At 72.9% G+C, this 115343-nt stretch carries 91 protein-coding genes (2 of these 91 running past the window's edge); 43 read left to right on the top strand and 48 right to left on the bottom strand.

The genetic code is table 11. The annotated features are described in order from the left end of the window. Nucleotides 1-845, top strand: partial view of an FAD-dependent oxidoreductase gene (locus ACSU6M_RS26520; RefSeq protein WP_437072876.1) — the 3' portion only. It extends 697 nt beyond the left edge of the window; the window shows 845 of its 1542 coding nt (coding positions 698-1542); its start codon lies beyond the left edge, outside the window; its stop codon occupies nt 843-845. Between the two features lie 59 nt (nt 846-904). On the opposite strand, the gene ACSU6M_RS26525 is transcribed toward ACSU6M_RS26520, so the two are convergent. After that, the gene (locus ACSU6M_RS26525) at nt 905-3148 is read right to left on the bottom strand and encodes an MMPL family transporter (RefSeq protein WP_437072878.1); all 2244 of its coding nucleotides are present in this window, start codon (nt 3146-3148) and stop codon (nt 905-907) included. A gap of 388 nt (nt 3149-3536) precedes the next feature. Between ACSU6M_RS26525 and ACSU6M_RS26530 the strand changes: the two genes are divergently transcribed. From ACSU6M_RS26530 to ACSU6M_RS26540, 3 genes are all read left to right on the top strand, one after another. Then, the gene (locus tag ACSU6M_RS26530) at nt 3537-4085 is read left to right on the top strand and encodes a DUF1697 domain-containing protein (protein WP_437072880.1); all 549 of its coding nucleotides are present in this window, start codon (nt 3537-3539) and stop codon (nt 4083-4085) included. Between the two features lie 243 nt (nt 4086-4328). Then, nucleotides 4329-5354: a ketopantoate reductase family protein gene (locus ACSU6M_RS26535; protein ID WP_437072881.1), complete on the top strand. Its 1026-nt coding sequence runs from the start codon at nt 4329-4331 to the stop codon at nt 5352-5354. A gap of 56 nt (nt 5355-5410) precedes the next feature. Further along, entirely contained in the window at nt 5411-6028 is a 618-nt protein-coding gene (locus tag ACSU6M_RS26540) for a mycothiol-dependent nitroreductase Rv2466c family protein (protein WP_437072883.1), read from the top strand. A 65-nt stretch (nt 6029-6093) separates the two neighbouring features. Here ACSU6M_RS26540 and ACSU6M_RS26545 read toward each other — a convergent pair whose 3' ends face one another. Next, nucleotides 6094-7374 (bottom strand): MFS transporter, encoded by a 1281-nt coding sequence (locus tag ACSU6M_RS26545; protein WP_437072884.1) that lies wholly within the window; start codon nt 7372-7374, stop codon nt 6094-6096. A gap of 56 nt (nt 7375-7430) precedes the next feature. Here ACSU6M_RS26545 and ACSU6M_RS26550 point away from each other — a divergent pair, with 56 nt between their 5' ends. Continuing rightward, the gene (locus ACSU6M_RS26550) at nt 7431-8414 is read left to right on the top strand and encodes a helix-turn-helix domain-containing protein (RefSeq protein WP_437072886.1); all 984 of its coding nucleotides are present in this window, start codon (nt 7431-7433) and stop codon (nt 8412-8414) included. Here the strand turns inward: ACSU6M_RS26550 and ACSU6M_RS26555 are convergent. The 15 genes from ACSU6M_RS26555 to ACSU6M_RS26625 all read right to left on the bottom strand — a co-directional run bounded on the left by ACSU6M_RS26555 (nt 8411) and on the right by ACSU6M_RS26625 (nt 23470). Next, nucleotides 8411-9145 carry a sirohydrochlorin chelatase gene (locus ACSU6M_RS26555; RefSeq protein ID WP_437072888.1) on the bottom strand — a complete coding sequence of 245 codons (735 nt, stop codon included), beginning with the start codon at nt 9143-9145 and terminating at the stop codon, nt 8411-8413. The two genes, ACSU6M_RS26550 and ACSU6M_RS26555, sit on opposite strands and share 4 nt — an antisense overlap. 6 nt (nt 9146-9151) lie before the next feature. Further along, a complete protein-coding gene (locus ACSU6M_RS26560; protein WP_437072889.1) occupies nt 9152-10042 on the bottom strand; it encodes an ABC transporter permease in 891 nt (296 codons plus the stop codon). After that, entirely contained in the window at nt 10029-10814 is a 786-nt protein-coding gene (locus tag ACSU6M_RS26565; protein ID WP_437072890.1) for an ABC transporter ATP-binding protein, read from the bottom strand. The genes ACSU6M_RS26560 and ACSU6M_RS26565 overlap by 14 nt, the downstream gene beginning before the upstream one ends. A gap of 35 nt (nt 10815-10849) precedes the next feature. After that, on the bottom strand, nt 10850-11956 hold the full coding sequence (locus tag ACSU6M_RS26570; protein ID WP_437072891.1) for an aliphatic sulfonate ABC transporter substrate-binding protein: 1107 nt from the start codon (nt 11954-11956) through the stop codon (nt 10850-10852). Between the two features lie 200 nt (nt 11957-12156). Beyond that, on the bottom strand, nt 12157-13494 hold the full coding sequence (locus ACSU6M_RS26575; protein ID WP_437072893.1) for a sulfate adenylyltransferase subunit 1: 1338 nt from the start codon (nt 13492-13494) through the stop codon (nt 12157-12159). Between the two features lie 2 nt (nt 13495-13496). Continuing rightward, nucleotides 13497-14432: a sulfate adenylyltransferase subunit CysD gene (gene cysD, locus ACSU6M_RS26580; RefSeq protein ID WP_437072895.1), complete on the bottom strand. Its 936-nt coding sequence runs from the start codon at nt 14430-14432 to the stop codon at nt 13497-13499. Then, entirely contained in the window at nt 14429-14965 is a 537-nt protein-coding gene (gene cysC / locus ACSU6M_RS26585) for an adenylyl-sulfate kinase (RefSeq protein ID WP_437072896.1), read from the bottom strand. The genes cysD and cysC overlap by 4 nt, the downstream gene beginning before the upstream one ends. A gap of 26 nt (nt 14966-14991) precedes the next feature. Then, the gene (locus ACSU6M_RS26590; RefSeq protein ID WP_437072898.1) at nt 14992-15702 is read right to left on the bottom strand and encodes a phosphoadenylyl-sulfate reductase; all 711 of its coding nucleotides are present in this window, start codon (nt 15700-15702) and stop codon (nt 14992-14994) included. Further along, the gene (locus ACSU6M_RS26595) at nt 15699-15878 is read right to left on the bottom strand and encodes a hypothetical protein (protein ID WP_437072900.1); all 180 of its coding nucleotides are present in this window, start codon (nt 15876-15878) and stop codon (nt 15699-15701) included. Before ACSU6M_RS26595 ends, ACSU6M_RS26590 begins: the two co-directional genes overlap by 4 nt. Further along, entirely contained in the window at nt 15875-17572 is a 1698-nt protein-coding gene (locus ACSU6M_RS26600) for a nitrite/sulfite reductase (protein WP_437072902.1), read from the bottom strand. The genes ACSU6M_RS26595 and ACSU6M_RS26600 overlap by 4 nt, the downstream gene beginning before the upstream one ends. Before the next feature lie 126 nt (nt 17573-17698). After that, nucleotides 17699-17782: a putative leader peptide gene (locus ACSU6M_RS26605; RefSeq protein WP_309486338.1), complete on the bottom strand. Its 84-nt coding sequence runs from the start codon at nt 17780-17782 to the stop codon at nt 17699-17701. Nucleotides 17783-17909: 127 nt separating this feature from the next. Beyond that, nucleotides 17910-18482 carry a GNAT family N-acetyltransferase gene (locus ACSU6M_RS26610; protein WP_437072903.1) on the bottom strand — a complete coding sequence of 191 codons (573 nt, stop codon included), beginning with the start codon at nt 18480-18482 and terminating at the stop codon, nt 17910-17912. A 148-nt stretch (nt 18483-18630) separates the two neighbouring features. Next, entirely contained in the window at nt 18631-20028 is a 1398-nt protein-coding gene (locus ACSU6M_RS26615; protein WP_437072904.1) for a hypothetical protein, read from the bottom strand. A 220-nt stretch (nt 20029-20248) separates the two neighbouring features. Further along, nucleotides 20249-21523 carry a GAF domain-containing protein gene (locus tag ACSU6M_RS26620; protein ID WP_437075361.1) on the bottom strand — a complete coding sequence of 425 codons (1275 nt, stop codon included), beginning with the start codon at nt 21521-21523 and terminating at the stop codon, nt 20249-20251. Between the two features lie 312 nt (nt 21524-21835). After that, nucleotides 21836-23470, bottom strand: a complete 1635-nt coding sequence (locus ACSU6M_RS26625) for an acyl-CoA dehydrogenase family protein (protein ID WP_437072906.1) — start codon at nt 23468-23470, stop codon at nt 21836-21838. Nucleotides 23471-23570: 100 nt separating this feature from the next. Between ACSU6M_RS26625 and ACSU6M_RS26630 the strand changes: the two genes are divergently transcribed. The 3 genes from ACSU6M_RS26630 (at nt 23571) to ACSU6M_RS26640 (ending at nt 26428) form a co-directional block, all read left to right on the top strand. Then, nucleotides 23571-24725, top strand: a complete 1155-nt coding sequence (locus ACSU6M_RS26630) for a YihY/virulence factor BrkB family protein (protein WP_437072907.1) — start codon at nt 23571-23573, stop codon at nt 24723-24725. Nucleotides 24726-24801: 76 nt separating this feature from the next. Further along, nucleotides 24802-25740 carry a cupin domain-containing protein gene (locus tag ACSU6M_RS26635; RefSeq protein ID WP_437072909.1) on the top strand — a complete coding sequence of 313 codons (939 nt, stop codon included), beginning with the start codon at nt 24802-24804 and terminating at the stop codon, nt 25738-25740. 10 nt (nt 25741-25750) lie between these two features. Continuing rightward, nucleotides 25751-26428 carry a helix-turn-helix domain-containing protein gene (locus ACSU6M_RS26640; protein WP_437072911.1) on the top strand — a complete coding sequence of 226 codons (678 nt, stop codon included), beginning with the start codon at nt 25751-25753 and terminating at the stop codon, nt 26426-26428. Here ACSU6M_RS26640 and ACSU6M_RS26645 read toward each other — a convergent pair. Continuing rightward, nucleotides 26417-26812, bottom strand: coding sequence for a VOC family protein (locus tag ACSU6M_RS26645; protein WP_437072913.1), 396 nt, complete (start codon nt 26810-26812; stop codon nt 26417-26419). The two genes, ACSU6M_RS26640 and ACSU6M_RS26645, sit on opposite strands and share 12 nt — an antisense overlap. Nucleotides 26813-26993: 181 nt before the next feature. On the opposite strand from ACSU6M_RS26645, the gene ACSU6M_RS26650 reads away from it, so the two are divergent. Both ACSU6M_RS26650 and ACSU6M_RS26655 read left to right on the top strand, forming a co-directional pair. Beyond that, nucleotides 26994-27605, top strand: coding sequence for a hypothetical protein (locus ACSU6M_RS26650; protein ID WP_437072914.1), 612 nt, complete (start codon nt 26994-26996; stop codon nt 27603-27605). Between the two features lie 84 nt (nt 27606-27689). Next, nucleotides 27690-28073, top strand: coding sequence for a VOC family protein (locus ACSU6M_RS26655; protein WP_437072915.1), 384 nt, complete (start codon nt 27690-27692; stop codon nt 28071-28073). A gap of 51 nt (nt 28074-28124) precedes the next feature. Here the strand turns inward: ACSU6M_RS26655 and ACSU6M_RS26660 are convergent, their stop codons facing one another. Together ACSU6M_RS26660 and ACSU6M_RS26665 are read right to left on the bottom strand one after the other, a co-directional pair. Next, nucleotides 28125-29780 carry a phosphodiester glycosidase family protein gene (locus ACSU6M_RS26660; RefSeq protein WP_437072917.1) on the bottom strand — a complete coding sequence of 552 codons (1656 nt, stop codon included), beginning with the start codon at nt 29778-29780 and terminating at the stop codon, nt 28125-28127. Between the two features lie 240 nt (nt 29781-30020). Further along, nucleotides 30021-31064 (bottom strand): LacI family DNA-binding transcriptional regulator, encoded by a 1044-nt coding sequence (locus ACSU6M_RS26665; protein WP_437072918.1) that lies wholly within the window; start codon nt 31062-31064, stop codon nt 30021-30023. A gap of 230 nt (nt 31065-31294) precedes the next feature. On the opposite strand from ACSU6M_RS26665, the gene ACSU6M_RS26670 reads away from it, so the two are divergent. Beyond that, complete coding sequence (locus ACSU6M_RS26670; RefSeq protein ID WP_437072920.1) at nt 31295-32965, top strand: carboxylesterase/lipase family protein; 1671 nt, start codon at nt 31295-31297, stop codon at nt 32963-32965. Between the two features lie 397 nt (nt 32966-33362). Here the strand turns inward: ACSU6M_RS26670 and mmuM are convergent, their stop codons facing one another. Continuing rightward, complete coding sequence (mmuM, locus tag ACSU6M_RS26675; protein ID WP_437072922.1) at nt 33363-34313, bottom strand: homocysteine S-methyltransferase; 951 nt, start codon at nt 34311-34313, stop codon at nt 33363-33365. Between the two features lie 158 nt (nt 34314-34471). Between mmuM and ACSU6M_RS26680 the strand changes: the two genes are divergently transcribed. Further along, entirely contained in the window at nt 34472-35881 is a 1410-nt protein-coding gene (locus ACSU6M_RS26680; RefSeq protein ID WP_437072924.1) for an RICIN domain-containing protein, read from the top strand. Here ACSU6M_RS26680 and ACSU6M_RS26685 read toward each other — a convergent pair whose 3' ends face one another. After that, nucleotides 35882-37558, bottom strand: a complete 1677-nt coding sequence (locus ACSU6M_RS26685) for a rhamnogalacturonan lyase B N-terminal domain-containing protein (RefSeq protein WP_437072926.1) — start codon at nt 37556-37558, stop codon at nt 35882-35884. A gap of 189 nt (nt 37559-37747) precedes the next feature. Here ACSU6M_RS26685 and ACSU6M_RS26690 point away from each other — a divergent pair, with 189 nt between their 5' ends. The 5 genes from ACSU6M_RS26690 (at nt 37748) to ACSU6M_RS26710 (ending at nt 47753) form a co-directional block, all read left to right on the top strand. Continuing rightward, nucleotides 37748-38806 carry a rhamnogalacturonan acetylesterase gene (locus ACSU6M_RS26690; RefSeq protein WP_437072927.1) on the top strand — a complete coding sequence of 353 codons (1059 nt, stop codon included), beginning with the start codon at nt 37748-37750 and terminating at the stop codon, nt 38804-38806. A gap of 99 nt (nt 38807-38905) precedes the next feature. After that, entirely contained in the window at nt 38906-40600 is a 1695-nt protein-coding gene (locus ACSU6M_RS26695) for a DUF2264 domain-containing protein (protein ID WP_437072929.1), read from the top strand. A gap of 95 nt (nt 40601-40695) precedes the next feature. Next, nucleotides 40696-45930 (top strand): caspase family protein, encoded by a 5235-nt coding sequence (locus tag ACSU6M_RS26700; RefSeq protein ID WP_437072930.1) that lies wholly within the window; start codon nt 40696-40698, stop codon nt 45928-45930. Further along, entirely contained in the window at nt 45927-46781 is an 855-nt protein-coding gene (locus tag ACSU6M_RS26705) for a hypothetical protein (protein ID WP_437072931.1), read from the top strand. Before ACSU6M_RS26700 ends, ACSU6M_RS26705 begins: the two co-directional genes overlap by 4 nt. Before the next feature lie 72 nt (nt 46782-46853). Beyond that, complete coding sequence (locus tag ACSU6M_RS26710; RefSeq protein ID WP_437072932.1) at nt 46854-47753, top strand: GNAT family N-acetyltransferase; 900 nt, start codon at nt 46854-46856, stop codon at nt 47751-47753. A gap of 68 nt (nt 47754-47821) precedes the next feature. Here the strand turns inward: ACSU6M_RS26710 and ACSU6M_RS26715 are convergent, their stop codons facing one another. Genes ACSU6M_RS26715 through ACSU6M_RS26725 form a run of 3 tightly spaced genes read right to left on the bottom strand, consistent with a single transcriptional unit; the run spans nt 47822 to nt 49952 of the window. Beyond that, a complete protein-coding gene (locus tag ACSU6M_RS26715) occupies nt 47822-48403 on the bottom strand; it encodes a TetR/AcrR family transcriptional regulator (protein WP_437072933.1) in 582 nt (193 codons plus the stop codon). Nucleotides 48404-48453: 50 nt separating this feature from the next. After that, complete coding sequence (locus ACSU6M_RS26720) at nt 48454-49107, bottom strand: response regulator (protein WP_437072934.1); 654 nt, start codon at nt 49105-49107, stop codon at nt 48454-48456. After that, entirely contained in the window at nt 49104-49952 is an 849-nt protein-coding gene (locus ACSU6M_RS26725) for a sensor histidine kinase (protein WP_437072936.1), read from the bottom strand. Before ACSU6M_RS26725 ends, ACSU6M_RS26720 begins: the two co-directional genes overlap by 4 nt. 141 nt (nt 49953-50093) lie before the next feature. On the opposite strand from ACSU6M_RS26725, the gene ACSU6M_RS26730 reads away from it, so the two are divergent. After that, nucleotides 50094-50801: an ABC transporter ATP-binding protein gene (locus ACSU6M_RS26730; protein ID WP_437072938.1), complete on the top strand. Its 708-nt coding sequence runs from the start codon at nt 50094-50096 to the stop codon at nt 50799-50801. Next, nucleotides 50798-53113 carry an FtsX-like permease family protein gene (locus ACSU6M_RS26735; RefSeq protein WP_437072939.1) on the top strand — a complete coding sequence of 772 codons (2316 nt, stop codon included), beginning with the start codon at nt 50798-50800 and terminating at the stop codon, nt 53111-53113. The genes ACSU6M_RS26730 and ACSU6M_RS26735 overlap by 4 nt, the downstream gene beginning before the upstream one ends. Here the strand turns inward: ACSU6M_RS26735 and ACSU6M_RS26740 are convergent. After that, on the bottom strand, nt 53082-53342 hold the full coding sequence (locus tag ACSU6M_RS26740) for a DUF397 domain-containing protein (RefSeq protein WP_437072940.1): 261 nt from the start codon (nt 53340-53342) through the stop codon (nt 53082-53084). The genes ACSU6M_RS26735 and ACSU6M_RS26740 overlap by 32 nt on opposite strands. Then, nucleotides 53339-54172 carry a helix-turn-helix domain-containing protein gene (locus ACSU6M_RS26745; RefSeq protein ID WP_437072941.1) on the bottom strand — a complete coding sequence of 278 codons (834 nt, stop codon included), beginning with the start codon at nt 54170-54172 and terminating at the stop codon, nt 53339-53341. The genes ACSU6M_RS26740 and ACSU6M_RS26745 overlap by 4 nt, the downstream gene beginning before the upstream one ends. A 114-nt stretch (nt 54173-54286) precedes the next feature. On the opposite strand from ACSU6M_RS26745, the gene ACSU6M_RS26750 reads away from it, so the two are divergent. Beyond that, entirely contained in the window at nt 54287-54760 is a 474-nt protein-coding gene (locus ACSU6M_RS26750; RefSeq protein ID WP_437072943.1) for an ATP-binding protein, read from the top strand. On the opposite strand, the gene ACSU6M_RS26755 is transcribed toward ACSU6M_RS26750, so the two are convergent. Further along, nucleotides 54699-56012, bottom strand: coding sequence for a jacalin-like lectin (locus ACSU6M_RS26755; protein WP_437072944.1), 1314 nt, complete (start codon nt 56010-56012; stop codon nt 54699-54701). The genes ACSU6M_RS26750 and ACSU6M_RS26755 overlap by 62 nt on opposite strands. A gap of 223 nt (nt 56013-56235) precedes the next feature. On the opposite strand from ACSU6M_RS26755, the gene ACSU6M_RS26760 reads away from it, so the two are divergent. After that, nucleotides 56236-57942, top strand: a complete 1707-nt coding sequence (locus ACSU6M_RS26760) for a PHP domain-containing protein (RefSeq protein WP_437072946.1) — start codon at nt 56236-56238, stop codon at nt 57940-57942. Then, nucleotides 57939-58442, top strand: coding sequence for a hypothetical protein (locus ACSU6M_RS26765; RefSeq protein ID WP_437072948.1), 504 nt, complete (start codon nt 57939-57941; stop codon nt 58440-58442). The genes ACSU6M_RS26760 and ACSU6M_RS26765 overlap by 4 nt, the downstream gene beginning before the upstream one ends. A 3-nt stretch (nt 58443-58445) precedes the next feature. On the opposite strand, the gene ACSU6M_RS26770 is transcribed toward ACSU6M_RS26765, so the two are convergent. From ACSU6M_RS26770 to ACSU6M_RS26800, 7 genes are all read right to left on the bottom strand, one after another. Beyond that, nucleotides 58446-61289: a glycoside hydrolase family 2 TIM barrel-domain containing protein gene (locus ACSU6M_RS26770; RefSeq protein ID WP_437072949.1), complete on the bottom strand. Its 2844-nt coding sequence runs from the start codon at nt 61287-61289 to the stop codon at nt 58446-58448. Between the two features lie 27 nt (nt 61290-61316). Next, a complete protein-coding gene (locus ACSU6M_RS26775) occupies nt 61317-62171 on the bottom strand; it encodes a carbohydrate ABC transporter permease (protein ID WP_437072951.1) in 855 nt (284 codons plus the stop codon). Continuing rightward, nucleotides 62168-63085 (bottom strand): carbohydrate ABC transporter permease, encoded by a 918-nt coding sequence (locus tag ACSU6M_RS26780; protein WP_437072953.1) that lies wholly within the window; start codon nt 63083-63085, stop codon nt 62168-62170. Before ACSU6M_RS26780 ends, ACSU6M_RS26775 begins: the two co-directional genes overlap by 4 nt. Beyond that, nucleotides 63082-64347: an ABC transporter substrate-binding protein gene (locus ACSU6M_RS26785; RefSeq protein WP_437072954.1), complete on the bottom strand. Its 1266-nt coding sequence runs from the start codon at nt 64345-64347 to the stop codon at nt 63082-63084. The genes ACSU6M_RS26780 and ACSU6M_RS26785 overlap by 4 nt, the downstream gene beginning before the upstream one ends. A gap of 173 nt (nt 64348-64520) precedes the next feature. After that, nucleotides 64521-66353, bottom strand: a complete 1833-nt coding sequence (locus tag ACSU6M_RS26790) for a glycoside hydrolase (protein WP_437075363.1) — start codon at nt 66351-66353, stop codon at nt 64521-64523. Between the two features lie 11 nt (nt 66354-66364). After that, nucleotides 66365-67612 carry an ROK family transcriptional regulator gene (locus ACSU6M_RS26795; protein ID WP_437072956.1) on the bottom strand — a complete coding sequence of 416 codons (1248 nt, stop codon included), beginning with the start codon at nt 67610-67612 and terminating at the stop codon, nt 66365-66367. 117 nt (nt 67613-67729) lie between these two features. Further along, nucleotides 67730-68974, bottom strand: a complete 1245-nt coding sequence (locus ACSU6M_RS26800; protein WP_437072958.1) for an FAD-binding protein — start codon at nt 68972-68974, stop codon at nt 67730-67732. Nucleotides 68975-69207: 233 nt separating this feature from the next. Here ACSU6M_RS26800 and ACSU6M_RS26805 point away from each other — a divergent pair, with 233 nt between their 5' ends. From ACSU6M_RS26805 to ACSU6M_RS26820, 4 genes are all read left to right on the top strand, one after another. After that, nucleotides 69208-70536, top strand: coding sequence for a radical SAM protein (locus ACSU6M_RS26805; RefSeq protein WP_437072960.1), 1329 nt, complete (start codon nt 69208-69210; stop codon nt 70534-70536). Between the two features lie 209 nt (nt 70537-70745). Beyond that, nucleotides 70746-71843, top strand: coding sequence for a ribosome small subunit-dependent GTPase A (gene rsgA, locus ACSU6M_RS26810; RefSeq protein ID WP_437072961.1), 1098 nt, complete (start codon nt 70746-70748; stop codon nt 71841-71843). Nucleotides 71844-71909: 66 nt separating this feature from the next. Beyond that, the gene (locus ACSU6M_RS26815) at nt 71910-73316 is read left to right on the top strand and encodes a bifunctional transcriptional activator/DNA repair enzyme AdaA (protein WP_437072963.1); all 1407 of its coding nucleotides are present in this window, start codon (nt 71910-71912) and stop codon (nt 73314-73316) included. Next, a complete protein-coding gene (locus tag ACSU6M_RS26820) occupies nt 73313-73834 on the top strand; it encodes a methylated-DNA--[protein]-cysteine S-methyltransferase (RefSeq protein ID WP_437072965.1) in 522 nt (173 codons plus the stop codon). The genes ACSU6M_RS26815 and ACSU6M_RS26820 overlap by 4 nt, the downstream gene beginning before the upstream one ends. 57 nt (nt 73835-73891) lie before the next feature. Here ACSU6M_RS26820 and ACSU6M_RS26825 read toward each other — a convergent pair whose 3' ends face one another. Together ACSU6M_RS26825 and ACSU6M_RS26830 are read right to left on the bottom strand one after the other, a co-directional pair. Further along, nucleotides 73892-74374 (bottom strand): DUF456 domain-containing protein, encoded by a 483-nt coding sequence (locus ACSU6M_RS26825; protein ID WP_437072966.1) that lies wholly within the window; start codon nt 74372-74374, stop codon nt 73892-73894. A gap of 78 nt (nt 74375-74452) precedes the next feature. Then, nucleotides 74453-75436 (bottom strand): helix-turn-helix domain-containing protein, encoded by a 984-nt coding sequence (locus ACSU6M_RS26830; RefSeq protein WP_437072967.1) that lies wholly within the window; start codon nt 75434-75436, stop codon nt 74453-74455. A gap of 406 nt (nt 75437-75842) precedes the next feature. On the opposite strand from ACSU6M_RS26830, the gene ACSU6M_RS26835 reads away from it, so the two are divergent. From ACSU6M_RS26835 to ACSU6M_RS26845, 3 genes are all read left to right on the top strand, one after another. Then, a complete protein-coding gene (locus ACSU6M_RS26835) occupies nt 75843-77405 on the top strand; it encodes a protein phosphatase 2C domain-containing protein (protein WP_437072969.1) in 1563 nt (520 codons plus the stop codon). Between the two features lie 68 nt (nt 77406-77473). Continuing rightward, the gene (locus ACSU6M_RS26840) at nt 77474-79216 is read left to right on the top strand and encodes a pyruvate dehydrogenase (RefSeq protein ID WP_437072970.1); all 1743 of its coding nucleotides are present in this window, start codon (nt 77474-77476) and stop codon (nt 79214-79216) included. A gap of 136 nt (nt 79217-79352) precedes the next feature. Beyond that, on the top strand, nt 79353-79787 hold the full coding sequence (locus tag ACSU6M_RS26845) for an ATP-binding protein (RefSeq protein ID WP_437072972.1): 435 nt from the start codon (nt 79353-79355) through the stop codon (nt 79785-79787). Between the two features lie 113 nt (nt 79788-79900). Here the strand turns inward: ACSU6M_RS26845 and ACSU6M_RS26850 are convergent, their stop codons facing one another. Together ACSU6M_RS26850 and ACSU6M_RS26855 are read right to left on the bottom strand one after the other, a co-directional pair. Continuing rightward, nucleotides 79901-80944 (bottom strand): DUF2637 domain-containing protein, encoded by a 1044-nt coding sequence (locus ACSU6M_RS26850; protein WP_437072974.1) that lies wholly within the window; start codon nt 80942-80944, stop codon nt 79901-79903. Nucleotides 80945-81253: 309 nt separating this feature from the next. Continuing rightward, the gene (locus ACSU6M_RS26855) at nt 81254-82093 is read right to left on the bottom strand and encodes a (2Fe-2S)-binding protein (protein ID WP_437072976.1); all 840 of its coding nucleotides are present in this window, start codon (nt 82091-82093) and stop codon (nt 81254-81256) included. 166 nt (nt 82094-82259) lie between these two features. On the opposite strand from ACSU6M_RS26855, the gene ACSU6M_RS26860 reads away from it, so the two are divergent. Next, nucleotides 82260-83126, top strand: coding sequence for a GntR family transcriptional regulator (locus ACSU6M_RS26860; RefSeq protein ID WP_437072977.1), 867 nt, complete (start codon nt 82260-82262; stop codon nt 83124-83126). Nucleotides 83127-83447: 321 nt separating this feature from the next. On the opposite strand, the gene ACSU6M_RS26865 is transcribed toward ACSU6M_RS26860, so the two are convergent. Together ACSU6M_RS26865 and ACSU6M_RS26870 are read right to left on the bottom strand one after the other, a co-directional pair. After that, complete coding sequence (locus ACSU6M_RS26865) at nt 83448-84209, bottom strand: hypothetical protein (protein ID WP_437072978.1); 762 nt, start codon at nt 84207-84209, stop codon at nt 83448-83450. A gap of 144 nt (nt 84210-84353) precedes the next feature. Continuing rightward, a complete protein-coding gene (locus ACSU6M_RS26870) occupies nt 84354-86054 on the bottom strand; it encodes a PucR family transcriptional regulator (protein ID WP_437072979.1) in 1701 nt (566 codons plus the stop codon). Between the two features lie 386 nt (nt 86055-86440). Here ACSU6M_RS26870 and ACSU6M_RS26875 point away from each other — a divergent pair, with 386 nt between their 5' ends. The 4 genes from ACSU6M_RS26875 (at nt 86441) to ACSU6M_RS26890 (ending at nt 91936) form a co-directional block, all read left to right on the top strand. Further along, nucleotides 86441-87334, top strand: coding sequence for an FAD binding domain-containing protein (locus ACSU6M_RS26875; protein ID WP_437072981.1), 894 nt, complete (start codon nt 86441-86443; stop codon nt 87332-87334). Then, nucleotides 87334-87870, top strand: coding sequence for a (2Fe-2S)-binding protein (locus tag ACSU6M_RS26880; protein ID WP_437072983.1), 537 nt, complete (start codon nt 87334-87336; stop codon nt 87868-87870). Before ACSU6M_RS26875 ends, ACSU6M_RS26880 begins: the two co-directional genes overlap by 1 nt. 2 nt (nt 87871-87872) lie before the next feature. Continuing rightward, nucleotides 87873-90260, top strand: coding sequence for a xanthine dehydrogenase family protein molybdopterin-binding subunit (locus tag ACSU6M_RS26885; RefSeq protein WP_437072984.1), 2388 nt, complete (start codon nt 87873-87875; stop codon nt 90258-90260). A 209-nt stretch (nt 90261-90469) separates the two neighbouring features. Beyond that, nucleotides 90470-91936 (top strand): NCS2 family permease, encoded by a 1467-nt coding sequence (locus tag ACSU6M_RS26890; RefSeq protein WP_437072986.1) that lies wholly within the window; start codon nt 90470-90472, stop codon nt 91934-91936. A 426-nt stretch (nt 91937-92362) separates the two neighbouring features. On the opposite strand, the gene ACSU6M_RS26895 is transcribed toward ACSU6M_RS26890, so the two are convergent. The 3 genes from ACSU6M_RS26895 to ACSU6M_RS26905 form a co-directional block, all read right to left on the bottom strand. After that, complete coding sequence (locus ACSU6M_RS26895; protein ID WP_437072988.1) at nt 92363-92803, bottom strand: SRPBCC family protein; 441 nt, start codon at nt 92801-92803, stop codon at nt 92363-92365. Between the two features lie 64 nt (nt 92804-92867). Then, on the bottom strand, nt 92868-93665 hold the full coding sequence (locus ACSU6M_RS26900; protein WP_437072989.1) for a polysaccharide deacetylase family protein: 798 nt from the start codon (nt 93663-93665) through the stop codon (nt 92868-92870). A 69-nt stretch (nt 93666-93734) separates the two neighbouring features. Then, nucleotides 93735-94337 carry an EamA family transporter gene (locus tag ACSU6M_RS26905; RefSeq protein WP_437072990.1) on the bottom strand — a complete coding sequence of 201 codons (603 nt, stop codon included), beginning with the start codon at nt 94335-94337 and terminating at the stop codon, nt 93735-93737. Nucleotides 94338-94690: 353 nt separating this feature from the next. Here ACSU6M_RS26905 and ACSU6M_RS26910 point away from each other — a divergent pair, with 353 nt between their 5' ends. Then, nucleotides 94691-95551, top strand: a complete 861-nt coding sequence (locus ACSU6M_RS26910) for a LysR family transcriptional regulator (RefSeq protein WP_437072991.1) — start codon at nt 94691-94693, stop codon at nt 95549-95551. 34 nt (nt 95552-95585) lie between these two features. Here the strand turns inward: ACSU6M_RS26910 and ACSU6M_RS26915 are convergent, their stop codons facing one another. Then, entirely contained in the window at nt 95586-96740 is a 1155-nt protein-coding gene (locus tag ACSU6M_RS26915; RefSeq protein WP_437072993.1) for a magnesium and cobalt transport protein CorA, read from the bottom strand. A gap of 125 nt (nt 96741-96865) precedes the next feature. On the opposite strand from ACSU6M_RS26915, the gene ACSU6M_RS26920 reads away from it, so the two are divergent. Then, nucleotides 96866-97972, top strand: a complete 1107-nt coding sequence (locus ACSU6M_RS26920) for a winged helix DNA-binding domain-containing protein (RefSeq protein WP_437072994.1) — start codon at nt 96866-96868, stop codon at nt 97970-97972. Between the two features lie 95 nt (nt 97973-98067). On the opposite strand, the gene ACSU6M_RS26925 is transcribed toward ACSU6M_RS26920, so the two are convergent. The 3 genes from ACSU6M_RS26925 to ACSU6M_RS26935 all read right to left on the bottom strand — a co-directional run bounded on the left by ACSU6M_RS26925 (nt 98068) and on the right by ACSU6M_RS26935 (nt 102936). After that, entirely contained in the window at nt 98068-98892 is an 825-nt protein-coding gene (locus ACSU6M_RS26925; protein ID WP_437072996.1) for a S1 family peptidase, read from the bottom strand. A gap of 215 nt (nt 98893-99107) precedes the next feature. Beyond that, nucleotides 99108-101924 carry an AAA family ATPase gene (locus tag ACSU6M_RS26930; RefSeq protein WP_437072997.1) on the bottom strand — a complete coding sequence of 939 codons (2817 nt, stop codon included), beginning with the start codon at nt 101922-101924 and terminating at the stop codon, nt 99108-99110. A 157-nt stretch (nt 101925-102081) separates the two neighbouring features. Then, nucleotides 102082-102936: a helix-turn-helix transcriptional regulator gene (locus ACSU6M_RS26935; RefSeq protein ID WP_437075365.1), complete on the bottom strand. Its 855-nt coding sequence runs from the start codon at nt 102934-102936 to the stop codon at nt 102082-102084. 349 nt (nt 102937-103285) lie between these two features. Between ACSU6M_RS26935 and ACSU6M_RS26940 the strand changes: the two genes are divergently transcribed. The 7 genes from ACSU6M_RS26940 to ACSU6M_RS26970 form a co-directional block, all read left to right on the top strand. Next, on the top strand, nt 103286-104956 hold the full coding sequence (locus tag ACSU6M_RS26940; protein WP_437072998.1) for an AMP-binding protein: 1671 nt from the start codon (nt 103286-103288) through the stop codon (nt 104954-104956). Continuing rightward, nucleotides 104953-106542 carry an AMP-binding protein gene (locus ACSU6M_RS26945; RefSeq protein WP_437072999.1) on the top strand — a complete coding sequence of 530 codons (1590 nt, stop codon included), beginning with the start codon at nt 104953-104955 and terminating at the stop codon, nt 106540-106542. Before ACSU6M_RS26940 ends, ACSU6M_RS26945 begins: the two co-directional genes overlap by 4 nt. A gap of 67 nt (nt 106543-106609) precedes the next feature. Continuing rightward, nucleotides 106610-107701: a LacI family DNA-binding transcriptional regulator gene (locus ACSU6M_RS26950; protein WP_437073001.1), complete on the top strand. Its 1092-nt coding sequence runs from the start codon at nt 106610-106612 to the stop codon at nt 107699-107701. Nucleotides 107702-108109: 408 nt separating this feature from the next. After that, nucleotides 108110-110503: a glycoside hydrolase family 9 protein gene (locus ACSU6M_RS26955; RefSeq protein WP_437073002.1), complete on the top strand. Its 2394-nt coding sequence runs from the start codon at nt 108110-108112 to the stop codon at nt 110501-110503. A 274-nt stretch (nt 110504-110777) separates the two neighbouring features. Further along, the gene (locus tag ACSU6M_RS26960; protein ID WP_437073004.1) at nt 110778-111899 is read left to right on the top strand and encodes a GH12 family glycosyl hydrolase domain-containing protein; all 1122 of its coding nucleotides are present in this window, start codon (nt 110778-110780) and stop codon (nt 111897-111899) included. A gap of 126 nt (nt 111900-112025) precedes the next feature. Further along, nucleotides 112026-114242 (top strand): glycoside hydrolase family 3 N-terminal domain-containing protein, encoded by a 2217-nt coding sequence (locus tag ACSU6M_RS26965; protein ID WP_437073005.1) that lies wholly within the window; start codon nt 112026-112028, stop codon nt 114240-114242. 82 nt (nt 114243-114324) lie between these two features. Further along, nucleotides 114325-115343 carry the beginning of a glycoside hydrolase family 6 protein gene (locus tag ACSU6M_RS26970; protein WP_437073006.1) on the top strand. Its footprint extends 1198 nt past the window's final position, so the window shows 1019 of its 2217 coding nt (coding positions 1-1019); its start codon is at nt 114325-114327; the stop codon falls past the right edge of the window.

Genomic DNA, 115343 nt, shown 5'->3' on the forward strand with positions numbered 1-115343 from the left:
ACTGGAAGAGCCTGCTGCTCATGGCCTCCCCGGACAATCCGGGCCAGGGCATGCTCCACCCCGTGGAGCGCGGCCACTGGTCGGTCACCGTCTGCGCCGGCGACGGCAGCCGGCCGCCCACCGACCGCGAGGGCCTGCTGCGCGCCGCCGGGGCGTTGCGCCACCCGCTGCTGAGCGAGGTCGTCGAGGCCGCCACCCTGCTCGGCCCCGTCTACGGCTGGGGCCGCACCGAGCACCGCTGGCGGCACTACGAGGAACTGCGCCGCTGGCCCGACCAGTTCCTCGTGGTCGGCGACGCGCTCGCCACCTTCGACCCGGTCCATGGCCAGGGCATGACGAGCGCGGTCGAATGCGCCCTCGTCCTGGACCAGTTGCTGATCAGCCACGGCACCGCCGTCGGGCTCGGCCACCGGCTGCGCCAGGCGGTCGCCCACCGCCTGTCCCCGCTCTGGCGGCTGAGCACACACCGCCTGGTCACCGCGGGCGGCGGGACCGGCCGGCCGCCCGGACTGCGCGCCCGGATCGGCAGCCGGTACACGGCCCGGATCGCGGCCGCCGCCACCACCGATCCGTACGCGGCGACCCTGCTGCTCAGACAGCTCCAGACCGCCGCGCCGCCCGCCGGGCCGCTGCGTCCGGCCGTGCTCCTGGCCGCCCTGCGCGGCCCCCGCGGCGAGGTGAGCCTGCCCAGCTCCACGCACGGCGCCGCGGCCCTCGGCCGCCGCTCCGGCACCCCGGTGCCACCGGTCTACGGGCCGCCCCCCGGCCGGCGGCCCCGGCCGCGGGCCGGGCGCGACGCGGCCGTGCCGTTCACCTCCGGCACCGGTTCCGCGCCGGAACTGTAGACGCGGCAGGGCCCGTCGGCTCTCCCGGAGACCGACGGGCCCTGCCGCGCAGCGGGTCGTCAGACCCGTACCGGCTCCCCCTCGCGGGCGTCCGGCGCGGTGACCGCCTCCGGTGCCTCGTCGTGGGTGAGGTCGGGCAGGCGGTGCAGCCACTTGGGCAGGTACCAGTTGCGCTCACCTAGCAGGGCCATGACCGCCGGGAGCAGCACACCGCGGATGATCGTGGCGTCGATGAGGACGGCGGCCGCAAGGCCCACACCCATCTGCTTCATCGACTGCATCGACAGCGTGCCGAAGATCGCGAACACCGCGACCATGATGACGGCGGCGCTGGTGACGACGCCCGCGGTGGTGACCACACCGTGCGTGATCGCGTCCTTGGTCGTCAGCCCGCGCAGCTTGGCCTCGCGGATCCGGGACACCACGAACACGTGGTAGTCCATGGACAGGCCGAACAGGATCACGAACAGGAACAGCGGCAGCCAGGTCACGATCGCGCCGACGCCCTCCGCGCCCACCAGCGAGGCGCCCCAGCCGTGCTGGAAGACGGCGACGAGGATGCCGTAGGCCGCGCCCACCGACAGCAGGTTGAGCACGATCGAGGTGATCGCGATCGTCAGCGAGCGGAAGGACAGCAGCATCAGCAGGAAGGCGAAGACCACCACGAAGACGAAGACCGGGGCGACCGAGCCGGCCAACTGGTCGTTGAAGTCGGCGGATCCGGCGACCTGTCCGGTGACCGGCGCCTGCACGCCCTCGACCTTGCCGAGCGTCGCGGGCCGCACCTCGTCGCGCAGCTTGTCCAGGCTCTCGGTCGCCTTGTCCATGTCGGAGCCGCCGACCAGCGGGACGTAGACGAAGGCGAGGTTCTGCTCGTCGTGCAGCTCGATCTCGACCGGGCCCCGCGAGGCGCCCGAACTGATCGCCTGCTCACGGAAGGCGGCGAGCGCGGACTTCACCTCGGGGGCGTCGATGTCGTCGGCCTTGACCACGACCTCGGCCGGGTCGCTGCCGCCGGGGAAGGCGTCGTTGAGCCGGTTGTACGTCTGGACGATGGGCAGCGAGTCGCCGAACTCCTGGTCCAGGGTGAGCTGCTGGGTCTTCATGCCGACCGCGGGCGCGGCGACGGCGAGCAGCGCGCCGGTGGCCACCACCACGGAGACGACCGGCTTGGCCAGCACGCCCTTCAGCACGGCGGTCCAGAAGCGGCTCTCGCTGCTCGCACCCTTGTTGCGGCGGCGTACGAACGGGATGCGGCCCTTCTCCACGCGCTCGCCCAGCAGCGACAGCAGGGCCGGCAGCACGGTGACCGAGCCGACCATGGCGACCGCGACGACCATCAGCGAGGCCAGGCCCATCGCCTCGAACTCGGCGAGACCGGTGAACAGCATGCCCGCCATCGCCACGCACACGGTGACACCGGAGACCACGATGGCCCGGCCGCTGGTGGCGGCGGCGATCCGCAGCGCGGTCTGCGCGTCCTTGCCCGCGGCCCGCTCCTCACGCTCGCGGCGCAGGTAGAACAGGCAGTAGTCGACGCCGACGGCCATGCCGACCAGCAGCATCACGGAGCTGGCGGTCTCGCTCATCGGCTGGAGGTGGCTGACGACGCCCATCAGGCCCATCGTCGCCATGATCGCGGTGATCGCCAGGGCCACCGGCAGCAGCGCGGCCACCAGGGCGCCGAAGGCGATCAGCAGGATGCCGAGGGCCACCGGCACCGCGGAGTACTCGGCCTTCTTGAAGTCGTCGCCGAAGGCGTCGTCGAACGTCTTCATCATGCTGGCGCCGCCGATCTCCTCGATCCGCAGCGACTCGTGGTCCTTCTGGACCTCCTCGACGGCGTTCAGCACCGGCTCCACGCGCTCACCGGCGGTGTCCGACTCGCCGCGCATGTCGAACTGCACCAGCGCGCTGCGGCCGTCCTCGGAGATCGTGTCCGTGTCGTACGGCGACTTCACGTCCGTGACCTCGCCGGTGCCCTCGACGGCCTTGACGACCGCGGCGACAGCGGCACGGAACTCGGGGTCGGTGGCCTTGACGGACCCGTCCTTCGACTGGACCAGGACGGTCTCACTGGCCGGCTCCTCGATGCCGGCGTCCTCGATGATCTTGGCGGCGGTGTGGGTCTCGCCCTTCAGCTGGTCGCTGTCCTTGACCTCGACCTGGCCGGCTGCCGAGCCGAGCCCCATCGCCAGTACGACGAACAGTACCCAAATCCCCACGGCCGCCCATCGATGGCGGGCGCTCCAGCCGCCGGCCCGCGCGGCCAGACCACGCACCCTCGTCTCTCCGTTCCCCATGACGGGCTTGCCCCCTTGTGAGCGGTGGCAGCCCCCTGCCGCCACCTTTCGATTCGAAGGTATGGGGCGGATAAAGGCATCTCGTCGTGCTGGCCGGTGACCTGTGGCCGGATCGGATCATCCGCACGGACCCCCGTCGTCTCCCCTTCGGGGAGGAGAGTGCCCCCTACATCTGTTCGATGTCCTCGGGGGAGCCGATCAGGGTGCAGACACCCGGTTTGTACTTACGAAACCTTGTTGAACAAGTCACAGACGCGTGTAGGTGTTGATCCCCGCACCCCGATCGGACAGAGTTTCGCGAGGCCGCCGCGCCCGCCCCCACGGGGCGCGGCGGCCCCAGAGGGTGTCTCGCCGATCATGCCGGGCTCCCGGCGCCTAGGGTGTGTCCATGACGACGTATGCGGCTCTGCTGCGCGGGATCAACGTGGGCGGCAGCAGAAAAGTCCCCATGGCCGAACTGCGCACCCTCATGGAGGGGCTCGGGTACGGCGGGGTGCGGACGTATCTCCAGAGCGGACAGGCCGTGTTCGGCAGCGGACACGGGGACGAGGACAGCCTCGCCGGCGAGCTGGCCGCCGCGATCGAGAAGCACTTCGGGTTCGCCGTCGACGTGATCGTGCGGGACCACGCCTATCTGAGGGCGATCGCCGAGAACTGCCCCTTCCCGGCCGCGGAGTTGGAGCCCAAGCAGCTCCACGTCACCTACTTCTCCGCCCCCGTCACCGAGGACCGCTTCGCGGAACTCGACCGCGCCGCCTACCTCCCGGAGGAGTTCCGTCTCGGCGACCGCGCCCTGTACCTGTACGCACCGGACGGCCTCGGCCGCTCCAAGCTGGCCGGCGACCTGGCCCGGCCCCGGCTGAACAAGGGGCTGATCGCCACCAGCCGCAACTGGAACACCGTACTGAAGCTGGTGGAGCTCACCCGGGAAGAGTGACCCTTCTCGTGCGCCTCGGTCAGTGGCGCGTCCCGGCGCTCGCGCAGGCACCGCTCGTCGATCGCGCACGCGACGGCCCCGCCCTGATGGACGATCAGATTCCTGACGGGCTCGGCGCGTTCGCCCGGTCGACGTACAGCGTGTGCTTCGGACGGCCGTCCGTGCCGGGGCCCCACGGCTGCGGCCCCGGGGCGAGGTCAACCCGCGCGACAGCGACCGCCGGCCTGTGACAGGCTCGGCCGTATGCGCTACATCATCATCGGAGCGGGAGCCGTCGGCGGCACCGTCGGCGGCCGGCTGGCCCAGGCCGGGCACGAGGTCGTCCTCGTCGCCCGCGGCGCCCATCTTCAGGCCCTGCGCGAGCACGGGCTCCGGCTGGTGACGCCGGACGGCACCCGCACCCACCGGCTCCCGGCCGTCGACGGGCCCGGCACACTCGGCGAACTGCGCCCCGACGACGTCCTCGTGCTCGCCGTGAAGACGCAGGACAGCGCCGCCGCGCTCGCCGCCTGGGCCCCGCGGCCGGTCGCGGGCGGCGGCACCGCGGCCGAACGGCTGCCGCTGCTGTGCGCGCAGAACGGGGTGGAGAGCCAGCGCCTCGCCCTGCGCCTGTTCCGGCGCGTGTACGGGGTCTGCGTCTGGCTGCCGTGCACCTACGTCGAACCGGGCGTCGTCTCCGCCGCCGGCACCCCCCTCACCGGCGTCCTCCACCTGGGCCGCTACCCGCACGGCACCGACGACACCGCCCGCGCGATCGCCGCCGACCTGGAGCGCTCGCACTTCGAGGCACCCGTCGTCCCCGACGTGACCCGCTGGCAGTACGCCAAACTGCTCGGCAACCTCGGCAACGCGCTGGAGGCCGTCACCGGGACCGTCGCCGGCGACGAGGCCGCTGCCCTGTACGCGAGGGTGCGCGCCGAGGCCGTGGCCGTCCTGGACGCCGCCGGGATCGGCTGGGCGAGCGCCGAGGAGCAGCAGGCCGCACGCGGCGACAAGGTCACCCTGGTCCCGCTGGAGGGCGCCCCGCGCGGCGGCGGCTCCTCCTGGCAGTCCCTCGCCCGCGGCACCGGCACCATCGAGGCCGACTACCTCAACGGCGAGATCGCCCTCCTGGGCCGTCTGCACGGCGTACCCACCCCGCTGAACGACCTGCTCCAGCGACTGGCCGGCACCTTCGCCCGCGAACGCCGGGAACCGGGGTCCCTGCCGGTCGCGGAGCTGGTACGGCTCGCCGAGAAGACGGCCGGCGAAGGGGAAGTGGCCCACTGACACGGGGCGGGATCGGCCCAAGACCCCGAGCCGTCCGGGCCCCTAGGGTCGAGACCATGACCAACGGAACACCCACCCGCGTCGACTTCTGGTTCGACCCCGCCTGCCCGTTCGCCTGGATCACCTCCCGCTGGCTCCTGGAGGTCGAGCGCGAGCGCCCGCTCGATCTGCGGTTCCACGCGATGAGCCTGTACCTGCACAACATCGGCAACGAACTGCCCGACTGGTACCGGGAGTTGGTCGACAAGTCGATCGGCCCGGTACGGGTCGCCGTGGCGGCGGCCGAGCGGCACGGGGAGAAGGTGCTGCGGGACCTGTACACGGCGTACGGCACCCGCATCCACGAGCGGAAGGCGGAGGACTTCGACGCCGTCGTCGCCGAGGCGCTCGCCGAACTCGGTCTCGACGCCGACCTCGCGGCCGCCGCGCACGACACGTCGTACGACGACGCGGTGCGCCTGAGCCACGAGGCGGGCGTGGAGCCGGAGACCGGCGGCTATGTCGGCACACCCACCCTGCATGTCGACGGCACGGTGTGGTTCGGGCCGGTGCTGCGGGCGATCCCGCGCGGGGAGCGGGCGGCCCGGCTGTTCGACAGCTTCCGCGTGCTGGCGAACGACCCCGACGTCTTCGAACTCAAGCGCACCCGCACGGGCGGCCTGTCCTTCGACTGAGCCCCGGCCGCCGGGCGAGCCCCGCACCGGCTCGCCCCGCCGGGCCACCGTCGGCCAGGCACGTCTCAGACCGGCTCACCCCGCCAGGCGTCCTTCGACGCCCAGCGCACCGCCGGGGCCACCGCCAGTCCGGCGACGGCGAACAGCACGCCCAGCACCGCCCAGCCCACCGTGCCGTGCTGGATCGCCGTCACCGTGACCAGCGCCGGGCCCGCCATCATCCCGGCGGACATGCCCGCACCGAACACACCCTGATAGACGCCGTGGGCGCGCGAGTCGGCCAGCTCGTAGCCCAGGGTCCAGCCGCCCGCCGCCATCAGCACCTCGGAGAACACCTGCACCACCGCGCCGACCGTCAGCGCCAGCACCGCCCACACCGGCGACAGCCCGGCCGACAGCGCGTACACCGCGCAGGCGACGGCCAGCAGCAGCCCCGCCCACCTCATCGCCCGCACGGCGGTGGGCACATGGGAGGCCGAGCGGGCCACCCGCACCTGGAGCAGCGCCACCAGCACACAGTTGACGATCATCAGCAGGGCCGCCGTCCAGCGGGGCGCGTCCGTGCGCTCCACGATCCACAGCGGCAGGCCCACCTCCGACAGGGTGTACTGCATGACCAGCACCGCGTTGAGCACGGTCACCGAGAGGAACGGCAGGTCCCGCACCGCCCGCCAGTGGTCCTCGGCGGGCGCCTCGTCCTTCAGCCTGTGCCGCTCCAGCGCGTGCGGGGCCAGCGGCAGTCCGCGCAGCAGCAGGGCGGGGGCCGCGAAGGAGAGGCAGTTGAGCAGAATGACCGTCACATAGGCGGCTCTGGTGTCGATCTGGAGCGCGACCGCGCCCAGCGCGCCGCCCACCCCCATGCCCACATTGGTGATCATCCGCAGATAGGCGCGCGCCTCCACCCGCGTCGCCGCCGGCAGCACGTCCGCGTACACGGCGCCCAGCACCGAACGGCTCGCCATCTGCAACGCCGTCGCGACGATCACGGCCGCCAGGAACGCGGCGTAGGAGTGCACCAGTGTGTACGTGGCCGTGGCCACCCCGGTACCGCCCCACAGCAGCGAGCCGACCTGCCGCGCGCCCCACCGGTCGGCGGCCCGTCCGGCGGGGATCCCCGCCACCACGCCGAACAGACCCGCGATCGTCAGACCGACACCGACGGCGGTGGCGTCCAGGCCGACGATGCGCGTGAAGTACAGCACGCCCAGCGGGAAGTACAGGCCGTTCCCGAGGGAGTTGAAGGCCGTCAGCACGGTCGCGCGGCGCAGGGCGGGATCGTCGGGGAGCAGCCCGCCCGCGCGGGTGACCTGCTCCTTCGGCGGTGTGGTGGTGGATGTCGAGGTCATGCCCCCAGCCAACCCGGCGGCGCCGGTGCACCGGCATTGATTTAGCGTGGCACTCAATGATCGAGTTCCGCTTCGCCGTCGGCGACCTCGCCACGACCTCCTTCGCGTACTCCCCGCTCCAGGAGGCGGTGTTCTCGCTGCGCAGTCTGCACGACCCGGCGCGCTATCCGCACCACCGTCCGTGGCTGCGCCGCATCCGGCCGCGCCTCGGGGGTCTCGACCAGGAACTGCTCACCGCGCTGGTCGCGCCCTGGCTGTGGGTGCCGGACTTCCTCACCCCGCGCCCCGAGCGGGCCCGGCCGTCCTTCGCCGAGCAGTTGGACGTGGTGCGGGGCACGCCCGCCGAGGTCGTCGTCGCCGACTTCCGGGCGACCTACCGCACGCCGGAGGCGATGCCGGCGGTCGTCGCGCGCGGGCTCGCCGATCCCCGCGCGTTCCTCGGCCGGCTCACGGACGCGCTCGAGGCGTACTGGCACGTCTGCCTCGCCGCCGACTGGTGGCCCCGCGTGCAGAGCATCCTGGAGGCCGATCTCGCCTACCGGGGGCGGGTGCTGGCCGAGCGGGGCGCGGGGGCGCTGCTGCCGGGGCTCGACGGCCGGCTCAGCTGGACCGGAAGTCATCTGCGGCTGAACACACGGGACTTCAACGTGCCGGCGCCCTGGACCGACGTGGCCATCGACGGGCGGGGAATGGTGCTGCTGCCGACGATGTTCGCGCGGGGCGCGCAGCCGCTCATCGACCCCTCGAGGCCGCCGTTGCTGATGTATCCGGCGCGGGGCCGGGGCACGCTGTCGGAGGAGCCGCCGCCGGTCACGGGAGACGCGCTCGTACGCCTTCTCGGGCGCCCCCGGGCCCGGCTGCTTCTGCTGCTCGCCGAACCGGCGTCCACGACGGAGCTGGCGCATCGGCTGGGGGTCACGCCGTCGGCCGTGAGTCAGCACCTGACGGTGCTCTACGACGCCGGGCTGCTGCACCGCACCCGCAGCGGGCGGATCGTACGGTACGCGCGTACGCCACTGGGGGACGACCTGTGCCGTTAGGCACCCACGGCGGACAGCGCGGGAAGGCGCGCCTCGTCGTACCTGTCGAGCACCAGGTGCGCCACCTCCGGCGCCGCCCCCAGCACCTGCGCCAGCACATCCGCCTGCGCCGCGCCCCGCGCGATGCGGTCCGGCAGGAAGCCCGGCGCCAGGACGTAGGGGGCGACGGCCACCTTCTCGCAGCCCAGCTCCCGCAGTTCCCGCACCGCGTCCTCGGTGCGGGGAAGGGATGCGGAGGCGAACGCGGGTCGCACGGCGCACCAACCGGTGTGCCGCCACTCCCGCGCGATTGCTGCGATCACCGCGATCGCCTCCGGGTCGGTGGAGCCCGCCGAGGCCAGGACGACCCCGGTGCGGGACGTGTCGGCGGGGGACAGGCCCGCCTCGTACAGCCGGCGCTCCAGCGCGGACAGCAGCAGCGGCGACGGGCCGAGCACGTCGGCCTGGCGGACGCGCAGGCCGCGCGGGGCGTCCCGCAGGACCGCCGGGATGTCCGCCTTCGCGTGGAAGGCGCGGGTCAGCAGCAGCGGGAGGGCGACCACGTCACGGACGCCCTCCGCCGCCAGGGACTCCAGCACCCCCTGCACCGAGGGGATGTTGAAGTCCAGGAAGCCGGTCTCCACGCGCAGGTCCGGCCGCAGCGAGCGCACCCGCTCGACGAGGGCGTGCACGGTCGCGGCGTGCCGCGGGTCGCGGCTGCCGTGGGCGATGACCAGGAGGACCGGCTTCATGGCGGCTCAGCCCTTCACCATCAGGCCGCGGCTGCGCAGCACCGCCCGCTCCAGCGGGCTGAAGATGAGCAGATCGATGGCGATGCCGACGATCAGGATCAGGATGATCGCCAGGAACACCATCGGCATGGAGCTGGCGTTGCGGCCGTTCTCCAGCAACTGACCGAGACCCACGCCCAGTTCGGGGGAGGAGGCGATGATCTCCGCGGCCATCAGCGAGCGCCAGGAGAACGCCCAGCCCTGCTTCAGACCGGCCAGGTAGCCCGGCAGCGCGGCCGGCATCACCACGTACCGGGCACCCTTGAGGCCGGTCGCGCCCATCGTGCGGCCCGCACGCAGGAACAGCGGCGGCACCTGGTCGATGCCGGACACCAGGCCGTTGGCGATGGAGGGGACGGCACCGAGCAGGATCACCGCGTACATCATCGAGTTGTTCAGGCCCAGCCAGAGCACCGCCGGCGGCACCCAGGCCACGGACGGCAGGGACTGCAGCCCGGACAGGATCGGGCCGATCGCCGCGCGGACGAACTTCACCCGGGCCACCAGCAGGCCCAGCGGGGTGCCGATGGCGAGGGCCAGCAGGAAGCCGAGCAGACCGCGCGAGACGGACGTCCAGATGTAGTCGAGCAGGGTGCCCTGGAGCCAGGCGGTCTCGACCTCCGCCCACACCTCGCCGGGCGTGGGCAGCTTGGTCGGGTCGTCGACGATGTCCAGCGACACCAGCCCCTGCCAGACCAGCAGCACCAGCGCGACCGCGACGATCGGCGGCAGGATCTTGTCGACGAACGTGCGGCGGAACGGCGTCCGGGCCGCGGCCGGGCTCTCCAGGGCGTCCAGGCCCGCCTCCAGACCGCCGCCGTCCTTGACGGAGGTGTCCGTCGTCTCAGTGCTTGCCATGACGGCGGATCTCCCCACGCAGTACTTCGGTGATCTCCAAGGACAGTTCGGCGACCGGCGCGTCCTCGATGCGCCGCGGCTGCGGGATGTCCACCCGCCACTCGCGGGCGATCCGGCCCGGCCGGGAGGACAGCAGGACGACGCGCTGCGCCAGCCGTACCGCCTCGCGCACGTTGTGCGTCACGAACAGCACCGACAGGCCCGTCTCGGACCAGATGCGGGTCAGTTCGTCGTGCAGCACATCGCGGGTGATGGCGTCGAGCGCGGCGAACGGCTCGTCCATCAGCAGCAGCCGGCTGTCCTGGGCCAGCGCCCGGGCGAGCGCCACGCGCTGGCGCATGCCGCCGGACAGTTCGTGCACCCGCTTGCCGTACGCCCCGGTCAGGCGCACGAGTTCGAGCAGCTCCTCGGCGCGGCCGCGCCGGTCCGCCTTGGGCACCCCCCTGAGCTTCAGGGCGAGTTCGATGTTCTTGCCCGCGGTCAGCCACGGGAACAGGGCGTGCTCCTGGAACATCAGGGCCGGACGCCCGTCGGTGCTGATCTGGCCGGCCGAGGGCCGGTCAAGGCCCGCCACCAGGTTCAGCAGCGTCGACTTGCCGCAGCCCGAGGCACCCAGCAGGGTGACGAACTCGCCCGGCGCGACATCGAGGCTGATGTCGTCGAGGACGAGCTGCTGTCCGGCGGGTCCGGCGAAGGACTTCGAGACGTGCTCGATGCGTGCGGCGTGCTCGACCGACTCCTCGGCCGCGGCCTTGACGATCGCTGTTGCCATGGTCGTCACCTCCTGGGAACTCTTCGGTCTACGGGTTACTTCGCGCCGAGTCCGGCGTCGTCGACGGCGCTCTCGCCCGCGGCCGCGAGCACCTTGTTCAGGAGCGTCAGGTCATAGATGCCGTCCAGCTCCGGGTCGTCCAGGAGGCCGGCCTTCACCGCGTGCCGCGCCTGCGCGTCGAGGGTGGCGGCCAGCGGGTCGTCGGTGAACCGGATGGACTTCCACGCCGGGTCCAGGACCTCGGCGGGCAGCTCCTTGCCGGAGTCGATGCCGAGCTGGGTGTTGGCCGCGGCTTTCGCCTCGGCCGGGTGGGCGTTGATCCAGCGGTTGGTCTCGACGGACGCCTTCAGCACGGCCTCGACGGCCTTCGGGTGCTCCTTGAGGAACTTCTGCGACACGATCACGTTCGTGATCACGAACTGCTTGTCCGGCCACAGGTCCGCCTCGTCCAGCAGCACCTTCGCGCCCTCGGCGACCAGCTTGGAGGCGGTCGGCTCCGGCACCCAGGCACCGTCGACGGACCCCGACCGGTAGGCGTCCGGGGTGATCTTGTTGTCCGTGCGGACCACGGACACATCACCCTTGCCGCTCTCCGGGTCGACCTTCCAGCCCTGCTCCGCGATCCAGTTCAGCAGCGCCACGTCCTGCGTGTTGCCCAGCTGCGGGGTCGCGATCCGCTTGCCCTTGACGTCCTCGACCGACTTGATCCTGTCCGGGTTCACCACGAGCCGCACTCCGCCGGACGCCGAACCGCCGATGATCCGCAGGTTGGTGCCCTTGGACTTGATGTAGCCGTTGATCGCCGGGGACGGGCCGATCCAGCCGATGTCGACGGAGCCGGAGTTCAGCGCCTCGATCTCGGAGGGCCCGGCGTTGAACACCTGGTACTTGGCCTCCGTGGCTCCGAGCGCCTTCTGGAAGAAGCCCTTCTGCGCGCCGACCAGCGCGGTGGCGTGGGTCAGGTTGCCGAAGTAGCCGATCCTCACGGAGTCCAGTCCGTCGATCTTCTCGGCGCCGGGGGCGATCCTGTGCTGCGCACCGGTCTCCTTGGCCTGCGAGCCGTAGCCGCAGGCGGCCAGGGCGAGCAGGGGCAGGGCGGCGATCACCGCGAAGGTGCGGCGGAGGGCGGATGAGGCAGGCACGGGAGGGGGTCCTCTCGTCGGCCCGGCGGTCACGTGTGCTTCAGGTCGTGGCCGGGAGGTCGGCAGGTCGTCGTCTGGCGTGGGGCACGTACGTCAGCGCCCACATCGCGCGACCCCGCCCGTCCCGCTGCCGACGGCGCCGCTGCCCACGCGGCCGCCCTCCTTCGCGAACCCCGAGTAGTAGTCGGTGGAGTTCATGCTCAGAAGTCCCACCCGTCGTCCTCGGTCTGGTCCTTGACCGGCTCCGGGGAGGCGAAGGACTCGCCGACCATGCCCGCGGTGAGCGTGGTGCCGTCGGCCGGGTCGATCAGGATGAACGAACCGGTGCGGCGCGAGTCGGCGTAGGAGTCGACGGGCAGCGGCTCCGCGGTGCGGATCTTCACCCGGCCGATGTCGTTGGCGACGAGCTGTCCCGGATGCGGGTGCAGGGAGAGGTCGTCGAGCGTGAGCCGGGACGGGATGTCCTTGACGATCGCCTTGACCGTGCGGGTGCCGTGCTTGATCAGCACCCGGTGACCCACCGTCAGCGGCTGGTCGGCGACATGGCAGACCGTGGCCTCGATGTCCTGGGTGGTCGGCGGCGCGTCCTTGCTGGGCACGATCAGGTCGCCGCGCGAGATGTCGATGTCGTCCTCCAGCAGGACGGTCACCGACTGCGTGGTCCAGGCGACGTCGACCGGCTTGCCCAGCAGGTCGATGCCGGAGATCTTCGTGGCCCGGCCGGACGGCAGCACGGTCACGCTCTCGCCGACGCGGAAGGAACCCGCGGCGATCTGACCGGCGTAGCCCCGGTAGTCGGGGTGCTCGGCGGTCTGCGGACGGATCACGTACTGCACGGGCAGCCGCGCGTGGCAGTGCGCCAGGTCGTGGCTGACCGGGACGGTCTCCAGGTGCTCCAGCACCGTCGGGCCGCCGTACCAGTCCATGTGGGCGGAGGGCTCCACCACGTTGTCGCCCTCCAGCGCCGAGATCGGGATCGCGGTGACCTCGGGGACGCCGAGTTCGGTCGCGTACGCCGTGAACTCCTCGGCGATCGCCGCGAACACGTCCTCCTGGTAGCCCACCAGGTCCATCTTGTTCACGGCGAGCACGACGTGCGGCACCCGCAGCAGCGCCGCGATCGCCGCGTGCCGGCGGGTCTGCTCGACCACGCCGTTGCGCGCGTCGACGAGGATCACCGTCAGCTCGGCCGTGGAGGCGCCGGTGACCATGTTCCGGGTGTACTGCACATGCCCCGGAGTGTCGGCCAGGATGAACCGGCGCCGGGGCGTGGCGAAGTAGCGGTAGGCCACGTCGATGGTGATGCCCTGCTCCCGCTCGGCGCGCAGGCCGTCGGTGAGCAGCGCGAGGTCGGGGGCCTCCTGGCCGCGGCTCGCGGAGACCCGCTCCACGGCCTCCAGCTGGTCGGCGAGGACCGACTTGGAGTCGTGCAACAGCCGGCCCACCAGGGTGGACTTGCCGTCGTCGACGGAGCCGGCCGTCGCGAAGCGCAGAAGGGTGGTCTCGGAGAGTTCCGTGAGTTCCGTGGTCGTGCTCATGGCTAGAAGTACCCCTCGCGCTTGCGGTCTTCCATCGCCGCCTCGGACAGCTTGTCGTCGGCGCGGGTGGCGCCGCGCTCGGTGAGCCGGGAGGCGGCGATCTCGGCGATCACCTTCTCGATCGTGTCGGCGTCGGAGTCGACGGCGCCCGTGCAGGACATGTCACCGACGGTCCGGTAACGGATCAGCCGCGTCTCGACGGTCTCGCCGTCCTTCGGGCCGCCCCACTCGCCGGCCGTCAGCCACATGCCGCCCCGCAGGAACACGTCCCGGTGGTGGGCGTAGTAGATCTCCGGCAGCTCGATGCCCTCGCGGGCGATGTACTGCCAGACGTCCAGCTCGGTCCAGTTGGACAGCGGGAACACGCGCACATGCTCACCGGGGGCGTGCCGGCCGTTGTACAGGTTCCACAGCTCGGGCCGCTGGCGGCGCGGGTCCCACTGCGAGAACTCGTCGCGCAGCGAGAACACCCGCTCCTTGGCCCGCGCCTTCTCCTCGTCGCGGCGGCCACCGCCGAAGACCGCGTCGAACTTCTCCGACTGGATCTTCTCGGTCAGCGGCAGCGTCTGCAGCGGGTTGCGGGTGCCGTCCGGGCGCTCCTTGAGCACCCCGCGGTCGATGTAGTCCTGCACCGAGGCCACGTGCAGGCGCAGATTGTGCTGGGCCACCGTGCGGTCGCGGTACTCGATGACCTCGGGGAAGTTGTGCCCGGTGTCCACGTGCAGCAGCGCGAACGGCACCGGCGCCGGCGCGAACGCCTTCAGCGCCAGGTGCAGCATGACGATCGAGTCCTTGCCGCCGGAGAACAGGATCACCGGCTTCTCGAACTCGCCCGCCACCTCGCGGAAGATGTGCACCGCCTCGGACTCGAGCGCGTCCAGGTGGGAGAGGGCGTACGGGGTGCCGGTGCCCTCGTCGATCGTGGCGACGGTCGTCATGCCAGTCCCCTTTCGGTGAGCAGCGCGTGAACGGCCGCGGCGGACTCCTGCACGGTCTGGTTCTGGGACTCGATCCGCAGATCGGGCGCCTCGGGCTCCTCGTACGGGTCGTCGACCCCGGTGAGCCCCTTCAGCTCGCCCGCGGCCTGCTTGGCGTACAGCCCCTTCACATCGCGGACGCTGCACACCTCGACCGGCGTGGCCACATGCACCTCGACGTACGCCGTCCCGTTCGCCTCGTGCCGCTTGCGCACGGCGTCCCGGCTGTCGGCGTACGGCGCGATGACCGGGACCAGCGCCAGCACGCCGTTGCGGGCGAGCAGTTCGGCGACGAAGCCGATGCGCTGCACATTGGTGTGCCGGTCCTCGCGGCTGAAGCCGAGGCCCGCGGAGATGAACTCGCGGATCTCGTCGCCGTCGAGCACCTCGACGCGGTGGCCCTCCTCGCGCAGCCGGCCGGCCAGCTCGTACGCGATGGTGGTCTTGCCGGCGCTCGGCAGACCCGTGAGCCAGACGGTGGCTCCGGTCGTCACGTGGTTCTCCTGAGTCTGATGGTCGGTCATGCGTGCAGCCCGCACTCGGTCTTGGCGCGTCCGGCCCAGCGCCCGGCGCGCGCATCCTCGCCCTCCAGCACCCGCCGGGTGCAGGGAGCGCAGCCGACGGAGGCGTAGCCGTCCATCAGCAGCGGGTTGGTCAGAACGCCGTGCTCGGTGACGTAGGCGTCCACGTCGTCCTGGGTCCAGCGGGCGATCGGCGAGATCTTGACCTTCTGCCGCTTCTCGTCCCAGCCGACGACCGGGGTGTTCGCCCGGGTCGGGGACTCGTCGCGGCGCAGGCCCGTCGCCCACGCCTGGTAGTCCTTCAGCCCCTGCTCCAGCGGCTGCACCTTGCGGAGCTTGCAGCACAGGTCGGGGTCGCGGTCGTGCAGCCTGGGCCCGTACTCGGCGTCCTGCTCGGCGACCGTCTGGCGCGGGGTGAGGGTGATGACGTTGACGTCCATCACCGCCTCCACCGCGTCGCGGGTGCCGATGGTCTCCTCGAAGTGGTAGCCGGTGTCGAGGAACACGACGTCCACGCCGGGCATCGCCCGCGAGGCGAGGTGGGCGACCACGGCGTCCTCCATGGAGGACGTCACGCAGAACCGCTTGCCGAAGGTGTCCGCCGCCCACTGGAGGATCTCCAGCGCGGAGGCGTCCTCCAGGTCGCGGCCCGCCTGCTCGGCGAGGGCCTTCAACTCCTCGGCCGAGCGCTCCTGCTGAGCCGTCGTCATATCGGTTCCCCTCCCGTGGTGTCCTGCCGAACCCCTCGGGCCAGCAGCCCGAGGAACTTCAGCTGGAATGCGCGATTGCAGGCCGCGCATTCCCACGCGCCGTGGCCTTCCTCGCTGGGACGCAGGTCTTCGTCGCCGCAGTACGGGCAGTAGAAGGGCGCCGCGCGCTCGCTCACGACAGCGCCTCCTCGGAGGCGCGGGCCGCCCAGGTGGCGAACCGCTCGCCCTCTTCGCGCTCCGCCTGGAAGCGCTTCAGGACCCGCTCGACGTAGTCGGGCAGCTCCTCCGAGGTCACCTTCAGACCGCGCACCTTGCGGCCGAACCCGGCCTCCAGGCCGAGCGCGCCGCCGAGGTGCACCTGGTAGCCCTCGACCTGCTCGCCCCGGTCGTTGAGGACCAGCTGCCCCTTGAGACCGATGTCCGCCACCTGGATACGGGCGCAGGCGTTCGGGCAGCCGTTGAGGTTGATGGTGATCGGCTCGTCGAAGTCCGGGATCCGGCGCTCCAGCTCGTCGATGAGGGAGGCGCCGCGCGCCTTGGTCTCGACGATGGCGAGCTTGCAGTACTCGATGCCGGTGCAGGCCATGGTGCCGCGCCGGAACGGGGAGGGCTTGGCGGTCAGGTCCAGCGCCTCCAGGGACTCGACGAGCGAGTCGACCTGGCCCTCCTCGACATCGAGGATGATCATCTTCTGCTCGACGGTGGTGCGGACCCGGCCCGAGCCGTGCGCCTCGGCCAGGTCGGCGATCTTCGTCAGCGTGGTGCCGTCGACGCGGCCGACGCGCGGGGCGAACCCGACGTAGAAACGGCCGTCCTTCTGCCGGTGCACACCGACGTGGTCGCGCCAGCGCTCCACGGGCTGCGCGGGGGCGGGGCCGTCGACCAGCTTCCGCTTGAGGTACTCGTCCTCCAGCACCTGGCGGAACTTCTCCGCGCCCCAGTCGGCGACCAGGAACTTCAGGCGGGCGCGGGTGCGCAGGCGCCGGTAGCCGTAGTCACGGAAGATCGAGATGACGCCCTCGTAGACGTCCGGCACCTCGTCCAGCGGCACCCAGGCGCCGAGCCGGACGCCGATCTTGGGGTTGGTGGACAGGCCGCCGCCGACCCACAGGTCGAAGCCGGGGCCGTGCTCGGGGTGGTGCACGCCGACGAACGCCACGTCGTTGATCTCGTGCGCCACGTCCAGCAGCGGCGAGCCGGAGATCGCGGACTTGAACTTGCGGGGCAGGTTGGAGAAGTCCTTGTTGCCGATGATCCGGCGGTGGATCTCCTCGATGGCCGGGGAGCCGTCGATGATCTCGTCCTCGGCGATGCCCGCGACCGGGGAGCCGATGATCACGCGGGGCGTGTCGCCGCATGCCTCGGTGGTGGACAGGCCGACCGCCTCCAGGCGGTTCCAGATCTCGGGCACGTCCTCGATCCGGATCCAGTGGTACTGGACGTTCTGCCGGTCGGTGATGTCCGCGGTGCCGCGCGCGAACTCCTGCGAGATCTCACCGATCACCCGCAGCTGCTGCGTGGTCAGCCGGCCGCCGTCGATCCGGACGCGCAGCATGAAGTACTCGTCGTCCAGCTCCTCCGGCTCCAGGATCGCGGTCTTGCCGCCGTCGATTCCCGGCTTGCGCTGGGTGTACAGGCCCCACCAGCGCATCCGGCCGCGCAGGTCGTTGGGGTCGATCGAGTCGAAGCCGCGCTGGGAGTAGATCGTCTCAATGCGTGTCCGCACATTGAGACCGTCGTCGTCCTTCTTGAACTGCTCGTTGCCGTTGAGCGGGGTGAAGTGCCCCGCGGCCCACTGACCCTCACCGCGGTGACGGCTCACCTTGCGGCGGGGAGTCGCGGCGGCAGGGTTCTGCGGGGTGGCGGCCATGGTTGTTACGTCCTTCGGGACCGGGGAAAGCGGCTCTGACCTGCGCGTTCGGGCGCGCGTAGGTATGCCTGCGCGTCATCGCGCAAGGGAGACTGGGGGGAACGGAATGCGGCGGTGCTGTGCTTGTCAGCTCGCCGGACAGATGGCGCTGGACATGCGGCCGAGGTCGACGTGCCGCCGACTCACCAAGGCAATTCCAGTTCCAGACATGACGGAAGCGTGTCATGGCGATCTGGACAGAGTCCAGCTTCGTCCGACATGTGGACACCCTTGTCCCGAAGGGTGGGACAAGGGTGTCGTCGGTCACACCGTCCGCGCGGGGACTTGTCGGCGCAGGTCAGGCAGGGTATGCGCCGGGCCAGGGGCCGGGCGTGGGCCGTACGGCCTCCTCCTCGACCTTGGTGTCGAACAGCTTGAAGCCGCGGCGCAGGTAGTTGTCCATCGCGAACTCGCCGTCCTTGCTGCATGTGTGCAGCCACACCCGCTTGGTCGGTGCCCGCCCCGGCCAGCGGTCGGCGAGGTCCCAGGCGCGGGCGGTGCCGTACGACAGCAGATGGCCGCCGATGCGCCGGCCGCGGAAGGCGGGGATCAGGCCGAAGTACTCGATCTCCACGACCCCGTCGTCCTGCGGGCTCAGCTCCACGTACCCGGCGGGCGTGCCCCGGTCGTAGGCCACCCAGGTCTCCGCACCGGGACGCTCCAGGTGCTCCTGCCACTGCGCGTACGTCCAGCCGAGCCGGTCCGTCCACCGGATGTCCCCGCCGACGGAGGCGTACAGGAAGCGGCTGAACTCGGGCGAGGGCACCTCGGCGCGCACGATCCGCACGTCGCCCTCGGGCGCGGCGGCCGGGAGGAGGTCCGTGGGAGCGGTCTGCTCCAGGGACCAGGTGGTCACGGCGATGTTGGTCATGGCCGCCAGGGAATCATCTCGTCCGGATGTCTGTCGATCGCGTTCCACGGTTCGGCGGCGGGGCTGCCGCTCGCGTTCCACGGTACGGCGGCCGGGCTGCCGATCCCGTACCACGCCACGGCGGCCGGGGTGCCGCCCCGCGCGGCCGTCAGTCCAGGGCCTCGTCGATCTCCGCCAGCTCCACGGCGAACAGGGTCCGTCCGGACTGGGCCCAGACCTCGCCCGTCCCGGCCGCGTAGGAGAGGGAGGCGGTCGTGCCGCTCCAGCAGCGCGAGGACAGATCGGTGCCGCAGCGGGCGACCTGCGCGCCCTCCGTGTCCTGGCGCCACAGCGTGCCGGGGCCGTCGCGGTCGGCGCGGGTGACGTACCAGTGGGAGCGGTGGGAGAGGACGCCGCGCACGTCGGACACCTTCGTGCGGTACATCGCGTCGGGGGTCACCCGCCCGACGGTGTCCGTGGCGAGGAGTCCGGGGCGGGCCGGGTCCGTGTCGAAGGAGTAGCGCCACAGCCGGGTGCCCGTCCCGCCGTCCTCTTCCGTCCGCTCGGTGGCGACCAGGCTGTCGGGGGCGGTGCTGCGGTCCAGGGACAGTGCGCCGAGGCGGGTGCCGTCGGCGTCGAGCCGGTAGGAGCCGACGGCGGGCAGGACGTAGCGCAGGCCGTGCGCCGACCAGCCGCCGGGGACGCGGCCGACGGCGGGGGCGGTGACGTTCGCCCGCTGGATGCGGTTCACGTCGTACACGTACAGGGCGTCCTCGGCGGTGACCAGCAGCTTGTCCTGGTACCAGACCAGGCCGGACAGGTCGGAGACGAGCGGTGCGTAGTTGCGGCCGCCGTCGACCGGGACGGTGAGCAGGGCGGAGGTGTAGGGGAGGTGGCCGGAGGCGTGGGCGGCGGTGTCACCGGCGTCCACGAAGGAGACGCGGGCGAGGCGGGGCCCGTCCTGCGGCCGGCCGTCCGAGGCGTCGGGGCCGGCGTCCGTGTGGTCCGCGGTGTCCGCGGCGGCGCTCCCGGACCGCGTCCGGCCGTCGAAGGTGCGGCCCGCCGTTGCCTGCGGGCGGCCCGCCCCGGCCGGGCCGGCGGTGCCGGACCAGCCCGACACGACCACCCGGTGTCCGCCCCAGCGCCCGTCGTCGTCCGCGTCCCCCGACGTGCTGACCGCGGCCGCGCGGAGGCCGCCGGTGTCGGCGGCGTCCCAGCAGTGGACGCGGGTCGGAGCGGGGCCGACCGGCAGGGCGGCCCGGTCGGCGGAGGAGCACTCGGCGGCCGGGCGCAGGGTGCGGTCGGCGTCGGCGAGGAGGGCGGCGACGCCGACGGGGCGGCCCATCGCGGAGGCGAGCCGGTCCAGGGTGCGGGCGGGGACGAGTTCCTCGGTCAGCCGGGCGTCGGCTGCGGTCAGCGGCTCCAGCGGGCCGGGGTCCTCGTCGACCGATGCCTGGGAGACGCTGATCATGGTGGCGGCGGCGGTCAGCGCGAGCGCGGTTCCGGACAGGAACGCGCGCAACGCCCTGCCCCGTCGGCGCCGGCGGTGTCTGCCGCGATGCTTCATGAGCTCCCTCTCCAGGCTCGCCCGGCCGGGTCAACTGCGCCTGCTGATCCGTACGTTGGTCGAGGAACGGCTGAGACGGCCCGGAGCGATGCTACGGCAGGGGAGGCCGCCCGCGGGCCCGGACCCCGCAAATTCACGGACGAAGCCCCCCAAGGCGGAACCGCTGGGCCGCCGCCCGGAGCGGGCACCGCGCCCGGGCGTGCAGGGGCGTGCGCGGCCGTCAGGGCACCGCTCCCCGGCGTGCCGCGCGGACCGCCGGTGCGGTGGAGTGGGGGAGCAGGTCGCGGGGGTCGTCGGGGAGGAGGACCTCGACCTGCGCGGCATCGCAGAAACGATACGGCCGGTGTTCCAGGAAACCCTCCAGATACCGCCGTACCCGCGACATCTCGGCCCGCACGGTGACCGTGCGTCCCGCGTCCCCGAACAGGTCCTCGGCCAGCCCCGCCGCGCTGCGCCCGCCCGGCTGCCGGGCCAGCACATAGAGCAACTCGGCGTGCCGGGGGCTCAGTTCGCGGCACCACTCGCCCGCTCCGCCGGACACCGTCACCGTCCAGCGGCGCGGCTGCGTCAGGTCGAGCACGATGCGCGTCGCCCCCTGCGCCTGCGGCCGGTCCGCGGCGACCCGCACCAACCAGCCCCCGCCCAGCGGCTCCACCGTGCACAGCCCGAGCCCGGGCAGCCACCGGTGCCCCGCCGACAGCGACTTGGGCAGCGCCGTCCGGCCGGTGTACGGCATGCCCGTCACCGCGGCCGTCCAGCCGTCCCGGTCCACCACCAGCGCCCGCCCGCCGATCCGGGCCAGCACCGGCGCCGCCACCGCCCGCAACCGCTCCAGCGAGGTCAGATGCAGCTCGCGCAGCCGCGCCTCGGCGAGCTTGGCGACCGAGTCGACCCAGGCGAGCGTGGCCGGATGCATCGTCTCCAGCGGCCCGCTGACATCCACCACGCCGATCAGCCGGCCGTCCCGCGGATCCGTGATCGGGGCGCCCGCGCACGTCCAGGTGGCGTGCGACCGTACGAAGTGCTCGGAGGCGAACACCTGCACGGGCCGGCGGACCACCGCGGGTGTCCCCACCCCGTTGGTGCCCACCACGTCCTCCCGCCAGTCCGCGCCGATCTCGAAGCCCAGCCCGTCCGCCTTGCGCAGCACCGGCACACTGCCCTCCCGCCACAGCACCCGGCCGTCCGCGTCGGCGACGACCATGATGTGCCGGGCGGTGTCCGCGACCGACAGCAGGCCCTCCCGCAGCACCGGCAGCACATGGCGCAGCGGTGACTCCTCGCGCCGCCGGCGCACCTCCTCCGGCGAGAGCAGTCCCGACCGGAAGTCGTGGTCGGGGTCGACCCCGCTGCGCAGCATCCGCCCCCACGAGTCCTCGATCACCGGCCGGGGTGCGAGCGGACCCTGCCGTCCGGAGAGCGCCGCCTCGCGCACCTGCCTCAGCATCCGTGCCGCGCGCGCCGTGTCCACGGCGGCCAGCTGCGTCACGTTCATCGGCGGGTTCGCCACGGGATCCTCCCGGGATGAGCTGGTGCGGTGACCGGATGTCAAGCCCTGCGGCCGTCGGATTCCGGTCGTGTGCTGACTGGTTCGTCCATACTGCCGCCCGTTCGCGACGGAGGGGCGCAGTCCGGTCACCGTCCAACAGAAAGTTGCAACCCTCTGCAACCCTGGTGAACAGCAGTACGGTGGTTGAAACTTGAGCTACGCCGCCCGTGCGGCGCAGCCGGCCTCTTCTCGGGCCTGTTGGGGCAGGGGTGGTGCCGTGTCGGCGCAGCACCACCCCCGCCGTCAGGAAACCGCAGCTCACACCGGAGGCCGGGCCCGTTCCACCAGGGCCGCCAGATCCAGCGTGTGCGGCAGGGTGCCGAAGGCCGCGCCCCCGTCACCGCCCAGCCGCGACGCACAGAACGCGTCGGCCACCGCGGGGGGCGCGTACCGCACCAGAAGCGCCCCCTGGAGCACCGACGCGAGGCGCTCGGTCAGCCTGCGCGCCCTCGCCTCGATGCCCTCCAGATCCGCCAGCTCGGTCAGCAGCCCCTTGATCGCGGCGTCCAGCCGGTGGTCCTCCCCACGCGCCTTCCCGACCTCCTGGAGATAGGCGTTCAGCGCCTGCGGCTCCCGCTGGAGCGCCCGCAGCACATCCAGCGCCTGCACATTGCCCGAGCCCTCCCAGATCGAGTTCAGCGGGGACTCGCGCACCAGCCGGGGCAGCCCCGACTCCTCCACATAGCCGTTGCCGCCCAGGCACTCCGCGGCCTCCACCACCAGCGGCGCACACCGCTTGGTCACCCAGTACTTGGCGGCCGGCACCGCGATCCGCAGCAACGCCCGCTCCTGCTCGCTGCCGTCGTCGTACGCCGCCGCCAGCCGCAGCGCCAGGGTCGTCGCCGCCTCCGACTCCAGCGCCAGATCGGCCAGAACGTTGCGCATCAGCGGCTTGTCGACGAGCTTGCCGCCGAACGCCTCGCGGTAGGAGCAGTGGTGCACGGCCTGCGCCACCGCCTGCCGCATCAGCCCCGCCGAACCCAGCGCGCAGTCCAGCCGGGTCGCCGCCACCATGTCGATGACGGTGCGCACCCCGCGCCCCTCCTCGCCGACCCGGCGCGCCCAGGTGCCGTCGAACTCGACCTCGGCGGAGGCGTTGGACCGGTTGCCCAGCTTGTCCTTCAGCCGCTGGATCAGGAACGTGTTGCGCGTGCCGTCCTCCAGCACCCGCGGGACGAGGAAGCACGTGAGCCCGTCCGGAGCCTGCGCCAGGACCAGGAAGCCGTCCGACATCGGCGCCGAGCAGAACCACTTGTGCCCGGTCAGCTCGTACGTCCCGTCCTCCGCCAGCGGCCGCGCGGCCGTCGTGTTGGCGCGGACGTCACTGCCGCCCTGCTTCTCCGTCATGCCCATCCCGAACAGGGCACCCGCCTTCAGCCGGGCCGGCCGCAGATCACGGTCGTAGATCGCCGACGCCAGCCGCGGCTCCCACTCGGCGGCGAGCGCCGGGTCGGCGCGCAGGGCGGGCACGGCCGCGTTCGTCATCGACAGCGGACAGCCGTTGCCCGCCTCCACCTGCGTCCACACCAGGAACGCCGCCGCCCGCCGCACATGCCCGCCCGGCCGCGTCCAGGCCGACGTCAGCCCCGCCGACACGCCCTTGCCGAGCAGCCGGTGCCACGCCGGATGGAACTCGACCTCGTCGATCCGGTTGCCGTACCGGTCGTGGGTGCGCAGCCGCGGCGGATGCTCGTTCGCCAGCACGCCCCACTCCTGCACCTGCGGGGAGCCCGCGGTGCGCCCGAGCCCCGACAGCTCGCTCAGCCCGTCGTCGAGCACGGCGGGGTCCAGATGCCGCTCGACGGCCTCCACGAGCGCCCGGTCGGCGCCGAAGACGTCGTATCCGGTGAGCGGCGGAGGCTGATTGGTCACGGTGTGGGTGCTGCCTGCCATGTCCGGAACCTACCCCGTGGACGGCGTCGGTCACGGCCGCGGGCGGTCCGCTGTTCCCACCAGGGTGAGTGCAGTCCTGTCCTGCGGATACCTTTGGGTCGTGCAGCCAGCAAGTGAACCGACCCCCGCGACGCAGCCCTCCGGGCGTCTCCACCGCGCGCGTGCCCTCTACCGGAACGTCTCCAAGCGCAGAACCGCCTGGCTGCTGCTGAAGGACACCGTCAATTCCTGCATCGAGTACCGCATCCTCGGGCTCGCCGCCGAGGCCGCGTTCTTCACCCTGCTGTCGGTGCCGCCGCTGCTGCTCAGCATGATCGGACTGCTCGGCTACGTCGACGGCTGGACCGGCACGGACACCATCACCAGCCTGGAGACCAACCTCCTGGAGGCATCCCGCACGGTCCTGTCCGACAAGGGCGTGGAGCAGATCGCGCGGCCGATCCTGGACGACGTGATGAAGGGCGGCCGCCCCGACATCATCTCCATCGGCTTCCTGTTCTCCCTGTGGTCCGGCTCGCGCGCGGTGAACGTCTTCATCGACACCATCACCGTCATGTACGGCCTCGACGGCGTCCGCGGCATCGTCAAGACCCGGCTGCTGGCGTTCCTGCTGTTCCTCGTGGCCCTGCTGATCGGCTCGGTCGCGCTGCCGCTGATGGTGGCCGGGCCGGACGCGGTGCTGCGGGTCCTGCCCTGGTCGACGACGCTCGTACAGGTCCTGTACTGGCCCGTGGTCATCGTGCTGTCGATCGCCTTCCTGACGACCCTGTACCACGTCTCCGTGCCCGTGCGCTCCCCGTGGATCGAGGACGTGCCCGGCGCCCTGGTCGCCCTCGGCATGTGGGTGCTCGGCAGCTTCCTGCTGCGCATCTACCTCACCAACACCGTCGAGGGCGCCACCATCTACGGCTCGCTCGCCGCCGCCGTCGCCGTGCTGCTGTGGATCGGCGTGTCCGCCTTCGCCGTCCTGGTCGGCGCCGCCGTCAACGCCGCCATCGACCGGGTCTGGCCCGCCGCCGCCACCGCGGCCGCCCGCGAGGCCAACGAGCGCATGCGGCAGGCCCAGGTCGCCGAGTACGTCGCCCGCGCCGCCGCCTTCCGCGGCGAGTACGACCCCGACGACCCCGACATGCCCTCGGAGTTCCCCGAACGCTGGTCCCGCTTCCTGCCCCCCGAGGACGTCACCTCCCGGCTGCGCGCCCACGCCAGGAGCACGGGGAAGCCGGGGGGCGAGAACCCGCCCGCGGAGAAGTGACGGCGAGGAACCGGCCGCGGCCCGGCTCCTGTGCCGGGCCGCTCGCTCCCCCGGGCGCGCGTCTACGCTGGCCCCCATGGACGCTCTCGCCGGCCTGCTGGACGGCCCCCGCGCCCGCGGCGCCTTTCTGATCCGGGCCTGTTTCGACCCGCCGTGGAGCGTGCGCGTCCAGGACCGGGCGCCGCTCACGGTGATGCTGGCGGTGCGCGGCGACACCTGGATCGTGCCGGACGCCGGGGACCCGGTACGGCTGTGCGCCGGGGACCTCGCCGTCGCCCGCGGCCCGGACGCGTACACCTGCGCCGACGACCCCGGCACCGCCCCGCAGGCGGTGATCCTGCCCGGCGGCGCGTGCAGCTACCCCGACGGGCGGCCCCTCAACGGCTCCATGGACCTCGGCGTCCGCACCTGGGGCTCCGCCCGCGACGGCGAGACCCTGCTGCTGATCGGCACCTACCTGTGGCCCGGCGAGGTGAGCGGACGGCTCCTGAACGCGCTGCCGCCGCTGCTCACCCTCGCCTCCGACACCTGGACCTGCCCGCTCACCCCGCTCCTCATGGAGGAGATCGTCCGCGACGAGCCCGGGCAGGAGGTCGTCCTCGACCGGCTCCTCGACCTGCTGGTGATCGCGGCCCTGCGGGCGTGGTTCGCCCGGCCGGGCGGGGAGACGCCCGCCTGGTACCGCGCGATGGGCGACCCCGTCGTCGGGCGCGTGCTGCGGCTGCTCCACGACCACCCCGCGCACCCCTGGACCGTCGCGGGGCTCGCGGAGAAGGCGGGCGTGTCCCGCGCGGCCCTCGCCCGCCGCTTCGCCGAACTGGTGGGGGAGCCGCCGATGACGTACCTCACGGGCTGGCGGCTGGCGCTGGCGGCGGACGCGCTGCGGGACACCGAGGACACGCTGGAGGCGATCGCGCGCAGGGTGGGGTACGGGAGCGCGTTCGCCCTGTCCACCGCCTTCAAGAGGGTGTACGGGGTGAGTCCGCAGGAGTACCGGCTGGGGTTCGCTGTCTAGCCTGGTCCCCATGTACGCCGAACGCCGCTCCCGGGTGCCCGGAGCCGTCCTGTGGGTGCACACGCCGACGGCCGGCGGTGGGCGGGTGCTGCCCGACGGGTGCATGGATCTGCTGTGGCACGACGGGCGGCTGCTGGTCGCCGGGCCCGACACCCGCGCTCACCTCACACAAGGCCCCCAGGGGACATGGGCAGGCATCCGTTTCCGGCCCGGTGACGGGCCCGCCTTCCTGGGGGTGCCCGCGCACGAGCTGCGGGACCGCCGCGTCGAGCTGGCGGAGCTGTGGTCCGCCGCGCGGGTGAGACGGCTCGCCGCGCGGGTGAACGCCGCCGCCGATCCGGGGAGCGGCCTTGAGGAGGTGGCCCTGGAGCGGGCCGCCGAGACCGAGGCGCCCGATCCGCTGCTGCGCCGGCTGGTCGCGGAGCTGGACGCCGGCCGGCCCGTCGCGGCCACCGCCGACCGACTGGGCATCGGCGCCCGGCAGGTGCACCGCCGCTCCCTGGCCGCCTTCGGGTACGGGCCCAAGACGCTCGCCCGGATCCTGCGGCTGCAGCGCGCCCTCGGCCTGGCCCGCGCCGGAGTCGCGCTCGCCGAGACCGCCGTCCGGGCTGGCTACGCCGACCAGGCCCATCTCACCCGTGAGGTCAAGGAGCTGACCGGGACCACGCCCGGGCTGCTACTGGCCTGACGGGGCGAAGAGGTCGACCGCGTTGCCGTCCGGGTCGTGCACGACGGCGTAGCGCTGGCCCCAGGGGGCGTCCCACGGCTTGAGCTCGCCGTGGTGGCCGGCGGCGACCAGGTCCTCGTAGACGGCGTCCACCTCCTCGGGGCCGTCGCAGAGCAGGGCGAGGGAGGTGCGGCCGCTGCCCGAGGGGGCGCGCCAGTGCGGGTGGAAGGAGCGGACCGTGTCCTCCGTGTCGAGGAGCAGCCGGATGCCGCCGGTCAGCTCCGCCTCCACGTGGGGCTGCTGTTCCGCGCCCTCGGGGAAGGCGAGGCCGAGGCGGCGGTAGAAGGCGAGGGAGGCGGCCATGTCGGTGACGACGAGGCCGATGGCATCGAGACGTGGACTCATGGGGCCACCGTAGGAGCGGGTCGGCAAGAGCGTCTTGAAGGAATCGGACACGTCGAAGGAACCGGGCACGCGCGCCGCGGCCGGCCGAGAGCGACCGGCCGCGCGGGAATCGCGTTCACCGGGGCACGAGGCCACACACCCCCGCCCACCCGTGGGAACACCTGTGCGGGAGGATGGGGGGATGAGACGTGACGCGCGCGTGGCCCTGGCCCTTGTCCTTCTCCCCGCACTGCTCACCGCCTGCGGCAGTGAGAAGAAGGGCGCCGCCGACCCGGCCGAACTCGGCTCCCGCGCCGGGGCCCTGGGCATCGCGCCGCAGCACGTCTACGCCCTCACGCCCCCCTCCGGCTTCGTCCTCGCCCAGCAGTCCGTCGGGGTGCACGGCGACGACGGCTTCTCCGCCGTCTACTTCGCCCGTGAGTCCGCCGACCGGCAGATCCGGCTCACCGTCGAGCGCGGCACGATGACGGACCGTACCTGCCCCACCGCACTGCCCTCGGCCTCGGGCGAGCGGGCGGTGTGCGAGCGCGACGGCGACGCCTGGTACCGCGTCACGGATCAGCGCCGCGAGTACGCGCTGGCGAAGGACGGCCATGTGCTGCGGGTCTCCACCGAGGGCGACGTCCCCCGCGCCGTCCTGCGCGAGGCCGCCCTCGGCGCCCACCGTCCCGGCGCCGGGGAACTGGAGGCCCTGCTGCCCGACGCCCCCGCCGGCGCCGTACCGACGGAACGCGGCGACCTGCCGCCGAACGGGGACGGGGCGCCCGTCGACCCCGAGGGCGCGAGCGGCTGAGCCCAACGGGCCGACCAGGGCTGCATTCTCATGGCGCGTCAGTCCGTCCGGCCCCCCCCGGTGCCGCTCCGTACACTGACCGGCATGGCATGCCGCATCAGTGAGCTGGTCCTCGACTGCGCCGACCCCGAACGGCTCGCCGCGTTCTGGAGCGAGGTCCTCGGATACGCCGAACTCGAGCGTGACGAGGACGGAAGCATCGCGATCGGGCCGCCCGACGCCGGCTACGGCGGACCGCAGCCCCTTCTCATCCTCAGCCCCAGCAGCAGCCCCCGTGCCGGGAAGCTGCCCCTGCACATCGACGTCAACCCCACCGACCGCGACCAGGACGCCGAACTGGAGCGGCTGCTCGCCCTCGGCGCCCGGCCTGCCGACGTCGGCCAGACCGGCACCGAGAGCTGGCACGTCCTGGCCGACCCGGAGGGCAACGAGTTCTGCCTCCTGCGCACCCGGCTGGATCCCGTCTGAGCAGGAGCCGAGGGCCGGTCCCGCGACGCCGACGCGGTCCGCGGGACGGCCCTAGCCGGTGGCCGGGGGCAGGATCAGCAGGGCGTCGCCGTCGGGGCGTTCGCCCGTGCGGTCGCTGGGGATGCCCTGGAGCTCGTCCTGGACGACCATCGTCGTGGAGCCGCCGCCGTCGAGGTTGAGGGCGTTCACCGCGCCGAGACTGCGCATGACCGCGGCGGTCTCGGCGATGGTGAGACCGGCGCTGTAGCCGGGGCGCCGGCCGTCGACGGTGAGCAGGACGATCCGCCCCTGGGCGGTGATCCCGGCCGCGGTGCGCGGGGCCCGCTGGAGGTACCAGCTGTTGTGGAAGACGGCGCGATCGGATCCGCCGATGTCCTGCGCGCCGAAGCCGTCCCGCAGCGGGTCCAGGGCGACCCGGCCGTCGCGCAGCAGCAGCGGGCCCCCGTTGATCAGCGAGGTCTGCGCCGACAGCCCCACCTGCCTGCCGTTCTCCTTGTCGAGCACCATGCGGCGCAAGGTCAGCTGGGCGCCGACACGGGCGTGGGCGCGCAGCCACTCGGCCTCGGTGCCGGTGCCCTGGAGCACGGTGCCGCCCGCGGGCACGGCACCGCCGCGGCCGGCGCGCACCGCGGTCACCCGGCCGCCGGCGTCGAGGGTGGCCTGGTAGCCGGGGCCCTCGGGGGCGGTGCCGCCGAACCTGGGGGTGACGGCGACGAGTTCGTCGGGGTTGCCGCACGTGTAGTCGTGCGCGGGGTGGGAGACGGGCGTGAGGTTGCCGACGCCGCCGCAGTTCACGACCAGCCCCGCCTGCCGGTTGAGACCGGTCACCGTACGGGTGGCGCCGCTCGCCGTGCGGACCGTCACGACCGTGTGGATCCGGCGCACCGCCGCCCGCCGACCGGACTCGCTCGGCAGGACCAGCGCGGGCCGGTCGTTCACGGCCTCCGACACCAGGTCGCCGCCGACCACCGAGACGCCCGAGGGGTCGCCCTCCGTACCGGCCACCCAGTTGCCCGGTGTCGTCCTGGTGCCGCCGGTGACGAAGAACCCGCCGTTCACCGCGGCGAGGGCCCCCGCGCGGCGGGCGATCGAGCTGACGGTCTCGCGGCCCGGCACGATCCCGTCGGCCAGCTCGGACCGCAGCCGCCCGGTGAACCGACCCGGCTCGATCACCAGGACGTCCAGCGACCAGGGGCCCGTCGTGGGGTGACCGTCCTCGACGGTGTGCTCGACGGTGCCGGACACCCCCTGTGCCGCGAGCTCGGCACGGACGGCGTCGGCCTCGGCCCGGTCGGCGTACCGGCCCACCCGCACCAGCCAGCCCAGCGGCCGGTCGGCCGGTCCCGCGGGGTCCGGTCCGGCGGTGGCGTCGCGCCGGGGTTCGTGACCGGCGGCGCGCACCCGGCGTTCCAGCTCGGCGACCTCCGCCTCGGTGGTGCCGAGCCCGGCCGTGACGGTCCAGACGTCGTCCGGCGACGCCTCGCCGCGCTCGATGGCCACATGGGTCACGCCCGGGGCGAGCTGCCGTGTGGTGCGGGTCTCCGCCAGCGTGCCGGGGCCGAGCGGCAGTGCCGGGACGTCGGTGGCCGCCTCGCTCTGCCGCGGCTCGGGCTGAAGGACGGTCACACCGGTGGCGATGGCGGCGGTCGCCACGGCGGTGGCGACGGCCCGGCCGAGGCTGCGGCCCCGCGCCGAACGGGATCTCATGGGGGGTGGTGCCTTTCGCTACGTCGCCGACTGCGATCGAGCACAATACGCAACCCGGCGGGCCCACTTCGCATTCGGCGCCGCGGGCGTGGCTCGTGTCACCCCGCGCATATGGTTTTGTGACGATTTGTCGCTGAAGCGTCGAACTGTCGAGCTGCTGATCCCCGGGGATGTCGAACTGCCGAACTGCCGAACTGGGGCGCTGTCCGGGGCGGGGGTGGGGCGGGCGCGGCCCGCCCCTCAGGCGCGCGGCGGTGCCGTGCTCGCGCGCTCCACCAGCGTCGTGGAGAGCTCGGTGCGGGTGCTCTCCGGGCGGTCGCCGTCCATCATGCGGACCAGCAGGCGCAGGGCCGTCGCGGCCATCTCGGCCACCGGCTGGCGGACCGTGGTGAGCGGTGGGGCGGTCCAGCGGGACTCGGGCAGATCGTCGAAGCCGACGACGCTGACGTCGTCGGGGATCCGCAGCCCGCGCTCGGCCAGCGCCTCGTACGCGCCCAGCGCCATCCGGTCCGAGCAGACGAACAGGGCCGTGGGCGGCTCGGCCAGGTCGAGCAGCTCGGACGTGCGGCGCCGGGCGAGCGCGGTGTCGAAGGCCGCGTGACGGACGTACTCCGGGCGCAGCGCGAGGTTCGCCGAGGCCAGTGCGGAGCGGTAGCCTGCCACCCGGGCGGCGCTGCACGACGCGCTGTGGTGTCCGGCGACCACGGCGATGCGCTCATGCCCGAGGGCGAGCAGATGCTCGGTCGCGCTGACCCCGCCGTGCCAGTTCGCCGCGCCCACCGACACGGTGCCGGGCGGCGGTTCGAGGACGGGGTCGATCATCACGTACGGGATGCGGTGCTGCTCCAGCCAGGCGTACTGCGGATCGGTGAGCTCGGCGAGGTTGAACAGCACCCCGGCGGAACCGCGGACGGTGAGCTTGTCCAGCCAGCCGCGTTCCGGGCGGCCGCCGTGGCCCCGTGGAGCCGAGGCCGAGACCACCAGGTCCAGGCCCGCGTCCCTCGCCGCCCGCTCCGCGCCCCGCAGCACCGCTCCCGACCAGGACGTGTCCAGGGCGTGCACCACGAGGTCGACCAGGGCGGGGGCGCGGGAGGGGTCGAAACGGGGCCGGCGGACGTAGCCGAGCCGGTCCAGTGCCTCGGTGACCCGGCGGCGGGTCTCGGGGGCGACGTCCTCGCGGCCGTTGACCACCTTGGACGCGGTCGGCACCGACACGCCGGCCTCGCGGGCCACGACCGCCAGCGTCGGCCCGGTCGTCGTGCCCGCGCCTGACGTACGGACCATCGAAGAACCACCCCTCCGGCCCGCCCGAGGGCCATCGACAGCCGCGAGCGTGGTGCGGCAGCGTGCGGAAACTGCGTGCAGAAAGCGCTTCCTACCCTAGGTGGGAGGGGAGAAGACGTGAAGAGGACGGATCACCGGGGTCGGTCACCGAGGGAATGCAGCGGAATACGACCGGGCGATGTGATGCTCTGCAGTGACGGTGCGGGAGCGCGTGGAAGGCTGGTGGGCGTATGTCGGCAGGCCGGTCGGATCCAGTGGTCGCGACGCCCCATGGGGCCGTGCGCGGGCGGTACGAGGCGGGCGTGGCCGTGTTCCGGGGCATCCCCTACGCGGCGCCGCCGTTCGGGGCGCGGAGGTTCCGGCCCCCGGAGCCGCCCGAGGCGTGGGACGGGGTGCGGGACGCGGGGGCGTTCGGGCCGACGGCCCCGAAGCCGCCGTACTCCGACGCGTTCGCGCAGTATCTCTCCGATCCGGTGATCCCCGGCGACGACTGCCTGAACCTGAACGTGTGGACCCCGGAGCCGGGGCGCGGGGCCCGGCTGCCGGTGCTGGTGTGGTTCCACGGGGGTGCGCTGACCAGGGGGTCGTCGGCGGTTCCGGTGTACGACGGGGCGGCGTTCGCGCGCGACGGGGTCGTGGTGGTGTCCGTCAACTACCGGCTGGGGGTGGAGGGGTACGGGCTGTTCCCCGACGTGCCCGCCAACGCCGGGCTGCGGGATCAGCTGGCCGCGCTGCGGTGGGTGCATGACGCGGTCGCGGAGTTCGGCGGGGATCCCGGGCGGGTGACGCTGGCCGGGCAGTCCGCCGGGGCGATCAGTGTCGGGGCGCTGATCGCGGCTCCGCAGGCGCAGGGGTTGTTCCGGCGGGCGGTGCTGCAGAGCGGGCCGCCGGAGGCCGTGGAGCGGGACAAGGTGCGGCGCATGGTGCGGCGGATGGCGGCGCGGTTGAAGGTGCCGGCCACGGCGGAGGCGTTCGCCTCGGTCGACCGGGAGGTGCTGCTGCGGACGCAGGGGGAGGTGGGGAGGCTCAGCAGCCCTGTGCTGGGTGGGCCGGCGTTCGGGATCGTCGTGGACGGGGATGTGGTGCCGCGGGATCCGTTGGAGGCGTTGGTGGAGGGGGGTGCGGTTGCTGGGGGTGCGGTTGCCGGTAGTGCGGTTGCCGGTAGTGCGGTTGCCGGGGGTGCCGAGCTGTTGGTGGGGTGGACTCGGGACGAGTACCGGTTGTGGCTGGTGCCGGGTGGGTTGCTGGAGCGGGTCGATCGGCTCGGTGCGGTGGCGTTGGCGGGGGCGCGGGCGCGGTGCCGGTGTGGGCCGGAGGTGACGCGGGGGTATCGCTCGCTGCTGCCGGCGGCGGGGACGGCGGAGATCGTGGGGCAGATGGTGACGGATCATCTGCTGCGGGTGCCGTTGTGCCGGCTGGCGGAGGCGAGGAGGGGGGCGACGTATGTGTACGAGTTCGCCTGGCCGTCGCGGTTGCCGGGGCTCGGGGCGTGTCATGCGCTGGAGCTGGGGTTCGTCTTCGACACCGGGGAGACGGAGGAGTCGGCGAAGCTGGCGGGGGAGGGGGCGCCGGGGGAGTTGGCGGAGGCGATGCATGGGGCGTGGGTGCGGTTCGTGGCGGAGGGGGATCCGGGGTGGGAGGCGTGGGGGGCGGGGCATGCGGTGCGGGTCTTCGGTGAGGTCGGTGAGGTCGGTGAGGGGGGCGAGGGTGGCGAGGAGGGGCGGTCCGGGTTGGTTCCGCCGTACACGGCGTTCGGTCATCGGGATCGGGAGCTTGCTCTGTGGAGCGGTGCGGTGGAGGTGAGCGGGCCGTCTCCGTCCGACGATGCGCTCCTCCGGGGTGGGGAGCTCCGCTCGGTGATCAGCCGATTGCGGCGATCGGCGGCTGTTCGCCGGCAGTGACGGTGCGGGCCGGTGGGTGGATGCCTGCGGCGGCCTGCTGGTGTCCGGTGGGGGCGGGCGTAGCGCATGCCGGTGGGTTGTGGGTCGGGGCCGCGCCGGGGGGTGTCCGTCCTCGGTCCGGCGGTGCTCTTGGGACTTAGGGTGGCTGCCCGACGGACGCCGGCCGCTGCGGGCGGACACCCCCCGGCACGTCCCCTTCTCGCCGTCGGCGGCTGACCGACGCACGCGGTGCGTGGTGCCTCATCGCCGTCGGCGGCTGACCGACGCACGCCGTGCGTGGGGGCGTGGTGGCTTCTTGCCGTCGGTGGGGGTGGGGAGTGTTTCCTGGGCGTGGGGGACTGTGCGTGGTCAGGGGCGCGGGGAACTGCGCGATCAGCCACGTGCTGCCCGCAGTCGCCTACGGCGAGACCGGCCCCGTTGGGGTGGCGCGGGTCAAGGCCCTCGAGATCGCGGCGATGCCCGGAGGGCCCACGCGGCAGCAGCCGCCGATGAGGTGGGCGCCGTGGGTGTGCCAGGTGGTGACCTGGGCGGGGGTGAAGGTGGGGCGGCCGGACCAGGTGTGGGACGTGGGGTTCCAGGATTCGCCGCTGTTGGGGTAGACGACGACGGGCTTGCCGGTGATGCGGGAGGCGAGGGTGATGGCGGTGGGGACGTCGTCGGGGGCGCAGCAGTTGACGCCGACGGCGATGATGTCGTCCGCGTCGGCGGCGAGGGCGAAGGCGTCTTCCAGGGGCTGGCCGGCGCGGGTGCGGGTGCCGGAGATGGTGTAGGAGAGCCAGGCGGGGACGCCGAGGCCGCGGACGGCGCGGAGCAGGGCGCGGGCCTCGTCGGTGTCGGGGACCGTCTCGAGGGCGAGGACGTCGGGGGAGGCGGCGGCGAGGACCTCGGCGCGGGGGCGGTGGAAGCGTTCGAGTGCGGCGAGGGTGAGGCCGTAGCGGCCGCGGTACTCGGAGCCGTCGGCGAGCATCGCGCCGTAGGGGCCGATGGAGGCGGCGACCCAGAGGGGGCGGGTGATGCCCTCGGCGTGGGCGCGGCGGGCGGCCTCGCGGGCGGCGTCGACGCTCAGGGTGAGGAGTTCGGCCGCCCGGCGGTGGGGGATGCCGCGCCGGGCGAAGCCCTCGAACGTGGCCTGGTAGCTCGCGGTGATCGCCACGCTCGCCCCCGCTCGGAAGTAGGCGAGGTGCGCCTCGGTGATCGCCTCGGGCTGTTCGGCGAGGAGCCGGGCGGACCAGAGGTCGTCGTCGAGGTCGTGGCCGGCGGACTCCAGCTGGTTGGACATGCCGCCGTCCAGGACGACCGGCCCCGAGGCCAGGGCTTGGGCGAGGGTGGGTGCGGTGTCGCTGGTCATGAGGTCGACGCTAGCCGTTGACCTCTCCGGGGGACGCGTCTACGTTGACGGCTGTTCGGCATGGCAGATGATGTCCGTAATCTCGAACGAGAGGCAGTCTGCATGAACCGCCAACGGTCCTGGCCTCGGTGTTCCCGCCACGGTGAGGGGGCGGTGCGATGAGGCGGGTGTGGGGGGTCGTCCTCGCGCTGTGTGTCGCTCTGGGCGGCGTCGTGGGTCTTTCCGGTCCGGCTCACGCCGCTCCGCAGGCCGTTCTCAACGGGACGCAGTTCACCGACACCTCCGGTGGCCCCGTGCACGCTCATGGGGGCGGGATGCTCAAGGTGGGGTCCTTCTACTACTGGTTCGGTGAGCATCGCAACGCCGACAACACCTTCCGCTACGTGGACGCCTACCGGTCCACGGATCTGAAGAACTGGGAGTTCCGCAACCATGTGCTGACGCAGGCGACCGACCCCGAGCTCGCTCTCGCCAACATCGAGCGTCCCAAGGTCATGTACAACGCGGCCACCGGGAAGTTCGTGATGTGGATGCACAAGGAGAACGGCACCGACTACGGCGAGGCCCGGGCCGCTGTCGCCGTGTCCGACACCGTCGACGGCGACTACCGCTGGCTGGGGAGCTTCCGGCCGCTGGGGCAGCACATGTCGCGGGACATCACGGTGTTCGTGGACGGCGACGGTGCGGGGTACATGGTCTCCGCGGCCCGCGAGAACTACGACCTCCACATCTACCGGCTGACCGCCGACTACACCGGGATCGACAGGCTGGTCGCCAACCCGTGGCCGGGCGGGCACCGGGAGGCGCCCGCGCTGTTCCAGCGCAACGGTGTGTACTTCATGCTGACCTCCGGGGCGACGGGGTGGAGGCCCAACCAGCAGCAGTACGCGACGGCCCGGAGCCTGGCCGGGCCCTGGTCGGCGATGACCGACGTGGGGGACTCCACGGCGTTCGGCTCGCAGACGGCGTACGTCCTGCCGGTGCAGGGGACGTCGGGCACGTCGTATCTGTATCTCGGGGACCGCTGGGGCAACGCGTTCGGCGGGACCGTCAACGACTCGCGGTACGTGTGGCTGCCGTTGAGCTTCCCGACCGCCACGTCACTGGCGATGTCCTGGTATCCGGAGGTCACCGTGGACACCGCCGCCGGGACGGTCGTGGGGACGCCCGCCGCGTACGAGACGCTGGTGGCGCGGCACTCCGGCAAGTGTGCCGATGTGCCGGACCAGTCGCTGTGGGAGGGGGTCGCGCTGACGCAGTACACCTGCAACGGGGGAGGCAATCAGAAGTTCTGGTTCCGGCCCGTCGGGGGTGGTCATCAGCAGCTCGTCGTGCGCCACAGCAGTCTGTGTCTGGCCGACTCCGTCGGCGGGGTCACTCAGGAGGACTGCTCCTCGGCCGCCTCCCAGCAGTGGAGCGTGTCCGTCTCCGGGGGGTACACGCGGATCGTGGCGCGGGCCACCGGCGAGTGCCTGGACGTGAGCGGCGCGTCCACCGCCGACTCCGCCGCGCTCATCACGTACACCTGCAACGGTGGGCGCAACCAGCAGTGGACGCGCGGCAGTTGATCAGACGAGGAGATCGATCGCGTCGATGGACGTGCCCGCGCTGAGGTAGGACGTCGTCCCCGAACCGCTCACCACGTGGATCTTCAGCGTGTTGTACGCGTCCGGGTCCGTCAGCCAGGCGGACGCCGGGATGCTGTAGGTGAAGGTGTGGTTGTTGCCGCGGTAGGAGCCGTTGGTCAGCGACCGGGTGCTGGGCTGGACGGGCGGTGCGGGGACGGCCGAGGTCCAGGTGTCGTTGACGGTGATCTGCGGGCGGCCGTTGGCGTAGGCCGTCGTCACGCCGATGCGCAGGGTGTGCGCGGCGGCGGCCTGGGCTGCGGTGAGGCGGAAGTGGACCGTGATGCCGCTGTTGACGTCCTTCCAGAGGTAGCAGGGGAAGGCGGAGGTCTCGGTGCCGCTGCCGATGACCACGTTGCCGGTCCAGGGCGCGGCGCGGACGTCGGAGGGGTGGGCGTAGGTCATCAGGTCGGCGTTCTTGAAACCGGCCGGGGTGCCGGTCCAGTTGTTGATGCGCCAGATCGCGGGCGCGTTGGAGGGGTCGTTGGAGGTGGGGACGGTGATCGTGTTGAGGGTGGTGGTCGTGCCCGCGGTGACCGTCACGGAGGTGGTGTACACGGCCAGTTCGTCCTTGTAGACGGTCAGGGTGTACGTGCCGGGAAGGACCCCGGCGATCGAGTAGTAGCCGTCCGAGGCGCGGGCCGAACCCCAGTACTGGGCCGAGGAGTTGGCCAGAGCCACCGTGTACGGGTACCTGGTGTCACGGCCGTTGATGCCGACGCCGGCCACCCGGCCGCGCCCGCCGGCTCCGACATGACCGGCGATGCCGAGGGAGTCCGCCCACGGGGTGGTGAGCGTGCCCGGGAAGAGGGCGGGGGAGGGGGTGCCGCCGTCGGTGAGGGCGATGACGTACGGGCCGTGGAGGCCGAAGCGCTGGGGCTCGGTCTGGTTCTGGCCGTAGTGGAGGATCTCGTAGAGGCCGCCGCCGTCCGCGCTCTGGTGGCGCAGCAGCGAGCGGTAGAAGGGGCCGCCGGAGGCCCTCTCGTGGTTGCTGCGCACGATCCACAGGCCGACGCCGCCGGTCGTCCAGCCGATGTGGTCGTAGTCCGTCACGCGCAGGCGCGAGTAGTGCTTGGAGCGGGTCTGGCCGTCCGGTTTGGCGAAGACGTCGGATGCCTCGACGGCGGTGGGGGCGTAGGTGTAGGAGTCGGGCTCGTCGTTGGGGAACAGGCCCTTGCGCACGCGCAGGATGAAGCGGGTGGCCGTGACCGAGGTGTCGGCCTTGTTCGTCCACAGGTAGATGTTGTTCTCGCCGCTGCGGGCCGCGTAGTAGTGCCGCAGGGTGCCGTAGGCGACCGAGATCAGGATCGTCGCGCCGGACCGGGTGAGGGTGACGGCGGAGGCGCCGAGGCCCGATTCGATGTGGGAGTTCTTGCCGTCGTAGCCCTGGTACTCGACGCCGCGGTAGACCAGCGAGGTCAGGTCGCCGTTGGTCTTGCTGACCTTGAAGACGAGGTTCGCGCCGGTGTCGACGACGTAGTTCGAGCCGTCGTCGCTCCAGCCGAAGGCCGCGGCGCGCGCGGAGCCGGCCAGCGGCCCGGCGAGGGCGGCGGTGGCGGCGGCCGCGGTGCCGACGACGAAGGTGCGGCGCCCGACCGGGTGGTTCGCGGTGGCGGACATGGGGTGCCTCCTTCGGGAGGTGTGGGGTGTGCGGGTGCTTGGCAGGGTGACAGTTGAAACGTTTTTCCGTAAGGGCTTTCACGCGGTGAACGTTGAGTGATTAATCAGAGCTGGCAAGGGGGTAGAAAGCGCTTGATGGCGGCGGTACGGTCCAGCGCCAGGGCATGCCGTATCGATCGAGGAGCCGTGATGAGACGTTTCACCACCGCCGCGCTGGTGGCCGCGACGCTGGGAGCCGGCACGCTGACCGCCGTACCCGCCAAGGCCCAGGGGGAGACGCCGCACGGCCCGGCCCTGGGGCTCGCCCACTGCACCGCCACCGCCTGCCACTTCGACGTCCCGCCCGGCCTGTACGACGTGCAGGTCCTCCTCGGCGGCGACGGCGCCGCCTCCAGCACCGCCGTCTTCGGCGAGACCCGGCGGGCCCTGCTCCCCGAGACCGCCGTCCCGGCCGGTGAACGCGTCGCCCGGCACTTCACCGTCGACGTCCGCACCCCCGAGGGCGAGCCCACCGGCCCCGCCGGCCTCGGGGGCCTGGACCTGATGCTCGGCGGCTCGGCACCCGCCCTCGCCGGCATCCGCGTCACGCCCGCCCGGCACGCCCGGCAGATCCTCCTGATCGGCGACTCCACCGTCTGCGACCAGCCCGGCGACCCCTACAGCGGCTGGGGCCAGCAGCTGCCGCGGTACCTGCGCAAGGGGCTCGCCGTCGCCAACCACGCCGACAGCGGCGAGAGCACGGTCAGCTTCCTGCAGAACCCGCTGCTGTGGCCCGCCGTCGAGGCCCGCATCCACCGCGGCGACCTGGTCCTCATCCAGCTCGCCCACAACGACAAGACCACCGACGCGGCCACCTACCGCGCCAACCTCGAAGCCCTCGTCGCGGGCGTACGCGCCAAGGGCGGCGAGCCGGTCCTCGTCACCCCGATCGTGCGCCGCTGGTTCAACGCCGACGGCACCCTGAACAACAACACCGCCCTCCTCGTCAACGGCCTCGGCGTCGACCACCCCGCCGTCGTCCGCTCCGTCGCCGCCGAGCACGACGTGCCGCTCATCGACCTCACCGCCAGGACCAAGGCGCTCGTCGAACAGCTCGGCACCGAGGGCTCCAAGGCGCTCTACCTCACCAGCGAGAAGCGCGACAACACCCATACGTCGGTGCGCGGCGCCACCGCCTACGCCGAGCTGGTCCGCGACGAACTCCTCGCCCAGGGGCTGGTGCCCGAGGGGCTGGTGCGGGTGGGATGAACTCCTGGGGCACCCCGACCGGAACCGGGGTGCCCCAGGGCCCGGCCGATGCGCCGGGACGGCCCGAGCGCCGACGTGCCGGAAGGGAGAGCACCGCCCATGCACCTGCCCGAGCCCGACCACGCCCTCAGCCCCCGCACGGGGTGGACGCGCGCGCACTGGGAGGCGGCCGCCGACGCGCTGCTGGCCGCCGTGGAGCCGTACGCCACCGAGGACTTCGCCCTCTATCACCTGCCCGGCGACCGGGTGAGCGCCTCCGGGCGGCTCTCCGACGGACTGGAGGGATACGCCCGTACGCTGCTGCTGGCAGCGTTCCGCCGGGACGAGACCGTGCTGGCGCGGTACGCCGACGGGCTCGCGGCCGGCGTGTCCGGTGCCTGGCCGCGGGTGCTGGACCGCAGCCAGCCCCTGGTCGAGGCCGCCTCGGTGGCGCTCGCCCTGCGGCTGACCCGCCCCCTGCTGTGGGACCGCCTCTCCGACGAGGTGCGCGAGCGCGCGGCCGACTGGCTCGGGGACGCGCTCACCGCCGAACCCTGGCCCTGCAACTGGGTGTTGTTCCCCGTCACCGTCGGCGGCTTCCTCGCCGAGGCCGGACACCGGACCGAGGCCGCCCGCACGGCGATCGACCGGGGCCTGGAACGCATCGAGGACTGGTACGCCGGCGACGGCTGGTACACCGACGGCGACGGCCGCAAGTACGACTACTACAACGGCTGGGCCATGCACCTGTACCCGGTGCTGCACGCCTGGCTCGCCGGCGACACCCGGCTGCTCGACCTCTACGGCGGCCGGCTGCGCGCCCATCTCGCCGACTACGCCCGCCTGTTCGGTGGCGACGGCGCCCCCCTGCACCAGGGCCGGTCCCTGACGTACCGCTTCGCCACCGCCGCCCCGCTGTGGCTGGGCGCGCTGACCGGACACACCCCGCTGCCGCCCGGGCAGACCCGGCGTCTGGCCTCCGGCGCGCTCTCCTACTTCCTGCGCCGCGGTGCCGTCGACCACCGTGGCCTGCTCACCCTCGGCTGGCACGGGCCCGACGTCTCCGTCGCCCAGGCGTACTCCGGCCCCGCCTCCCCCTACTGGGCGAGCAAGGGCTTCCTCGGCCTGCTGCTGCCCGCCGACCACGAGGTGTGGACGGCCACCGAGGAGCCCGGCCCCGCCGAGCGCGAGGACGCGGTGACGCCGGTCGCCGCCCCCAACTGGCTGCTGCAGTCCACCCGTTGCGACGGCGTGGTCCGGCTCCACAACCACGGCAGCGAGGACGCCCGCTACGACCCGTACTACACGCGGCTCGCCTACTCGACGGTGACGCGGCCCTCACCGTCGTACGACAACAGCCTGTTCGTCGGCGACGACCCGAGCCGCACCGGGATCGAGCCGCTGGGCACCGGCGAGGGCTGGGCGGCCTCCCGGCACACGGTGGCCTCCTGCGGTGCGCGCGTGACGAGCGTCGTGCTGGCGCGCGGGGCGGTGGAGGTGCGCGCACACCTGGTGACCGGGGCGGGGGCGGGAACCTCCGTGCGGGCCACCGGATGGGCCGCGGCCGACGGCCTGCGGACCGAGATATTGCCCGCCCTCGGCTGGGACGGGCACCCGGCGGGGGTCACCGGCCGAGGGGACGGCCTGTTCGTGGCCCTGGTGCGGCTGACCGCCGAGACCGATCCGGTCCCCCTGCGGGACGCCGTCGCCGTGCGCGCCGCCGGGCCGCACTCCTTCGCCGTCCGCTGGCCGGGGAGCGGGGAGATCACGGTCCGGGTGGAGGACGGGCACGTCGAGGTCAAACCCCGGTCGTAGAAGGGTGGTTGAGCGCTTCCGCGTGATCCGGGTACGCAGCGCGACCTCGCCGCTACAGTCTTGGGGAGGGCCGGCGGGATGGGGTGGGGCTGCAGGTGGGTCGGAGATTCTTCGTGGCGCTGGGCGTCGGCCGCTACTGCCACCTCCCGGCGGACGAACAGCTCCGGATGGTGCCGTCCGACGTGCGGGCGATGCGGGAACTCCTGGAGGGTTTCGGATACCAGGCGGTCCTGCCCGGCCTCGGCGAGTACGACGGCGCGGAGCAGATCCGGCAGAAGCTGCGCCACTGGTCGGCGGACGCCCGGCTGACGCGCGACGACGTGGTGGTCGTGTACTTCGCGGGGCACGGCCTGGTGGAGGAACGCGACCGGCACTACCTGCTGTGCTGGGACTCCCACGACGAGGACGCGGCGGCCACGGCCCTGGCGACCGAGGACCTGGTACGCATCCTGTGCCGGGGCGAGCTGCGCCATCTGCTGCTCGTCCTGGACACCTGCTCCGCGGGCGCGGGCAGCGCCGAGGCCGCCGGACTGGCCCTGCAGTCGATCGTCCACCGGCACGACGGCACCGGAGGGTCGGCGGGGCTGTGGTTCCTGGCCTCCGCCCGGCGCAAGGACGTGGCCGAGGACGGACGGTTCGTCGGCGCGCTGCGCACCGCGGTGCAGGTCACCACGGGACGGACCGGCCAGCGCCAGCAGTACCTCGACCTCACCGAGGTCGTGAAGGCCGTCAACGAGAACTTCGAGGCGCAAGGGTGCGGTCAGCGCGCCGAGCTGGCCAGCGGGCTGGTCACCGGCCTGGCCCCGTTCTTCCCCAACTCCGGTTTCCGCGAGAGCCTTCCGCCGCTCGGCACGGACCTGGAGATCCAGCGCCGGGTCGCCGCCCAGGACCTCGTCGACCACTTCGGGCCGCGCTCGCGCGGGGTGGAGTTCGAGTCCGAGCACGGGCTGTACTTCAGCGGGCGCACCCGCGTCCTGGCCGAGCTCACCGCGTGGCTCACCGCGGAGGAGGGCGACGGCATGGGGCGGGTCGTCACCGGCAGGCCCGGCTGCGGCAAGTCGGCGGTCCTGGGCCGGGTGGTGGCGCTGTCCGACCCGGTGTACCGCGCCAAGTTCGACCTCGGCGGCCTCGATCCGGCGACCGTCGTCCCGGAGGGCTGCGTCACCGCGGCCGTGCACGCCCGGCACAAGCGGCTCGACGAGATCGTGGAACGCATCGCCGACTGCCTCGGCGTGCGGGTCGACGGCTCGGCGGCGCTGCTCCAGGAACTCACCCGCCGGGGCCGCAAGGGACCGCCGGTGGTCATCGTCGTCGACGCCGTGGACGAGGCGGGGTCCGACACGGCCGCCGACGCCGGCGGACACGGGGAGCCGCGGCGGATCACCCGCGAGCTGCTGCGGCCGATGTCCGAGATCCAGGGCGTACGGCTGCTGGTGGGCACCCGCCACGAACTCGTCACCCCGCTCGGTCCCACCTTCCTCTGCGTGGACCTGGACCGCCCCGGCTACCGGGCCGAGGAAGGCGACGTCGCCGGATACGTCACCAAGATGCTGCTCGCCACCGAGGAGCCCGAGGTGCACAGCCCCTACCGGGACCGGCCCGAGCTGGCCGCGGCGGTCGCACGGGGAGTCGCCTCCAAGGCCGCCGGGGTGTATCTGTACGCCCGGACCACGGCCCGCACCCTGCGCTCGGACCGGACCGCGGTCGACATCCGCCGCCCCGGCTGGGCGGACGACCTGCCCAGCGAGATCGGCGAGGCGTTCGACGACTACCTGGCCCGCTTCGGCCCCGACGAACCCCGGGTGCGGCGGATGCTGCTCGCCCTCGCCTTCTCCGAGGGCACCGGTCTGCCGCGGGGCCGGATCTGGACCACCCTGAGCACCGTCCTCTCGGGCATCGAGTGCACGGAGGCCGACGTCTCCTGGGCGCTGGACGTCGCCGAGGCGTACGTGGCGGAGGTCGTCGACGACGACCGGCGCTCGGTGTACCGGCTGTACCACAAGGCGCTGGCCGAACATCTGCGGCGGACGGCCGGCCGGGCCACCTCCGACATCCAGGGCGCCGTGGTCGACGCCCTCGTGTGCGTCGTCCCGGCCCTCGCCGACGGACGGCGGGACTGGTTCACCGCTCCGCCGTACGTACGCCAGCATCTGGCGACGCACGCCGCGGCCGCCGGCCGGCTGCACGAGCTGATCCAGGACCCGGGGTTCCTGCTGGCCGGTGAACCACTCGGCCTGTTACGGGCCCTGGCCTCCGTCGAGGGCGACGGCCCCCGCCATGTCCGCACCGCCTACGAGCAGGTGGCCCACCGGATGACCGCCGACCGGCCGCTCGGCGCCCGCGCGGCGGACCTCCAGCTGTCCGCGCGGCGCTGCGACGCCGACGAACTCGCCGACCGCATCCAGGACCTGGGCGTCACCCTGCCCTGGACGGCGCGCTGGGCATGGTGGTCGGCCGGCGGCGCACACCGCCTGCTCAGCGGCCACGAACGACGCGTCGACTGTGTCGCCGTCGGCGACCTGGACGAGCGGCCCATCGCCGTGACCGGCGGCGTGGACGCCACGGTGAGGGTGTGGGACCTCACCACCCAGCGGCAGATCGGCGAACCCCTGGCGATGGACGTCGCGGTGAGCGCGGTCGCCATCGGCGAACTCGGCGACTACACCGTGGCACTGGCCGGCGCGGTCGACGGAACCGTCCGGGTGTGGGACCTGTCGGCGGGCCAGGAGTACGGCCCTGCGCTGACCGGGCACACCAACCAGGTGCGCGCCATCAGAACGGGCACCCTCGCCGGCCGCCCGGTGGTGCTGACGGCGAGCGACGACGGCACGGCCCGCCTGTGGGACCTGCTCGACCGCAGACAACTCGGCGCCCCGCTGTCCGGACACCGCCGCTCGGTGCAGGACGCGGCCCTGTGCGCCATCGACGGCCGCACGGTCGCCGTCACCGGCGGCTACGACAAGGCCGTACGCGTCTGGGACCTCACCGACGTGCCGGCCGGCGGCGACGCCCGCCCGGACGGCGCGCCGCTGATCGGACCGGCCGAGGCGGTGACGGCGCTGTGCGCGGGCGAGGTCGACGGACGGGCCGTGCTGGTCGTCGGGGACAAGTCCGGGATGCTCAGCCTGTGGGACCTGGCCGGGCGGCGGCAGATCGGGGAACCGGCGATCGCCCACCGCTACCTCACGGGCAGCGGCGTGGAATCGGCGGTGATCGGCCGGTTCCGGGACCGCACCGTGGCCCTGACGACCGGCCGCCACGAGGCCCGGCTGTGGGATCTGGCGACCCTGCGGCAACTGCGCGCGCCCCTGCGCGGACACGCCGACGACATCCGCGCGGCCGCCCTGACCAGCCGCGGGGACGCGTCGCTCGCGGTGACCGTCAGCCGCGACCGCACGGCCCGCATCTGGGACCTGTCCGCCGACCAGCCGGCCGAGGCGCACAGCGGCCAAGTGACCTGCCTCGCCGTCCACGAGGAGCGGTGCCGTCCCCTGGCGGTCACGGGCGGCGCCGACGGCACCGCACGGCTGTGGGACCTGCGCACCCGTCGCCAGCTGGGGCCGGCCATGGAGGGACACCTCGGCCGGGTGACAGCCGTGGCCCTGGGACGGGCCAAGGGACGGACGGTCGCCGCGACGGGCGGCGACGACACCGACGTCCGGTGCTGGGACCCGTACACCGGACAGGCCGAGGGGCCGCCGCTCACCGGGCACACCAATGTCGTGCGGTGCGTCGCCTTCGGCGTGCTGGACTCCGCGGTGGTCGTCGTCAGCGGCAGCGAGGACGGCACCGTGCGCCTGTGGGACCACGCCACACGGCAGCCGCTGGGCCCGCCGCTCGCGGGACACATCGGCGGTGTCCGCTACGTCGCCGTGCGCGCCGTCGGGCGTGAGCTGGAGATCGCCGTGGCGACCGTCCTGGACCACGCCTACCTCTGGCGGGTCGGCCCCGACGGGACCCGCGCCCGCCCGGCCCACTTCGACCTGACGAGGGACCTCTCGCTGAACACGGAAGCGCTGGGCGTGGCCTTCCTGGGCGAGCGCCCCGTGGTGCTGTCCACGCGGGAGGGCAACGAGGTCCAGGTGCACGACATCGTGACGCGGGCGCCGGTCGGCAGCCCGCTGGTCGGCCACACCAACGGCGTCGTGGCCGGCACCCTCGCCCGGCTGGGCGGGGCCGTCCTCGTGGCCTCGGTCTCCTACGACGACACCGTGCGGGTGTGGGACCTGGAGACCGGCGCCTCACGGGGGCAGCCGCTGGAAGGACTGGTGAACCACTCGGCGGAGGGCACCGTGCCGTGTCCGGCACCCGGCCTGGTCACCGTGGAGGGCACCCCCGTGGCGGTGACCGCCTTCACCCGCGAGGTCCGTGTCTGGGACCTCACCACCATGACCCCCATGGGCGAACCTCTGTGCGGTGCGGACCGCGAACTGGTCTCCGCCGACATCGTCCCCGCCGCCGACGGCCGGGCCACGGTCGTCACCGGCAGCTCGTACAACGGTGTCCGTGTGCACGCCCTGGAGGACGGACGGCAGGTGGCCCCGCCCATCGCCTCACCCCACTTCGTGCTCTACGGCGCGGTGAGCGCACGCCTGGGCGGCCGGACCGTGGTGGTGACCAGCAGCTGGACGGAGGCGGACGTCTGGAGCGTCGAGCCCCGCCGGCGTCTCGGCCGCCGGTACGGCACCTGCTGGCGAGCCTCCCTGCACAGCGTCGGCGGCCGGGAGTTCGCCGTGTCGGTGGCGGGCGACTTCGCCCTGCACGCCTGGGACCTGGTGACACAGGCCCCGGTCTGTCCGCCGATGACCGGCCACACGGCGCGGGTGACCGCCCTGCGGTCCGGCCCGCCCGGCGCCGAGCACCTGCTGGCCAGCGCCGCGCTGGACGGGACCGTACGGCTGTGGGACCTGCGCACCGGCTCGCCTGTCGGGGAGCCGTTCACCGGCCACGAGATGGGGGCGTTCACCGTGGACTTCCTGCGCCTGGACCGGGACGTCGTCGTCTCGGGCACCGGTGACGGCCGGCTCCGTTTCCGGGACGTGGCCACCGGGGAGGCCACGGGACCCGATCTGGAACCGTTCTCCTCCCCCGTCCGTGCCCTCGCAGCGGCCGGCATCCGCGGTGTCCCCACCCTCATCGCGGGCGACGACTTCGGCGTCCTGCGGGTGTGGGACACACGGTTCGACGCCTGGACCGCCGAACTCGACGTCGGCAGCGGCATCAACGCCGTGGCCGCGGATCCGTCCGGCTATGTGTGCCTGGCCGCCGACATGGGTCTGGTGGTCCTCACCGTCGCGGACCCGTCGGAGCACGCGGGAGGCCGCCCATGACCCGTGTCGTCCTCGTGCACGGCATAGCCCAGCAGTACAAAGGCGCGCAGACCCTGCTCGCCGACTGGTGTCCGGCGCTGGCCGACGGCCTGTCACCGGCCGGTGTGACGCTGGGCCCGCGGGACGTCGCCATGGCGTTCTACGGCGACCTGTTCCGGCCCGCCGGCCACCGCGGGCCGGGCGAGCCCGAACTCGGCGCCGCCGACGTCGAGGAGGGCCTGGAGCGGGAGCTGCTGCTGGCCTGGTGGAGGGCGGCGGCCGAGACGGAGAGCCAGGTCGCCGGACCGGGCACGGCGGCCCGCGTGCGCACACCCCACCTCGTGCAGCGGGCCCTCGACGCCCTCAGCCACTCCTCGTTCTTCGCCGGGGCCGGGGAACGGCTGCTGATCCGCGACGCCCGCCAGGTCAGCCGCTACTTCACCGACCCCGCGATCCGGGCCGCCGTCCGGGAACGCGTCCTGCGGGCGCTGACCGACCGCACCGAGGTGGTCGTCGCCCACTCGCTCGGTTCCGTCGTCGCCTACGAGGCGCTCTGCGCGCACCCGGAACTGCCCGACCTCACCCTGGTCACGCTGGGCTCACCGCTCGCGGTCCGCGGGCTGGTGCTGGACCGCCTGGAGCCGGCACCCGTGGCCGGGTACGGGCGCTGGCCGGCCCCCGTCGCACGCTGGACCAACATCGCCGACCGCGGTGACGTGGTGGCGCTCGGCAAGCGGCTGGCACCGGTGTTCGGCGACCGCGTCGTCGACGTCCTTGTGCACAACGGCGCCAAGGCGCACGACGTCCGGCCGTATCTCACGGCGCAGGAGACCGGTCGGGCGATCGCCGCGGGCCTGGCCGCACGTCCGTGAGCGGTTCGCCGCGCGGGGGCCGCCGGGAAATGCTGTTGAGGCGGTGCGGGCGGTGGGCGCACAGTTACGGCCGTGACCACTTCGCGCACCGCACCGACCGTACGTCTCACCGCTCTCGTCGATCCCGCGCCCGGCGGCGGCCGCCGGCTCGTGTGGCTGGCCTCCGGAGCGGACGGCCACCCGCTCGGCAGCGCCTCCCTGCGGCTCTTCGACAAGGACGGGCAGCGGCATCTCGCCGAGGCCGACGTCCGGGTCCATCCGGCCGAGCGGCGGGCGGGGGTGGGCTCGCGGCTGCTCGGGGCCGCGCTGGAGGCCGCCCGCGAGGACGGGCGGCGCAGCGTCGTCGCGCAGGCCGGCAGCGACGGCCCCGGCACCGCCTTCCTCACCGCGCACGGTTTCGACGTGGCCCTCACCCTGATCCACGCCCGGCTGCCGCTGGCGGACGCGGACGTGCCGGCGCTGACCGCACGGGTGGCCGCGGCGCCCGCCGGATACCGGCTCACGGCGTGGCAGGGCACGGTCCCCGACGAACTCGCCGAGAGCTACGCGGCCTCGCGCCGCGCGATGGACGACATGCCGATGGGCGCCGTCGACTACGGCAGGGTCGTCTGGGACGTGGACCGGCTGCGGTCGGCGGCCGCCGCCGTCGCCGCGCGCGGGGAGGTCCTGCACACCGTCGCCGCCGTCGACGACTGCGACGGCTCCCTGGTCGGGTTCACCGAACTCGTCGTCCCCGGCGACGGCGAGGGCGACGCCCTCCACTACGGCACGGCCGTTGTGCCGGAACACCGCGGGCACGGACTCGGCACCTGGATGAAGGCCGCGTCGATCCTCCGCGCCCGGGAACGCCACCCCGCCCTCGCCGGTCTGCTCACCGACACCGCGGACGACAACCCGCACATGCGCGCCGTCAACGACCGGCTCGGCTACCGCCCCACCCACACGTCCTACGAGTTCCAGCTCGCCCTCTGACCGGTCAGCGGGCGGCACCGGCCGGCGAGGCGTCCGTCAGCGGGTCCGGGCGGGGTGGAGGTCGGTCCTCACTTCGGCGTCCCCTCTCGGGGCCAGTTCGCCAGGGCCACGTGCAGGGCGTCCAGCGCCCGCTGCCAGGACCGCTCCACGTCACGGGGGGCGCCGAAGCCGCCGGCGGCCTCCAGGGCGCAGTAGCCGTGGAAGGTGCTGCGCAGCAGGCGGACGGCGTCGGTGAGGTCGGGTTCGGCGAGGCCGTAGCCGCGCAGCATCCCGTAGGTGATGTCGGCGGTGCGGCGCAGGGCGGGGGAGTCGGCGACGAGGGCCTGGTCGAGGCGGATCTGCGTCGCCGCGTACCGGCCGGGGTGGGTCAGCGCGTACTCCCGGTAGGCGCCCGCGAACGCCACCAGCGCGTCCTTGCCGGCCCGTCCCGCCACCGCGTCGGCGATACGGTCGATCAACTCGCCGCCCGCGTACAGGGCGAGCCGCCCCCGCAGGTCCTGGAGGCTGCGGACGTGCGAGTACAGGCTGGCGTCCTTCACCCCGAACCGGCGGGCCAGCGCGGACAGGCTGACGCCCTCGAACCCGGCCTCGTCGGCCAGCTCGGCGGCCGCCGCGACGATGCGGTCGACGGTGAGACCTGCGCGGGGCATGGGCGGCGACCTCCGAGAACCTGTGGATGGCAGGCCCCAGCCTAGAGCAGCTAGGAATCCCCCGGTCTGACCAGCCCCGTCTCGTACGCCAGCACCACCGCCTGGGCCCGGTCCCGCAGGGAGAGCTTGGCGAAGATGCGCGCCACATGGGACTTGACCGTGGCCTCGCTGAGGGTGAGACGGGCGGCCAGTTCCGTGTTGGACAGCCCGCGGCCGAGGAGGCCGAGGACCTCCAGTTCGCGAGGAGTGAGGGACGTGAGGTCCGCGGGGACGGCGGGCGCGGACCTCGCGAAGCGCTCCACCAGCCGCCGGGTGATGGAGGGCGCCAGCAGGGCGTCCCCCGTGCCCACCAGCCGTACCGCGGCCGCCAGATGATCCGGTGTGACGTCCTTCAGCAGGAAGCCGCTCGCCCCCACCGCCAGGGCCGTGTACACGTAGTGGTCGAGGTCGAAGGTGGTCAGCATCAGCACCCGGCACTCCGGCAGCTGCCGCAGGATGCGGCGAGTGGCGTCCAGGCCGTCCATGTTCGGCATCCGGATGTCCATCAGGACCACCTCGGGGCGCAGTTCGGCGGCCAGCGCCACCGCCTCCACGCCGTCGGCGGCCTCGCCCACCACCTCGATGCCGCGTGCGGTCAGGATCAGCCGGAAGCCGGTGCGGATGAGCGTCTGGTCGTCGGCCACCAGCACCCTCGGCGCCGTCACGGCCGGTCCAGGGGGATGCGCGCGCGGACCCGGTAGCCACCGCCGAGCCGGCGCCGGGCGTCCAGGTCGCCGCCGTACACCGCGACCCGCTCCCGCAGGCCCAGCAGCCCGCGGCCGGTGCCCTCGTGGGACGGCCGCGCAGGCCGCGGCGGGGCGTTGCCGGTCAGCACGCTCGGGCCGGTGTTGAGCACCTCCACGCGCAGCGCGTGCTCCGTGTACCGCACCGTGACCTCCGCCTTCCCGCCGTCACCGTGCCGCAGCGCGTTGGTCAGCGCCTCCTGCACGATGCGGTACGCCGTCACCGAGACACCCCCGGGCAGCGGGCGCGGCTCACCGGAGACCCGCACCTCCACGGGCAGCCCCGCGAACGAGATCCGGTCGACGAGCGCGCCCAGCCGGTCCATGCCGGGCTGCGGAGCGAGGTCCGCGGCGGCCTCCACCGGACCGGGGTCGGTGTCCGCGCCGTCCTGCGAAGGCGCCAGCACGCCCAGCAGATGCCGCAGTTCCGTCATCGTGCCGCGCCCCGCCTCCTCCACGGCCCGCAGCGCCGCCGTCGCCTCCTCGGGCATCGTGCCCAGCACCTCCCGGGCGGCCCCGGCCTGCACCACCATCAGGCTCACGTTGTGGCTCACGATGTCGTGCAACTCCCGTGCGATACGGTCCCGTTCGGCCGCGATCGCCGCGCGGGCCGCGCTCTCCCGCTCCCGCTCGAGCAGCCAGCCCCGCTCCCCGACGGCCGCCCGCCAGCGCCGCCGGGTCCGCACCAGCGCCACCGTCAGGCACACCACGGCCACACAGGCCGCTCCCAGCGCCCCCACCAGCACGTCCGCCTCCCCCTTCCGCACGGCGTCCACCCTCTCAGACGATCACCGCACGGCGCATCGGCCCCGCGATGCAGAGCTCTGCATCCCCAGGATGAGGCGCCGGGCGAGGTGCCATCCGGGGAGGGATGCCCCGGCCCGGCGACTGCGCCTAGCGTCCGGGGCATGGTCAACGAAGTCAGCAGGGAACGGGTCGTCGTACATCTCGACGGCGTACGCAAGGAGTACGGCGAGACGACGGCACTGGACGGGGTGTCGCTGGAGATCCGGGCGGGGGAGGCCGTCGCGGTGATGGGGCCGTCGGGGTGCGGGAAGTCCACCCTGCTCAACATGATCGCCGGTCTGGACCGGCCGACCGGCGGCACGGTGCTGGTGCACGGGGAGAACGTGGGGGAGCTGAGCGAGAAGGGCCTCGCCCTGTACCGGCGGCGCCGGATCGGGATGATCTTCCAGTTCTTCAATCTCATCGACGACCTCTCGGCCCTCGACAACGTCGCCCTGGCCGCCCAGCTGACCGGCACCCCGGCCCGCCAGGCCCGCCGCCGTGCCCTGGAGCTCTTCGACGAACTCGGCATCGCCGACCGCCGCAACGCCTACCCGGCGGTCCTCAGCGGCGGGGAGCGCCAACGCGTCGCCGTCGCAAGGGCGTTGATGAACCGCCCCGCGCTGCTGCTGGCCGACGAGCCGACCGGCGCGCTCGACAGCCGGGCCGGTGAGCAGGTCATGGACCTGCTGATCGACCTCAACCAGATCGGCCAGACGCTGATCCTGGTCACCCACGACGAGCACCTCGCCCGGCGCTGCGCCGGCCGGCTCGTGGACCTCGCCGACGGCCGGGTGACCGGCGAGCACACCCTGGAGGTGTCCGCATGAGGGCGGTGTGGACCGCCGCGCGCGCGGCGGTACGGCGGCGCAGGCTCCAGACCCTGGTCATCGCCCTGGTGACGCTGACGTCCTCGGCTGCGCTGGTGGTGGCCCTCGGCCTGCTCGACGCGGCCTCCGCGCCCTTCGACAGGGCCTTCGCCAGGGAGCGCGGCCCGCATGTCGTGGCCGCGTTCGATCCCGCCAAGGTCTCCGACGACCGGCTGAAGCGGGCGGCCGGGCAGCCCGGTGTCGAGGCCGTTGCCGGCCCCTTCCCGCAGGCGGGCGTCGAACTGCCCTCCCGCGCCATGGAGTTCGGGCTCGGCGGCGAGATCACGGTCATCGGCCGCGCCGGTCCGGGCGGGCCGGTCGACCGGCTCGACGTCTGGGCGGGCCGCTGGGCCACCCGGCCCGGCGAGATCGTGATCCACCGGCAGGCCGACTGGTTCCCGGACGACCTGGGCAAGAAGATCCGCATCCCCTCCGGCCCGACGCTCACCGTCGTCGGCTTCGCCTCCGGACTCAGCCGCACCGCGGACGCCTGGGTCGCGCCCGAACAGATCGGCGCCCTGCGGCCGACGACGACACAGATGCTCTTCCGCTTCGACGACGCGTCCTCCGAGACCCGGCTGCGCGACCGGCTGGCCACGGTGACCGACGCTCTCCCGGCGGACGCCCTCACCGCCTCCCGGTCCTACCTCACGCTCAAGGACCAGGTCAGCAGCTCGGCCCGCGCCTACACCCCGTACCTGATGGCCTTCGGTGTCCTCGGCGTCGCGGTGGCCGTGCTCATCATCGCCAACGTCGTCAGCGGCGCCGTCATCTCCGGCTTCCGGCACATCGGCGTGCTCAAGGCGCTGGGCTTCACGCCCGGACAGGTCGTCGCCGTCTACCTCGCGATGATCTCCCTCCCGGCGATCACCGGCTGCCTCCTCGGCACGACACTCGGGAACCTGCTGTCCCGCCCGTTCTTCGAGTTCGTGTTCAGCGGCCCCGACGCGGGGGTCTTCCACGGCGCCGTCTCCGTGCCGGTCTGGGTGAACGCCGTGACCCTGCTCGGCATGCCCGCCGTCTGTCTCCTCGCCGCGCTCGCCCCCGCCGTCCGCGCCCACCGGATGCCGGCGGCCCGGGCGATCAGCGCGGGCAGCGCACCGCGCGCCGGGCGCGCCCTGGGCATCCAGCGGCGGCTGGCCGGCAGCCGTCTGCCCCGCTCGCTGAGCCTGGGCGCGGGCCTGCCGTTCGCCCGACCTGGACGCAGCGCGCTCACCCTCGCCGCCGTCGTCCTCGGCGTGACCACCGTGACCTTCGCGACCGGCCTCGCGACCACGGTGGACCGGTTCGGCACCGCGGGGCGCGACGCGTACCAGGTCACGGTGTACATGGGGAACTTCAAGGGAGGCAAGGAGATCGAGGGTCCCGCTCTCGACGACCCCGAACTCCGGGCGATGCTCGCCGCGCTGCCCGGCGCGAGCGAGGTCACCGCCCGCGCCGGCATCGAGGCCCGTATGACCGGCTCCGCGAACCGGGTGATGCTGGAGGCCCGCCGCGGCGACCGGCTCCGGCTGGACAGCGTCCTCAGCTCCGGACGCTGGACGCGCGGCGCCGGTGAGATGGTCGCCGGGTCCGCCTTCCTGCGGCACAACGGCGTCGAAGTCGGCGACACGGTCCGCCTGGAGAAGGGCGACCGCGCCGAGAAGGTCCGCATCGTCGGGGAGTACATGGCGAGCGACGCCCGCATGGTCGTCGTCCACTGGTCCACGTTCACCAGGCTGGCCCCGCGCGAGAAGCCCATCGCGTACCACGTCAAGCTCAGGGACGGCGCGGACCCCGCCGCCTACGTCCGCGCGGCCGCGGCCGCCGATCCCGGCCTCAATCCGGTCGCCCAGGGCCCCAATTCCGTCACCCGGACCATCATCGGCTCGGCGACGGCGCTCACCCTGATGCTCGCTCTGGTCTCGGGACTGGGTGTCTTCAACACGGTCGTCCTCAACACCCGTGACCGACGGCGGGATCTGGGCACGCTCAAGTCCCTCGGGATGACACCCCGCCAGGTCACGGCGATGACGGTGACCTCGATGGCGGTCCTGGGCGCCCTCGGCTCCGTGCTCGGCGTCCCGCTGGGCATCCTGGGCTACGAGCTCGTCGTCCCGCGGATGGCCGAGGCCGTGGACATCACCCTGCCCGCGTACATGACGGACGTCTGGCAGGCCACGGCCCTGACCGGCCTCGCCTGCACGGGCCTCGCGATCGCCGTCCTGGGCGCGCTCGTCCCGGCGAGGCGGGCGGCTCGGCTTACGATCGCGGAGGTGCTGCGCAGCGAGTGAACGCCACGAAGTCCTTCCAGGCGGTGGGGGCGAGGGCCAGCTGGGGGCCGGGGGTGTTCTTGGAGTCGCGGACGTGGATGGTGGTGGGGCAGGTGGCGACTTCGACGCACTGGCCGGAGTCGTCGCCGCTGTAGGTGGACTTGCGCCAGTCCAGGGCCACTTCGAGGCATTGTCCGGAGCTGTCGCCGCTGTAACTGCTCTTGAACCAAGTCAGTTCGGTGGTGCTCATAACGCTCCTCGCATCTGCTTCAACAGGCTCCGCGAGTCCTCCTGGGACAGAGCCTGTGAGCGCAGTGTTGCATAGCGCATGTGAAGCATGCTGATCGTTTGCGGCTTGACGACGAACTGGCTGTTCTCCTGCCCCTCGCAGTAGGCGTACATCTCGTTCTCCGGCGTCTCCAACAGCCGGATGGGGCCGTCCATGCTCGCGTGGGCGCCGCGCGCCAACGGCAGCACTTGAAAAACCACGTTGCGTGGCGCGGTGGCTTCCAGCAGGTGCTCGATCTGCTCCCGCATGCCGCTCGGTCCGCCGGTCGGCCGCCGGAGCACGTGCTCTTCGACGATGAAGCTGAACGACGTGTTGGGCCGCTCGCTGAGCAGGGACTGGCGTTGCAGACGGGCCGTGACCATCGCCTCGATCTCCGAGTCCGTGAGCACCGGCACACGCTCGCTGAAGATGGCACGTGCGTACCTCTCGGTCTGCAACAACCCTGGGACCAGCCGGTTCTCGAACGTGTACAGACTGATCGACTGCCCCTCCAGCTCCGCCCACTGACGGAACCACGAAGCCAACCCCTTCTCCCGACTGGCGTGCGTGTACGCCGCCGTCAGCGCCCCGAACGCGTCCAGAACCTCCTCCGCCCGCTCGACGAACGCACGCGGCGGGAAACGCCGACCTTGCTCGATCCCCGCGATGGTGGCCGGCTGATAGCCGACCATCGGCGCGTACTCCTCCTGCGTGAGGCCCTTCCTCTTGCGGAAAGCCTTGTGGACGGCCCCGAAGGCCCTCAACGTGGGTGACGGCTCGGGCTCTTTGGTCACACTGACGCTGTCGCTCATGGCGGCCAGGGTCACGCAAAGTCACCGTCACTGTCCAGAGAGTGAACTCTTACAACCGCGAGCGTAGGGGTTCCGTCGCTGTAAAACTCCCGTGCCTCCCGCGACCGTTGGGGCATGCGAGCCACCGTCAGCACGTTCACCCAGCTCTTCAGCGCGACCCCGCACGGCGCGCGCCGGGCCCGGCGACTGGTCGCCGCCCGCATGGACCTGTGGGGTCACCCGCGCGGCGAGGCGGTGAACGACGCCGTGACGCTGGTCGTCGCCGAGCTCGCCGCGAACGCCGTACGGCACGGACGTGTTCGCGGCCGTGGTTTCCGGGTGCGGCTCGTACTGGACGGCGGTGATGTGCTGCGCGTCGAGGTGAGCGACGCTCGGGTGGACCGGCTGCCCGCCCTCCGCCCGGCGCAGGACGGTGAGAGCGGGCGCGGGTTGCTGCTGGTGGCCGGGGTGGCCAGGGCGTGGGGCGTGGACCGTCGCGGGCCCGGAGCGACGTACAAGACCGTCTGGGCGGACGTGCCCCTGGACGTCAGCCGATCGGCGCGTACAGCACCCCCAGCTTGTCGACCTCGGAGCCCGATCGCCCGGTGAAGCCGACGATCTGCCAGCCCGGCGGCGCCGTGAAGGTGGCGGCGTCCGCGGTGGGCGTACCGGCGGACACGGCGCGGCCGCGATCCGTGCCGAAGGACGCCGAGAAGAGCCGGGTGCGGCCGTCCTTCTGGCCCCGTGTCAGCCTGACCGAGGTCAGGTGTTCGCCGGCGGCCAGGGTGAGGGACGTCGCCGTGCCGCCCGTACCCCCGTGGCTCAGGACCGTGCCGTCGGCGTGTGTGAGCGACACCGCGTCGAGGCGGGCGGCGCCGCGCAGGGTGAGGGTGCGGGGGGACGGGGCGGCCGGGAGGTCGTCGGCGTCGTTGAAGGCGGTGCCGTGGGGGCCGCCGAAGAAGTCGCTCGCCCGCAGGGAGGGGGCGAGGGTGTAGGAGAAGCCGACGGTGTGGGGGAAGTGGTCGGAGAGGTGCGTGCCGTCGGAGCGCAGGAAGGACGCCCAGTCGTTGTGGTACCGCGTGGCGTCCAGCCGCACCAGTTCGCTGCCCCGGTAGAGCACCTTGTCCACGACCTCGCAGTCGTCCGTCGGCGCCGCCGCGTCGCACAGCAGCGGGTCGGCTCCCTGGGTCGGAGGTGTACCGCCCCTGACCAGGTCGACCCATGGATCCCTGAGGCCGTTCTCGGAGATCAGCGTGCGGATGTTGTCGCCCGCGCGCGTGTACCGCGTGTTCGTGTCGCCCATGACGATCACCGCGTTGCCCGCGGAGTTCGCCCGGATGAAGTCCGAGAGCTGCTCGATGTTGGCGCGGCGGGCGGCGAGGGCCGCCTCGTCGGAGTCGGCGTTGGTGTGGACGTTGTAGACGTCGACGTGGACGCCTTCGGCGAGCCGCACGCGGGCCAGGGAGAAGCCCTTCGGCGTCAGGCAGTTGGTGCCGGTGCAGGCGTTCCAGCGGACCCGCTGGAAGTCCTCGTAGGCGAAGGAGGACAGGGTGTTGAGGCCGTCGCCGAAGGCCGCGCCGCCGCTGGTCGGGGTGCGGTGGGGGTGGGTGTCGTGGGCGTACAGCGAGGCGTGGTAGTTGAAGTCCTCCTGGACGTTGACGATGTCGTACGGCCCGAGGCGCTGTCCGATGAGCGGGGTGTTCGTCTCGGGGTCGCTGTCGCCGAGGCCGAGCGGCAGGCCCGCGATGTTGTAGGTGAGCACGTCGAACGAGCCGTCCGCCGCCGCGGCGGGCGGCGAGGCGGCGGCGAGGCCGGTGAGGGCGAGCGCGGCGGCCACGAGGGCGCCGAGGAGTCTTCTCATGGTGGGGGCTTCTTCCGGGCGGGGGAGAGGACATGAGCGGTGCTCAGGTTCGCCAGTAACACGCCATCCCCGCAAGGGAGATGAGGAAATCGCGAGCGCCGCTCCCATCCGTCGCGCGCACGGCACCGGCCCCTCACGCCCAGGTCGTTCAACGTTCATCTTCTGCCGGGATTCTCCCCACGCACCGCGCACCAGGGCAGCGGCATCCAGAAGGCAGGCATCCATGGGTCACGGACACCACCACGGACACGGACACCACCACGGACACCCGCACGACCACGACCACGGGGCGCCCACCGGCCTCCCCGCCGCCTTCGACACCTCCGTGCCCGACGAGGCGCTCACCCCCGAACAGCACTCCCGCCGCACCCTGCTGCGCCGCGCCGGACTCCTCGGCGCGGGCCTGGCCGCCACCAGCGTCCTCACCCCGCAGGCGGCGCCGGCGTACGCCGCCCCCGGCGCCCGCAGGCGGGACGGGTTCCTCTGGCTGGCCGGCGACCACCACATCCACACCCAGTACAGCAGCGACGGCAAGTACCGCGTCGTCGACCAGGTCCGCCAGGGCGCCCGGCACGGCATGGACTGGCTGGTCATCACCGACCACGGCAGCGCCACCCACGCGAAGATCGGCGTCGAGAAGGTCAACCCCGACATCCGCGAGGCCCGCGCGGCCCACGCCGACACCCTGGTCTTCCAGGGCCTGGAGTGGAACATCCCGGCCGCCGAGCACGGCACGGTCTTCGTGCACCCCGGCAGCCGCGAGGTCGAGGTCCTCAAGCAGTTCGAGACCGACTACGACGGCAGCGTCCGGGGCGCCGGCGCCTCCACGCCCGCCAACGAGGCCCTGGCCGTCGCGGGCCTGACCTTCCTCGCCGAACAGGTGCGCCGCCGCAAGGTCAAGGACGCCCTGATGCTCGCCAACCACCCCGCGCGGCGCGGCGTCGACTCCCCGCACGAGATCCGCGCCTGGCGCGACGCCACCGGCACCGGCCGCCGGATCGCCGTCGGCTTCGAGGGCGCCCCCGGCCACCAGGCCGCCGGGCTCCCCGCCCCGCTCGGCATGGGGCGCGCCCGCGGCATCTACGACAACAACCCCGGCGCCCACTCCTTCCCCGGCTACCCGCTGGAGAGCTACCGCACCTGGGGCGGCTTCGACTGGATGACCGCCACCGTCGGCGGCCTGTGGGACAGCCTCCTCGCCGAGGGCAAGCCCTGGTGGATCACCGCCAACTCCGACTCCCACCAGGTCTACGCCGACACCGCGGTACGCGGCCCCGGCGGCGACTTCAACGCCAACGGCCGCCACGAAGACCCGGTCTACGGCGGGCAGATCGACGTCACCCAGGGCGACTACTGGCCCGGCCAGTACAGCCGCACCCACGTCGGCGCCGACGGCTTCTCCTACGCCGCCGTCATGGACGGCATCCGCGCCGGCCGCATCTGGGTCGACCACGGGCAGCTCATCGACGCGCTCGACGCCCGCCTCGTCGGCGGCGGCCGCTGGGCCACCCTGGGCGGCGCCCTGCACGTGAAGAAGGGCACCAACGTCACCCTCACCGTGGACATCGCCCTGGCCGGCGGCCCCAACTGGGCCGGCTTCGTGCCGAAGCTGGCCCGCGTCGACGTCATCCAGGGCGACGTGACCGGCGAGGTCCAGGACAAGGACACCTTCACCGCCCCGACGGCCAGGGTCGTCACGTCGTACGAGGTGGACAAGGCGACCGGCACCGTCCGCCTCGCCTACGACCTCGGCCGCGTCGAGCGCCCCTGCTACGTCCGGCTGCGCGGCACCGACGGCAACCGCAGCGCCGTCGGCGCCCTGGGTGCCGCCGTCGACCCGGCGGGCCCCGCCCTCGACGTCGTCGGCGACGCCGACCCGTGGACCGACCTGTGGTTCTACTCCAACCCCGTCTGGGTGCTGCCCGCATGACCGGCCTCGCCCTCACCGTCGACCCGGGCCTGCCCGATCTGCGCGCGGCCGACCGGCTGCTGCACACGCTGGCCGCCGAACTCGCCCTCCCCGAGGGCACGTTCGGCTGCACGCACCTGCTGCGCGAGGGCCGGCCGCGGGTGGCGGTCTCCCTCACGCTCCCCGCCGAGGGCGCGCTGCGCGACCAGCTCGCCACCAGGGGTTACGACGTGACGGACGGCCTCCCCGACACCGTCGGCCGCGCGGTCCTCTACCCCGGCGTCGAGGCGCTCACCGGCACCCTGACGGTCGCGGAGCTGCTGGCCCGCAGCGCGATCGACCGGGTCGCCGTCCTGGGCGCCCCGGACGGACCGGACCCGGACACCCGCCTGGTGACACGGGACCACGTCCGCCCCCAGTGGCGGCACGGCGAGCTCGTCCTGAGCGCCATGCCCGCCACCGGCGGCACCCTCGTCCCCTTCGAGGTCCCCGATCCGACACCCTGCTGCGCGGACCACTGACGGTCAGCCGGCCGCCGTGAAGACGAAGGAGAACTCCGCGGGCCCGGCGTCCAGGCGGTACCGGGGCAGCGGCCCCGGACCGCAGGACTGCGAGCCGATGCCGTGCTGACCGTGGTCCAGGTTCACCCACACCGTGCCGCCCGGCACCAGGTCGGTACGGTGTCCGGCCGCGTCCAGCTGCTCGCTGGTCCAGCGCCGGGCGGTGAACCAGAACTCCGGATCACCCTCGACGCGCAGCCCGCCCACCTCGGCCCACCGCACGTCCGCCCGTGCCCCGTTCTCCTGCGGGCGGACGTACGGCGTCTGGAGGCCGTCGACCGTCGACTCCCAGCGCCCCAGCATCGAGGCCGCCCTGCTGTCCGGATACGCCTCACCGGGACCGCCGCCGAACCAGCGCACCCGTGACGCCTCCCGCAGGCCGAACCGGACGCCGAGCCGGGGCAGCGGCACGCTCCAGTCGCCCTCGGGCGTCACGGACACGGTCAGCTTCAGCCGGATGCCGTCGGACGTCCAGCGGTACACCGTGGCGAGCCCCAGCTCGCGGGCGGCCGGCGCCACCCGCGTGCGCACGGTCAGCGCGTCCCCGCCCGGCTCCACCCCGTCCAGCCGGTGCCGCATCCGGTGCAGACCGAGCGACCGCCACAGCACCCCGTAGCGCAGGTCGGGCTGCCAGGGCGCGCCGTCGTCGTTGTCGGTGGGGGCCCGCCACACGTCCAGCCGCAGATCGTGGACGTCGACCGGGCCGATCGTGCGCAGGGCGCCGGTGCGCGCGTCGAAGGACGCGGGGCCGAGGGTGATCAGCCGGCCGCCGCGCGCCGGCCGGGCGGTAGGCGCGACGACGGGCCGCGGCCGCGTGGCCACCGTGCCCTGCCCCCATGCCACCTGATGGCCGCCGGGCGCCCACGCCGTGTCCCCGGCCAGCAGCGCCCGCACGGTCCACTGCGCCTCGCCGTCCCGCCCGTCGCCGGGCGCCGGCGGCAGCGCGACCTCGGCCGACGCGCCGGGCGCCAGCGCGGGCACCTCCAGCGGGCCCGAGGCCACCGTCTCGCCGTCCACCTGGTACGCCCACGTGAAGGCGAACGCCGACAGATCCGCGAAGTCCTGGACGTTGGTGACCCGTACGGCCCTGCCGTCGACCTCGATACGGACGGGCTCGATCACCTTCTTGTACTCCACCAGCCCCGGCGACGGCGTCCGGTCCGGGAACAGCAGCCCGTCGCACACGAAGTTGCCGTCGTGCAGCTCCTCGCCGAAGTCACCGCCGTAGGCGAAGCCCAGCTCGGGGTGCTCGAGGCCGTGGTCGATCCACTCCCAGACGAAGGCCCCCTGGAGGCGGTCGTACCTCTCGAACAGCCGCTGGTAGTCGGCGAGCCCGCCGGGGCCGTTGCCCATGGCGTGCGCGTACTCGCAGAGGATGAAGGGCAGTCGGCGCCGCTTGAGGGTGCCGCCGTCCAGTCGGCGGCCGATGCGCTCGACCTCGGCGTGCTCGGCGTACATCCGGGAGTAGACGTCGGTGTCCCGGCAGTCCGGGTCGCCCTCGTAGTGCAGCAGCCGTGAGGAGTCCCGGCCGCGGATCCACTCGGCCATCGCGGTGAGCCCGCGTCCGGTGCCCGCCTCGTTGCCGAGGGACCAGAGGACCACCGACGGATGGTTCTTGTCCCGCTCGACCATCCGCGCGGCCCGGTCCAGCAGCGCCGGGGTCCAGCGGTCGTCGTCGACGGGGTTGTCCCGCCAGGACTGCTCGACGAAGCCATGCGTCTCCAGGTCGCACTCGTCGATCACCCACAGTCCGTACTCGTCGCACAGGTCGAGGAAGGCGGGGTGCGGGGGGTAGTGCGAGGTGCGCACGGCGTTGATGTTGTGCCGCTTCATCAGCAGCACGTCCTCGCGCAGGGTCGCCGGGTCCAGCGCGCGGCCGGTGCGCGGATGCCACTCGTGCCGGTTGACGCCCTTGAACAGCACCGCCCTGCCGTTGACCTTGATCAGGCCGTCCTCCAGGGCGACGGTACGGAACCCGATCCGCAGCGGCACCCGCTCGCCCTCGGTGGCCAGCACCCCCTCGTACAGCCGGGGAGTCTCCGCCGTCCACGGCTCGACCGGGACCGTCACCGCCTCACCGGTCGCCGCGTCGACGCCCAGCTCGGGCACGGTCACCCGCCCGGCCACGTCCGCGTCGACCCGCAGGGTGCCCTCGCCGGTGACATGGTCGTAGGAGGCGTGCACGAAGAAGTCGCCCGCCGCGCCCGCCGGGCGGTGCAGCAGCGTCACATCGCGGAAGATGCCCGGCAGCCACCACTGGTCCTGGTCCTCCAGGTACGAGCCCGCCGACCACTGGTGGACCCGCACGGCGAGCACATTGCCCACCGGCCTCAGCAGCCGTCCGACCGCGAACTCGTGCGGCAGCCGGGACCCCTTGAACTCCCCGAGCTCCGTGCCGTTCAGCCACACCCGCGCGCACGACTCCACGCCGTCGAAGCGCAGCACCGCCTCACCGCCGGCCGGCCAGTCCGGCGGCAGGTCGAAGCGGCGCAGATGGTCGCCGGTGGGGTTCTCGGTCGGGACGCGCGGCGGGTCGACCGGGAAGGGGTAGAGGTGGTTGGTGTAGATCGGGGAGCCGTGGCCCTGGAGCACCCAGTGGCCGGGCACGGTCACCTCGGCCCAGCCGCCGGCGTCGTACCCGTCGGCGGCGAAGGCGTCGTCCTCGGCGTCGGCGGTCGGCGACAGCCGGAAGCGCCAACGGCCGTTCAGAGACAGGGACATGGCGTCGGAGGACGCGTACCAGGCACGCGGCGGCAGGGTGCCGCGGCCCGGGGAGACGTCCTCGACGTGATCGGTGGTGAAGCTCATCGCACTCCAGCTCGTGAGAGGAAGGTGTCAGCCCTTGATGCCGGTCTGCGCCACGCCCTGCACCAGCCAGCGCTGGAGGAACAGGAAGACGAACACCAGGGGCAGGATCGAGACGGCGGTGGCCATGAAGATCAGATGGAAGTTGACGGTCTGGTTCGTCATGTACGAGGAGAGCGCGACCTGGACCGTCCACGCCTGCTCGTCCTGGCCGATGACCAGCGGCCACAGGAAGGCGTTCCAGCCGCTGATGAAGGTGATGGTCGCGATGGCGGCGAAGAAGTTCAGCGAGTTGGGCACCACGATCCGCCAGTACGCGCCCCAGTACCCGAGTCCGTCCACCCGCGCCGCCTCCTCCAGCTCCCGTGGGAAGCCGAGGAAGTACTGCCGGAACAGGAAGCAGGTGAACCCGCTGAACAGCCCCGGTATCACCAGCCCGCGCAGGGACGAGACCCAGCCCAGGGACGACACCAGCACGAAGCTGGGTACGAAGGTGACGGCCGTCGGCACCATCAGGGTGACCAGCACGGCGTGGAAGACCTTGTTCGCGTGCCGGTAGGGGATGCGGGCGAGACCGTAGCCGGCGAGCGAGCACACCAGCAGGGTGCCGACGGTGTGCAGCACGCCGACGACCGCCGAGTTCCACAGCGAGCGCGCGAAGGGCACGGTCGGGTCGTCGAACAGCTCGGTGACATTGCCCCATTGGATGTCCGTAGGGAAGAACTTCCAGTTCTCGCCGGTGATCTCGGCGTCCGTGGACAGGGCGTTGCGGACGATCAGATAGAAGGGGACGAGGAAGAGCAGCGCGGCGACGCCGGTGGCGATGCACAGGCCGGTGGAGCCGACGACGCTGCCGCGTCTGACCTTGGTCGCTGGGACCTTCACCTGGACTCCTCCCCCTTCCCGAAGCCCATGAGCCTGCCCTGGAGCAGGGTGACGACACAGATCAGCAGGGTGAGGATCATGGCGCCCGCGCTGCCGGCGCCGTAGTCCTGGTTCTCGCCGAGCGCCGTGTAGTACAGCTCGACCAGCGGCGGGCGGCCCCAGGTCGTCTTGGCGAGCAGATTGAAGAACTCGTCGAACGCCTGGTACGCGGCGACGAGGAGCAGCAGCACCACGGCCGTGGAGGTGGCCCGCAGCTGCGGCAGGGTGACGTGCCGGAACGTCTGCCAGCCGGGCTTCGCCCCGTCGATCGCGGCGGCCTCGTACAGCTCCGGCGGGATGTTCTGCAGCGCCGCCAGGAACAGGATCATGTAGAAGCCGGACTGGAGCCACAGCCGTACGGTGACGATGACCAGCCAGTACCAGGGCGGGCTCGGGTCGGCCAGCCAGGCGATGTTCTCGACGCCGAACCAGCCCAGCACGGTGTTGGCCAGACCGAAGCGCACCCCGCTGAACACGGACATCTTCCAGATCAGCGAGGCCGCCACGAAGCTCACCGCCGTCGGCAGGAAGAACACCGACCGGAAGAACGCCCGCAGGAACCGCAGCCGGTTCACCATCAGCGCCAGGCCCAGGGAGAGCGCCCAGGTGAGGGGGACGACGATGGCGGCGAAGACGGTGAAGGTGACCAGGGACTCGACGAACCTGTCGTTCGTCAGCATGTAGGTGTAGTTGTCGAAGCCGATGAACTTACTCGGTGTCACCGTGTAGCGCGCCTCGAAGAACGAGAGGTACGCGCTCCATCCGATCGGGATGTAGACGAAGACCGCGAGCCCGAGCAGGAACGGGCCGGTGAAGAGCCAGAAGCTGAGGGTGCGGCCGCGGACGCCGCGCTGTCGCGGGGGAGCGGCGGTCATCCGAACAGCTTCTTCAGCTCGCGGCCGACGATCTTGTCGGCCTTGTCCAGGGCGGCCTCCGGGTCACCGCCCTTGCGCACCGAGTCGGCGACGACACCCTCCAGGGCGACGATCATCGCCTGCGTCCAGGCCGGGTTGTCGAAGTGGCCGAACTCGTTGAACAGCTTCACGCCCTCCGCGGCGAGCCCCGACTTCAGCTTCTCGGCGGACGCGGCGATCGAGGTGCGCGGCGGGATGTGGAAGCCGTAGGACAGCGCCCAGTCCTCCTGGTGCTCCTTCTGGTCGATCCACAGCCACTTGACGTACTCCTTGGCCTCGTCCACGTGCGGGGACTTGGCGTTGACGAACATCGACCAGCCGCCGTTGATCACCGCGGGCTTTCCGGCGGGCGCCGAGGACGGGAAGGGGATGATGCCGACGTCGTCGCCGAGCGCCTTCTCGATCGCCGGCATCGCCCACATCCCGCACCACTGGATCGCCACCAGGCCCTGGGTGAAGGCGGAGGGGTCCCACCAGTCGGCGGGGGCGTCCAGCAGCAGATGCCCGTCGGCGAACATGGACCGCAGCTTCTTCAGCCCGGCCGCGACCTCGTCGGTGTGGTACGCGATCCGGTTCTTCCCGTCGAGGGTGTCGGCCCCCGCCGACCAGATCAGCGGGTTCATCACCGGGGTGATGTTGTTGCCGAGGAAGACGCCCCTGACCTTGTCGGTGGTGAGTCTGGCCGCCGCCTCGACCAGCTCGTCCAGTGTGCGGGGCGGCTGCACGCCCGCCTTCTCCAGCATCGACCTGCGGTAGTAGAAGAACTGCGGGTCGTCGATCATCCGGACGCCCCATATCCTGCCGTCGATCGTGTGCGAGGCGATGTCGGCCGGGTTGAAGTCGTCCTTGACCGGGGTCACGAGGTCGGTCAGATCGGCCACCTGCCCGCTGCGCACCAGCTGGATCTGCGGGTGGAACTCGAAGACGTCGGGGGCGCTGTCCGTCAGCAGCGCGGAGAACAGCTTGCTCTCGAAGTTGGTGCCGGTGATCCACTGCGTGGTGACGTTCGCCTTGTCGTAGTCCTTCGCGTACCGCTTGATGGCCTGCTCGGTGCCCGCCTCGCCGTACGCGTGGAAGTACTGCACCAGGTTGGTTCCCGAACCGCCCGCGCTCCCGCGGCCGTTGTTGCCGCCGCACGCGGCCAGCCCGCCGGCGGCGGCGAGGCCCAGCGCGGCCCGCAGTACGGAGCGGCGGTCGAAGCTGCTGTTGCTGAATGCCGACATGCTGATGTCCTTGTCTCCGGCTCGGAAAGGGGTTGCGGTGCCGGGACGTTAGCCTTCGGCCAATCCTTCGGCAAGGGGTTGGACGAAGTACGTCCGAAGCGTTGCCGGCCGTTCGGGATCACGGACACGGCGAAGGGCGGGCCGCCGCGACGACGGCCCGCCGCACCCGGTCGTCAGCGCCTGGACCAGGTCTGGTTGGCCCCGCCCGTACAGCTGTGGAGAATCACCCGGCTACCGTCGGCGGTCGCCTGACCGCTGACGTCCAGGCACCTGCCGGACGCCTCGTTCACGATCTGCCCGTTGCCGTTCAGCAGCCACCGCTGCCGGGCGTCACCGGTGAAGGAGGCGCGGGCGACCGGGCCGTCGTCCCCGGCCGTGAGATACCCGTGAGCGCCCTTGAGGGCACCCCGCCCGTCGTACGACCACTCCTGGCCGGCGTCACCCGTGCAGGAGCGGATCGCCGCCCCGGAGGCGTCCGCCGTCAGGCACTTGCCGGACTGGCGGCCCTGCCAGGCGCCCGTCAGCGCGGTCGTCCCCTCGCCCTTGGCGTCGAGGACGTACGTCGTGACGGAGCGTGGCGCCAGCGTCGCCGTCATCGTGCCGCCGCTGACCGACGGCTCGGCCGCCCTGGCCCAGTTCTCCGTCGCCGAGGTGCGCACCGCCTTCAGGGCGCGGCTCGGAGCGGCGTGGTGGAAGCGCAGGTCCAGGGCGGTGCCGGTGGTGTTGTGGTTGTTGGCGACCACGATCCACCGGCCCTTGTGCAGATAGGCGCCGACCTCCACGCCCGCGGGTGCCCCGGTCACGTTGTGCAGCACCGAGCCCGGCCGGACGAACTTGCTGTACTGGCCGAGCGCGTAGTACCGCTTGGTGAAGTACAGCGTCTGGTTGCCGTTCGTCGCGTAGTGCGGGTCGTAGTAGATCAGCCCGTCGTTCCAGCCGTCGTCGTTCCTCGCGTACGGGTCGGAGCCGATCATCTCCGACAGCGCCACCCACCACTGGAACGCCGAGTCGTGCGCCGTGGCGAAGTCCTTGTGGACGATCCGGGCCAGGTTCAGCCCGCCGTCGATGGTCGGGTCGTACTCCTTCGCCCAGCCCGTGCCGCCCTTGCCGAAGCAGCAGATCTCCGTCGACCAGGACGGTGTCCCGACCGACTTCGCCGTCTCGTGGATCCTCGCCCGCTGGTCGTCACCGGGGTCGTTGTAGGTGTGGTGGGCCAGCCTGGAGACGTACCGGGCGGTGCCCGGCTGGGCGATCCACTCCGGCAGCTCGGTGTTGAACTGCACGGTGCTGCTGGACTCGTCGGCGATGATGCCGGTCGCCTGCCCACGGGCGCGCTGCTCGGCGCCCAGGGCCCGCACGATGTCGTCGCGTTGGGCGACGGGCACCAGCATGCCCTCCTGGCCGCAGGAGTCGAAGCTGTTGGTGGGTTCGTTGAAGGGGCTGATGTAGTCGAACCTGGCGCCCTGCGCGGCGAAGTGGTCGGTGACGTCGGCGAGGTAGTCCGCGAAGTCCTGTGTGTTCGCCTCCTTCAGGTAGCCGCCGCAGCTGCGGCCGTTGGTCTTCCACTCGGCCGGCGCGCTGTTGACGAAGGCGATCAGGTCCTCGACGCCGTACTCGGCGGCGTACGCCAGGAAGGTGCGGCCGCCCCGGTCCCTGCTCCAGTCGTACGTCCCCTCGGCCGTGCGGAAGTCCTCCGGCGCGCGGGACGGGGTGGTGACCGCCGTGCCGCCCCCGCCGATGTTGTAGCGGTAACTGCTCAGATCCAGGCCGCTCCTGGAGAACAGCAGCCTCGCCACCCGGGCCTGGACGGCCGGGTCGAAGTTCTTCAGGTCGTTGACCCACCAGGCGCCGGACGCGCCGATGTTGTCGATGGTCTGCGCGGCGTGGGGGGAGACCTCCGCCGCCGCTGGCTCGGCGGCACTCGCGGGCGGGGAGGCGAGCAGCGCCCCCGTCAGCGCGGCTGCGGCGGTCACGAGGACCAGTCTGTCGGTGCGCGTCACGTGCATCCCTTCCGTCGTCATGAAGGTGGTGCGGTACGGCTCCTTGCCGGGGTGGTGCGCTTGGTGCCGCTCCTCTGCCCGACCGACTGCAGGGCGCCCTCGAGCGCGAACGTGGCCGCGCCCAGGCACACCGGGTCGGTGGGGATGGGGGAGAGGACGATCTCGGTGGCGGCCATCGGCCGCTTCAGCGCGTGCCGGGCGACGGCCTCGCGCACCTCGTCGAGCAGGGGTTCCCCGAGGCGGGCCGCGACCCAGCTGGAGAGCACGACCACCTCGGGGTTGAGGACGTTGACCAGATCGGCGACGGCGGCGCCGAGGTAGCGGGCGGTGTCGCGGACCACCTTGACCGCCACCGGGTCGCCGGACGCGACCCCGCGCGCGAGCGCGTCGATCGTGGCGGTCTGGTCCTCGGGGTGGAGCAGGGCGGACTCGGGGCTCAGCTCCCGCAGGTTGAGCATGATGCCGGGCGCGCCGACATACGTCTCCACACAGCCGTGGTTGCCGCAGTGGCACAGCCGCCCGTCCAGGACGAGCGTGGTGTGGCCCCACTCGCCGGCGCTGTTGCTCACGCCCCGGTGCAGCCCGCCGCCGAGGACCAGTCCGGCGCCGACGCCGGTGCCGAGGTTGACCACCACGGCGTCCGCGTGGCCGCGCGCCGCCCCGAACCACAGCTCGGCCACCGCGCAGGCGCGCAGCGGATTGTCCAGGTACAGCGGGTAGGCGATGTGCTGGCGGAGCAGATCGAGCAGCGGTACGTCGTGCCAGTCCCAGTTGGGCGCGTACGCCGACACGCCCGTGTCCCGGTCCACCTGGCCCGGCACGCTCACCCCGACGCCCAGCACCCGGGTGCCGTCGAGCCCGGCCTGGGCGACCGCCGAGCCGACGGCGGCGGCGACATGGCCGACCACCTGCTGCGGGCGGCTCTCGCCGGGCCGCAGATCCTCCTCGGCGCGGGCCAGCACGTTCAGCGCGAGGTCGAACAGCTCGACACGGACGTAGGTCTCCGCGATGTCGACGCCGATCAGCGCGCCGCCGGTGGCGTCCACCGCGAGCAGGCCGCGGGGCCGGCCGCCCGCCGAGTCCTCGAAGCCGACCTCGGTGATCATGCCGAGCTCGGTCAGCTCGCCGACCAGGGTGGCGACCGTGGCCAGGCTCAGCCCCGTCGCGGCCGCCAGCTCCTGCCGGGACGTGGGGGACTCGGCGATGATCTGGCGCAGCACCTCGTAGCGGTTCGCGGTGCGGATGTCACGTGAGGTGCGCTTCACCGGCCTGCCCCATCCCTTCCCTCGGCCGCCGGAACCACGGCGCTCCGGCGCCGCGCCAGGCTATGGGTGCGGCGGGCTTTCTACAAGGGGTTAGGAAAGGGGCTTTACGAAGGGGGGTCAGCCTTCGAGGACCTCCCGCACGAACGCGTTGGTGAACTTCCCCGCCGGATCCAGCTCCCGCACCAGCCCCGCGAAGTCGCCCAGCCGCGGATACAGACCGCGCAGCCGCGGCGCCGGCACCTCGAACACCTTCCCCCAGTGCGGCCGCGCCCCGAACGGCTCCAGCGCCCCCTCCACCGCCCGCACCACCGGCAGCACGGCCGCGGTGTCCGCGACCCAGGTGAAGTGCACCGCGACCGAGTCCCGCCCGTACGCCGGGCTCAGCCACTGCTCGTCGGCGGCGACCGTGCGCACCTCGCAGATCTGCAGCACGGGCGCGACGGCCGCCCGGATCCGGTCGAGCGCGGCCAGCGCCCGAAGGGCACAGGACCGGTCCATCAGGTACTCGCTCTGCAGCTCCTGCCCGCTGCTCGGCGTGAACTCGGGCCGGAAGTGCGGCAGCCGCTCGTGCCAGGGGCCGGGCACCCCGAGCTGCTCGGTGCAGTTCACCGCGGGCATCCCCGGCACGGGGTGCAGCCTCTCGCGGGCGGGCGCGGCCCAGGGGAAGGCGGCGAGCGGCTGGTCGGTGCGCCGCTTGAGCCACACCTGTCGGAAGCCCGGCTCACGCCAGTCGGTGAACAGGCTCACGCTGTACGCGGCCCCGGCCACGGTCGCGAAGTCCAGCCCGTCCTCGGGCAGTTCGGTGAACACATGCTGCTCGACCTCGAAGGCCGGCTCCAGGTCCAGGGTGAGCGCGGTGACCACGCCGAGCGCGCCCAGCGCGGTGACGGCACCGCCGAACCGCTCCTCGCCGCGCCGCACGACGACCGTCGACCCGTCGCCGGTGACCAGCTCCACCTCCCGCACGGCCGCCGCGAGCGACCCGTTGCCCACGCCCGACCCATGGGTGCCGGTCGCCACCGACCCGGCCACCGAGATGTGCGGGAGCGAGGCCATGTTCGGCAGCGCCAGTCCCCGCGCGTGCACCGCCCGCGCCAGCTCCGCGTACCGCACCCCGCCGCCGACCCGCACGGTACGGGCCGCGCCGTCGACGTCGATGCCACCCGGCAGCGCCTCCAGCGAGAGCAGCACACCCTCCGCCCCCGGCTCGGCGATCCGGTTGAAGGAGTGCCCGCTGCCCAGCACCCGCACCGCCCGGCTGCCCGCGACCAGCGCCCGGAGCGCGTCCAGCGAGTGCGGGCGATGCAGCTCCTTGGCGGCGTAGACGACGTTCCCCGCCCAGTTGGTCACCGTTTCGGTCACCGACGATCCCCTCCACTGATGTCATCGAGCACGGCGGCCCCCGGCGGGCGACCGCTGAGCACGGCGTCCCACGGCCTGCAACCGCTTTCTGAGGGATCTTGCCCCATCCCGGACGCCCGCGGCACCCCCCTCCCGCCACCCCGTCGCGCGCCGGGAGGGGGACCCGGCAGGGCCGGCGATCAGGCGGGGGCATACCGTGAGGAGTCGTACGCCTGAGCCGGGAGGAGAGACGGATGGGCAGCCGTACCGCGCTGGTCGAGGATCTGATGGAGCGCTTCCCGCATGTGCCGCGGGAGGCGGTCTTCAAGGAGGACCTGCTCCGCGGAGGTGTGGCCTTCGACGCGTCCGCCCTCAGCGACAACGAGGGCGGCGAGGTGAAACCGAAGTCCTACTTCATCTTCTCCTTCGACCACGGCACCCTCCCGGAGCTCGGCGAGGCCGCCCTGCGCCGCCCGCCCGAGGAGATCATCCTCACCGGCGGCCCCTACGACCTGCGCCGCACGGTCGTCTCCGTGCGCGTGAACCCCGCCTCGCCCTACCGCGTCGCCGCCGACGAGGAGGGCCTGCTCGGCCTCTACCTCGACGGCAGGCGGATCGCCGACGTGGGCGTGCCCCCGATGCCGGAGTACTACCGGCACAAGCTGTCCAACGGGAAGTCGGTCATGGAGGTCGCCCCCACCATCCAGTGGGGCTACCTGATCTACCTCACCGTCTTCCGCGTCTGCCAGTACTTCGGCGCCAAGGAGGAGTGCCAGTACTGCGACATCAACCACAACTGGCGCCAGCACAAGGCGGCCGGCCGCCCCTACACGGGCGTGAAGGACGTCGAGGAGGTGCTGGAGGCCCTGGAGATCATCGACCGCTACGACACCCAGAAGTCCTCCACCGCCTACACCCTGACCGGCGGCGCCATCACCAAGACCGTCGCGGGCCGCGACGAGGCCGACTTCTACGGCCACTACGCCAAGGCCATCGAGGACCGCTTCCCCGGCCGCTGGATCGGCAAGGTCGTCGCCCAGGCGCTGCCCCGCGACGACGTGCAGCGCTTCAAGGACTACGGCATCCAGATCTACCACCCCAACTACGAGGTGTGGGACGAGTACCTGTTCAAGATGTACTGCCCCGGCAAGGAGCGCTACGTCGGCCGCGACGAGTGGCACAGGCGCATCCTGGACTCGGCGGAGATCTTCGGCGCCCGCAACGTGATCCCCAACTTCGTGGCGGGCGTGGAGATGGCCGAGCCCTTCGGCTTCACCACCGTCGACGAGGCGATCGCGTCGACGACCGAGGGCCTGCGCTTCTTCATGTCCCACGGCATCACCCCCCGCTTCACCACCTGGTGCCCCGAGCCGACCACGCCGCTCGGCAAGGCCAACCCGCAGGGCGCGCCGCTGGAGTACCACATCCGTCTGCTGGAGGCGTACCGCGCCACCATGGACGACTTCGGCCTCAGCTCCCCGCCCGGCTACGGCCCGCCCGGACCCGGCAACGCGGTGTTCTCCGTCAGCTCCTTCATGGACAGCCTTCCGGCGCAGGAGGAGACGGCGGCCGCGGGCCGGTGAAGAAAACCCGTTGACGGGCCCGTGGGGGGCCCGGATACGGTGTGAGCGTTGTTGTTCAGGCGAGTTGTGAGTTCTCGGAGGAGGTGTCGACCGATGGCTGTCACTGCGATGGGCGCTGCCCGCACTCAGATCATCACGTCCACCTCCACGGCCACCGGCTGACTCTCGAACCTCCTGCGCCGGGGCCGGACCTTGTGAAGGGTTCCCCCTTGAACTCCAGCATCTCCGCTGACGTTTTCTCCGCTCTCGCTCCCTACGGCTGGGACGAGGCATGGGCGGACGCGTTCGCCCGCCATGACGCCGAAGGACTGCTGCCCGGTCGCGTGATCCGCGTCGACCGGGGGCAGTGCGACGTCGTCACCGCCGACGGGGTCGTCCGGGCCGACACCGCGTTCGTCACCCCCCACGACCCGCTGCGGGTCGTGTGCACCGGCGACTGGGTCGCCCTCGAACCCGACGGCAACCCCCGCTACGTCCGCGCGTATCTGCCGCGCCGCACCGCCTTCGTGCGGTCCACCTCCTCCAAGCGGTCCGAGGGGCAGATCCTCGCGGCCAACGTCGACCACGCCATCGTCGCCGTGTCCCTCGCCGTCGAGCTCGACCTCGGGCGCGTCGAACGGTTCCTCGCGCTGGCCTGGGAGTCCGGCGCCCAGCCGCTGGTCGTCCTCACCAAGGCCGACCTCGTGCCCGACCCGGTCACGCTCTCCCACCTCGTCCAGGACGTCGAGACCAGCGCGCCGGGCGTGACCGTGCTGACGGTCAGCTCCCTGCACGGGGAAGGGCTCGACGTCCTCTCCGCGATCGTCGGCGGCGGCACGTCCGTGCTGCTCGGGCAGTCCGGCGCGGGGAAGTCCACGCTCGCCAACGCGCTGCTGGGCGAGGACGTCATGGACGTCCGGGCCACGCGGGACGTGGACGGCAAGGGACGGCACACGACGACCACGCGCAATCTGCTGCTGCTCCCGGCCGGCGGCGCGCTGATCGACACGCCCGGACTGCGGGGCGTGGGCCTGTGGGACGCCGAGACCGGGGTCGGGCAGACGTTCTCCGAGATCGAGGAGTTCGCCGCGGAATGCCGGTTCCACGACTGCTCCCACGAGGCCGAGCCGGGGTGCGCGGTGCTGGAGGCCGTCGAGAGCGGGGAGCTGCCGCAGCGGCGGCTGGACAGCTATCGCAAGCTGCTGCGGGAGAACCAGCGGATCGTGGCCAAGACGGACGCGCGGCTCCGGGCCGAGATCCGCAAGGAGTGGAAGCGGAGGGGGGCCGAGGGACGGGCGGCGATGGAGTTCAAGCGGGGGCGCCGATAGGGCCGTGCCCTCTCCATGTCCGATTTCCGCTAGCAGCCGCCCGCGGTCCCGCCGACACTTGACCCTGTGAGGGACGACGACAGCAGGTACGAAGCCGTGCGCAGCCGGGACGCCCGGTTCGACGGGGAGTTCTTCTTCGCCGTCGAGACGACCGGGATCTACTGCCGGCCCAGCTGCCCCGCCGTCACGCCGAAGAGGCGCAACGTGCGGTTCTTCGCCACCGCCGCCGCCGCGCAGGGCTCCGGGTTCCGGGCCTGCCGGCGGTGCCGGCCGGACGCCGTGCCGGGGTCGGCCGACTGGAACGTGCGGGCGGACGTCGTCGGACGGGCCATGCGGCTGATCGGGGACGGGGTCGTGGACCGCGAGGGAGTCGCCGGGCTGGCCGCGCGGCTGGGCTACAGCGCGCGGCAGGTGCAGCGGCAGCTCACCGCCGAGCTGGGGGCCGGGCCGGTCGCGCTGGCCCGGGCCCAGCGGGCGCACACCGCGCGGGTGCTGCTGCAGACCACCGGGCTGCCGGTCACCGAGATCGCCTTCGCGTCCGGCTTCGCCAGCGTGCGGCAGTTCAACGACACGATCAAGGAGGTGTACGCGCTCACCCCGAGCGCGCTGCGGGCCGCCGCGCCCCGCGGCGGGCACCGGCCCCGGCGCGGCGGCACCCCGACCGCGGGGATCCCGCTGCGGCTGGCCCATCGCGGCCCCTATCACGCCGCCGCCGTCTTCGACCTGCTGGCCCGCGAGGCCGTGCCCGGCGTGGAGGAGGTGAGCGGCCCGGCCGGCGGCCGCACCTACCGCCGTACGCTGCGGCTGCCCTATGGCACCGGCATCGTCGCCGTCGAGGAGCGGGCCACCGCCCCCGCCGCCCCGTCGGCCGCGCACCCCGGCGGCTGGCTGGACGCCCGGCTGCATCTGACCGACCCGCGCGATCTGACCACCGCCGTGCAGCGGCTGCGGCGGCTGTTCGACCTGGACGCCGATCCCTACGCCGTCGACGAGCGGCTCGGCGCCGATCCCCGGCTGGCGCCGCTGGTCGCCGCCCGGCCGGGACTGCGCTCGCCGGGGTGCGCCGATCCGGAGGAGTTCGCGGTACGGGCGCTGGTCGGACGGGCCGAGGCCACACGGCTCGTGCGGGCCTGCGGCAAGGCCCTCGACGCGCCCTGCGGCACCCTCACCCACCTCTTCCCCGAACCGGCCGCCCTCGCCGAGGCCGAGCCGCACGGCACCGCCGGCGCGCTCGCCGCCGCCCTCGCCGACGGCGCCGTACGCCTGGACGCGGGCGCCGACCGGGACGACGCCGAGGCCGCGCTGCTGGCGCTGCCCGGCATGGACCCGGCCACCGTCGCCGCGATCCGCACGCGCGCCCTCGGCGACCCCGACGTCGCGCCGCCCGGCCCGCACGTCCCCGACGCCTGGCGCCCCTGGCGCTCGTACGCCGTACGCCATCTGCGCGCGGCCGAAGACCTGGAGACCGCATGACCACCCCTGTCCACTGGACCCGCCTCGACAGCCCGGTCGGCCCGATCCTGCTGACGGCCGACCCGGACTCCACGCTGACCTCCCTGTCCCTGCCCGGACAGAAGGGCGGCCGGACCGTCCAGGACGGCTGGCGGCACGACCCGGCCCTGTTCCGGGAGGCCGAGCGGCAGCTCGCCGCGTACTTCGCCGGCGACCTCAAGGAGTTCCGCCTGCCGCTGCGCGCCGACGGCACGGAATTCCGGCGGCGCGTGTGGTCGGCCCTGGACTCCGTCCCCTACGGCGCGACCGTCACGTACGGCGAGATCGCGGCCCGCATCGGCGCCTCCCGGATGGCCGTACGCGCCGTCGGCACCGCGATCGGCGCCAACCCGCTGCTCGTGCTGCGGCCCTGCCACCGGGTGATCGGCGCGGACGGCACCCTGACCGGCTACGCGGCCGGGCTGGAGCGCAAGGCGCAGCTGCTGACCCTGGAGGGCGTGCTCCGGCGGTCCGGGCCGGCGCCCGCGGCCGCGCCCTAGCGCCCGGTCAGGACCCGGCGGCGCCGGCATGATCCGGCCGACGGGCCCCGAGGCCCGTCAGCCCCAGAGCACCGCCCCCAGCCACGCGCCCGCGATCAGCTGGCAGGTGAACAGCTCCGCCAGGACGCTGGAGCCGCCCGAGCGCATCGCCCTGCGCAGGGCGGCCCTGGCCTCGCCGTGCCGGCCGAGGCGCAGCCGCTCGCCGAGGTAGATGCCGGCCATGAAGCCGGGGATCGCGCCCACGACGGGGATCAGGAAGAACCCGAGGAACGCCCCGCAGCCCGCGTACACCGCCATCCGAGGGGTCGCGCCGCTCGCGCGCAGCCGCCGCGGGGGCAGGGCCCAGCGCACCACCTGGGACAGGAACAGCGCGACCGTGGCCCCGACCAGCACCCACCACGCCACGGGCTGCGGATCCTTCAGCGCCCACCACATCACCGCGGCCCACACCAGCCAGGACCCCGGAACGCCCGGCACCAGCACCCCGCCGAGTCCGGCGAGGATCACCGCGCCGACCAGCAGGAGCTCCCACACGCCCATCTGCCCAGCGTGCAGGAGGAGCCGGGAAGCCGCAGGTCGGGCGGCTCGGCGGCCGCTGCCCTCTCGCTCAGCTCTCGCTCAGCTGTCGCGGGCCACCCAGCCGCGCTCGTAGGCGTGCCAGCCCAGCTGCAGCCGGGTGGTGACACCGGCGAGCTCCATCAGCCGCTTCACCCGGCGCTGTACGGTCCGCAGGCCCAGGTCGAGCTGTTTGGCGACGCTCGCGTCGGTGAGGCCCGCCAGCAGCAGGGAGAGGATCTCCAGGTCGGCGGCGTCGGGGCCGTCGGGGTGCTGCTCGGTGACACCGGCGGCGCCGATCCGCAGCGGCAGGGCGTCCCGCCACACCGACTCGAACAGGCCCGAGAGGAGTTCCAGGAGGCCGCTGGCGTGCACCACCAGCGCGGCCGGTTCGGCGGTGTGCGAGGTCAGCGGCACCAGGGCGATCGAGCGGTCGGCGACCACCAGCTTGGTGGGCACCTTGTCCACCATCCGCACCTGCTCGTCCCGGCCCAGCGCGGCGGTCAGCTCCGTCATGCCCTCCGGCCGGTCCAGCACCGCCCGCTCCAGGACGACCCGGTAGCGCACCCCGCGTTCGGTGGCCCGCACCTCGGCCTCGTTCTCCCCGCCGGTGACCGCCACCGGGGTGCCGGTGACCAGCGCGCAGACCTCCTCGGCCGCGCCGAGCTGGAGCTGGAGGAACCGCTGGGTGACGGCGGCCGCGCCGATCACCACCTCGACCAGGTCGTGCACGGCGGGTTCGGCCGCGGCCGCCCGGTACTCCTCGGCGAGCAGCGCCGCCGCGAGCTCCGCCCGCTCCAGCTCGTGCCGCCGCTGGGTGAGCAGCGCGCCCAGCGCGACGCCGGGCGGGGCGGCGACCCAGCGGCCCGGACGGGCCGGGGACTGGGCGGCCAGCCCGTGCCGCTCCAGCGCGCGCAGCACGCGCTCGGTGTCCGTCTCGCCGAGGACCAGCCGCCGGGCCAGGTCCGGCACGTCGGCGGCGCCCACCGCCACCAGCGCCCGGTACGCCGACTCGTGCGTCTCGTCCAGCCCTATCGCCGCCAGCATCAGGCGCCGTCCCTCCCGCGATCGCCGATCTCACACCTGCCGTCCGTGGCGGGAACCGGCCACGGCGCAAACCCGCCGCGCCCATCATCCCCGCAGGGCCGATCACTCTGCCAAGGTGGGGCCACGGCAGCAGCGGCCGGTGTCCTCGACGCCCGGCCCGCGCGGGGACGCGCCCTGCCGTTCCCAGGCGGTGGCCCGGGTCCGAGACGCGTTCTGCGCAGGGGATCCGGATCCGGGCCACTACCCATGTCGCCGGGCGGTTCTCCCGTGGGGGGTGGAATCGCCCGGCGGCCGCTGTCGCACATCGGTTCGCCTGATCCCTGACACGGCGTCAGCCGTGCGCACAGGTACGGGATTTTCCTGATGCCCCGTTTTCAACCGGCCCGTGCGGTGGACAATGAGGGTCATGAGCCAGCAGGGGGGTAGGCCCACCGGTCCCGTTCCCGAGGACGACTGGTGGGGGCAGCTGTACGACGACTCCACGCCGGACACCGGGCCCACGGCCACGGCGGATTCCCTGGACGACCGCTTCGCCTCCGCGTCCGGCCTGGCCGGCCCGGACCCTTCGGCCACCCCGCCGCCGACGGCTCCCGGAGACCGTACGGGAGCGGCGCGGGGGCAGACCGGTCCGGTGGTGCGTGCGCGTGCCCCCTGGGAGCCCCCGCCCGTCGTACCGACCGGGCCCACGACCTTCCCGCCGCCCGATCCCGGCCCGCCGCCCCCGCACGGCACCACCACGTCGACGACCGGCGTGGCCGCGCCCACCGAAGGCTCGGCGGACGGCCCGCCCACCGGCGCCGCCGAGGACACCCGGCCCCCGCAGGACGCTCGGCTCCCGGCGCCCTCGCACCCGCCCGCCGGTGCCCCGCAGGACACCCGGCCCCCCGTCGACGCCCCCGCCGACACGCCCCTGCTCGTCGCCCCGCCCACCCCGCGGGTCGCCCACGTCGGGTCCGGGCCGCCCACCTACGATCCCGAGCCCACCGCGCTGCCCCAGGCCGACCCGGACGGCCTCGGGGAGCTCGTCGCGGACACCGTGCTGGAGGGGGCGCGGTGCGGGAGCGGGACGCTGCGGGCGGCGTCGGTGCGCGGGGACTCCGCGCGGTACCGGGGTGAGCCGCGGCGCGACTCGCTGCTCGTCGCCCGGTTCGGGACCGGCGAGCAGGCGCTGGTGCTCGTCGCGATGGCGACCGGCGCGCGGGCGACGGCCGGCGCGCACCGGGCCGCGGCGGAGGTGTGCCAGTGGATCGCACGGGCCGTCGGCCGCAGCCACGCCCGGCTGGCCGAGGACATCCGCTCGGCCCGGCGCGGCGATCTGAAGTCCGGCCTGCACCGCCTGACCGACCGCAGCCTCGGCAAGCTGCGCGCCGGCGCCGTCGAGCAGGGCGTCGCGCCCGAGGAGTACACGGCGACCCTGCGCTGTCTGCTGCTGCCGGCCGACCCCGCATGCCGCACCCGCGTCTTCTTCGGCGTCGGCGCGGGCGGACTCTTCCGGCTGCGGGACGGCGTGTGGCAGGACATCGAGCCCCGCGTCGGCGAGGTGACCGGCGAGCCGGTCGTCGGCTTCGGCTCACCGCCCGCCGAGACCTCCGGCGCGACGCCGGCCGCGTCCCGCGGCGAAGCCCCTGCCGCAAGCCCCGCCGGGGCGCCCGCCGAGACGCCCGAGGGCGACCGGCTCACCATGGACCTCGGCATCCCGCGGCCCCCGAGCCCGTACGAACCCGCCCCCGGCCCGCCCCGCGAACCCTTCCGCTTCCGCGCCTCGGTAGCCCGGCCGGGTGACACGCTCCTGCTGTGCACCGGCGGCCTCGCCGAACCCCTGCGCGGCGAGCCGGAGCTGGCCGCGCACCTCGGCGAGCGCTGGTCCGGCCCGCAGGCGCCCGGTCTCGCCGCGTTCCTCGCCGACGCCCAGGTCCGGGTCAAGGGGTACGCCGACGACCGTACGGCGGCCGCCGTGTGGGAGGCGTAGCGGCGCGGGCTGTGGATTGATGGAAGTCGCAGGCATCCTTCCGCGCACCGAAGGGGCACCCGACCGCCATGGCCAAGCAGAACGTCGCCGAACAGTTCGTGGACATCCTCGCCCGCGCCGGGGTCAGACGCCTCTACGGCGTCGTCGGCGACAGCCTGAACCCCGTCGTGGACGCGGTCCGCCGCAACTCCGCCATCGACTGGGTGCACGTCCGGCACGAGGAGACCGCGGCCTTCGCGGCCGGCGCGGAGGCGCAGCTCACCGGACAGCTCACGGCCTGCGCGGGCTCCTGCGGTCCGGGCAACCTGCACCTGATCAACGGTCTGTACGACGCCCACCGCTCCATGGCCCCGGTCCTCGCCCTCGCCTCCCACATCCCCTCCGCCGAGATCGGCCTCGGCTACTTCCAGGAGACCCACCCGGACCAGCTGTTCCGCGAGTGCAGCCACTACTGCGAGCTGATCTCGAACCCCCGCCAGATGCCGCGCCTGCTGCAGACCGCCATCCAGCACGCGATCGGCCGGGGCGGCGTCAGCGTCGTCGCCCTGCCCGGCGACATCGCCGACCAGCCCGCCCCCGACAAGGCCGTCGAGACCGCCCTCGTCACCACCCGCCCCACCGTGCGCCCCGGCGACGCCGAGCTCGACCAGCTGGTGGAGCTCATCGACCGCGCCGACAAGGTCACCCTGTTCTGCGGCAGCGGCACCGCGGGCGCGCACGCCGAGGTGATGGCCTTCGCGGAGAAGATCAAGTCACCGGTCGGACACGCGCTGCGGGGAAAGGAATTCATCCAGTACGACAATCCCTTCGACGTTGGCATGAGCGGCCTGCTCGGCTACGGCGCCGCCTACGAGGCCACCCACGAGTGCGATCTGCTGATCCTGCTCGGCACCGACTTCCCGTACAACGCCTTCCTGCCGGACGACGTGAAGATCGCGCAGATCGACGTACGGCCCGAACGCCTCGGCCGCCGTTCCAAGCTGGACCTCGCGGTGTGGGGCGATGTGCGCGAGACGCTGCGCTGTCTGATCCCTCGGGTGAAGGCCAAGAAGAACCGGCGCTTCCTGGACAAGATGCTGAAGAAGCACGCGGACGCGCTGGAGGGGGTCGTCAAGGCGTACACCCGCAAGGTGGACAAGCATGTGCCGATCCACCCGGAGTACGTGGCGTCCGTACTCGACGAGATCGCCGATCCCTCGGCGGTGTTCACGGTCGACACCGGGATGTGCAATGTGTGGGCCGCCCGGTACATCTCGCCCAACGGGCGGCGCCGGATCATCGGTTCCTTCTCCCACGGCTCGATGGCCAACGCGCTGCCGATGGCGATCGGCGCCCAGTTCACCGACCGCCGGCGGCAGGTGGTGGCGATGTCCGGGGACGGCGGGTTCTCCATGCTGATGGGCGACTTCCTGACCCTCGTCCAGCACGACCTGCCGGTGAAGGTGGTGCTCTTCAACAACTCCTCGCTCGGGATGGTGGAGCTGGAGATGCTGGTGGCCGGACTTCCCTCCTACGGCACGGCCAACGCCAACCCCGACTTCGCGGCCGTCGCGCGGGCGTGCGGCGCGTACGGGGTGCGGGTGGAGAAGCCCAAGCAGCTCGCGGGGGCGCTCAAGGACGCCTTCAGCCACAGGGGACCCGCGCTCGTGGACGTGGTGACCGATCCCAACGCGCTGTCCATCCCGCCGAAGATCAAAGCGGAGATGGTGACCGGATTCGCACTGTCCGCTTCCAAGATTGTGCTGGACGGAGGCGTGGGACGGATGCTCCAGATGGCCCGCTCCAACCTGCGCAACGTGCCCCGCCCCTGAGACGGCCGCCCGTCCGACGCGGCCGGAATCCGGCTGCGGCGCACGCGGCATGACTGTCCGTCGGCCCACGGGGCAAGCATTCCCGTGAACCAGTCGAAGCAGAAGGAGACCGGCGACGGCGCGCAAGCGGGGGGTCATGAAGAGGCACGGACGAGGGGGCGGTCCCACGACCGCGGGAGCGCCCTCCGCACAGCTCAGCCGCAGACTCGGACGCGCGGACCTGCGGGCGGTGCCCGAGACGCGCAAGGAACTGCGGGAACTGTTACGGCACTGGGGGAGGCCGGGACGATCGGACATCGCCGAACTGCTGACCAGCGAGCTCGTCACCAACGCACTCGTGCACACCGACCGCGACGCGGTCCTGACCGCCACCGTCTCACCGCACGGACTGCGCGTGGAGGTGCGGGACTTCGTGGGCCGACGGCCCCGGCTGCGGGTACCGTCCGCCGACGACGGTACGCACGGCCGCGGCCTCGTCCTGGTCCAGGCCCTCGCCGACGCCTGGGGCGTGCGGGCGCACGGCGTGGGCAAGGCGGTCTGGTTCGAACTGACCGAGGAGACCGCCGCCTGATCCGCCGGACTCCGGCCGCCCGGAGGAACGTTCGCGCGACACATGTGCCGAACGCGGCAGGGGCACGGCCCGTCGGGTGACGAGCCGTGCCCCTGACCGGTGGATGCCCGGGATCAGCCGTACTGCTGCTCCAGGTCCTTCAGCTTGCGCTCCAGGTCGTCCAGACGAGGCAGGGCCATGGTGTCGTCCTCGGCGGTGAGATCGACGGTCACCGGGTCAGTCGCCCGGCGGACGGGCTGCAGGGAGGGCCGCGAGCGTACCGGCAGTTGCTCCGGCGCCGATATGGCAGGCTCCGCGGAGACCCGCTCGGCGCCCTGCTCCACGGCCGGCAGCTCCGCCTGCCGGCCGCCGCCGCGGCCGACGAAACCGCGGTGGCCGCGGCTGATGGCCTTCAGCTGCGCCCGCTCCAGCCGCTCCGCCTCCCGGCGGCGCAGCCGCTCCTGCTCCTTCTGCCGGGCGTCCTCGCGCACCTCCTCGACGGCCTCGTCGAGGCTGCGCACATTCTCCAGGAGCATCAGGGACCACGCCTTGTACGTCTCGCGCGGCGCCCGCAGCCAGCGCACGATACGGATCTGCGGCAGCGGCCTGGGCACCAGACCCTGCTCGCGCAGGGCGGCGCGGCGGGTCTGCTTCAGCGCGCGGTCGAAGAGGACGGCCGCCGACAGGGACATGCCCGCGAAGAAGTGCGGGGCGCCCGCGTGGCCCGCGCCGCGCGGGGCGTGCACCCAGTTGAACCAGGCCGCGGCGAACGCGAAGGTCCACACGAGTATCCGCGAACCGAGGGCGGCGTCGCCGTGGCTGGCCTCACGCACGGCCAGCACGGAGCAGAACATGGCCGCGCCGTCCAGGCCGAACGGGACCAGGTACTGCCAGCCGCCCGAGAGGCCGAGGTTCTGTTCGCCGAAGCCGACCAGGCCGTGGAAGGACAGCGCGGCGGCCACCGCGGCACAGCAGAAGAGCAGCACATAGGAGACCGTGCCGTATATGGCCTCCTTGCGCCTGCGGCGCTCCTCGCTGCGCTCCCACGAGTCCTCCGCACCAGAGTCCTTCCCCGAGGAGCGCTTTCCGCGCGCGAGCACCGCCACCGCCGCCAGCATGCCCAGGAGCAGTACGGCGCCCGGAAGCAGCCAGTTCAGCGATATGTCGGTCAGTCTCATCTGGGGTCCCTTGCATTGGGATAGGGCGTAACGCCCGCCATAGTGGCCCAAACCCGCCGGTCCTCAGGGGGTTTCGGGGCAAGAGGCCGCCAAATGAAGGTCAAGGGGATGCCCAGGGCGGCGTTCTGCTCGAACTGCCGCTTGAGGTGCGGGAGTTGAGTTCGAATAAGACTACCCGTACGGGTGGTTCCGCGGAAAGTTCCCGCGGTGGGTGAGGAAGATGTGAAACAGCCGTGACCTTACGCCGGGTCACCCGCGCGGATGATCTTAGCGGGCGGCACGGAGTGCGCTCGTCCGCCTGAGCGGCCGTCAGGCGGCGGCGGAGGTGGTGAGCTTGGCGATCCGGTCGGCGTCGCAGGTGCGCGGGCAGGTGGCGCAGGTGTCGTCGGGGCGCAGGGTGTAGAAGAGGCAGCAGCTGACCCGGTCCCGGGTGCGCAGGGTCCCGCCGTCGGGGGCGGTCAGCTCGCGGAACACGGCCGGGCCGACGTACGGCTTGCCGGTCCCCGGCAGCAGCAGCTCCAGCTCGCGCCGGGCCCGCCGCTCCTCGTCCGCGCCGAGCAGTCCGCCGACGTACCAGAGCCCCTCGACGACCTCGTCGGTCGCCATGCCCCACAGGGCCCGCCCGCGCCGCCGCATCCGCGGTCCAAAGGCCGCCAGCACCGGCTCCAGGTGCTCGGCGACGGCCGCGCGCAGCTCGGCGCGCAGCGCCTCCTCGTCGGGGACCACCCGCGCGCCGGGGAGTCCGGCGGCCGGGTCGCCGGGCAGACAGGCGAAGGACGCGGTGCGCACGGCCATCCGGCCCGTCGTGCGGTCGTACGAGACGTCGGTCACGCGGTGGCGGGGGACCCGGCGGTCCAGGAACCACGGGACGGTGAAGAGCAGACAGGCCGGCCAGGCGTAGCGGTGCAGGCCGAAGCTGGCGACGACGTCCGGGCGGCCGCGCTGTCCGTAGTCCCGCAGGATCTGCTCGTCGTCCCAGGCCAGGAAGGCGTCCAGACCGGTGCCGCCCGCCGCCAGGGCGGCGGCGGTGACCCAGTCGCCGCCCTCGGGGAGCGGGTCCTGCGGCGCGTGCTCGGTGATCGTCAGGTACGGGTACGCCTCGGTGAGGCGGGCGTGGGCGGCCGCGAGGGGGGAGGCGGGGACGGGCATACCGGGACCACCGATCCACAGCGAGGGCGAGCGAGGAGAAGGCAAGGCTTACCTTACTGGGTGCGTCCGGAATTTGAACTGCCCGGCTCTGCGCCTAAGGTGCTTGACGGACGAGTAACAACCCGCCGTAATGACCGCAAGTGCCGACAAGCCCGGAGGAGGACCCGTGAAGCAGGGCGCGCAGGGCTCCGCCGCCGGAACGGACATTCCGCAACAGGGGGCGTGTGCGGCGCGGGTGCCGCAGCAGCAGCGCGGGGCGACCGGACACGCGGCCGGGGGTGCCGGGGGCGCTGTCGGGGCCTACGAGGCCGGTGGCGCCGGTGCCGTGGACGTCGCCGTACGGGGCGAGCACCCGGTCGCGGAGTCGCCGCTGCCGCAGCCCTGGCCGCCCGCGCAGACGTCGCCCGCGCCGTCCCGGCCCGCCGTGCAGCGGTCCTCCGTGCGGGGGCAGATCCTCGACGCGCTGCGCACCGCGCTGGTCACCGGGGAGCTGACGCCGGGCACCGTGTACTCGGCGCCGGCGCTCGGCGAGCGGTTCGGGGTGTCGGCCACGCCCGTGCGGGAGGCCATGCAGCAGCTGGCCCAGGAGGGCGCCGTCGAGGTCGTGCCCAACCGGGGGTTCCGGGTCGTCCAGCGGGACGCGCGGGAGCTGGCGGAGCTGGCCGAGGTGCGCGCGCTGCTGGAGGTGCCGGTGCTGCTGCGGCTCGCCGAGACGGTTCCCGCGGAGCGGTGGGCCGAGCTGCGGCCGCTCGCGGAGGCGACGGTCCGCGCGGCGTCGGCGGGCTGCCGGGCCGCGTACGCGGAGGCGGACCGGGCGTTTCACCGGGCGGTGCTGTCCCTCGCGGGCAACGAGCAGCTGGTGCGTATCGCCGACGACCTTCATCGGCGTGCGCAGTGGCCTCGCGGTACCGGTCGTCATGTCCGGGCGGATCTGATGGCGGATGCCGCGCAGCACGCGGCGCTGCTGGAGGCGTTGGCCCATCGGGACGGCGAACGGGTGCGGGTGCTGGTGCGCGAGCACTTCGGCGGGTAGCGGGGCGCCGTCCCGACGGGGGTGCCTTCGCCGTGGGCGGCTGTGGGTTGTCGGTGGGCTGGTCGCGCAGTTCCCCGCGCCCCTGGGGGTGTGCGGCGCCGTCGGCCGGGTGCGTCCGTGCCGTAGCGGCACGCGATCACCTGGCCGTATGTCCCGGCAGACCACGACCGTCCCCGCCTGCTCGCATCCGCCTCCAGTCCGCCCCGCCGTTCCGGCTGTCTCCGGCCCTCTCTGCCCGGCCCGTGGCCAGATCTCCTCGCTTTGATGCCCTGCCCGCCCCGCTGCTGCGGGAGTCGGCGCCAGACCTCCCGCCGCAGGCGCTTACGCGGTCGCTGCCGGTGGTGCTGTCAGTTGGCGGGCCAGCCAGGTCGGTACGCCGCCGAGGAGGCGGAAGAGGCGGCGGGCCTCGTCGCGGAGGCGGGTGGCCTCCGGTTCGGTCTCGGCGTCGGCGAGGGAGACCAGGGCGGGGGCCGTGCCGACGAGGTAGCCCAACTCCTCGCGCAGCCGCAGGGATTCGGCGAAGCCGTGCCTCGCCTCGGCCAACTCGCCCTCGCGCAGGGCGAGTCCGGCGAGGTGGCGCCAGGTGAAGGACAGCAGCAGGGTGTCGGAGTGGGCCGTCGCCCCCGCGTGGGCGCGGCGGAACGCGGCTCGCGCGGCCTGCGGCGAGCCGCTGAGGTTCTGCGCGACCAGGCCGCGCCGGAAGTCCAGCAGCGCCCGGTCCGCGGTGTCCGGCGGGATCAGCGCGGCCGCCCGGCCGAGCGCGGCGCGCGCCTCGTCCGCCCGGTCGCGCACCCCGAGCAGCGTGGCCGCGTAGGCCAAGTACCCGCGTTCACAAGCGGCCGCGCCCCGCTCCTCGTCCCCGCTGGCAAGGGCCTCGGCGACCCGCAGGGCCTCCTCGGCGTCCTCCCAGCCCTGCTCGGTGTACAGACATCGCTCCACCAGCAGCGCGGCACGCTGCAGGGCGGTCGCCGCCCCGGCCGGCCTCAGCAGGGCGGCCGCGTCGGCCCAGCAGGCCCGTGAGCGCAGCCGCCATACCGCGGTCTGGAGTGGATCGTCACCGGCGTTCGTTCCGTTACCAGACATGGCGGTATACGCCACCTCGCCCTCCCCGAGCACGCCATCGAGCTGTTGAGTGGTGGCCGCATCTCAGCACGGATCACACGGCCCGGCCAAGAGGGTGGGTGAAGGATTTCACAAAGTCGTGGGACACCGCGCCCACTTCAGGTTTCAGCTCATCCGCAGCGCCAGGAAGAAGTCCAGCTTGTCCTCCAGCCGGGACAGGTCCCGACTCGTCAACTGCTCGATACGGCCCACCCGGTAACGCAGCGTGTTGACGTGCAGGTGCAGCCGGGAGGCACAGCGGGTCCAGGAGCCGTCGCACTCCAGGAACGCCTCCAGCGTCGGAATCAGCTCCGCGCGGTGCCGGCGGTCGTAGTCGCGCAGCGGGTCCAGCAGCCGGGCGGTGAAGGCGCGCCGCACGTCGTCCGGGACGAAGGGCAGCAGCAGGACGTGCGAGGCCAGTTCCTGATGGCCGGCCGCGCACACCCGTCCGGGCCGCGCCGCCGCCACCCGCCGGGCGTGCCGCGCCTCCTCCAGCGCGCCGCGCAGCCCCTCCGCGGAGTGCACGGCCGCGCTGACGCCCACCGTCACCCGCCCGTCGCCGTCGAGCCCCGCGGACAGGGGCTCCCCGACAGCCTTGAGCAGGGTGTCGGCGAGGATCCCGGCCTCGTCGCCGTCGTGCTCGCCGGTGACCGCGGGCAGCGGCACCAGCGCGATCGCCTCGTCGCCGGTGTGGGCCACCGCGATCCGGTCGGAGGGCTCGGGGCCGGTGCTGTGCGGGTCGACGAGGATCTCCTCCAGCAGCGACTGCGCCACCGACCCGCCGTCCAGGTCCCCGCCGCTCCACTCGACGCGGGCCACGACGACCTGCCAGTGCGGCGCGGCCCCGAGGCCGGGCAGCAGCACCGGCGCGGCCACCCGCAGACGGGCCGCGATCTCGGCGGGCGCCGCGCCGGTCTGCACCAGCTCCAGCACCTCCTGGGCGAGCCGGCGGCGGACCGTGCGGGCGGCGTCCCGGCGGTCCCGCTCGACCGCGATCAGCTGGGTGACGCCGTGCACCAGGTCCAGGCGCTCCTCGGGCCAGTCGCCCGCGTCCGCCTCCACCGCCAGCAGCCAGTCCGACAGCACGCTCGCCCGCACGTCCCCGGCCGCCTGCGGGGCCCGTCCTTCCCCAGCCGCGGCCGGGCGGTGCCCCGAGCTGCGGATGGGGAAGAGCGAGTACGTCGTCGAACCGATCAGCACCCGGTGCGGACCGCGCCGCCCGGTGCGTACGGCCGCCAGATGCTCGCCCGCGAGCTTCGCGCACACCTCGGCGGGCAGCGCCGGGCCCGCGACCTTCGGACCGGCGATCAGCCGCCCCGCCGGGGACAGCACCCAGGCCCGCAGGTCCAGGTCGGAGCCCAGCAGGTCCAGGACCACGTCCGGGCCGCCGCCCGCCGGACCGGAGGTCATCATCCGCCGGTGCCGGTCCACGACCGCCGCCAGGTCCCCGGCGCGCTCGCCGCTGACCTGCCGCACGACATGCTCGGTGATCGTCGCGAAGGCCACCGACTCGTGCACCGCGAACAGCGGCAGCCGGTGCCGGGCGCACGCCTGGACCAGGTCCTCCGGCACGTCCCCGAGCTCGGCCTCACCGGCCGCGAGGGCGGCCACACCGGCCTGCGCCAGGATCCGTACGAACGGCTCGGAGTCGCCGGCGTCCCGGCGCCACGCCAGGCCCGTCAGCACCAGCTCGCCACCGGACAGGTAGCGGCTCGGGTCCCTGAGGTCGGTCGTCATGACCCCGCGCACGGTGCGGTCCAGCTCGTCCTCGCCGCCGAGCAGCCTGAGGCCCAGCGCGTCCGTGTCCAGCAGTGCGCGCAGCCGCATTCTCGTCGCCGCCGTTCTTTGTCTCGAAAACTACGATGGATCTTGGAGGGTGAGGCCGGGTGAGGGCCGCCCGCAGGCGCGGCCGGTCCGTCCGAGCCGTCGTCGGACCGCGGTTCGGGCCGTGCCCCAGGTCACCTGGGCTGTGTCTCACGTTTCCACAGGAAAACCGGGAGGTTACTGATGACCTCTGTTCATACGAATCTACAAGATGACCTCCGAGGCCAGCCAACTCCTTCATGGTTTCGGTGACTGACCCCACTGGAGCAGCGCGCTGTGTACTGACCCCACTCCGCGTTAACAGAACATGAACGAGCCGCACCCGACGCAGCCGGATTGGCTCGATCTGCTCGATCTGCACGACCCCGACACCACGAAGAGAGCCGGCCATGGACTTCATTCGCCCCGCCAGCTGGGAGGAGGCGCTCGCCGCTAAGGCCGAGCACCCCACCGCTGTCGCGATCGCGGGTGGGACCGATGTGATGGTCGAGATCAACTTCGATCACCGCCGCCCCGAGTACCTGCTCGACCTCAACCGGATCGGCGATCTCTACGAGTGGGAGGTCGGCGAGGACAGCGTACGACTGGGCGCCTCCGTCCCGTACACGCGGATCATGGAGAACCTGCGCTCCGAGCTGCCGGGACTGGCCCTGGCGTCCCACACGGTCGCCTCCCCGCAGATCCGCAACCGCGGCGGCGTCGGCGGCAACCTCGGCACCGCCTCCCCGGCCGGTGACGCCCACCCGGCGCTGCTGGCGGCCGGCGCCGAGGTCGAGGCGGAGTCCGCCGCCCGCGGCACCCGCCTGATCCCGATCGACGCGTTCTACACCGGCGTCAAGCGCAACGCGCTCCAGCCGGACGAGCTGATCCGCGCGGTCCGCATCAGGAAGGCGGACGGCCCCCAGCAGTTCTCCAAGGTCGGCACCCGCAACGCCATGGTCATCGCCGTGTGCGCCTTCGGTCTCGCCCTGCACCCGCGGACCCGCACCGTGCGCACCGGCATCGGCTCGGCCGCCCCGACCCCGGTCCGGGCCGAGGCCGCCGAGGAGTTCCTGAACGCGGCCCTCGACGAGGGCGGCTTCTGGGACAACGGCAAGATCATCACCCCGTCGGTCGCCCAGCAGTTCGCCCGGCTCTGCTCCGCCGCCTGCAACCCGATCGACGACGTCCGGGGCACCGCGAGCTACCGCCGGCACGCGGTCGGCGTGATGGCCCGCCGCACCCTGACCTGGACCTGGGAGTCGTACCGCGGCGCCCGCCGCGTCTCGGAGGGAGCCGCGTGATGCGCGTCAACTTCACCGTCAACGGACGCCCGCAGCAGGCCGACGACGTCTGGGAGGGCGAGTCCCTGCTGTACGTGCTGCGCGAACGGCTCGGCCTGCCGGGCTCGAAGAACGCCTGTGAGCAGGGCGAGTGCGGCTCCTGCACGGTCAGACTCGACGGTGTGCCGGTCTGCGCCTGTCTGGTCGCGGCCGGCCAGGCCGAGGGCCGCGAGGTCGTCACCGTCGAGGGGCTGGCGGACTACGCCAGGCAGCGGTGCGGTACGTCCCTCCAGGACGGGGGCACCGACTCGCAGACCGGCGAGGGCACCGAGCTCTCCCCGATCCAGCAGGCGTTCATCGACGCCGGCGCCGTCCAGTGCGGCTTCTGCACTCCCGGCCTGCTCGTCGCCGCCGACGAGATGCTGGAACGCAACCCCGACCCGACCGACGCGGACATCCGCGAGGCCCTGTCCGGCAACCTGTGCCGCTGCACGGGCTACGAGAAGATCATGGACGCGGTCCGGCTCGCGGCCGCCCGGCAGGGAGAGGCGGTCTGACCATGGCTTCCCCCAGCGGTACCCCCACGAAGCTCACCCAGGGCGCGACGGCCGAGGGCGGCATCGGCGCGTCCACGCTCCGCCCCGACGGCACCCTCAAGGTCACCGGCGAGTTCGCGTACTCGTCCGACATGTGGCACGAGGACATGCTCTGGGGCCAGATCCTGCGCTCCACCGTCGCGCACGCCGAGATCGTCTCCATCGACACCTCCCAGGCGCTCGCCACGCCGGGCGTGTACGCCGTCATGACGTACGACGACCTGCCCACCGACGTCAGGCACTACGGCCTGGAGATCCGGGACACCCCCGTCCTCGCCCACGGCAAGGTCCGCCACCACGGCGAGCCCGTCGCGATCGTCGCCGCCGACCACCCGGAGACGGCCCGCCGCGCCGCCGCGAAGATCCACGTCGAGTACCGCGAGCTGCCCGTCGTCACCGACGAGGCCGCCGCGCTCGCACCGGACGCGATCCTGATCCACGAGAACCGCGACGACCACCACGCCGCCCACGTCCCGCACCCCAACATCGTGCACCGCCAGCCGATCGTCCGCGGCGACGTGGCCAAGGCCCGCGAGCGGGCGGACGTGATCGTCGAGGGCGAGTACACCTTCGGCATGCAGGACCAGGCATTCCTCGGCCCCGAGTCCGGCCTCGCGGTCCCGGAGGAGGACGGCGGCGTCCACCTCTACATCGCCACCCAGTGGCTCCACTCCGACCTGCGCCAGATCGCGCCGGTCCTCGGCCTGCCCGAGGACAAGGTGCGGATGACGCTGTCCGGCGTCGGCGGCGCGTTCGGCGGCCGCGAGGACCTGTCGATGCAGATCCACGCCTGCCTGCTGGCACTGCGCACCGGCAAACCCGTCAAGATCGTCTACAACCGGTTCGAGTCCTTCTTCGGACACGTCCACCGCCACCCGGCCACGCTCCACTACGAGCACGGCGCCACCAAGGACGGCAAGCTCACGCACATGAGGTGCCGGATCGTCCTGGACGGCGGCGCCTACGCCTCCGCCTCCCCGGCGGTCGTGGGCAACGCCTCGTCCCTGTCGGTCGGCCCGTACGTCGTCGACGACGTCGACATCGAGGCCCTCGCCCTCTACACCAACAACCCGCCCTGCGGCGCGATGCGCGGCTTCGGCGCGGTGCAGGCGTGCTTCGCCTACGAGGCGCAGATGGACAAGCTGGCGGCGCGGCTCGGCCTGGACCCGGTGGAGTTCCGGCAGCTCAACGCCATGGAGCAGGGCAGCCTGATGCCGACGGGCCAGAGCGTCGACTCGCCCGCCCCGGTCGCCGAACTGCTGCGCCGGGTCAAGGCGATGCCGATGCCGCCGGAGCGCCAGTGGGAGTCCAGCGAGGGCGCGGACGTACGGCAGCTGCCGGGCGGTCTGTCCAACACCACCCACGGCGAAGGCGTCGTGCGGGGCGTCGGCTACGCGGTCGGCATCAAGAACGTCGGTTTCTCCGAGGGCTTCGACGACTACTCCACGGCCAGGGTGCGCATGGAGGTCCTGGGCGGCGAGCCGGTCGCCACGGTCCACACCGCGATGGCGGAGGTCGGCCAGGGCGGTGTCACCGTCCAGGCCCAGATCGCCCGCACGGAACTGGGCGTCACCCAGGTGACCATCCACCCGGCCGACACCCGCGTCGGCTCCGCGGGTTCCACCTCGGCCTCCCGGCAGACGTACGTCACCGGCGGCGCCGTGAAGCACTGCTGCGAGCTGGTCCGGGAGAAGGTCCTGGAGCTCGGGCGCCGCAGGTTCGGCCCCCACCACCCCGCCTGGGCCACCGCCGGACTCGTCCTGGAGGGCGGCAAGGTCGCCACCGAAGGCGGCGAGATCCTCGCCGACCTGGTGGACGTCCTCGACGGCGAGTCCGTCGAGGTGGAGGCCGAGTGGCGGCACCGCCCGACCGAACCCTTCGACCTGCGCACCGGCCAGGGCAACGGCCACGTCCAGTACTCCTTCGCCGCGCACCGCGCGGTCGTCGAGGTGGACACCGAGCTCGGCCTGGTCAAGGTCGTCGAGCTGGCCTGCGCCCAGGACGTCGGCAAGGCCCTCAACCCGCTGTCCGTCGTGGGCCAGATCCAGGGCGGCACCGTCCAGGGTCTCGGTGTCGCGGTGATGGAAGAGATCATCGTCGACCCGCGGACGGCCAAGGTCAGGAACCCCTCGTTCACGGACTACCTGATCCCCACGATCCTCGACACGCCGACCATCCCTGTCGACGTGCTCGAACTCGCCGACGACCACGCCCCGTACGGGCTGCGCGGCGCCGGCGAGGCCCCCACCCTGTCGTCCACCCCGGCCGTCCTCGCGGCGATCCGGGACGCGACCGGACGGGAGCTGAACAGGACACCGGTACGACCGGAACACCTGACCGGCACCTCATGAAGACCCTCCGGGCGGCGCACGGAACGTCACAGCCTCCCCGCGCCGCCCGGAGTACTCCGGAGCCGCACCGCTCGCGGCACCCGGAAAAAAGACTGGAATCGTTCGTCTCGGGCCGTCCCCCGGGTCGTGCGGCCGAAGCACCATCCCAAATCCCGCAGCCGCCACGGCGGTTGACCGGGTGCCCCTATGAACCTTGGGAGTAGGCCCACATGACCCAGCAGTCACTGGAGCCGAAGGCCGTCGCGGAGGACGCGGGTGCAGGTACCCGCGTTCCCGCCGGACGGGCTTGGCTCGACCGTTACTTCCACATATCCCAGCGGGGATCGACCATCGCGCGTGAGGTGCGCGGCGGCATCACCACCTTCATGGCGATGGCGTACATCCTGCTGCTCAACCCCCTGATCCTGTCCGGCGAGGACGCGGCCGGGGACATCCTCAGCCAGAAGGCCCTGATCACCGCGACCGCCTTCGCGGCGGCGCTCACCACGCTGCTCATGGGCTTCGTCGGCAAGGTGCCCCTCGCGCTCGCCGCCGGCCTCTCCGTCTCCGGCGTCCTCGCCTCGCAGGTCGCCCCGGAGATGACCTGGCCGCAGGCCATGGGCATGTGTGTGATGTACGGCGTGGTCATCATGCTGCTGGTCGTCACCGGCCTGCGTGAAATGATCATGAATGCCATCCCGCTCGCCCTGAAGCACGCCATCACCATGGGCATCGGTCTGTTCGTCGCGCTGATCGGTCTGGTGAAGGCCGGCTTCGTGCACGAGAACGCCGCTCCCGGCGGTGGCCCGGTCATCCTCGGGCCGGCCGGTGAACTGGCGGGCTGGCCGGTGCTGCTGTTCGCCGTCACCCTGCTCGGCATCTTCATGCTCCAGGCGCGCAACGTCCCCGGCGCCATCCTCATCGGCATCGTCGGCGGCACCCTGATCGCCGTGATCCTCAACGCGGCCGGTGCCATCGACCCCAAGCAGTGGGCGTCCGGCGCCCCCGAGCTGCACGGCAGCGCGGTGTCGATGCCCGACTTCTCGATCTTCGGTGACGTCGAGTTCGGCGGCTGGGGCGAGGTCGGCGCGATGACCGTCGGCATGATCGTCTTCACCCTGGTGCTGGCCGGCTTCTTCGACGCCATGGCGACCATCATCGGCGTCGGCACCGAGGCCAAGCTCGCCGACGAGCAGGGCCGGATGCCGGGCCTGTCCAAGGCGCTGTTCATCGACGGCGCGGGCGGCGCGATCGGCGGTGTGTCCGGCGCGTCCGGGCAGACCGTGTTCGTCGAGTCGGCCACCGGTGTCGGGGAGGGCGCCCGTACGGGTCTCGCCTCGGTGGTGACCGGCCTGTTCTTCGCGGCGTGTCTGTTCTTCACCCCGCTCACCGCGATCGTGCCCGGCGAGGTGGCCGCCGCCGCCCTGGTCGTCATCGGCGCGATGATGATGATGAACGCCCGGCACGTGGACTGGTCCGACAGAGCCACCGCGATCCCGGTCTTCCTCACCGTGGTGATCATGCCGTTCACCTACTCCATCACCGCGGGTGTGGCGGCCGGTGTCATCGCCTACGTCGCCATCAAGATCGCCCAGGGCAAGGCCCGGGAGATCGGCGCGTTCATGTGGGGCCTGACCGCGATCTTCGTGGTCTTCTTCGCCCTGAGCCCCATCGAGGGCTGGCTGGGCGTCCACTAGCGGGAGGAGCGGCCCGGGCGCCCCACTCGCCCCGGCCGCTCGCCATCGACCTCCTGGTCACCCCGGTCCGGACGAGGGACGCCGTCCGGCCGGTGGTCGCGTCCGCGCTCACCGCCGCCGCCCGACGGGAGGCGGCGGCGGTGGCGCGGACGGTGTCCGGTCCCGCGGCCCTCGTGGGCCGGCCCCCGCCGGCCCGTCCCCACGGCTCCCAGACACGGTGGCTTCGGACGGCTGTCCGCAGTGGGATCAGGACCGAGGCTCCGCGAGCCGTCCGCGGCGAATCAGGACGGTGGCTTCGGGCGGCCGACCGCAGTGGGATCAGGGCGGAGGCTTCGGTGGCCGTCCGCAGTGGGATCAGGACGCAGGCTCCGCCGGCCGTCCGCAGTGGGATCAGGGCGGAGGCTTCGGTGGCCGTCCGCGGTGGGATCAGGCTGTCCCGAGCAGCCGGTCGACCGCCCGTCCGAAGACCGCGCGGGCCGCGGCGCCGAGGAGCGGGTCGGCGGCCCGCGGCAGGAACCGCACCCCCAGCTCCTCCCGCCACAGCACCCGCGCCCGCCCGCCGGGCTCCGGCCGCACCTCGATCTCGGCCCAGCCCAGCACCACCCGGCCGCGCTTCTCCAGCCGGCACAGCCCCGGCTCCCCGTCCGCCGGAGGCCGCCACACGGTGATCTCCATCCGGTCGTCGAAGGCCAGCGGCCCGGCACCGGAGCGGGCCACGACGACCGTGCCCGCACCGGTCGGCGGGGGAGTGGCCACGGTGACGCGGGTCAGCGGCACCACGTCCCCGTGCCGGGGCCACTGCGTGAGCCGGTGCCACACCTCGTCGAGGGGCAGCGGGACCGTGCGCTGAAGGAGGAAGAGGACCACGCGACGATCCTAAGGACACCCCCCAGGGGTGTCTCGCTGACCCGGCCTGACCGACGAGACACCCCTAGCGGTAGACCTTGCCCGGCTCCGCCTTTCCGGGTGCCAGGAGCTGAGGGACGGTCACGAAGACGTAGCCGCGCTCCTTGAGGGCCTTGATGATGCCGGGAACGGCCGGGACGGTGCCGTCGTAGAGGTCGTGGAGCAGGATGATGCCGTCGCGGGAGGACTGGTCGAGGACGCGCTGGGTGATGAGGGCGGAGTCGTTGGTCTTGTAGTCCTTGGCGGTCACGCTCCACAGCACCTCCGCCAGGCCCAGCTCGCGGCAGATCTTGTGCACGGTGTCGTCGGTGCGGCCCTGCGGCGGGCGCATCAGGGTCGGGGTGCGCCCGGTGAGCCGCCGTATCTCCTCGTTCGGGCGCCGCAGCTCCTCGCGTATCTCCTCGGGGCTGAGGTCGGTGAGGTTGCGGTGGGTCCAGGTGTGGCTGGCCAGCTCATGGCCCTCGTCGGCCATCCGCCTCACCAGCTCCGGGTACTTCTCGATGTGCCGCTTGCCCAGCAGGAAGAAGGTCGCCGGGACCTGCTCCCGCTTCAGGATGTCCAGCAGCCGCGCGGAGTGCTCGCTGGGGCCGGCGTCGAAGGTCAGCGCGATGCACTTGGCCTTGCGGCAGTCGACGGTCCCGAACGGCGCCGGGGCCCCGGCGGCCTGGGCGCGCACCGCGCTGGGCGCGGTCGTCTCCAGCTGGGTGCAGCCCGTGAGCGCCAGCGTCAGGGCGGTGGCGGCGGCGCCGAGTGCGGCGGCGCGGAACCCGGCCCCCGAGTTCTTCGTCTTCCGGGTCGGAAACTTCTTGGTCAGAGAAGGCATGCGGGGACTATACACAGCGTCTATATACGTGGTTCATAGTGGGCCTGTCTGCGCTTTCTCCGCTCTTCCTCACCCCTTGCGGCCCGCCATCGCCACCGCGTTCGCCGCCACCACGGCCCCGATGCCCGCCCACTCGGCCACCCCCGGCCGCTGCCCGAGGACGACGAGACCCACCAGCGCGGCGAGCACCGGATTGACGCTCATGAACAGCCCGAAGACCTGGGCCGGCACCCGGCGCAGCGTGAAGAGGTCGGCGAGATAGGGCACCGCCGACGACAGCACCCCCGCCGCCACGGCGTACCCCAGCGCCCCGGCCGTCGGCGGACGCACGGCGGCGACGACCACGCCCACCGGCAGGAACAGCCCCGCCGACACCACGGCCGCGGCCGCCGCGCCCCGCGCCCCCGGTATGCGCTCGCCGATCGTCCGGTTGAGCAGGATGTACGCCGCCCAGCACCCGGCCGCCAGCAGCCCGAGGCCCATGCCGAGGTAGTCGGCCGACGGACGCGGCCGCATCAGCGTGACCACACCTGCCGCGGCGACGAGCGCACAGCACGCGTCCAGACGGCGGCGCGCACCGGCCAGCGCGAGGGCGAGCGGACCGACGAACTCCAGGGTGACCGCGAGCCCCAGGCCCACCCGGTCCACCGCGCTGTACAGCGACAGGTTCATCGTCCCGAACACCAGGGCCAGCAGCAGTACCGGCCGCCACTGCCGCGCGGTCAGCGACCGCAGCCGCGGCCGGGCCACCGCCGACAGCACCGCCGCGGCCACGTACTGGCGCACGGCCACCACGCCCACGGGCCCGATGACCGGGAACGCGAACGCGCCGAGCGCGGCACCGCACTGATTGGACAGCCCGCTGCCGAGCATGGTGGCGACCCCCGCGAGCCGCCTCCGGGACGCAGGCGCGGCGGGGGCGGGGACGGCGGCGGGGCGGGCGGGGAGGGTCGACATGGTCCGAGCGTGCGATCACCACCGGCTTGCGCAAAATGCAACGGCCGGCCGATCCATACGCTGGACGCATGGATGTGGAACTGCGTCATCTGCGCTGTCTGGTCGCGATCGCCGACGAGGGCACCTTCACCGACGCCGCCCTCGCCCTCGGCGTCTCGCAGGCGGCCGTCTCCCGCACCCTCGCCGCGCTGGAGGAGACCCTCGGCGCGCGGCTGCTGCGGCGCACCTCCCGCTCGGTGACCCCGACCGGCACCGGGCTGCGCGTCCTCGCCCACGCCCGACGGGTGCTCGCCGAGGTGGAGGACCTGGTACGGGAGGCGGCGCACGGGGCCGAGCGGCTGCGGATCGGCTACGCCTGGGCCGCGCTCGGCCGGCACACCCTCGCCTTCCAGCGCCGCTGGGCCGCCGCCCACCCGGCGACCGAACTGCACCTCGTGCGCGTCAACTCCGCGACCGCCGGGCTCGCCGAGGGCAGCAGCGATCTGGCGGTGGTGCGCCGGCCCCTGGACGACCGCCGCTTCGACAGCACGATCGTCGGCCTGGAGCGCCGGCTGTGCGCCCTCGCCGCCGACGACCCCCTCGCCCGCCGCCGGTCCGTGCGGCTCGCCGACCTCAGCGGCCGCACGCTCCTCGTCGACCGCCGCACCGGCACCACCACCCCCGACCTGTGGCCGCCGGAGATCCGTCCCGCCACCGAGGAGACCCATGACGTCGACGACTGGCTCACCGCCATCGCCGGGGGCCGCCGCGTCGGCATGACCGCCGAGTCCACCGCCCACCAGTACCGCCGCCCCGGCGTCGTCTACCGCCCCGTCCGCGACGCCGACCCGGTCGCCGTCCGCCTCGCCTGGTGGCGCGACGACCCCCACCCCGCGACCCGGGCCGCCGTGGAACTGATCACCGACCTCTACCGCACCCGGACCACGTGAGCACGGGCGCACAGCGCGGCGGCGAACCCCGTCCTCACAGCCAGCCCCGCCGCTTGAAGACGACGTACAGGCTGGTGCAGACCACCCCCATGAGGGCGATCGCGAAGGGGTAGCCGAACGTCCAGTGCAGCTCCGGCATGTGCGCGAAGTTCATGCCGTAGATGGTGCCGACCAATGTGGGCGCGAACAGGATGGCCGCCCAGCTGGAGATCTTCTTGATCTCCTCGTTCTGCTCGAAGCCCGCCTCCGCCAGCGCCCGCATCTCCGCGTTCTGCTGCTGGGTGACCAGGGTGGCGTTGACGGTGAGGATCTCGGTGAGCGCCTGGCGGAAGCCGTCGACGCGCTCGCTGGTGTGGGTGACGTGGTCGGCGACGTCCCGCAGATAGCGCTGGAGTTCGTCGTCGGTGCCGTACTTGGAGAAGCCGGCCATCAGGCCGTGCAGCATGCCGACGAGGGGACGGGTGGCGCGCTGGAACTCGACCATCTCGCGGGAGAGTTCGTAGATGCGGCGGCTGACTTCCGGGTCGCCGCGGAACACCTCCGTCTCGATCTCGTCGATGTCGTTCTGGACGCCCGCCACGACCGGCGCGTAGCCGTCCACGACCGCGTCGAGGATGGCGTACAGGACCGCCTCGGGGCCCAGCCTCAGCAGGTCCGGCGACGCCTCCATACGGCGGCGGACCGCCGACAGGTCGGGCGCCGCGCCGTGCCGGACCGTGATGACGAAGTCCGGGCCCACGAACACATGCAGCTCGGCGAAGTCGATCTCCTCGGGGGCGTCGAGGTAGCGGGTGGCGCGCAGCACGACGAAGAGTGTGTCGCCGTAGCGCTCCAGCTTGGGCCGCTGATGGGCCTCCAGGGCGTCCTCCACCGCCAGCGGGTGCAGATCGAACTCGGCGGCGATGGAGAGCAGTTCGGCCTCCGTCGGCCGGGCCAGGCCGATCCACGCCATGCCCTCGGGCTGCCGGCGCAGCTCGCGGAAGGTCTCGGCGAGCGTGCCGGGGGAGGCGACCCGGACACCGTCGCGGTACAGCGCCGACTCGACCACGCTGCCGATCCCCACGGTCTCCGGGGCGGCCGGCGCGGCGGGCGCCGGTTCGTCAGCCGCCGCCGGAGGCGCGCTCGGCGTGCGGCGCCAGACGTACCTTCCCCGGCCCCTGGCGGCGGGACGGGAGCGTCGCTCGGCCATCGCGGGTGCCTCTCGGTCGTGCACGGGCGGCTTGATCAGGGGGAAGGGTATCGGGGGCGCACCGCACCCCACCGGGCGGCGGATCGAGGACAGTAATCGTCCGCAAGCCCCGCTAGCGTGCCCGTATGACGAAGACGACGTCCGCCGCCGCCCCCGTGCTCGGCACCCGCGCCCTCAACCGCGCGACCCTGGAGAGGCAGTCGCTGCTGCGCCGTACGCCGCTGTCCGCGAAGGCGGCGGTGGAGCATCTCGTCGGCCTCCAGGCCCAGGAGGTCAAGCCGCCCTACTACGCGCTCGCGGCCCGGCTGGAGGGCTTCGGGCCCGAGGAGCTGTCGGGGCTGCTGGAGCGCCGTGAGCTGGTGCGCATCGTCACCATGCGGTCCACCATCCATCTGCACACCGCCGACGACGCCCTGACGCTGCGTCCGCTGGTGCAGCCCGCCCGCGACCGGGAGATCGGCTACTTCCGCAAGGGCCTCGTCGGCGTCGACCTCGACCGGCTCGCCGTGCTCGCCCGGGACCTCGTCGAGGAGGAGCCGCGCACGATGAAGGAGCTGCGGGAGGCCCTGAGCGCCCGGTGGCCGGACGCCGACCCGCAGGCCCTGGCCGTCGCCGCCCGCTGCAAGCTGCCCCTCGTCCAGATCACCCCGCGCGGGATGTGGGGCCGCAGCGCCCAGGTCCGCCTCACCACCGCCGAGCGCTGGCTGGACCGCCCCGCCGAGCCCGCCGCGTCCCCCGACACCACCGTCCTGCGCTACCTCGCCGCCTTCGGCCCCGCCTCCGTCAAGGACTTCCAGACCTGGTCGGGACTGACCCGGACCCGCCCCGCCTTCGAACGGCTCCGCCCCCGGCTGCTCACCTTCCGCGACGAGAACGGCGTCGAACTCTTCGACCTGCCCGACGCCCCCCGCCCCGACCCGGACACCCCGGCCCCGCCGCGCTTCCTGCCCGAGTTCGACAATCTGCTGCTCTCCCACGCCGACCGCACCCGCGTCATCCCGCCCGCCGACCGGGGCCGCACCTGGCAGGCCAACACCTTCTACTGCCCCCTCCTCGTCGACGGCTTCCTGGCCGGCGTCTGGCGGATCGTCGACGGCGCCCTCGTCGTCGAGCCCTTCCGCGAGCTCACCGGGCGGCAGCGCGCCCAGGTGGCCGAGGAGGGGGCCCGGATGCTCGGCACGCTGCACGGGGAGGCGGCCCTCGAGGTGAGGTTCGGGACGGTCATCGGCTGAGCCCGGACATGGAGAGGGGGCGTTGCGGGCCGCTCGTGGAGGCCCGCAACGCCCCCTGGTCATTCACCTGAGGGGTACTCAGGAGTCTTCTGGGGTCAGGAGTTGACCTGCTGGGTGACGAGGTCGGAGAACGTCGTCAGGCGGGTGTAGACACCCGGGTACCCGGCCCGCGCGCACCCCTCGCCCCAGGAAGTGATCCCTGCCAGGACGCCCCCGATGAGCAGGGGACCGCCGCTGTCGCCCTGGCAGGTGTCCACGCCGCCGGAGGTGTATCCGGCGCAGACCATCTCGCTCGCGACGAAGTCGGAGCCGTAGGAGCTCGCGCAGCTGCTGTCGGACACGGTCGGCACGGTGGCCGTCCGCAGCTGGTTGGAGGAGCTGCCGTTCTCGCGGGTGGTGCCCCAGCCGAGCACCCGGGCGGTGGTGCCGGCCGCGTACACGCCCGTCTGGGAGGAGGTGACGTACTTGGCGGTGGTGTACGGCATCGACGTCGACAGCGTCAGGACGGCCACGTCCTCGCCGTTGGTGGCGTCGCTGTAGTTCGGGTGGATCCAGATCCTGCTGACCCGGGCGACCGTGCCGTTGGTGCCGTTGAGGTAGGTGCGGCCGCCGACCACGCGGACGGAGCTGGTGGTCTCGCCGACCATGCAGTGCGCGGCGGTGACGACCTTGGTCGGGGAGACCAGCGTGCCGCCGCAGAACTGGTTCTGGGAGGCGTCGGTGATCTGCATCATGAACGGGTACGCGGAGGTCGTGGTCGTGGTGCCGCCCACGATCGGGTTGGGGGCGGCGACGGCGGAGGGAGCGCCGGCCAGGGCGGTGGCGGCAGCGGCGGCGCCGACCGCGAGGGCCACGGCGGACTTCTTCGGGAGGGCGGACGGGGCGGCGGCGGACCTTCTTGCACGGGTGAACCCGAACATGAGTCTCCTCAAGGGTGGCCGGTGGGGGGTCGCACGGGGTGGGGGGTGGTGCACGGGGGTCTCGGGACCGACCCCCGTGTGCCCGGCGAGCGGCACGACCCCTACGCTAGGACCGGGCCCGCACGTCCCCAATGAGGGAACCCCCTAACGGAGTTGGGGCAGGGAAAACCCTCGGTCGCGCCGCACCGCCGGCCCGCGGCCGACCCGCTTGCGGCCTACTTCGCGTGCCGCCCCGCGGCCAGGCGGACGATGTCCACGCGGGAGCGGATGCCGAGCTTGCGGTAGACCCGGGTCAGCGTGGCCTCGACCGTCTTGACGCTGATGAACAGCCGCCCGGCTATCTCGCGGTTGGTCGCGCCCTCCATCACCAGCGCCGCGACCTGGCGTTCCATCGAGGCGAGCCCTTCGAGCGCGTCGGCCTCGGCGGGCGCGGCCGGCTGCCCGGCCGCCCGTGCCGGTCCGGCCGCCGCGGCCGCCTCGACCTGCTTCAGCCAGGGCAGCGCCCGGCACCGCCGGAACAGCCGCTCCGCCTCGTCGTACGACGTCGGACCGGGCCGCCCGGTCCGCAGCCGGGCCAGCGCGAAGGCCGCCCGTGCCTCCTCCAGGCCGTAGCCCAGCTTGGCGAGCCGGTCCTGCACGGACGTCAACTGGGCGACGGCCGCCTCGTGTTCGCCGCGCGCGGCACGCACCAGCGCCTCGGCCCGGTCCAGGACGGCCAGCACGCTCTCCCGGCCGAGCCGCAGCGCGTGCTCGCGGGTGACGTCGATCAGCTCCTGCGCCTCGGCGGTCTCGCCGACCAGCACCAGGGCCTCGGCGAGATTGCCGTGCCAGCGGCCGCGGGCCGGGTCGGTCACGCCCAGGCTCTCCTCCAACTGCCGTACGCGGCGCAGCGACTGGACCGCGCCCGCGGCGTCCTGGCTCACCAGCTGGGCGTGTCCGAGGGCCCCGTGGGCCAGCGACAGATACATCGGGTCGCCGTCCTCCTCGGCGTGCGCCACCGCCTCGCGGGCCAGCTCCAGGGCCCGCTCGGTGTCCCCGCCCGATGCCTCCGCGAGGGAGGTGAGCATGGCGGAGGCACCCTCGCCGATACCGCAGTCGCGCGCCAGCCGCAGCCCCTCGCGGGCGAGGTCGAGCGCGCGGCCGCACTGCCCGGCGCGCAGTTCCGTCTCCGCGAGCGAGCGCATGAAGTGCACCTCGCTCTCGACGTTGCCGCGCCGCCGTGCCTCGCGCAGCAGGGCGGTGACGGTGGCGCGGGCCTCGGCCAGCTGGTCGCTCATGATCAGCCAGCGGAAGCGGGCCGCGCCGGCGCCGTTGTGATGGCAGGCGACCTGCGGGTCCTGCGGCTCGCGCAGGGCGCGCTTGATGGTCTGGGGCGCGTTCGGGTGGCCCATCAGGGTCTCGGTCTGCGCCTGGAAGGACAGCGCGAGCAGCTCGGTGCGCCGGTCGCCGGCCCGCGCGGCCAGTTCGGCGGCGTGCTCGGCCTCCTGCCGGGCCTCGGCGAAGTCGCCGACGACGACCAGTCCGCGCCAGGCCAGCTGGTAGTGGACCTGGGCGAGGAGGCGCGGGTCGTCCCCGGCGTCGGCGAGGGCCTGTGGGAAGCAGGCGTCGACCTCGCCGAGCGCCTGCCCGGCGGACTCGATGACCACCATCCAGGCCCGCACCCGGTCCCCGGAGGCGGTGGCCCGCGTGAGCACATCGCGGGCGATGTCCCGCGCCAGGTCCACCTCGCCCGCGGTCAGCGCGTCCTCGGCGGCCTGGAGCCGGCGGGTGTCGGGGGCGGGCACCATGCCGGCCGGGGTGTGCCGGGCGGCGAGCAGCCCGAGGGAGGCCGCGACCGACGGCGCTCCCCGGTCGCGGGCGAGCGCTGCGGCCTCCCCGAGGCGTGCGGCGACCTCGGGGTCGGTGCCGGTGGTGGCCAGCGCCAGGTGCCGGGCGCGTTCGATCGGGTCGGAGGCGGCGGTGGACAGCGCGGCGTGCGCGGCGCGCCGGGACTGCGCGGGCGCCTCCGCGTACAGCGCGGCCGAGATCAGCGGGTGCGCGAACCGCAGCGCGGGCGCCTCCGGCTCGGTCACCACCAGGCCGAGCGCGGCCGCCTGCGCGGTCTCCGCCTCGGCGTTCTCCCGGCCGGCCGCGTGCAGCAGGGCCAGCGTGGGGCGGGCGCCGGCGCTGGCGACGAGGAGGGTGTGGCGGGCCTCGTCCGACAGCATCTCCAGGCGGCTGAGCACCAGGGCGCGCAGCGAGGTCGGCACCGGCAGCGGCTCGCCCGGCCGCAGCGCGGTGGTGCTCTCGGCGAGCGCGCGGCCCAGCTCCAGGGCGAACAGCGGGTTGCCGCCGCTGGTGCGGTGGATGTCCCGGACCGTGGAGCGCGGCAGCCGGTCGTAGCCGCCCTGGTCCAGCAGCTGGGAGACCTGGGCGCGGGTCAGCGGGCCGAGCCGCAGCGGGAGGGTGTCCGGCGAGGTGGCCTGCGCGTAGCGGTCGTACTCCTGGCCCTCGGTGCGCACCGCGCACAGCAGCTGCACCGGGAAGTCGCCGAGGCGGCGGGCGGCGAAGCCGAGCAGTTCGGCGCTGGCGGAGTCCAGCCACTGGAGGTCGTCGGCGACGACCAGCACCGGTCCCTGGGCGGCGAGCGCCCGCAGCACCGACAGCACCGCCAGACGCAGGGCGAGCCCGTCGCGCTGGAGGGTGGACTCGCCGCGGCCGGTCAGCGCGGACTCCAGCGCGGTGCGCTGGGCGGCGGGCAGCTGGTCGGACACCTCGTGCAGCACCAGGCCCAGCAGATCGGCCAGGGCCAGGAACGGCAGATGGGATTCGGACTCGGTGGCCGAACAGCGCAGCACGGTTCGTGCCGTATTGCCGTACTCTGCGGCCAATGCCCGAAGAACGGTGGATTTACCGATTCCGGCGGGTCCGTGGAGCAGCACGCTGCCGCCCCGGCCGAGCTGTTCACGCGCGGCGCCGAACAGGTCCTCCCGGCCGATGACCAGCTCGGAGCGGCATCGGGCAGGCTCCTGGAAGTCCCGTCGCACGGTCACCGCTCCCTCCGCGTGTCGTGGGCGTGCCAAATTCTAGGCAACGTCTCATTGAAATCCGGAGTGACGAGGTGGTGAGGGAAATAACAACCTGGGAGCATACGGAAATTCTGGGCGCCGGTATATGAAGAGACGGTGGTCATGACGGCCCGGCCGCCGGTTAGGGCAGCGCCCCCGCCCGGCGCGCCGCCGCGACGGCCTCGCCGCGCGTGCGGGCCCCCAGCTTGCGCATCGCCGAGCGCAGATAGCTCTTGACCGTCTCGGGGCGCAGCCCCAGCCGGGCGGCCGCCGTGGCGTTGGTGGCGCCGGCCGCCACCCAGGCCAGTACGTCGACCTCCCGCGGGGCGAGGTCCACGGCGACCGGCGCGTGCCCAGCGTCCGGTCCGTCCGGTACGAGCAGCCCGCACGCCCGCAGCAGCTCCTCCCGCAGCGCCGGGTCCGTGATGCGCGGGGCCAGCGCCCGCAGCGCCGCGTGCGCCTCCCGCATCCGCTCACGGGCCGCCGCGCCGGTGTCGGCGGACACGGGGGAGGCCGCGGCCGGGGCAGCCGCCGCGAGCAGTCCACGCGCCTCCTCGGCCACCAGCAGCGCCTGCTCCACGTCCCGAGCCACCTCCACGGCCGCCCGCAGCGTGCGGTCGCCCAGCGGCTGAGCCGTGCGCAGCGCGCCGTAGAGCACACCGCGCACCCGGCGCCGTACCACCACGGGCACCGCCAGCACCGAGCGCAGGCCCTCGGCGGCGACCGGCACGTCGTACTCGTGGCTGATCTGCCGCGAGGCCGAGTAGTCCGCCACCGCGCACGGACGCGACAGCGCCACCGCCTTGCCGCCCAGGCCGCTGCCCGAGGTCACCGCCAGCGAGCGCAGCGCGGGGGTCGCCGTGCCGCTGAGCTCACTGATCCGCAGGCGTGGCCGTCCGGCCTCCACCAGCCCGCCGAAGGCCACCGGCAGGCCCGTCGCCCGGCGCAGCCGCAGCAACGCCGTGCGCAGATCCGCGCCCGGCGCCCCGGCCGTCATCGTCTCCGCCGCCACCCGCTCGCCCTTTCCACCCAGCCCACCCAGCCCACCCAGCTCACCCGGCCCTGCCGAGCCCTGCCTGCCCGCGCCGGCGTTCCGCCACCGGCCTTCCCGGTACCGCCACCGGCCGCCCGGCCTCCCGTCGCCGACCGTCAGGCGTCCGCGCCCAGCCGCCCGGCGTCCCGTCGCCGGCCGTCCCGGATCCATCCTCCCGGCGACCCGACCCGCCGCACAGCCCCCGGCCGCAACCTCGGGCCGTCCACCCCCGTTCGGGGGTAGTGAGACCTGCATCACGGATTACACGATGACGGGGAGCCGCCCGGCAATGGTCCGGAACCAAGGAGGACAGATGACGACGGCCACGGAGGACTTCCTGCGGGCACGGGATTTCCTGCTGGAGCACCGCGAGGACTACGCCACCGCCTACGAAGGCTTCGCGTGGCCGCGCCCCGAGCACTTCAACTGGGCGCTCGACTGGTTCGACCGGATCGCGGACGGCAACGACCGCACCGCCCTGCACATCGTCGAGGAGGACGGCACCGAGACACTGCTCTCCTTCGCCGAACTCTCCGACCGCTCCGACCGCGTCGCGAACTGGCTGCGCGGCCTCGGGGTCACCGCCGGCGACCGCGTCCTCGTCATGCTCGGCAACCAGGCCGAACTGTGGGAGACCGCCCTCGCCGCGATGAAGCTGCGCGCCGTCGTCATCCCCGCCACCCCGCTGCTCGGCCCCGCCGACCTGCGCGACCGCGTCGAGCGCGGCCGGGTCCGGCATGTGCTCGTGCGCGCCGAGGACACCGCCAAGTTCACCGAGGTCCCCGGCGACTACACCCGGATCGCGGTCGGCGGCACCGGCGGGGAGTGGCACGCCTACGAGGAGGCGTACGCGGCACCGCCCGGTTTCACCCCCGACGGCCCGACCCGCGCCGACGACACCCTGATGCTCTACTTCACCTCCGGCACCACCGCCCGCCCCAAGCTGGTCGAGCACACCCACACCTCCTACCCGGTCGGCCACCTCGCCACGATGTACTGGATCGGCCTGAAGCCCGGAGATGTGCACCTGAACATCTCCTCGCCCGGCTGGGCCAAGCACGCCTGGTCCAACCTCTTCGCCCCCTGGAACGCCGAGGCGACCGTCTTCGTCTTCAACTACACCCGCTTCGACGCCGCCCGGCTGATGGCCGAGATGGACCGCGCGGGCGTCACCACCTTCTGCGCGCCGCCGACCGTGTGGCGCATGCTCATCCAGGCCGATCTCTCCCAGCTCGCCACTCCGCCCCGCGAGGCCGTCGCCGCGGGCGAGCCGCTGAATCCGGAGGTCATCGAACAGGTGCGGCGGGCCTGGGGGGTGACCATCCGGGACGGCTTCGGCCAGACCGAGACCGCCGTCCAGGTCTCCAACAGCCCCGGCCAGACGCTGAAGACCGGCTCCATGGGCCGCCCCAGCCCCGGCTTCCGCGTCGAGCTCCTCGACCCCGTCACCGGCGCGCCCGGCGCGAGCGAGGGGGAGATCGCGCTCGATCTGTCCGCCCGCCCGGTCGGCCTGATGACCGGCTACCACGGCGACCCGGAGCGCACGGCCGAGGCGATGGCGGACGGCTACTACCGGACAGGGGACGTCGCATCGAGGGACGAAGAGGGATATCTGACGTATATCGGACGCAGTGACGATGTCTTCAAGGCGTCCGACTACAAGATCTCCCCCTTCGAGCTGGAGAGCGCCCTGCTGGAGCACGAGGCCGTCGCCGAGGCCGCCGTCGTGCCCGCGCCGGACGAGCTGCGGCTCGCGGTGCCCAAGGCGTACGTCGTCCTGGCGGACGGCTGGGAGCCCGGCCCGGACACCGCCAAGGTGCTCTTCGAGCACTCACGGGACACCCTCGCCCCCTACAAGCGCATCCGCCGCCTGGAGTTCGGCGAGCTGCCCAAGACCGTCTCCGGCAAGATCCGCCGCATCGAGCTGCGCGAGGCCACGGCGGCCGGCTCGGACGCGGAGTACCGCGAGGAGGACTTCCGGTGACCGCTGAACTGTCGTACACACACGGGACGAGCGAGACGGTCCTGCTGGGCGACACGATCGGGGCCAACCTCGACCGGACCGTCGCCCGCTGGCCCGACCGGGAGGCCCTCGTCGACGTCCCCTCCGGACGGCGCTGGACCTACGCCCAATTCGCCGCCGACGTCGACGAGCTGGCGTACGCGCTGCTCGCGAGCGGGATCACCAAGGGCGACCGGGTGGGGATCTGGGCGGTCAACTGCCCCGAGTGGGTGCTCGTCCAGTACGCCACCGCCCGCATCGGCGCGATCATGGTGAACATCAATCCGGCCTACCGCACCCATGAGGTCGAGTACGTCCTGAAACAGGCCGGCGTCTCCCTGCTCTTCGCGTCCCTCAGCCACAGGACGAGCGACTACCGGGCGATGGTCGAGCAGGTGCGCGGCGCGTGCCCGCAGTTGCGGGAGGCGGTCTTCATCGGCGACCCGAGCTGGGATGCGCTGCTCGCGCGCGCCACCGCGGTGCCGTTCCCGGACCTGTCCTGCGACGACCCGATCAACATCCAGTACACCTCGGGCACGACAGGCTTCCCCAAGGGGGCCACCCTCTCCCACCACAACATCCTCAACAACGGCTATTTCGTGGGGGAGTTGATCGCCTACAGCGAGCAGGACCGGGTGTGCGTCCCCGTGCCCTTCTACCACTGCTTCGGCATGGTGATGGGAAACCTGGCGGCCACCTCCCACGGTGCCTGCGTGGTGATCCCGGCCCCGTCCTTCGACCCGGCGGCCACCCTGCGCGCGGTCGAGCGGGAGCGGTGCACATCGCTGTACGGCGTACCGACCATGTTCATCGCGGAGTTGAACCTCCCCGACTTCGCCTCGTACGACCTGTCCTCCCTGCGCACCGGCATCATGGCGGGCTCGCCCTGCCCGGTGGAGGTGATGAAACGGGTGGTCGCCGAGATGAACATGGCCGAGGTGTCCATCTGCTACGGCATGACGGAGACCTCGCCCGTCTCCACGCAGACCCGGCGCGACGACGACCTGGAGCACCGCACCGGCACGGTCGGCCGGGTGCTCCCGCACATCGAGGTCAAGGTCGTCGACCCGGCGACCGGAGTGACCCTTCCCCGCGGCACGGCAGGGGAGTTGTGCACGCGCGGCTACAGCGTGATGCTCGGCTACTGGGACCAGCCCGACAAGACCGCCGAGGCCGTCGACGCCGGACGCTGGATGCACACCGGCGACCTCGCGGTGATGCGCGAGGACGGCTACGTCGAGATCGTCGGCCGCATCAAGGACATGATCATCCGGGGCGGGGAGAACATCTACCCGCGCGAGATCGAGGAGTTCCTCTACGCCCACCCGAAGATCGCCGACGTCCAGGTGGTCGGCGTGCCCCACGAGCGCTACGGCGAGGAGGTGCTGGCCTGCGTGATCCCGAGGGAGGCGGCGGACCCGCCGACGCTGGAGGAGCTGAGGGCGTTCTGCGACGGCAGGCTGGCGCACTACAAGATCCCCAGCCGACTCCAGGTCCTCGACACCTTCCCGATGACCGTGTCCGGAAAGGTGCGCAAGGTGGAGCTGCGGGAGCGGTTCGGCGGCTGAGAACCTTCGGGGCGTTCGATCGGGGCAGGACACGGCCCGTAAGATCGGACGCCCTTGGGGGGTGAAGATGGTCAGACGGCAGCCTGGTACGACACCCACGCTGGAGCAGGTGGCCGCCCACGCCGGTGTCGGGCGGGGCACGGTCTCCCGTGTGATCAACAACGAGGCGGGCGTCAAGGACTCGACGCGCCGCGCCGTGCAGCGGGCCATCGCCGAACTCGGCTATGTGCCCAATCTGGCGGCGCGTTCGCTGGCCGGCCGGCGGGCCGACGCCGTCGCGCTCGTGATGACCGAGCGGGACTGGCGGCTGTTCGGCGAGCCGTTCTTCTCCGAGACCGTCCGCTCCGTCGGCGACGCGCTCACCGACACCTCCGTCCAGCTGCTGCTCACCCTGGTCCGCACGGACGCCGAACGGCAGCGGTTCCTGGAGTACGCGCGCGGCGGCCGGGTGGACGGCGTCCTGCTGATGTCCGTACGCGCCGAGGACCGCCTCCCCGACCTGCTCGCCGACGCCGGCATGCCGACCGTGCTGCTGGGCCGCCGCTCCGGCGACGAACAGGTCACCTACGTCGACGCCGACAACGTGGGCGGCGCCCGGGAGGCGGTCGGCCGCCTGCTGCGCGGCGGCCGGCGCAAGATCGCGGCCATCGCCGGGCCGCTGGACATGTACGTCGCCCAGTGCAGGCTGCGCGGCTACCGGCAGGCCCTCGCGGACGCCGGAACCCCCGTGGCCGGGGACGCCGGAGCCGCCGACGCCGTGGCCGGGGACGCCGTGCTCGGGGACTCTCTTCTCTGCGCCGACTCCCTGGTCGTCGAGGGCGACTTCACCGAGGCCAGCGGCCGCCGCGCGATGACCCAGCTCCTCGACCGCCACCCCGACCTGGACGCCGTCTTCGCCGCCTCCGACACCATGGCCGCCGGCGCGCTCGCCGTCCTGCGCGCGACCGGCCGCCGCGTCCCCGACGACGTGGCGGTCATCGGCTTCGACGACTTCGACCTCGCCGAGCACACCGACCCGCCCCTCACCACGGTCCGCCAGCCCCTGGACGAGATCGGCCGCACCATGGTCCGGCTCCTCCTGGAGGAGATGGAGCAGCCGGAGGTGGCGTGGCGCCATGTCATCCTCCGGACCCAGCTGGTGGTGCGCGGCTCGGCCTGACGGAGCATCAGTTCGGCGGAGTGGGCGGGACCTCGGCCCCTGCGGCCGGTCGGTGCGGTCCCTGACGGGCGAACTCCGCGCGGGGTGAGGTCACCGCGTCCTCTCCCTTGACACCGGAGGTCGCTGCTGGCTTCATGGCCAGCACGTGGGAGCGCTCCCAAGGGGCTCCCGGCGCCCGGCTCCCGAACGCCTCCCCGCGTCGGGAGCCGGCGCCGGGATGCGTCGCGCGCCGGGGACCAGCCTCGGGCGACCGCACGTGGGGCAACGGCCCCTCGGGCGACCGCACCTGGGGCAACGGCCCCTCGGGCGACAGCACCTCGGCCGGCGGCCCCTCGGGTGGCAGCCCCCACACGCACGGCACGACCCCGATCCACCTCCCCGCACACCCCGTACGGAAGGGACGATCCGTTGCGCCCGCACACCCCCGAAGCGATCCCCGGACCCTCCTCCCCACCCACCCCTGCGACGCAACCCCCACCCCCCGCCCCCCGCAGACGCTTCGCCCCCCTCGCGCTCGCCGCGACCCTCACCGCCGGTCTGCTCCTGCCGCTCACCGCGGCCGGCCCGTCCGCCGCCGCGCCCGCGTTCGACTACGGCGAGGCCCTGCAGAAGTCCCTCTTCTTCTACGAGGCCCAGCAGTCCGGCGAACTGCCCGACTGGAACCGTGTCGGCTGGCGCGGGGACTCCGCGCTGGACGACGGCAAGGACGTCGGGCTCGATCTGACCGGCGGCTGGTACGACGCCGGTGACCACGTCAAGTTCGGGCTGCCGATGGCCTATTCGGCGACCGTACTGGCCTGGGGCGGTATCGAGGAGCGTGCCGCGTACACCGACGCCGGACAGTGGACGCACCTCAAGAACAATCTCCGGTTCGTCAACGACTACTTCGTCAAGGCGCACCCCGCGCCGAACGTCCTGTACGGCCAGGTCGGCCACGGCGGCCGGGACCACGCCTGGTGGGGGCCGGCCGAGGTGATGCCGATGCAGCGGCCCGCCTACAAGATCGACGCCTCCTGCCCCGGCTCCGACCTCGCCGGACAGACCGCCGCCGCGATGGCCGCCTCCTCGATGGTGTTCGCCGACAGTGACCCCGCCTACGCCGGCAAACTGCTCACCCACGCCAAGCAGCTCTACTCCTTCGCCGACACCTACCGCGGCGAGTACAGCGACTGCATCACCGACGCGCAGAGCTACTACAACTCCTGGAGCGGCTACCGGGACGAGCTGGTGTGGGGCGCCGTCTGGCTGTACAAGGCCACCGGCGATCCCGCCTACCTCGGCAAGGCCGAGAGCTACTACGACAACCTCTCCACCGAACCCCAGTCCACCACCCGCTCCTACCGCTGGACCCTCTCCTGGGACGACAGCTCCTACGGCGCCTATGTCCTGCTCGCCCAGCTCACCGGCAAGCAGAAGTACATCGACGACGCCAACCGGTGGCTGGACTGGTGGACCGTCGGCGTGAACGGCAGCCGCGTGCGCTACTCGCCCGGCGGCCAGGCCGTCCTCGACAGCTGGGGCTCCCTGCGCTACGCCGCCAACACCGCGTTCGCCGCGCTGGTCTACTCCGACTGGCTCACCGGCGACCCCACCCGCAAGGCCCGCTACCACGACTTCGCCGTCCGGCAGATCAACTACGCCCTCGGCGGCAATCCACGCAGCTCCAGCTATGTCGTCGGGTTCGGCGCCAACCCGCCGACCAAGCCCCACCACCGCACCGCCCACGGCTCCTGGACCGACCAGATCACCAGCCCCGCCGACAGCCGGCACATCCTGTACGGCGCTCTCGTCGGCGGACCGAGCGCGGCCGACGACGCCTACACCGACGACCGCCAGAACTACGTCAACAACGAGGTCGCCACCGACTACAACGCCGCCTTCACCGGCGCCCTGGCCAGGCTGTACGCGGAGTACGGCGGCAGCCCCGACAGCGGCTTCCCCGCACCCGAGACCCCCGACGGCCCGGAGATGTCCGTGCAGGCATCGGTGAACGCCTCCGGCACCGGCTTCACCGAGATCAAGGCATATCTGATCAACAAGTCCGCCTGGCCCGCCCGTGCGCTCGACGACAGCTCGCTGCGCTACTACTTCACCCTCGAACCCGGCGTGCAGCCCGGCCAGATCAGCGTCAGCAGCAACTACAACCAGTGCGGCCCGGTCTCCGGACCCACCCGCCACGCCGGAGACGTCTACTACGTCACCGTGGACTGCTCCGACGCGGTGATCGCGCCCGCCGGCCAGTCCGCGTACCGCAAGGAGGTGCAGTTCCGGATCAGTTCGTCCGGCGCCTGGAACCCCGGCAACGACTGGTCCTACCAGCGGATCGCCACCACGCCGGGCAGCACCCCGGTGGACGCCCCGAACATCGTCCTGCTGGAGGGCGCGCAGCGGCAGTGGGGCGCCCTCCCGGACGGCGGCACCCCGACCCCGGATCCGACACCCACTCCCACTCCCACGCCCACCCCTACACCCACTCCCACCCCCGCCGAGGGATGCGCGGTCACCTACGCCCTCGGCTCCTCCTGGAACGGCGGATTCACCGCCGAGGTGAGGGTGCGCAACACCGGGACGACGGCCGTCGACGGATGGCGGCTCGGCTTCTCCTTCCGGGGCGGCGAGAAGGTCACCAACGCCTGGAACGCCAGGGTCACCCAGTCCGGCGCCGACGTCACCGCGACCGACGCGGGCCACAACGCGGCGCTCCCGGCGGGCGCCACGGCGAGCTTCGGCTTCCAGGCGAGCGGCACACCGGCGGGCGCGCCCACGGTGTTCACCCTCAACGGGCGCACCTGCACCAGCTGACACACCGGTTTCGCAACTTTCGGGAGCGCTCCCAACTCCCTTGATCGGCCCGGCTGTTGGGCAGTCGGGCCGATCCGCCGCCGCTGACCTGCGTCTTCGAAATCCATTCGACTGATTCCTGTTCGCAGGGTTGTCAGGGACACGGGCGGGCTCCTACAGTCGCGTCCGAAACCGGTGGGGTGGGAGCGCTCCCATCAGTGGGGAGACGGGAGCGCTCCCAATTTCCCGCAGCAGCACCCCTGTCGATTCCGGTTCCCTCGGAGAGAGGCCCCGCATGCGACCGTCACCGCACCGCCTCCGCACCGTCCGCGCCCTGTTGGGCGCGCTGCTCACCGCACTGGCCACCCTGGCCGGGCTCGTCGCCGTCGGCACACCCGCCCAGGCCGACACCACGATCTGCGAACAGTACGGCTCGACCGTGATCCAGGGACGCTACGTCGTCCAGAACAACCGCTGGGGCACCAGCGCCACCCAGTGCGTCACCGCCACCGACACCGGCTTCCGGCTCACCCAGGCCGACGGCTCCGTCCCCACCAACGGCGCCCCGAAGTCGTACCCCTCGGTCTTCAACGGCTGCCACTACACCAACTGTTCGCCCGGCACCGCGCTCCCCGCGCAGGTCAGCACCATCTCCAGCGCACCCAGCAGCATCTCCTACGGCTATGTCGCCGACGCCGTCTACAACGCGTCCTACGACATCTGGCTGGACCCGACGCCCCGCACCGACGGTGTCAACCGGACCGAGATCATGATCTGGTTCAACCGGGTGGGACCGATCCAGCCCATCGGGTCGCAGGTCGGCACCGCCACCGTCGGCGGGCGCACCTGGGCGGTGTGGACCGGCAGCAACGGATCCAATGACGTGATCTCCTTCGTCGCCCCGTCGGCGATCAGCAGCTGGAGCTTCGACGTCATGGACTTCGTCGACGAGACCGTGGCCCGCGGAATGGCCCAGAACAACTGGTATCTGACGAGCGTCCAGGCCGGGTTCGAGCCGTGGCAGAACGGCGCCGGGCTCGCGGTGAACTCCTTCTCCTCCACGGTGAACACCGGCGGTGGCGGCCCGGGCGAGCCGACGGGCGGCTGCCAGGTGGCGTACGACACCACCGTCTGGCAGGGCGGCTTCACCGCCAACGTGACCGTCAAGAACACCGGTTCCACCGCCGTGGACGGCTGGCGCCTCGGCTTCACCCTGCCGTCCGGGCAGCGGATCACCAACGCCTGGAACGCGACCCTGTCCGGCTCCTCGGGGGCCGTCACCGCGAGCCCCGTCGCGCACAACGCCCGGATCCCGGCCGGCGGCACCCAGTCCTTCGGCTTCCAGGGCACCTACAGCGGCGGCTTCGCCGAACCCTCCGCCTTCACCCTGAACGGCACCGCCTGCTCCGTCGCCTGATCGCGACCCACCGACCCGCTCCGGGCTCCGCCCTGCGCCGACAGGGCGGACCCCGGAGCGTTCCAAGGCCACCACCGACCGGCCCGCCGCCGACGCCCCTCCGGCCCGCACCCGGAAAGGCCCGCCATGAGCCCGCGCCCCGCACCCCCCGCCCCTTCCACCCGCCGCCCCACCCTCCTCGCCGCCCTGTGCGCCGCCGCCCTCGCCGTCACCGCGCTCACCGCGGCCGCCCCGCCCGACGAGCGCCCCGCCGCCGCGGTGGCCGCCCTGCCGTACCAGGACCCCGCGCTGCCGGTCCCGCAGCGCGTCGAGGACCTGCTGGCCCGGATGACGCTGGACGACAAGCTCGGCCAGATGACCCAGATCGAGAAGGACGCGCTCGTCCCGCAGTCCGACCTCGCCACCTACCGCATCGGCTCGGTGCTCTCCGGCGGAGACTCCACCGTCAGCCCCAACAACGCCCAGACCTGGGCCGACACCTACGACTCCCTCCAGCGCACCGCGCTGGCCACACCGCTCGGCATCCCGATGATCTACGGCATCGACGCGGTGCACGGCCACAACGCGGTGCGCGGCGCCACGCTCTTCCCGCACAACATCGGCCTCGGCGCCACCCGTGACCCCGCGCTGGTCCAGCGCGTCGGACGCGCGGTCGCCGAGGAGGTGGCGGGCACCGGCATCGACTGGTCGTTCGCGCCGTGCCTGTGCGTGGCCCGCAACGACCGGTGGGGACGCACCTACGAGTCGTTCGGCGAGAAGCCCGAACTGCCCACCGCCATGACCTCGTTCATCACCGGCATGCAGGGACCCACCCTGGGCGCCGACCCGGCCTCCGTGCTCACCACCGCCAAGCACTACCTCGGCGACGGCGGCACCACCGGCGGGGTCGACCAGGGCAACACCCAGCTCACCGAGGCCGAGCTGCGCGCGATCCATCTGCCGCCCTTCCAGGAGGCGGTCCGGCGCGGAGCCGGCTCGGTGATGCTGTCGTACAGCAGCTGGAACGGGGTCCGCTCGCACGCCCACAAGTACCTGGTCACCGACGTCCTCAAGGGCGAGCTGGGCTTCACCGGCTTCGTCGTGTCCGACTGGGCCGCCGTCGACCAGCTCGACGGGCAGAGCGGGTTCACCGGCGCCGAGATCGCCACCGCCGTCAACGCGGGCGTCGACATGGTGATGGTCCCGCACGACTACAAGAAGTTCCTGACCCTCCTGCGGGGAGAGGTCTCGGCGGGCCGTGTCCCGCTGGCGCGGATCGACGACGCCAACCGGCGCATCCTCACCAAGAAGTTCCAACTCGGCCTGTTCGAGCGCCCGTTGACCGACCGCTCGTACACCTCGACGGTCGGCTCGGCCGCCCACCGCGCCCTCGCCCGCGAGGCGGTGCGCGCCTCACAGGTGCTGCTGAAGAACGAGGGCGGCATCCTGCCGCTGCCGAAGACGGGCAGGCTGTTCGTCGCCGGGAAGTCCGCCGACGACATCGGCAACCAGAGCGGCGGCTGGACGGTCGGCTGGCAGGGCCGCAGCGGCCCCGTCACCGACGGCACGACCGTCCTCCAGGGCATCAGGGCCGCCGTCGCCGACCCCGCGCGGGTCACCTACGACCGCTACGGCAACGGCATCGACGGCAGCTACACGGCCGCCGTCGCGGTGATCGGCGAGACCCCGTACGCCGAGATGCGCGGCGACCGGCCCGACGGCATGGGACTGGACCAGGAGGACCTGCAGACACTGGCCCGGCTGAAGGCGAGCGGCGTGCCCGTCGTGGTCGTGCTGGTGTCCGGGCGCCCGCTGGACATCGCCGCCCAGCTGCCCGACTGGCGCGCCCTGCTGGCGGCCTGGCTGCCCGGCACCGAGGGCGCCGGCGTCGCGGACGTGCTGTTCGGCGACCACGCCCCGACCGGGAAGCTGCCCATGACCTGGATGCGCAGCGCCTCCCAGCAGCCGATCAACGACGGCGACGGCAAGACACCGCTCTTCCCGTACGGCCACGGACTGACCTACGGCACGAACCCCGACCCGGATCCCGACCCGGACCCGACCCCGGCGAAGGCGTGCACCGCCACCCACAAGCTGGTCAACTCCTGGCCAGGCGGCCACCAGGCCGAGGTCACCGTCAAGAACACCGGCACCGGCCCGATCACCGGCTGGACCGTGGACTGGGACCTGGGCGGCGCGACGGTCACCAGCCTGTGGAACGGCACCCACACCGTCGTGAACGGCCGGATCACCGTCCGCAACACCGGCTCCAACGGCAGCCTCGCCGCCGGCGCCTCCACCTCGTTCGGCTACACGGCGAACGGCGGCGCGGGCACCCCTGCCCCGCGCTGCACCCCCGCCTGACCCGGACCCCCCTTCTCCCCACCGGTTGACCCCGCGAGTGTCCCCACACCCGTCACCCGCACCCCCGCACCGAGGAGAGCACATGACAGACCGGACCAGACGCGCGGACGCCCGCCCGCGCAGGCCGCACCGCAGGCGGACCGCGGCCCTGGCCACCGCGTTGAGCACCCTGCTGCTGGGCGCGGCCGCCCAGCTGTCCGCACCCCCGGCGGCCGCCGCCGAGGCGCACGTGGACAACCCGTTCGCCGGCGCCTCCTTCTACCTCAACCCGGACTACGCCCGGCTGGTCGACGGGTCCATCGCCCGGACCACCGACGCGACGCTCAAGGCCAGGATGGAGAAGGTCAAGAGCTATCCGACGGCCGTCTGGCTGGACCGGATCGCCGCCATCCACGGCGGCGAGGTCAACGCCGGCCGCAAGAGCCTCGCCGACCACCTCGACCTGGCGCTCGCGCAGAAGAAGCCCGGCCAGCCGCTGGTCGCCACCTTCGTCGTGTACGACCTGCCGGGCCGCGACTGCGCCGCGCTCGCCTCCAACGGCGAACTCCCGCTCACCGCGGAGGGCCTGGCGCGGTACAAGAGGGAGTACATCGACGAGATCGCCAAGGTCTTCGCCGACCCCAAGTACCAGGACATCCGCATCACCACGGTCATCGAGCCGGACGGTCTGCCGAACCTGGTCACCAACCTCTCCGACCCGGAGTGCGCCCAGGCCAAGAGCAGCGGCATCCAGGTCGAGGCGATCCGGTACGCGCTGAACAAGCTGCACGCCATCCCGAACGTGTACACCTACATGGACTTCGCCCACTCGGGCTGGCTCGGCTGGGACAACAACCTCTCCCAGACCACCCAGCTCTACACGGACGTCGTCAAGGGCACCACGGACGGCCTGCGCAGCGTGGACGGTCTGATCACCAACGTATCCAACTACACACCGCTCGCCGAGCCGTTCCTGCCCGACCCGAACAAGACGGTCGGCGGCAACCAGATCCGGTCCGGCAAGTACTACGAGTGGAACCCGAACTTCGACGAGTCGGACTTCACCAAGGCCGTGCACGCCGCGCTGGTGGCCCAGGGCTGGCCCGCCTCCACCGGCATGGT

It is taken from the genome of Streptomyces sp. enrichment culture (assembly GCF_964272895.1).
Classification (GTDB): Bacteria; Actinomycetota; Actinomycetes; order Streptomycetales; family Streptomycetaceae; genus Streptomyces.

Bases quoted from the DNA above. Each gene is read 5' to 3' on its own strand.
- ACSU6M_RS26865 (WP_437072978.1), bottom strand. From the start codon at position 84,209: ATGTCTGGTAACGGAACGAACGCCGGTGACGATCCACTCCAGACCGCG.
- ACSU6M_RS26560 (WP_437072889.1), bottom strand. From the start codon at position 10,042: ATGGCAAGCACTGAGACGACGGACACCTCCGTCAAGGACGGCGGCGGT.
- ACSU6M_RS26925 (WP_437072996.1), bottom strand. From the start codon at position 98,892: ATGTTCGGGTTCACCCGTGCAAGAAGGTCCGCCGCCGCCCCGTCCGCC.
- ACSU6M_RS26770 (WP_437072949.1), bottom strand. From the start codon at position 61,289: ATGAGCTTCACCACCGATCACGTCGAGGACGTCTCCCCGGGCCGCGGC.
- ACSU6M_RS26845 (WP_437072972.1), top strand. From the start codon at position 79,353: ATGAAGAGGCACGGACGAGGGGGCGGTCCCACGACCGCGGGAGCGCCC.
- ACSU6M_RS26600 (WP_437072902.1), bottom strand. From the start codon at position 17,572: ATGGCCGCCACCCCGCAGAACCCTGCCGCCGCGACTCCCCGCCGCAAG.
- ACSU6M_RS26875 (WP_437072981.1), top strand. From the start codon at position 86,441: ATGGACTTCATTCGCCCCGCCAGCTGGGAGGAGGCGCTCGCCGCTAAG.
- ACSU6M_RS26655 (WP_437072915.1), top strand. From the start codon at position 27,690: ATGGCATGCCGCATCAGTGAGCTGGTCCTCGACTGCGCCGACCCCGAA.
- ACSU6M_RS26910 (WP_437072991.1), top strand. From the start codon at position 94,691: ATGGATGTGGAACTGCGTCATCTGCGCTGTCTGGTCGCGATCGCCGAC.
- ACSU6M_RS26900 (WP_437072989.1), bottom strand. From the start codon at position 93,665: ATGCCTTCTCTGACCAAGAAGTTTCCGACCCGGAAGACGAAGAACTCG.
- ACSU6M_RS26530 (WP_437072880.1), top strand. From the start codon at position 3,537: ATGACGACGTATGCGGCTCTGCTGCGCGGGATCAACGTGGGCGGCAGC.
- ACSU6M_RS26735 (WP_437072939.1), top strand. From the start codon at position 50,798: ATGAGGGCGGTGTGGACCGCCGCGCGCGCGGCGGTACGGCGGCGCAGG.
- ACSU6M_RS26820 (WP_437072965.1), top strand. From the start codon at position 73,313: ATGACCACCCCTGTCCACTGGACCCGCCTCGACAGCCCGGTCGGCCCG.
- ACSU6M_RS26650 (WP_437072914.1), top strand. From the start codon at position 26,994: ATGAGACGTGACGCGCGCGTGGCCCTGGCCCTTGTCCTTCTCCCCGCA.
- ACSU6M_RS26885 (WP_437072984.1), top strand. From the start codon at position 87,873: ATGGCTTCCCCCAGCGGTACCCCCACGAAGCTCACCCAGGGCGCGACG.
- ACSU6M_RS26750 (WP_437072943.1), top strand. From the start codon at position 54,287: ATGCGAGCCACCGTCAGCACGTTCACCCAGCTCTTCAGCGCGACCCCG.
- ACSU6M_RS26805 (WP_437072960.1), top strand. From the start codon at position 69,208: ATGGGCAGCCGTACCGCGCTGGTCGAGGATCTGATGGAGCGCTTCCCG.
- cysD (WP_437072895.1), bottom strand. From the start codon at position 14,432: ATGACGACCGTCGCCACGATCGACGAGGGCACCGGCACCCCGTACGCC.
- ACSU6M_RS26605 (WP_309486338.1), bottom strand. From the start codon at position 17,782: ATGTCTGGAACTGGAATTGCCTTGGTGAGTCGGCGGCACGTCGACCTC.
- ACSU6M_RS26905 (WP_437072990.1), bottom strand. From the start codon at position 94,337: ATGAACCTGTCGCTGTACAGCGCGGTGGACCGGGTGGGCCTGGGGCTC.
- ACSU6M_RS26525 (WP_437072878.1), bottom strand. From the start codon at position 3,148: ATGGGGAACGGAGAGACGAGGGTGCGTGGTCTGGCCGCGCGGGCCGGC.
- ACSU6M_RS26730 (WP_437072938.1), top strand. From the start codon at position 50,094: ATGGTCAACGAAGTCAGCAGGGAACGGGTCGTCGTACATCTCGACGGC.
- ACSU6M_RS26645 (WP_437072913.1), bottom strand. From the start codon at position 26,812: ATGAGTCCACGTCTCGATGCCATCGGCCTCGTCGTCACCGACATGGCC.
- ACSU6M_RS26715 (WP_437072933.1), bottom strand. From the start codon at position 48,403: ATGCCCCGCGCAGGTCTCACCGTCGACCGCATCGTCGCGGCGGCCGCC.
- ACSU6M_RS26615 (WP_437072904.1), bottom strand. From the start codon at position 20,028: ATGAAGCATCGCGGCAGACACCGCCGGCGCCGACGGGGCAGGGCGTTG.
- ACSU6M_RS26535 (WP_437072881.1), top strand. From the start codon at position 4,329: ATGCGCTACATCATCATCGGAGCGGGAGCCGTCGGCGGCACCGTCGGC.
- ACSU6M_RS26840 (WP_437072970.1), top strand. From the start codon at position 77,474: ATGGCCAAGCAGAACGTCGCCGAACAGTTCGTGGACATCCTCGCCCGC.
- ACSU6M_RS26685 (WP_437072926.1), bottom strand. From the start codon at position 37,558: ATGTCCGCCACCGCGAACCACCCGGTCGGGCGCCGCACCTTCGTCGTC.
- ACSU6M_RS26740 (WP_437072940.1), bottom strand. From the start codon at position 53,342: ATGAGCACCACCGAACTGACTTGGTTCAAGAGCAGTTACAGCGGCGAC.
- ACSU6M_RS26670 (WP_437072920.1), top strand. From the start codon at position 31,295: ATGTCGGCAGGCCGGTCGGATCCAGTGGTCGCGACGCCCCATGGGGCC.
- ACSU6M_RS26890 (WP_437072986.1), top strand. From the start codon at position 90,470: ATGACCCAGCAGTCACTGGAGCCGAAGGCCGTCGCGGAGGACGCGGGT.
- ACSU6M_RS26935 (WP_437075365.1), bottom strand. From the start codon at position 102,936: ATGACGGCCGGGGCGCCGGGCGCGGATCTGCGCACGGCGTTGCTGCGG.
- ACSU6M_RS26755 (WP_437072944.1), bottom strand. From the start codon at position 56,012: ATGAGAAGACTCCTCGGCGCCCTCGTGGCCGCCGCGCTCGCCCTCACC.
- ACSU6M_RS26640 (WP_437072911.1), top strand. From the start codon at position 25,751: ATGTACGCCGAACGCCGCTCCCGGGTGCCCGGAGCCGTCCTGTGGGTG.
- ACSU6M_RS26555 (WP_437072888.1), bottom strand. From the start codon at position 9,145: ATGAAGCCGGTCCTCCTGGTCATCGCCCACGGCAGCCGCGACCCGCGG.
- ACSU6M_RS26690 (WP_437072927.1), top strand. From the start codon at position 37,748: ATGAGACGTTTCACCACCGCCGCGCTGGTGGCCGCGACGCTGGGAGCC.
- ACSU6M_RS26965 (WP_437073005.1), top strand. From the start codon at position 112,026: ATGAGCCCGCGCCCCGCACCCCCCGCCCCTTCCACCCGCCGCCCCACC.
- ACSU6M_RS26960 (WP_437073004.1), top strand. From the start codon at position 110,778: ATGCGACCGTCACCGCACCGCCTCCGCACCGTCCGCGCCCTGTTGGGC.
- ACSU6M_RS26705 (WP_437072931.1), top strand. From the start codon at position 45,927: ATGACCCGTGTCGTCCTCGTGCACGGCATAGCCCAGCAGTACAAAGGC.
- ACSU6M_RS26830 (WP_437072967.1), bottom strand. From the start codon at position 75,436: ATGCTGGCGGCGATAGGGCTGGACGAGACGCACGAGTCGGCGTACCGG.
- ACSU6M_RS26940 (WP_437072998.1), top strand. From the start codon at position 103,286: ATGACGACGGCCACGGAGGACTTCCTGCGGGCACGGGATTTCCTGCTG.
- ACSU6M_RS26565 (WP_437072890.1), bottom strand. From the start codon at position 10,814: ATGGCAACAGCGATCGTCAAGGCCGCGGCCGAGGAGTCGGTCGAGCAC.
- ACSU6M_RS26635 (WP_437072909.1), top strand. From the start codon at position 24,802: ATGGACGCTCTCGCCGGCCTGCTGGACGGCCCCCGCGCCCGCGGCGCC.
- ACSU6M_RS26745 (WP_437072941.1), bottom strand. From the start codon at position 54,172: ATGAGCGACAGCGTCAGTGTGACCAAAGAGCCCGAGCCGTCACCCACG.
- ACSU6M_RS26620 (WP_437075361.1), bottom strand. From the start codon at position 21,523: ATGAACGTGACGCAGCTGGCCGCCGTGGACACGGCGCGCGCGGCACGG.
- ACSU6M_RS26880 (WP_437072983.1), top strand. From the start codon at position 87,334: ATGCGCGTCAACTTCACCGTCAACGGACGCCCGCAGCAGGCCGACGAC.
- ACSU6M_RS26760 (WP_437072946.1), top strand. From the start codon at position 56,236: ATGGGTCACGGACACCACCACGGACACGGACACCACCACGGACACCCG.
- ACSU6M_RS26680 (WP_437072924.1), top strand. From the start codon at position 34,472: ATGAGGCGGGTGTGGGGGGTCGTCCTCGCGCTGTGTGTCGCTCTGGGC.
- ACSU6M_RS26915 (WP_437072993.1), bottom strand. From the start codon at position 96,740: ATGGCCGAGCGACGCTCCCGTCCCGCCGCCAGGGGCCGGGGAAGGTAC.
- ACSU6M_RS26550 (WP_437072886.1), top strand. From the start codon at position 7,431: ATGATCGAGTTCCGCTTCGCCGTCGGCGACCTCGCCACGACCTCCTTC.
- mmuM (WP_437072922.1), bottom strand. From the start codon at position 34,313: ATGACCAGCGACACCGCACCCACCCTCGCCCAAGCCCTGGCCTCGGGG.
- ACSU6M_RS26870 (WP_437072979.1), bottom strand. From the start codon at position 86,054: ATGCGGCTGCGCGCACTGCTGGACACGGACGCGCTGGGCCTCAGGCTG.
- ACSU6M_RS26590 (WP_437072898.1), bottom strand. From the start codon at position 15,702: ATGACGACGGCTCAGCAGGAGCGCTCGGCCGAGGAGTTGAAGGCCCTC.
- ACSU6M_RS26765 (WP_437072948.1), top strand. From the start codon at position 57,939: ATGACCGGCCTCGCCCTCACCGTCGACCCGGGCCTGCCCGATCTGCGC.
- ACSU6M_RS26540 (WP_437072883.1), top strand. From the start codon at position 5,411: ATGACCAACGGAACACCCACCCGCGTCGACTTCTGGTTCGACCCCGCC.
- ACSU6M_RS26660 (WP_437072917.1), bottom strand. From the start codon at position 29,780: ATGAGATCCCGTTCGGCGCGGGGCCGCAGCCTCGGCCGGGCCGTCGCC.
- ACSU6M_RS26790 (WP_437075363.1), bottom strand. From the start codon at position 66,353: ATGCACGTGACGCGCACCGACAGACTGGTCCTCGTGACCGCCGCAGCC.
- ACSU6M_RS26695 (WP_437072929.1), top strand. From the start codon at position 38,906: ATGCACCTGCCCGAGCCCGACCACGCCCTCAGCCCCCGCACGGGGTGG.
- ACSU6M_RS26855 (WP_437072976.1), bottom strand. From the start codon at position 82,093: ATGCCCGTCCCCGCCTCCCCCCTCGCGGCCGCCCACGCCCGCCTCACC.
- ACSU6M_RS26785 (WP_437072954.1), bottom strand. From the start codon at position 64,347: ATGTCGGCATTCAGCAACAGCAGCTTCGACCGCCGCTCCGTACTGCGG.
- ACSU6M_RS26780 (WP_437072953.1), bottom strand. From the start codon at position 63,085: ATGACCGCCGCTCCCCCGCGACAGCGCGGCGTCCGCGGCCGCACCCTC.
- ACSU6M_RS26610 (WP_437072903.1), bottom strand. From the start codon at position 18,482: ATGACCAACATCGCCGTGACCACCTGGTCCCTGGAGCAGACCGCTCCC.
- ACSU6M_RS26920 (WP_437072994.1), top strand. From the start codon at position 96,866: ATGACGAAGACGACGTCCGCCGCCGCCCCCGTGCTCGGCACCCGCGCC.
- ACSU6M_RS26850 (WP_437072974.1), bottom strand. From the start codon at position 80,944: ATGAGACTGACCGACATATCGCTGAACTGGCTGCTTCCGGGCGCCGTA.
- ACSU6M_RS26545 (WP_437072884.1), bottom strand. From the start codon at position 7,374: ATGACCTCGACATCCACCACCACACCGCCGAAGGAGCAGGTCACCCGC.
- ACSU6M_RS26835 (WP_437072969.1), top strand. From the start codon at position 75,843: ATGAGCCAGCAGGGGGGTAGGCCCACCGGTCCCGTTCCCGAGGACGAC.
- ACSU6M_RS26575 (WP_437072893.1), bottom strand. From the start codon at position 13,494: ATGAGCACGACCACGGAACTCACGGAACTCTCCGAGACCACCCTTCTG.
- ACSU6M_RS26625 (WP_437072906.1), bottom strand. From the start codon at position 23,470: ATGGCAGGCAGCACCCACACCGTGACCAATCAGCCTCCGCCGCTCACC.
- ACSU6M_RS26665 (WP_437072918.1), bottom strand. From the start codon at position 31,064: ATGGTCCGTACGTCAGGCGCGGGCACGACGACCGGGCCGACGCTGGCG.
- ACSU6M_RS26950 (WP_437073001.1), top strand. From the start codon at position 106,610: ATGGTCAGACGGCAGCCTGGTACGACACCCACGCTGGAGCAGGTGGCC.
- ACSU6M_RS26825 (WP_437072966.1), bottom strand. From the start codon at position 74,374: ATGGGCGTGTGGGAGCTCCTGCTGGTCGGCGCGGTGATCCTCGCCGGA.